At 71.4% G+C, this 105078-nt stretch carries 98 protein-coding genes, 1 tRNA gene and 2 pseudogenes (1 of these 101 cut by a window edge); 44 read left to right on the plus strand and 57 right to left on the minus strand.

Features of this window, described 5'->3' with window-relative positions:
* The 3 genes in view from ABZX22_RS29765 to ABZX22_RS29775 are tightly spaced (at most 41 nt apart) and all read left to right on the plus strand, a layout consistent with a single transcriptional unit that may run on beyond the window.
* On the plus strand, positions 1 to 435 hold the final stretch of the coding sequence (locus ABZX22_RS29765) for an amidase (protein ID WP_354914919.1). The gene continues 966 nt to the left of window position 1, outside the view; the window shows 435 of its 1401 coding nt (coding positions 967-1401); its start codon lies beyond the left edge, outside the window; the stop codon is at positions 433 to 435.
* Positions 436 to 476: 41 nt separating this feature from the next.
* Positions 477 to 764 carry a hypothetical protein gene (locus ABZX22_RS29770; RefSeq protein ID WP_354914921.1) on the plus strand — a complete coding sequence of 96 codons (288 nt, stop codon included), beginning with the start codon at positions 477 to 479 and terminating at the stop codon, positions 762 to 764.
* Between the two features lie 5 nt (positions 765 to 769).
* Positions 770 to 1129 (plus strand): DUF5130 family protein, encoded by a 360-nt coding sequence (locus ABZX22_RS29775; protein WP_354914924.1) that lies wholly within the window; start codon positions 770 to 772, stop codon positions 1127 to 1129.
* A gap of 18 nt (positions 1130 to 1147) precedes the next feature.
* On the opposite strand, the gene ABZX22_RS29780 is transcribed toward ABZX22_RS29775, so the two are convergent.
* Positions 1148 to 1657 carry an HNH endonuclease gene (locus tag ABZX22_RS29780; RefSeq protein ID WP_354914927.1) on the minus strand — a complete coding sequence of 170 codons (510 nt, stop codon included), beginning with the start codon at positions 1655 to 1657 and terminating at the stop codon, positions 1148 to 1150.
* A 254-nt stretch (positions 1658 to 1911) separates the two neighbouring features.
* On the opposite strand from ABZX22_RS29780, the gene ABZX22_RS29785 reads away from it, so the two are divergent.
* The 3 genes from ABZX22_RS29785 to ABZX22_RS29795 all read left to right on the plus strand — a co-directional run bounded on the left by ABZX22_RS29785 (position 1912) and on the right by ABZX22_RS29795 (position 5177).
* Complete coding sequence (locus tag ABZX22_RS29785) at positions 1912 to 3948, plus strand: prolyl oligopeptidase family serine peptidase (RefSeq protein ID WP_354914930.1); 2037 nt, start codon at positions 1912 to 1914, stop codon at positions 3946 to 3948.
* 72 nt (positions 3949 to 4020) lie between these two features.
* A complete protein-coding gene (locus ABZX22_RS29790) occupies positions 4021 to 4848 on the plus strand; it encodes a helix-turn-helix domain-containing protein (protein ID WP_354914933.1) in 828 nt (275 codons plus the stop codon).
* On the plus strand, positions 4845 to 5177 hold the full coding sequence (locus ABZX22_RS29795; protein ID WP_354914935.1) for a VOC family protein: 333 nt from the start codon (positions 4845 to 4847) through the stop codon (positions 5175 to 5177). Before ABZX22_RS29790 ends, ABZX22_RS29795 begins: the two co-directional genes overlap by 4 nt.
* 109 nt (positions 5178 to 5286) lie before the next feature.
* Here ABZX22_RS29795 and purU read toward each other — a convergent pair whose 3' ends face one another.
* From purU to ABZX22_RS29820, 5 genes and pseudogenes are all read right to left on the minus strand, one after another.
* Complete coding sequence (gene purU / locus ABZX22_RS29800) at positions 5287 to 6135, minus strand: formyltetrahydrofolate deformylase (RefSeq protein ID WP_354914938.1); 849 nt, start codon at positions 6133 to 6135, stop codon at positions 5287 to 5289.
* On the minus strand, positions 6132 to 7379 hold the full coding sequence (locus tag ABZX22_RS29805) for a glycine cleavage T C-terminal barrel domain-containing protein (RefSeq protein WP_354914941.1): 1248 nt from the start codon (positions 7377 to 7379) through the stop codon (positions 6132 to 6134). Before ABZX22_RS29805 ends, purU begins: the two co-directional genes overlap by 4 nt.
* A gap of 70 nt (positions 7380 to 7449) precedes the next feature.
* Positions 7450 to 7983, minus strand: a pseudogene (locus ABZX22_RS29810) (FAD-dependent oxidoreductase); the annotation flags it as partial.
* Complete coding sequence (locus ABZX22_RS29815; protein WP_354914944.1) at positions 7956 to 8864, minus strand: LysR family transcriptional regulator; 909 nt, start codon at positions 8862 to 8864, stop codon at positions 7956 to 7958. The gene ABZX22_RS29815 and the pseudogene ABZX22_RS29810, both read right to left, overlap by 28 nt.
* Before the next feature lie 6 nt (positions 8865 to 8870).
* Positions 8871 to 9959: an alanine--glyoxylate aminotransferase family protein gene (locus ABZX22_RS29820; RefSeq protein WP_354914947.1), complete on the minus strand. Its 1089-nt coding sequence runs from the start codon at positions 9957 to 9959 to the stop codon at positions 8871 to 8873.
* A 263-nt stretch (positions 9960 to 10222) separates the two neighbouring features.
* Here ABZX22_RS29820 and ABZX22_RS29825 point away from each other — a divergent pair, with 263 nt between their 5' ends.
* The 3 genes from ABZX22_RS29825 to ABZX22_RS29835 all read left to right on the plus strand — a co-directional run bounded on the left by ABZX22_RS29825 (position 10223) and on the right by ABZX22_RS29835 (position 13372).
* Positions 10223 to 11146, plus strand: coding sequence for an inorganic phosphate transporter (locus tag ABZX22_RS29825; RefSeq protein WP_354914949.1), 924 nt, complete (start codon positions 10223 to 10225; stop codon positions 11144 to 11146).
* Positions 11147 to 11639: 493 nt separating this feature from the next.
* On the plus strand, positions 11640 to 12320 hold the full coding sequence (locus tag ABZX22_RS29830; RefSeq protein ID WP_354914952.1) for a DUF47 family protein: 681 nt from the start codon (positions 11640 to 11642) through the stop codon (positions 12318 to 12320).
* Between the two features lie 590 nt (positions 12321 to 12910).
* A complete protein-coding gene (locus ABZX22_RS29835) occupies positions 12911 to 13372 on the plus strand; it encodes a cupin domain-containing protein (RefSeq protein ID WP_354914955.1) in 462 nt (153 codons plus the stop codon).
* A 410-nt stretch (positions 13373 to 13782) separates the two neighbouring features.
* On the opposite strand, the gene ABZX22_RS29840 is transcribed toward ABZX22_RS29835, so the two are convergent.
* The gene (locus ABZX22_RS29840; RefSeq protein WP_354914958.1) at positions 13783 to 14667 is read right to left on the minus strand and encodes a TIGR03620 family F420-dependent LLM class oxidoreductase; all 885 of its coding nucleotides are present in this window, start codon (positions 14665 to 14667) and stop codon (positions 13783 to 13785) included.
* A 103-nt stretch (positions 14668 to 14770) separates the two neighbouring features.
* On the opposite strand from ABZX22_RS29840, the gene ABZX22_RS29845 reads away from it, so the two are divergent.
* Positions 14771 to 15052 (plus strand): helix-turn-helix domain-containing protein, encoded by a 282-nt coding sequence (locus tag ABZX22_RS29845; protein WP_354914961.1) that lies wholly within the window; start codon positions 14771 to 14773, stop codon positions 15050 to 15052.
* Between the two features lie 662 nt (positions 15053 to 15714).
* Positions 15715 to 16158, plus strand: coding sequence for an NUDIX domain-containing protein (locus ABZX22_RS29850; protein ID WP_354914964.1), 444 nt, complete (start codon positions 15715 to 15717; stop codon positions 16156 to 16158).
* Here the strand turns inward: ABZX22_RS29850 and ABZX22_RS29855 are convergent.
* A complete protein-coding gene (locus ABZX22_RS29855) occupies positions 16139 to 16429 on the minus strand; it encodes a hypothetical protein (protein WP_354914966.1) in 291 nt (96 codons plus the stop codon). The two genes, ABZX22_RS29850 and ABZX22_RS29855, sit on opposite strands and share 20 nt — an antisense overlap.
* A 153-nt stretch (positions 16430 to 16582) precedes the next feature.
* Here ABZX22_RS29855 and ABZX22_RS29860 point away from each other — a divergent pair, with 153 nt between their 5' ends.
* Both ABZX22_RS29860 and ABZX22_RS29865 read left to right on the plus strand, forming a co-directional pair.
* On the plus strand, positions 16583 to 17401 hold the full coding sequence (locus tag ABZX22_RS29860) for a helix-turn-helix transcriptional regulator (protein ID WP_354914969.1): 819 nt from the start codon (positions 16583 to 16585) through the stop codon (positions 17399 to 17401).
* Positions 17398 to 17634, plus strand: a complete 237-nt coding sequence (locus ABZX22_RS29865; protein ID WP_354914972.1) for a DUF397 domain-containing protein — start codon at positions 17398 to 17400, stop codon at positions 17632 to 17634. Before ABZX22_RS29860 ends, ABZX22_RS29865 begins: the two co-directional genes overlap by 4 nt.
* Before the next feature lie 387 nt (positions 17635 to 18021).
* Here ABZX22_RS29865 and ABZX22_RS29870 read toward each other — a convergent pair whose 3' ends face one another.
* The 6 genes from ABZX22_RS29870 to ABZX22_RS29895 all read right to left on the minus strand — a co-directional run bounded on the left by ABZX22_RS29870 (position 18022) and on the right by ABZX22_RS29895 (position 22994).
* On the minus strand, positions 18022 to 18195 hold the full coding sequence (locus ABZX22_RS29870; protein ID WP_354914975.1) for a hypothetical protein: 174 nt from the start codon (positions 18193 to 18195) through the stop codon (positions 18022 to 18024).
* Positions 18192 to 18980: a hypothetical protein gene (locus ABZX22_RS29875; protein ID WP_354914978.1), complete on the minus strand. Its 789-nt coding sequence runs from the start codon at positions 18978 to 18980 to the stop codon at positions 18192 to 18194. Before ABZX22_RS29875 ends, ABZX22_RS29870 begins: the two co-directional genes overlap by 4 nt.
* 132 nt (positions 18981 to 19112) lie before the next feature.
* On the minus strand, positions 19113 to 19928 hold the full coding sequence (locus tag ABZX22_RS29880) for a citrate/2-methylcitrate synthase (protein WP_354914981.1): 816 nt from the start codon (positions 19926 to 19928) through the stop codon (positions 19113 to 19115).
* Entirely contained in the window at positions 19925 to 20677 is a 753-nt protein-coding gene (locus tag ABZX22_RS29885) for a CoA-transferase (protein ID WP_354914984.1), read from the minus strand. The genes ABZX22_RS29880 and ABZX22_RS29885 overlap by 4 nt, the downstream gene beginning before the upstream one ends.
* A complete protein-coding gene (locus ABZX22_RS29890; RefSeq protein ID WP_354914987.1) occupies positions 20674 to 21570 on the minus strand; it encodes a CoA-transferase in 897 nt (298 codons plus the stop codon). Before ABZX22_RS29890 ends, ABZX22_RS29885 begins: the two co-directional genes overlap by 4 nt.
* Positions 21555 to 22994, minus strand: coding sequence for an aldehyde dehydrogenase family protein (locus ABZX22_RS29895; protein WP_354914990.1), 1440 nt, complete (start codon positions 22992 to 22994; stop codon positions 21555 to 21557). Before ABZX22_RS29895 ends, ABZX22_RS29890 begins: the two co-directional genes overlap by 16 nt.
* A 288-nt stretch (positions 22995 to 23282) precedes the next feature.
* On the opposite strand from ABZX22_RS29895, the gene ABZX22_RS29900 reads away from it, so the two are divergent.
* The 4 genes from ABZX22_RS29900 to ABZX22_RS29915 all read left to right on the plus strand — a co-directional run bounded on the left by ABZX22_RS29900 (position 23283) and on the right by ABZX22_RS29915 (position 27176).
* Positions 23283 to 24362: an extracellular solute-binding protein gene (locus ABZX22_RS29900; protein WP_354914993.1), complete on the plus strand. Its 1080-nt coding sequence runs from the start codon at positions 23283 to 23285 to the stop codon at positions 24360 to 24362.
* A gap of 113 nt (positions 24363 to 24475) precedes the next feature.
* On the plus strand, positions 24476 to 25360 hold the full coding sequence (locus ABZX22_RS29905; RefSeq protein ID WP_354914996.1) for an ABC transporter permease subunit: 885 nt from the start codon (positions 24476 to 24478) through the stop codon (positions 25358 to 25360).
* Positions 25357 to 26160, plus strand: coding sequence for an ABC transporter permease subunit (locus ABZX22_RS29910; protein WP_354914999.1), 804 nt, complete (start codon positions 25357 to 25359; stop codon positions 26158 to 26160). The genes ABZX22_RS29905 and ABZX22_RS29910 overlap by 4 nt, the downstream gene beginning before the upstream one ends.
* Positions 26157 to 27176 (plus strand): ABC transporter ATP-binding protein, encoded by a 1020-nt coding sequence (locus ABZX22_RS29915; protein ID WP_354915002.1) that lies wholly within the window; start codon positions 26157 to 26159, stop codon positions 27174 to 27176. Before ABZX22_RS29910 ends, ABZX22_RS29915 begins: the two co-directional genes overlap by 4 nt.
* Here ABZX22_RS29915 and ABZX22_RS29920 read toward each other — a convergent pair.
* The 5 genes from ABZX22_RS29920 to ABZX22_RS29940 all read right to left on the minus strand — a co-directional run bounded on the left by ABZX22_RS29920 (position 27164) and on the right by ABZX22_RS29940 (position 34269).
* The gene (locus tag ABZX22_RS29920) at positions 27164 to 27616 is read right to left on the minus strand and encodes a hypothetical protein (RefSeq protein WP_354915005.1); all 453 of its coding nucleotides are present in this window, start codon (positions 27614 to 27616) and stop codon (positions 27164 to 27166) included. The genes ABZX22_RS29915 and ABZX22_RS29920 overlap by 13 nt on opposite strands.
* 54 nt (positions 27617 to 27670) lie before the next feature.
* Entirely contained in the window at positions 27671 to 29314 is a 1644-nt protein-coding gene (locus ABZX22_RS29925) for a tetratricopeptide repeat protein (protein ID WP_354915007.1), read from the minus strand.
* Between the two features lie 149 nt (positions 29315 to 29463).
* Positions 29464 to 30729, minus strand: coding sequence for a DMT family transporter (locus ABZX22_RS29930; RefSeq protein ID WP_354915010.1), 1266 nt, complete (start codon positions 30727 to 30729; stop codon positions 29464 to 29466).
* 1498 nt (positions 30730 to 32227) lie between these two features.
* Complete coding sequence (locus tag ABZX22_RS29935) at positions 32228 to 32710, minus strand: GNAT family N-acetyltransferase (protein WP_354915013.1); 483 nt, start codon at positions 32708 to 32710, stop codon at positions 32228 to 32230.
* Entirely contained in the window at positions 32707 to 34269 is a 1563-nt protein-coding gene (locus ABZX22_RS29940; RefSeq protein WP_354915016.1) for an XRE family transcriptional regulator, read from the minus strand. The genes ABZX22_RS29935 and ABZX22_RS29940 overlap by 4 nt, the downstream gene beginning before the upstream one ends.
* 275 nt (positions 34270 to 34544) lie before the next feature.
* On the opposite strand from ABZX22_RS29940, the gene ABZX22_RS29945 reads away from it, so the two are divergent.
* From ABZX22_RS29945 to ABZX22_RS29960, 4 genes are all read left to right on the plus strand, one after another.
* Positions 34545 to 34820, plus strand: coding sequence for a hypothetical protein (locus tag ABZX22_RS29945; RefSeq protein WP_354915018.1), 276 nt, complete (start codon positions 34545 to 34547; stop codon positions 34818 to 34820).
* A gap of 473 nt (positions 34821 to 35293) precedes the next feature.
* Entirely contained in the window at positions 35294 to 36283 is a 990-nt protein-coding gene (locus ABZX22_RS29950; protein WP_354915021.1) for a mechanosensitive ion channel family protein, read from the plus strand.
* Between the two features lie 231 nt (positions 36284 to 36514).
* A complete protein-coding gene (locus ABZX22_RS29955) occupies positions 36515 to 36898 on the plus strand; it encodes a globin (RefSeq protein ID WP_354915198.1) in 384 nt (127 codons plus the stop codon).
* Between the two features lie 5 nt (positions 36899 to 36903).
* The gene (locus ABZX22_RS29960; RefSeq protein ID WP_354915024.1) at positions 36904 to 38421 is read left to right on the plus strand and encodes a glycoside hydrolase family 13 protein; all 1518 of its coding nucleotides are present in this window, start codon (positions 36904 to 36906) and stop codon (positions 38419 to 38421) included.
* 324 nt (positions 38422 to 38745) lie between these two features.
* Here the strand turns inward: ABZX22_RS29960 and ABZX22_RS29965 are convergent, their stop codons facing one another.
* The 14 genes from ABZX22_RS29965 to ABZX22_RS30030 form a co-directional block, all read right to left on the minus strand.
* On the minus strand, positions 38746 to 39174 hold the full coding sequence (locus tag ABZX22_RS29965; RefSeq protein ID WP_354915027.1) for a thioesterase family protein: 429 nt from the start codon (positions 39172 to 39174) through the stop codon (positions 38746 to 38748).
* Positions 39175 to 39198: 24 nt separating this feature from the next.
* Complete coding sequence (locus ABZX22_RS29970; RefSeq protein WP_354915030.1) at positions 39199 to 39828, minus strand: TetR/AcrR family transcriptional regulator; 630 nt, start codon at positions 39826 to 39828, stop codon at positions 39199 to 39201.
* Positions 39829 to 40351: 523 nt separating this feature from the next.
* The gene (gene ettA / locus ABZX22_RS29975) at positions 40352 to 42016 is read right to left on the minus strand and encodes an energy-dependent translational throttle protein EttA (protein WP_354915033.1); all 1665 of its coding nucleotides are present in this window, start codon (positions 42014 to 42016) and stop codon (positions 40352 to 40354) included.
* A 92-nt stretch (positions 42017 to 42108) separates the two neighbouring features.
* Positions 42109 to 42390, minus strand: coding sequence for a hypothetical protein (locus ABZX22_RS29980; protein ID WP_354915036.1), 282 nt, complete (start codon positions 42388 to 42390; stop codon positions 42109 to 42111).
* Positions 42391 to 42758: 368 nt separating this feature from the next.
* Positions 42759 to 44060 carry a GGDEF domain-containing protein gene (locus ABZX22_RS29985; RefSeq protein ID WP_354915039.1) on the minus strand — a complete coding sequence of 434 codons (1302 nt, stop codon included), beginning with the start codon at positions 44058 to 44060 and terminating at the stop codon, positions 42759 to 42761.
* Between the two features lie 1121 nt (positions 44061 to 45181).
* Positions 45182 to 46258, minus strand: a complete 1077-nt coding sequence (locus ABZX22_RS29990; RefSeq protein WP_354915042.1) for a single-stranded DNA-binding protein — start codon at positions 46256 to 46258, stop codon at positions 45182 to 45184.
* A gap of 170 nt (positions 46259 to 46428) precedes the next feature.
* Entirely contained in the window at positions 46429 to 47919 is a 1491-nt protein-coding gene (locus tag ABZX22_RS29995; RefSeq protein WP_354915045.1) for a serine/threonine-protein kinase, read from the minus strand.
* A 169-nt stretch (positions 47920 to 48088) separates the two neighbouring features.
* Positions 48089 to 49726: an ABC transporter gene (locus tag ABZX22_RS30000; protein WP_354915048.1), complete on the minus strand. Its 1638-nt coding sequence runs from the start codon at positions 49724 to 49726 to the stop codon at positions 48089 to 48091.
* Complete coding sequence (locus tag ABZX22_RS30005) at positions 49723 to 52692, minus strand: dynamin family protein (RefSeq protein WP_354915051.1); 2970 nt, start codon at positions 52690 to 52692, stop codon at positions 49723 to 49725. The genes ABZX22_RS30000 and ABZX22_RS30005 overlap by 4 nt, the downstream gene beginning before the upstream one ends.
* 545 nt (positions 52693 to 53237) lie before the next feature.
* On the minus strand, positions 53238 to 54470 hold the full coding sequence (gene cobA, locus ABZX22_RS30010; RefSeq protein ID WP_354915054.1) for a uroporphyrinogen-III C-methyltransferase: 1233 nt from the start codon (positions 54468 to 54470) through the stop codon (positions 53238 to 53240).
* 64 nt (positions 54471 to 54534) lie between these two features.
* The gene (cobT, locus tag ABZX22_RS30015) at positions 54535 to 55638 is read right to left on the minus strand and encodes a nicotinate-nucleotide--dimethylbenzimidazole phosphoribosyltransferase (RefSeq protein WP_354915057.1); all 1104 of its coding nucleotides are present in this window, start codon (positions 55636 to 55638) and stop codon (positions 54535 to 54537) included.
* Entirely contained in the window at positions 55635 to 56498 is an 864-nt protein-coding gene (locus ABZX22_RS30020) for a sirohydrochlorin chelatase (RefSeq protein ID WP_354915060.1), read from the minus strand. The genes cobT and ABZX22_RS30020 overlap by 4 nt, the downstream gene beginning before the upstream one ends.
* A 57-nt stretch (positions 56499 to 56555) precedes the next feature.
* Positions 56556 to 57716 carry an SAM-dependent methyltransferase gene (locus tag ABZX22_RS30025; RefSeq protein WP_354915063.1) on the minus strand — a complete coding sequence of 387 codons (1161 nt, stop codon included), beginning with the start codon at positions 57714 to 57716 and terminating at the stop codon, positions 56556 to 56558.
* Positions 57717 to 57833: 117 nt separating this feature from the next.
* Positions 57834 to 58913, minus strand: a complete 1080-nt coding sequence (locus ABZX22_RS30030; RefSeq protein ID WP_354915066.1) for a GNAT family N-acetyltransferase — start codon at positions 58911 to 58913, stop codon at positions 57834 to 57836.
* A 432-nt stretch (positions 58914 to 59345) separates the two neighbouring features.
* Between ABZX22_RS30030 and ABZX22_RS30035 the strand changes: the two genes are divergently transcribed.
* On the plus strand, positions 59346 to 60359 hold the full coding sequence (locus ABZX22_RS30035; protein ID WP_354915069.1) for a Vms1/Ankzf1 family peptidyl-tRNA hydrolase: 1014 nt from the start codon (positions 59346 to 59348) through the stop codon (positions 60357 to 60359).
* Here the strand turns inward: ABZX22_RS30035 and ABZX22_RS30040 are convergent.
* Genes ABZX22_RS30040 through ABZX22_RS30050 form a run of 3 tightly spaced genes read right to left on the minus strand, consistent with a single transcriptional unit; the run spans position 60349 to position 63019 of the window.
* Positions 60349 to 60930 (minus strand): LUD domain-containing protein, encoded by a 582-nt coding sequence (locus ABZX22_RS30040; protein WP_354915072.1) that lies wholly within the window; start codon positions 60928 to 60930, stop codon positions 60349 to 60351. The genes ABZX22_RS30035 and ABZX22_RS30040 overlap by 11 nt on opposite strands.
* Positions 60927 to 62336 carry a lactate utilization protein B gene (locus ABZX22_RS30045; RefSeq protein ID WP_354915075.1) on the minus strand — a complete coding sequence of 470 codons (1410 nt, stop codon included), beginning with the start codon at positions 62334 to 62336 and terminating at the stop codon, positions 60927 to 60929. Before ABZX22_RS30045 ends, ABZX22_RS30040 begins: the two co-directional genes overlap by 4 nt.
* Positions 62333 to 63019 (minus strand): (Fe-S)-binding protein, encoded by a 687-nt coding sequence (locus ABZX22_RS30050; RefSeq protein ID WP_354915078.1) that lies wholly within the window; start codon positions 63017 to 63019, stop codon positions 62333 to 62335. Before ABZX22_RS30050 ends, ABZX22_RS30045 begins: the two co-directional genes overlap by 4 nt.
* 46 nt (positions 63020 to 63065) lie before the next feature.
* Here ABZX22_RS30050 and ABZX22_RS30055 point away from each other — a divergent pair, with 46 nt between their 5' ends.
* Positions 63066 to 63755, plus strand: a complete 690-nt coding sequence (locus ABZX22_RS30055; protein ID WP_354915081.1) for an FCD domain-containing protein — start codon at positions 63066 to 63068, stop codon at positions 63753 to 63755.
* 174 nt (positions 63756 to 63929) lie between these two features.
* On the opposite strand, the gene ABZX22_RS30060 is transcribed toward ABZX22_RS30055, so the two are convergent.
* A complete protein-coding gene (locus ABZX22_RS30060; RefSeq protein WP_354915084.1) occupies positions 63930 to 64769 on the minus strand; it encodes an NAD(P)H-binding protein in 840 nt (279 codons plus the stop codon).
* 64 nt (positions 64770 to 64833) lie between these two features.
* Here ABZX22_RS30060 and ABZX22_RS30065 point away from each other — a divergent pair, with 64 nt between their 5' ends.
* Positions 64834 to 65556: a helix-turn-helix domain-containing protein gene (locus tag ABZX22_RS30065; RefSeq protein ID WP_354915087.1), complete on the plus strand. Its 723-nt coding sequence runs from the start codon at positions 64834 to 64836 to the stop codon at positions 65554 to 65556.
* On the opposite strand, the gene ABZX22_RS30070 is transcribed toward ABZX22_RS30065, so the two are convergent.
* On the minus strand, positions 65553 to 66986 hold the full coding sequence (locus ABZX22_RS30070) for a sulfatase (RefSeq protein ID WP_354915090.1): 1434 nt from the start codon (positions 66984 to 66986) through the stop codon (positions 65553 to 65555). The genes ABZX22_RS30065 and ABZX22_RS30070 overlap by 4 nt on opposite strands.
* Positions 66987 to 67074: 88 nt before the next feature.
* Between ABZX22_RS30070 and ABZX22_RS30075 the strand changes: the two genes are divergently transcribed.
* Positions 67075 to 68064, plus strand: coding sequence for an LLM class F420-dependent oxidoreductase (locus ABZX22_RS30075; protein WP_354915093.1), 990 nt, complete (start codon positions 67075 to 67077; stop codon positions 68062 to 68064).
* A 74-nt stretch (positions 68065 to 68138) separates the two neighbouring features.
* Here the strand turns inward: ABZX22_RS30075 and ABZX22_RS30080 are convergent, their stop codons facing one another.
* Together ABZX22_RS30080 and ABZX22_RS30085 are read right to left on the minus strand one after the other, a co-directional pair.
* The gene (locus tag ABZX22_RS30080) at positions 68139 to 70070 is read right to left on the minus strand and encodes an FtsX-like permease family protein (RefSeq protein WP_354915096.1); all 1932 of its coding nucleotides are present in this window, start codon (positions 70068 to 70070) and stop codon (positions 68139 to 68141) included.
* Complete coding sequence (locus tag ABZX22_RS30085) at positions 70067 to 70744, minus strand: ABC transporter ATP-binding protein (protein WP_354915099.1); 678 nt, start codon at positions 70742 to 70744, stop codon at positions 70067 to 70069. Before ABZX22_RS30085 ends, ABZX22_RS30080 begins: the two co-directional genes overlap by 4 nt.
* A gap of 169 nt (positions 70745 to 70913) precedes the next feature.
* Between ABZX22_RS30085 and ABZX22_RS30090 the strand changes: the two genes are divergently transcribed.
* The 3 genes from ABZX22_RS30090 to ABZX22_RS30100 all read left to right on the plus strand — a co-directional run bounded on the left by ABZX22_RS30090 (position 70914) and on the right by ABZX22_RS30100 (position 73266).
* Positions 70914 to 71564 (plus strand): response regulator transcription factor, encoded by a 651-nt coding sequence (locus ABZX22_RS30090; RefSeq protein ID WP_354915102.1) that lies wholly within the window; start codon positions 70914 to 70916, stop codon positions 71562 to 71564.
* A gap of 144 nt (positions 71565 to 71708) precedes the next feature.
* On the plus strand, positions 71709 to 72281 hold the full coding sequence (locus ABZX22_RS30095) for a DUF4328 domain-containing protein (protein ID WP_354915105.1): 573 nt from the start codon (positions 71709 to 71711) through the stop codon (positions 72279 to 72281).
* A gap of 73 nt (positions 72282 to 72354) precedes the next feature.
* On the plus strand, positions 72355 to 73266 hold the full coding sequence (locus tag ABZX22_RS30100; protein WP_354915108.1) for a hypothetical protein: 912 nt from the start codon (positions 72355 to 72357) through the stop codon (positions 73264 to 73266).
* Positions 73267 to 73369: 103 nt separating this feature from the next.
* On the opposite strand, the gene dnaE is transcribed toward ABZX22_RS30100, so the two are convergent.
* The 3 genes from dnaE to ABZX22_RS30115 form a co-directional block, all read right to left on the minus strand.
* A complete protein-coding gene (gene dnaE, locus ABZX22_RS30105; RefSeq protein WP_354915201.1) occupies positions 73370 to 77641 on the minus strand; it encodes a DNA polymerase III subunit alpha in 4272 nt (1423 codons plus the stop codon).
* A complete protein-coding gene (locus tag ABZX22_RS30110) occupies positions 77641 to 77907 on the minus strand; it encodes a DUF6504 family protein (protein ID WP_354915111.1) in 267 nt (88 codons plus the stop codon). Before ABZX22_RS30110 ends, dnaE begins: the two co-directional genes overlap by 1 nt.
* Positions 77908 to 77990: 83 nt before the next feature.
* Positions 77991 to 78722, minus strand: a complete 732-nt coding sequence (locus tag ABZX22_RS30115; RefSeq protein ID WP_354915114.1) for a GntR family transcriptional regulator — start codon at positions 78720 to 78722, stop codon at positions 77991 to 77993.
* A 135-nt stretch (positions 78723 to 78857) separates the two neighbouring features.
* Between ABZX22_RS30115 and ABZX22_RS30120 the strand changes: the two genes are divergently transcribed.
* The 7 genes from ABZX22_RS30120 (at position 78858) to ABZX22_RS30150 (ending at position 86029) form a co-directional block, all read left to right on the plus strand.
* Positions 78858 to 79976, plus strand: a complete 1119-nt coding sequence (locus ABZX22_RS30120) for an extracellular solute-binding protein (RefSeq protein ID WP_354915117.1) — start codon at positions 78858 to 78860, stop codon at positions 79974 to 79976.
* Complete coding sequence (locus tag ABZX22_RS30125; protein ID WP_354915120.1) at positions 79976 to 80788, plus strand: ABC transporter permease subunit; 813 nt, start codon at positions 79976 to 79978, stop codon at positions 80786 to 80788. The genes ABZX22_RS30120 and ABZX22_RS30125 overlap by 1 nt, the downstream gene beginning before the upstream one ends.
* Positions 80789 to 80798: 10 nt before the next feature.
* Entirely contained in the window at positions 80799 to 81659 is an 861-nt protein-coding gene (locus tag ABZX22_RS30130) for an ABC transporter permease subunit (RefSeq protein ID WP_354915123.1), read from the plus strand.
* Entirely contained in the window at positions 81643 to 82722 is a 1080-nt protein-coding gene (locus ABZX22_RS30135) for an ABC transporter ATP-binding protein (RefSeq protein ID WP_354915126.1), read from the plus strand. The genes ABZX22_RS30130 and ABZX22_RS30135 overlap by 17 nt, the downstream gene beginning before the upstream one ends.
* Positions 82712 to 83335, plus strand: a complete 624-nt coding sequence (locus tag ABZX22_RS30140; protein ID WP_354915129.1) for an HAD family phosphatase — start codon at positions 82712 to 82714, stop codon at positions 83333 to 83335. Before ABZX22_RS30135 ends, ABZX22_RS30140 begins: the two co-directional genes overlap by 11 nt.
* A gap of 6 nt (positions 83336 to 83341) precedes the next feature.
* Positions 83342 to 84955: a serine/threonine-protein kinase gene (locus ABZX22_RS30145; protein ID WP_354915132.1), complete on the plus strand. Its 1614-nt coding sequence runs from the start codon at positions 83342 to 83344 to the stop codon at positions 84953 to 84955.
* A 114-nt stretch (positions 84956 to 85069) separates the two neighbouring features.
* Positions 85070 to 86029 (plus strand): quinone oxidoreductase, encoded by a 960-nt coding sequence (locus tag ABZX22_RS30150; RefSeq protein ID WP_354915135.1) that lies wholly within the window; start codon positions 85070 to 85072, stop codon positions 86027 to 86029.
* A gap of 68 nt (positions 86030 to 86097) precedes the next feature.
* On the opposite strand, the gene ABZX22_RS30155 is transcribed toward ABZX22_RS30150, so the two are convergent.
* Positions 86098 to 86295 (minus strand): SHOCT domain-containing protein, encoded by a 198-nt coding sequence (locus tag ABZX22_RS30155; RefSeq protein WP_354915138.1) that lies wholly within the window; start codon positions 86293 to 86295, stop codon positions 86098 to 86100.
* Positions 86296 to 86380: 85 nt separating this feature from the next.
* Between ABZX22_RS30155 and ABZX22_RS30160 the strand changes: the two genes are divergently transcribed.
* Together ABZX22_RS30160 and ABZX22_RS30165 are read left to right on the plus strand one after the other, a co-directional pair.
* Positions 86381 to 87193 (plus strand): patatin-like phospholipase family protein, encoded by an 813-nt coding sequence (locus ABZX22_RS30160; RefSeq protein ID WP_354915141.1) that lies wholly within the window; start codon positions 86381 to 86383, stop codon positions 87191 to 87193.
* 3 nt (positions 87194 to 87196) lie between these two features.
* The gene (locus ABZX22_RS30165) at positions 87197 to 88204 is read left to right on the plus strand and encodes a 1-acyl-sn-glycerol-3-phosphate acyltransferase (protein ID WP_354915144.1); all 1008 of its coding nucleotides are present in this window, start codon (positions 87197 to 87199) and stop codon (positions 88202 to 88204) included.
* On the opposite strand, the gene ABZX22_RS30170 is transcribed toward ABZX22_RS30165, so the two are convergent.
* The 8 genes and pseudogenes from ABZX22_RS30170 to ABZX22_RS30205 form a co-directional block, all read right to left on the minus strand.
* The gene (locus ABZX22_RS30170) at positions 88201 to 88716 is read right to left on the minus strand and encodes an OsmC family protein (RefSeq protein ID WP_354915147.1); all 516 of its coding nucleotides are present in this window, start codon (positions 88714 to 88716) and stop codon (positions 88201 to 88203) included. The two genes, ABZX22_RS30165 and ABZX22_RS30170, sit on opposite strands and share 4 nt — an antisense overlap.
* The gene (locus tag ABZX22_RS30175) at positions 88713 to 89327 is read right to left on the minus strand and encodes a VOC family protein (protein ID WP_354915151.1); all 615 of its coding nucleotides are present in this window, start codon (positions 89325 to 89327) and stop codon (positions 88713 to 88715) included. Before ABZX22_RS30175 ends, ABZX22_RS30170 begins: the two co-directional genes overlap by 4 nt.
* Positions 89317 to 89604 carry a hypothetical protein gene (locus tag ABZX22_RS30180; RefSeq protein WP_354915154.1) on the minus strand — a complete coding sequence of 96 codons (288 nt, stop codon included), beginning with the start codon at positions 89602 to 89604 and terminating at the stop codon, positions 89317 to 89319. The genes ABZX22_RS30175 and ABZX22_RS30180 overlap by 11 nt, the downstream gene beginning before the upstream one ends.
* On the minus strand, positions 89525 to 89977 hold the full coding sequence (locus ABZX22_RS30185; RefSeq protein WP_354915157.1) for a hypothetical protein: 453 nt from the start codon (positions 89975 to 89977) through the stop codon (positions 89525 to 89527). The genes ABZX22_RS30180 and ABZX22_RS30185 overlap by 80 nt, the downstream gene beginning before the upstream one ends.
* Positions 89974 to 90942 (minus strand): putative FMN-dependent luciferase-like monooxygenase, encoded by a 969-nt coding sequence (locus ABZX22_RS30190; RefSeq protein ID WP_354915204.1) that lies wholly within the window; start codon positions 90940 to 90942, stop codon positions 89974 to 89976. Before ABZX22_RS30190 ends, ABZX22_RS30185 begins: the two co-directional genes overlap by 4 nt.
* Positions 90939 to 91049, minus strand: a complete 111-nt coding sequence (locus tag ABZX22_RS30195) for a hypothetical protein (RefSeq protein WP_354915207.1) — start codon at positions 91047 to 91049, stop codon at positions 90939 to 90941. The genes ABZX22_RS30190 and ABZX22_RS30195 overlap by 4 nt, the downstream gene beginning before the upstream one ends.
* 175 nt (positions 91050 to 91224) lie before the next feature.
* A pseudogene (locus ABZX22_RS30200) lies at positions 91225 to 91659 on the minus strand (ABC transporter substrate-binding protein); the annotation flags it as partial.
* 60 nt (positions 91660 to 91719) lie between these two features.
* A complete protein-coding gene (locus ABZX22_RS30205; RefSeq protein ID WP_354915160.1) occupies positions 91720 to 94269 on the minus strand; it encodes a glycosyl hydrolase family 18 protein in 2550 nt (849 codons plus the stop codon).
* Positions 94270 to 94389: 120 nt separating this feature from the next.
* Between ABZX22_RS30205 and ABZX22_RS30210 the strand changes: the two genes are divergently transcribed.
* From ABZX22_RS30210 to ABZX22_RS30220, 3 genes are all read left to right on the plus strand, one after another.
* On the plus strand, positions 94390 to 95139 hold the full coding sequence (locus ABZX22_RS30210; RefSeq protein ID WP_354915163.1) for a MerR family transcriptional regulator: 750 nt from the start codon (positions 94390 to 94392) through the stop codon (positions 95137 to 95139).
* Positions 95136 to 95957 carry a hypothetical protein gene (locus tag ABZX22_RS30215; protein WP_354915166.1) on the plus strand — a complete coding sequence of 274 codons (822 nt, stop codon included), beginning with the start codon at positions 95136 to 95138 and terminating at the stop codon, positions 95955 to 95957. Before ABZX22_RS30210 ends, ABZX22_RS30215 begins: the two co-directional genes overlap by 4 nt.
* A 215-nt stretch (positions 95958 to 96172) precedes the next feature.
* Complete coding sequence (locus tag ABZX22_RS30220) at positions 96173 to 96667, plus strand: hypothetical protein (RefSeq protein WP_354915169.1); 495 nt, start codon at positions 96173 to 96175, stop codon at positions 96665 to 96667.
* A 9-nt stretch (positions 96668 to 96676) separates the two neighbouring features.
* Here the strand turns inward: ABZX22_RS30220 and ABZX22_RS30225 are convergent, their stop codons facing one another.
* From ABZX22_RS30225 to ABZX22_RS30235, 3 genes are all read right to left on the minus strand, one after another.
* Complete coding sequence (locus ABZX22_RS30225; RefSeq protein ID WP_354915172.1) at positions 96677 to 98152, minus strand: cobyric acid synthase; 1476 nt, start codon at positions 98150 to 98152, stop codon at positions 96677 to 96679.
* Between the two features lie 136 nt (positions 98153 to 98288).
* Positions 98289 to 99356: a cobalamin biosynthesis protein gene (locus ABZX22_RS30230; RefSeq protein ID WP_354915175.1), complete on the minus strand. Its 1068-nt coding sequence runs from the start codon at positions 99354 to 99356 to the stop codon at positions 98289 to 98291.
* Positions 99340 to 100122: a phosphotransferase gene (locus tag ABZX22_RS30235; RefSeq protein WP_354915178.1), complete on the minus strand. Its 783-nt coding sequence runs from the start codon at positions 100120 to 100122 to the stop codon at positions 99340 to 99342. The genes ABZX22_RS30230 and ABZX22_RS30235 overlap by 17 nt, the downstream gene beginning before the upstream one ends.
* Before the next feature lie 164 nt (positions 100123 to 100286).
* Between ABZX22_RS30235 and ABZX22_RS30240 the strand changes: the two genes are divergently transcribed.
* Positions 100287 to 100736, plus strand: coding sequence for a lamin tail domain-containing protein (locus tag ABZX22_RS30240; RefSeq protein WP_354915181.1), 450 nt, complete (start codon positions 100287 to 100289; stop codon positions 100734 to 100736).
* Between the two features lie 71 nt (positions 100737 to 100807).
* Positions 100808 to 100881 (plus strand) — tRNA-Arg (locus ABZX22_RS30245).
* A 73-nt stretch (positions 100882 to 100954) separates the two neighbouring features.
* On the opposite strand, the gene ABZX22_RS30250 is transcribed toward ABZX22_RS30245, so the two are convergent.
* Together ABZX22_RS30250 and ABZX22_RS30255 are read right to left on the minus strand one after the other, a co-directional pair.
* Positions 100955 to 102007, minus strand: coding sequence for a site-specific integrase (locus tag ABZX22_RS30250; RefSeq protein ID WP_354915183.1), 1053 nt, complete (start codon positions 102005 to 102007; stop codon positions 100955 to 100957).
* Between the two features lie 267 nt (positions 102008 to 102274).
* Positions 102275 to 103483 carry a plasmid pRiA4b ORF-3 family protein gene (locus tag ABZX22_RS30255; RefSeq protein ID WP_354915186.1) on the minus strand — a complete coding sequence of 403 codons (1209 nt, stop codon included), beginning with the start codon at positions 103481 to 103483 and terminating at the stop codon, positions 102275 to 102277.
* Positions 103484 to 103556: 73 nt separating this feature from the next.
* Between ABZX22_RS30255 and ABZX22_RS30260 the strand changes: the two genes are divergently transcribed.
* Positions 103557 to 104855: a hypothetical protein gene (locus ABZX22_RS30260; RefSeq protein ID WP_354915189.1), complete on the plus strand. Its 1299-nt coding sequence runs from the start codon at positions 103557 to 103559 to the stop codon at positions 104853 to 104855.
* Positions 104856 to 104870: 15 nt separating this feature from the next.
* Positions 104871 to 105078: hypothetical protein (locus tag ABZX22_RS30265; protein WP_354915192.1), on the plus strand; the 208-nt coding region annotated here is incomplete at its 3' end.

Consider the following 105078-nt stretch of genomic DNA (forward strand, 5'->3'; position numbering starts at 1 on the left):
CGGCAGAACCTGCTGCGCCCGCTGACGGCGTGGCTGCGCGAGCGCGGCTTCGCCGTACCGGCGCCCGCGTTCCTGCAGGCGCAGTCGTCGCTGCAGCTGGCCACGCGCATGGCGCTGATGGCGACCGACCCCTACGACGCGGTGCTCACGCCCACGGTCACGCAGCCGCCCGTCCCCGTCGGCTGGTTCGAGGACGGCGGCGACCCGGAGGAGACCTTCGAGCGGATGAAGCGCTTCGCCCCCTTCCCGCCGGTCTACAACGTGAGCGGACAGCCCGCCGTCAACCTCCCGCTGCACTGGAACGCCGACGGCCTGCCGATCGGCGTCATGCTGGCGGGACGGGTGGGCGGCGAGGGCACGCTGATCTCGCTGTCGGCGCAGGTCGAGGCGGCCCGGGGCGGCTTCTGGGGCAGGCGGAGACCGCCCGTCTGGTGACGGGGCTGGTCCGCGCGTCGCGGCGGGTTTACCGTCGAGGTGTGGACAGCGCGCTGGAGATCTTCGGTTTCCTCGTCGGAACCTCGCTCGGGCTGTTTCTGCTGATCAGCCTGGTGGTCATGCTGCCGTCCAGGACGGCCAAGGGGGAGCCCCCCGGCGTCGTGTGGCTGGGCGGCCCCGGGCACAGCGAGCACGGGGTCAGCACCTCGGGGCTGGTGCTCGCCGACCGCAGGGCCCACTGGGCGCCCGCGCCCGAGGTCGACTGGGTGGGCGAGGCCGAGACCGTCGAGCCGGCCAGAGGCGTCGGCGGCGCCTCGGCGGGGTGGTGACGGCGATGCGCACGCTCACGCCCGCCCAGGCCGACGACGTCCGCACGGCGCTGCAGCACGCCGAACGGCGCAGCGGGCTGCGCTTCAGCGCCTTCCTCGGCGCCTCCGCGGACGGCAGGCGCCACTTCGCCGAGCGCCTGCACGCCGCGATGGGTGAGGAGTCGCCTGACGCGGTGCTCATCCTCATCGACCCCGAGGGCCGCGGCCTGGAGATCGTCACGGGCGAGAACGCCAGGCGGCGGCTGTCCGACGGGGCGTGCAGGCTGGCCGCCATGTCGATGGCCACCGCCTTCAGCGCCGGCGACCTCGCCGGTGGCCTGCTCTACGGGATCAACACCCTGGCCGAGCAGGCCACGCGACGCTGAGCCGGCGGCGCGCCGCCGCTAGGCCGCCGTCTCGGACAGGTAGGGCGCCCACTGGGGATCGCCGACGAGCTGGGCGCCGATGAGCCGCCAGTGGGCGCCCCTTGGCACCGCGGGGGCGACGCGCAGCGTCCACCCCAGCTCCTCCAGGAACTTGTCGGCCTTCCTGTGGTTGCACGGCATGCACGAGGCGACGCAGTTCTCCCACGTGTGGGTGCCGCCCCGCGAACGGGGGATGACGTGGTCGATGGTCTCGGCCCGCTGCCCGCAGTAGGCGCAGCGGAAGTCGTCACGACGCATGAGCGCCGCCCGTGTCAGGGGGATGCGAGACCGGTAAGGAATACGGACATATCTTCTGAGCCTGATCACCGACGGGACGTCCACCGTACAGGTGGCGGAGCGCAGCACCGCTCCCCTGCCGTCACGGTGGACGACGTCGGCCTTCTCCCTCAGCACCAGCACGACTGCTCGGTGCAGCGACAGCGTGGTCAGTGGCTCGTAGGTGGCGTTGAGCAGGAGTACTTGGCGCATCAGGGGGCCACCCCCCGACGCAGGGGTATCAGAGGGGCCATGACCCCTGTTGGCGGTCCCTCCTGGGACCCGGTCGCTTCCGTCACGTGGACCTCCGCCGGACGGTCCAACGGATGGTCACCACGGCACCGTCCTTCACCAAGTCTGGCGTTTACGGCATGCCCCCGCCACCCATTACTGATGACCAAAGGGACGCGCGATGTCATATATGCCCGGTCTACTCGGGCTTTACGCGTCACAGGTAGGGTTCAGACATGTACCCAGCAGCTCGCCGAGACGACGTCGTCGAGAACCTGCACGGCACGCCCGTGCCCGACCCCTACCGATGGCTCGAGGACTCCGACGATCCGGAGGTGAAGGGCTGGCTGCTGGCGCAGGAGGAACTGTTCCGGTCGCAGGTCCAGCCGCAGCGGTTCAAGGAGCGCATCGCCGAGCTGCTCCGGTCCGGCTCGGTGGGCGTGCCCGTGTGGCGGGGCGAGCGCCACTTCTTCTCCCGGCGCACACCTGACCAGGAGCACGCCGTCTACTACGTCGTCGACGCCGACGGCACCGAGCGCGCGCTGATCGACCCGATGGCCATCGACTCCTCGGGGCTGACCACGCTCGACGCGGTGCAGCCCGACAAGGAGGGGCGCCTGCTGGCGTACCAGATCTCGGTCGGCGGCGACGAGGAGTCCTCGCTCTACATCGTCGACGTGGCGACGGGCCGGCGGGTCGAGGGCCCGATCGACCGGTGCCGCTACTCCCCCGTCGCCTGGCTGCCCGGCGGCGAGGCGTTCTACTACGTGCGCCGCCTGCCGAGCACCGAGGTGCCCGAGGGCGAGTCGCAGTTCCACCGCCGCGTCTACCTGCACCGCGTCGGCACCTCCACGGAGGACGACGTGATGATCTTCGGCGACGGCATGAAGATGACCAACTACTACGGCGTGTCGGTCTCCCGCGACGGCCGCTGGCTGCAGATCTCCGCCGCCGAGGGCACGGCGCCGCGCAACGACCTGTGGGTGGCCGACCTGACCGCCTCCCCCGCCGAGCGGCCCGAGCTGACCGTGGTCCAGGAGGGCGTCGACGCCCAGACCGGGCTGGTCTTCGGCCGCGACGGGCGCCTGTACGTCCACACCGACCGCGACGCGCCGCGCGCGCGGGTCTGCGTCGCCGACCCCGCCGCCCCGTCGGTCTGGACCGACCTCATCCCCGAGGACCCGGAGGCGGTGCTGACCGACTTCGCCATCCTCGACGACCTCGAGCGGCCGGTCATGCTGGTCGGCTGGACCCGTCACGCGATCAGCGAGATCACCGTGCACGACCTGGCGAGCGGCGAGCGGATCGGCGAGGTGCCCACCCCCGGCCTCGGCACGATCGGCGGGATCTCCGAGCGACCTGAGGGCGGCCACGAGGCGTGGTTCGGCTACACCGACAACACCACGCCGCCGACCATCCAGCGCTACGACGCCCGCACCGGCGAGACCACGTTGTGGGCCGCCTCCCCGGGCGCGGTCGAGGTGCCGCCGGTCAAGACCTCGCAGGTGGTCTACCGGTCCAAGGACGGCACCGAGGTCCACATGCTGGTGATCGAGCCGGTCGACCGCGAGGGGCCGCGCCCGACGATCCTGAACGGCTACGGCGGCTTCGGCATCTCGATGACGCCCGGCTACTCCGCCTCCATCCTGACCTGGGTCGAGGCGGGCGGCGTCTACGCGATCGCGGGCCTGCGCGGCGGCGGTGAGGAGGGCGAGGACTGGCACCGCGCCGGCATGCTCGCCAACAAGCAGAACGTCTTCGACGACTTCCACGCCGCCGCCGAGCACCTGATCGCCACCGGCGTCACCACCTCCGCGCAGCTGGCCATCTCGGGCGGGTCCAACGGCGGCCTGCTGGTCGGCGCCGCCCTCACCCAGCGGCCCGACCTCTACGCGGCCGTGGCGTGCTCGGCGCCGCTGCTCGACATGATCCGCTACGAGCTGTTCGGGCTCGGCGCGACGTGGAACGTCGAGTACGGCTCGGCCGAGGATCCGGCGGAGTTCCCCTGGCTGTGGGCCTACTCGCCCTACCACCACGTGCGCGAGGGCGTCACCTACCCGGCGACGCTGTTCACCGTCTTCCAGTCCGACACCAGGGTGCACCCGCTGCACGCGTGGAAGATGTGCGCGGCGCTGCAGCAGGCCCAGGCGGGTGGCGCGCCGATCCTGCTGCGCAACGAGACCGAGGTGGGGCACGGCGCCCGGTCGGTGAGCAGGACCGTCGACCTGGCCGCCGACCAGCTGACCTTCCTGGCCCGCCACACCGGCCTCTGACGGTCTCTTCCCCCGGGGGCGCGCGCCTTCGGGGGAAGGGCGAACGCCGGGACGGCCGGGTATGGTCGGGGCATGGACGGGACGGCGGCCGGCCGCGCCCCGGCGGTGCCGGTTCTCACCGCGATCGAGCGCACGCCAGGCCCCGCCCTGCGCCCCTACGTCACACGGCTGTGGGCCTACAGCGAACGCTACGACCATCCGGTGACCCGCACCGAGGTGGCGACACCCGGCGTGGTGCTGATCCTCGCCTTCGGCGCCCCCATGGAGGTCGACGGCGCGCTCCTCACCTCGTTCGTGGGCGGCCTCGGCGACCGCTACACCGTGACCAGGATGACCGCGCCGACGGAGGGCGTGGAGGTCCTGCTCACCCCGTTCGGGGCGCGCCGCCTGTTCGGCGTGCCGATGAGCGGGCTGGCGAACCTCGTGGTGCCGGTCGACGACCTGCTGCCCGCGTGGGGTCCCGCGGCGGTCGAAAGGCTCGGCGAGCTCGCCTCGTGGCCCGGCCGTCTCGCGGCCGCCGAGGCGCTGCTGCAGGCCCGCATCCTGGCCGCCCCGCCGCCCGACCCCCGCGTGGTGTGGGCGTGGGATCGCCTGGTCGAGTCGTCCGGAACGGCCGGCGTCACAGGGCTGGCGGGATCGCTCGGCTGGAGCCACCGCCACCTCGTGGCCCGCTTCCGCGACCACGTGGGCCTGACCCCGAAGGCGGCGGCCAGGGTGATCCGCTTCGAGCGGGCGATGAGCCTGCTCCGCTCGGGGGCCGACCTCGCCGGCGTGGCGGCGGCGTGCGGCTTCTACGACCAGCCCCACATGAACCGGGAGTTCCGCGCGATGGCCGGCGCCACGCCCGGTCAGATTCGTCCAAGACACCCGGCGGGCGCGGGCACAGACTCGTTCTCATGACGAGAACCGTTTTCGCGCTCGCCCGCTACCAGGACGTCCGGGCCGCCGTCGACTTCCTGACCGCGGCCTTCGGGTTCGAGCCGCACGAGGTGATGAAGGACCACGCCGAGATCCTGGTCGGCGACGACATCATCATGCTCGGGCGGGGCACGCCCGGCGGTCCGGGCGTCTACGTCGCCGTCGACGACCCCGACGCGCACCACGACAAGGCGGTGGCCGCGGGCGCCGTCGTCACCATGGAGCTGACGGACCAGCCCTACGGGTCCAGGGAGTACGCGTGCAAGGACCCCGAGGGCAACCTCTGGTTCTTCGGCACCTATCGGCCCTGACCTCGCCTCGTCCGCACGGCCCGCCGGAGTCCCGCTGGAGCACGCGTGACGGACGGGCGGCCACCGGTGAGGGACGGTGGCCGTGGCCCGGCCTGCCGTACGGCAGGGATCAGCGGGGGAAGACGATGGTCTTGTGGCCGTCGAGCAGCACCCGCTGCTCGGCGTGCCACCGGACGGCGCGCGCCAGCGCGACGCACTCGACGTCCCGGCCCATGGCGACCAGGTCGTCCGGCGTGTGGCTGTGGTTGACGCGCGCCACCTCCTGCTCGATGATCGGCCCCTCGTCCAGGTCGGACGTGACGTAGTGGGCGGTCGCGCCGATCAGCTTCACCCCGCGGTCGTGCGCCTGGTGGTACGGCTTGGCGCCCTTGAACGACGGCAGGAACGAGTGGTGGATGTTGATCGCCCGGCCGGCCAGCTTCTCGCACAGGTCGGCCGACAGCACCTGCATGTAGCGGGCGAGCACCACCAGCTCCACCTGGTAGTGCTCGACCAGTGCGAGGATCTCCGCCTCCTGCTTCGGCTTGGTCTCCGGGGTGACCGGCAGGTGGTGGTAGTCGATCCCGTACGACTGGGTGAGCGGCCGCAGGTCGGGATGGTTGGAGGCGACGGCGACGATCTCGATGTCGAGCAGCCCCGAGCGGACCCGGTAGAGCAGGTCGTTCAGGCAGTGGCCGAACCTGCTGACCAGGATGAGCACCCGCGGCTTCACCGCGAGGTCGCGCAGCTTGAACTCCATGCCCCACTCGGGCGCCAGCGTGGCGAAGGCGGCGCTCAGCTCGTCGTGCGGCAGGCCCGCCCTGAACTGCACCCGCATGAAGAACCGCGCGGCGGCCTGGTCGCCGAACTGCTGGCTCTCGGTGATGTTGCAGCCGCTTCTGGCCAGCAGACCAGACACGGCGGCGACCACCCCGGGGCGGTCGGGGCAGGACAACGTCAGGACGTACTCGGCGTTCATACCTTGACTCTCGCGGAGGTGGGATCGTAGGGCGCCTTGCGGCTGATCTGGGCAGGGTACCTCTCTCCCGCGCAGTCCACCTCGGCCTTGGCCGGTGTGCCCGTCACGAAGCCGAGCGCCACGGTCCTGCCGATGGTGGGACCGTGGGCGGCGGAGGTGACGTAGCCGACCGGCTCGCCGTCCGCGAGCAGTGATTCACCTCCCCACAGACGCGCCTCCGTGGTGATCGACACGATCGTCCCGCGCGCGTCGTGGATCCGGTCCATGCCCCGGAAGGGGGCGCTCTTCTTGCAGGTGAACAGCAGGCCCGCCGCGGCCGGGGTGACGTCGGGGCCGAGCTCGCGGCCCCACGCCCGGTAGCCCTTCTCCAGGCGCATGGCCTCGATCGCGTAGTGGCCTGCCTGCCTGATGCCCGTCGCGAGCAGCGTCTCGTAGACGGTGACCGCGAACTCGGCCGGCACGTAGAGCTCCCAGCCCAGCTCGCCGACGTAGGTGACGCGGCTGGCCCGGACGGTGGCGTGGCCGAGGTCGATCAGCCGCGAGGTGCCGAACTCCCCCAGCTCCGCCTTCGACACCGTGCGCAGGATGTTCCTGGACTCGGGCCCCATGAGGCCGAAGACGGCGTAGGCGCTGGTGACGTCCACCAGGACCGCCCGCCGCTCGCCGATGCCCCTGGAGATGTGGTCGAAGTCGCGCGTGGCCTGCGCCGACCCCGTGACGATGAGGTACTCGTCGGCCGACACCCTGGTCACCGTCAGGTCGCTCTCGTAACCGCCCCTGTCGTTGAGCATGCCCGTGTAGACGACCCGGCCGACCTCCACGTCGACGTCCGCCGTGCACAGCCACTGCAGCGCCGCGGTGGCCTCCGGGCCCTTCAGCGTGAACTTGGCGAACGACGTCTGGTCGAACAGCGCCGCCTCGCTCCTGCAGGCGCCGACCTCCGCGTCGACCGTCTCCTGCCATCCCGGCCTGCCGAAGGTGTACGGCGCGGCCGGCCCGAAGTAGTTGACCCGCTCCCAGCCCATCTTGGCGCCGAAGCAGGCGCCCGACGCGGCCAGCAGGTGGTGCACGGGAGAGCGGCGCAGCGGCCGGGCGGTCTCCGGCTCCCTGTTGGGCCAGGCCATGGCGTAGTGCAGGCCCAGCGTCTCGGTGACCCGCTCGCGCAGCCAGGTGTCGTTGCCCGCCCAGCGCGCGAACCTGCGCAGGTCGGCAGGCCACAGGTCGCTGGTCGGCTGGCCGTTCACGATCCACTCCGCCAGCGCCCTGCCCGCGCACCCGCCCGTCCCTGACGACGGTGCCGGTGACCCTGGCGCGTTCGACGACCTCCACGCCGCGCCGCTGGGCTCCGCGGGCCAGGGCCTGGGTGAGGTCGGAGGGGTTGGCCTTGCCGTCGCCCGGCAGCCACACGCCGCCGACCAGGTCGTCGGTGCGCATGACCGGCCACAGCTCGCCCGCCTCCCTGGCGGTGACGACCTCGGCGGCGATGCCGTAGGCGCGGGCCTGCGCCGCCGTCCTTCTGAGCTGGGTCATCCGCTCGGGGGTGCGGGCGACGCTGACGCTGCCGCAGCGCTTCCAGCCGGTGCCGAACCCCGTCTCCCTCTCCAGGCGGGCGTACAGGTCGGTGCTGTACCTGATCAGCCTGGTCATGCTCTCGGTACTGCGCAGCTGTCCGACCAGTCCTGCCGCGTGCCAGGTGGTGCCGCACGACAGCTGACCCTGCTCCAGCACGACGACGTCGCTCCAGCCCAGCTCGGCCAGATGGTTGGCCACGCTGCAGCCGACGATGCCACCGCCGACGATGACGACCTGCGCCCGGCTCCTCAAGAAACGCTCCTCAACCTGGGCCATGTGCGCACCGAGCGCAGCATGGCGATGAAAGCCTGTTCGGCGGGGCCCAGCAGCCGGTCGCGGCGGTGGGCCAGCACGATCGGGCGGGGCCTGGGCGCGGGAGTGACCTCCACCGCGGCCAGCCGCCCGTCGGCGAGCTCCTGCTCCACGCAGTGCTCCGACACCAGCGAGACGCCGAGCCCCGCGGCGACCGCCTGCTTGATCGTCTCGGGGCCCCAGATCTCTGTCCTCTTGTCGAGGCCCCACGTCTCCATCGCCTGTTCCTGCAGCTCACGCGTGGATGAGCCGGGCTCGCGGATGAGGAAGAGCTCCTCGGCCAGCGCGGCCCGCTCCGCCGTACCGCTCCTGGACAGGTGGTGGCCCGGCTCGGTGATCACGACGAGCCTGTCCTCCAGGATCGGCTCGCTGACCAACTGCGGCGCCGAAGGCTGGCCGGCCAGGACGGCGACGCCGATCTCGCCGTCCACCAGCCCGCGCTCGACCTGCTGGCCGTTGCCGACCCGGATGCCGATCTCGATGCCCGGATGGCGGTCGCGGAAGGCGGCCAGCAGCGGCGGCAGCAGGTAGGTGCCGACCGTGGTGGTGCCGCCGGCGACCAGCTTGCCGGCCTGCAGGCCCGAGACCTGCCGGATGGCGGCCACCGCCTCGTCGGCGAGCAGGAAGACGCGCCTGGCGTACTCCAGCATGACCTCGCCCTCGGGCGTGAGCCTGATCCGCGCGCCGCTGCGGTCGATCAGCGTGACGCGCAACGCCTGCTCAAGCTGCCTGACCTGGTGCGACACCGACGGCTGGCTCAGGTAGAGCTTCTGTGCCGCGGCCGAGAAACCACCGCACTCCACCACCGTCATGAAGATCCACAGCCGGTGCAGGTTGAGCTGCATGCCTTGTTAACCCCTTGCTGCCTCGATCGACTCGCCGAGCGCCGTTTCGAGCTGCTCGAGCCGGTGCCAGGGGATCTCCCCCATCGTGCAGATGCGGAAGAAGTCGTCCGACAGTCGCCCCTGACCTGCGTAGACAACGTAGCCGCGCTTCTTGAGCTCGTCGTGAAGCGCCTGGTACGTCACACCGTCCGGCAGGTGAAGCATCGTCACGGTGTTGGACCTGAAACGTTCATCGACGAGGATCTTCAGGCCCAGCCGTTCGAACTGCCCGCGCACCAGCGCCGCCCGCTCGCGGTACAGCTTGGTCCGCGCCGCGAACCCGCCCTGCGCCTCGTACTCCTCGATCGCCTCGTCCAGGGCGTAGCAGACCTGGACGGCGGGCGTGAACGGCACGTCGTTCTTCAGATAGCCGGCCGCGTCGAGGTAGAGGCTGCGCTCGGGAACCTCGTGGATCCTGGCGACCGAGGCCGGGCTGCACAGGATGAACGCCATGCCAGGCAGGCCGTGCAGACCCTTGTTGGCGGTGCCGCAGACCACGTCGATGCGCACGTCCGCCAGGTCCTGGTCCTCGATCGCGGTGCCGGAGATCGCGTCGATCACGAACAGCGCTCCCGAACCCGCGACGACCTCGCCGATCTCCCTGATCGGGTTGATGAGGCCGGTCGTGGTCTCGTGGTGGACGCAGACCACCGCGTCGATGTCGTCGTGCGCGGCGAGCGCGCGCCGCACCGCCTCCGGGTCGGCCGGGACCGTCCAGTCGCTCCTGACCTCGTGGACGGCGATGCCATGCGCGCGGGCGATCTTGATCATGCGGTCGCCGTACACGCCGTTGTTGACGACGAGCACCGCGCGGCCCTCCCGCACGGAGCTGATCACCGCCATCTCCATGGCGGCCGTCCCCGAACCGGTGACCAGGACGGCCTCGTGGGTGCCACCGAGGTTCAGGCAGCGGGGCAGCGCCTCGCGGATCCTGAACAGCAGCTCGGTGAACTCCGGCTCGCGGTGGCACAGGTCTCCGCGCAGCAGGGCGTCCTTGACCCGCTGGGACGTACAGGCTGGTCCGGGATTCAGCAGAATGAGCTCTTCGTCCATCATCCACTCGATCTTCTGGAGATATCGGGCGTAATGGACGCTAGCCGGGCGCCCAGCCTGCGACCAGGCAGGATTTCGCTATGACCCTCATAGGCGGACGACGCCGGGCGGCCCCCTCGCCACCCCGCGCCCAGGTGTTCCGCGCGTCGGTGATCGGGGAGCCTTCGGCTCGCCGGCCACACGACCATGACCCGCGACGGCGTCTCTATCGGACATCATGAATGACGGGCTTGTGATCCCTTCGCCCGTCGGATTGGGTGAAGCGCATGCCCCTGGAGGTCGTGGTCGCCGGCCTGTTCGCCGTCGTGTCAGGGATGAACGACGGCGGCGCGCTGCTGGCCACCGGGCTCAAGCTCCCCGCCGTCCGGCCCGCCGTCGGCGTCCTCACCCTGGTCCTGCTGACCGGCGCGGTGCCGCTGGTGTCCCAGCACGTGGCGCAGACCTTCGCCACCCGGCTCGCCTCCTTCGAAGGCCCGGACGCCTCCCGCGCCATGATCGTCGCCGTGCTGTCGGCCATCGCGGTCGTCCTGGCACTCAGCCACTACGGGCAGCCCACCAGCCTGACCCTCGCCATCGTCGGCGGCCTCACCGGCGCCGGCCTCGGTGCCGGACTCCAGGTGTCGGCGGCTTCCGTGGCGCTCGTGCTCGCCGTCGGGATGCTGGCGCCCTTCGCCGGAGCGCTGGCCGGCTGGGTCGTGATCCGGCTGCTCGTCCTCCTGACCGACGCCCGGGGCCTACGCCGGTGGCACTGGGCGGGCTTCCTCCTGCAGTGCGTCGCCTACGCGGCCAACGACGGGCAGAAGATGCTGGCCGTCTTCCTGATCGCCCTGGGCACCTCGGGGCCGTCCGTCTCGTTCACCGCCGCGCTGCTGTTCGGCCTCGGGACCGTGTACGGCATGCCCAAGGCGGGCCGTACGCTCAGCCGGGAGATCATCGTGTCCCGGCCGTTGCACGGGGTGACGGCCGAACTGGCGTCCGGCGCGACGGTGATCGGGTGCGCGGCGGCCGGGATGCCGGTGAGCATGACCCAGGCCATCGCGGGCGGACTCATCGGCGCGGGCGTCGCCCAGGGCAGCGGCAGGGTGCGGTGGTACGCGGCCGTCAAGATCGTGCTCGCCTGGATCCTCACCTTGCCGGCGGCTGGACTGCTGGCGGCTCTGACGGCCCTCGCCCTGCGGGAGCTCGGATGAGGCGCGAAGAGAAGGCCGGCCAGGAACGGGCCCGCGCAACCGCACCGAAGGCACGAAGCCGGAGGATGGACGGCTGTGTCGTGGAACCGGGGCCGGGGCGCGCCCTGGGCATGCCATCAAGAAGCGGGCATCCGGCGAACCCCCGAAGAGACCGTGCCGCCCCCGCCCACCGGCAGGTCCGAGGCGGCGCCGTGGGCAAGCAACGGGCCCGGCGGTACCGGAAACCCGGCGGACTCCCGAGAACGACGCCCCGGACCGGGAAGACCGAGTATGGGAGTTCGTTCCGAATCGGAGCCGGTGGCGGGATGGAAGCCGGAGCCCCGGGACAGGGAGGCGGAGTCTGGAAGGGTGGGACATGGAGTCGGCGCCACGGACGCAGGGAGAGACCGACGCGGGACGACAGAGCCAGGACGACGAAGAGGCTCGAAGGCACAGCGGGCCTTCAGGACGAGGCATCGCCGCCAACGGTGTGTGGCGGTCCGGAGGCGTACGGATGAGTGCCGGTGAGGCCAGGGCCCGGGCGCAGGACGGCAGGCGCCCGACGAAACGGCTGAGCCGGATTCGCGACCTGCTGGCCGGGCGGATGGACGGTGCCCTCACCGACGCGCTCGCCGGACAGCTGGAGGCGACCAAGGAGGGCGCCTGGCTGGCCATGGCGATGATCAGCGGCGAGGTGGGCAGGACCGGCGCGCACGAGCAGATGCGGTCCATCGAACACTTCGGCGACACCGAACGCGCCCGCCTGGTCGAAGAGCTCAAGAACGCGCTGGTCACACCCATCGACAGGGAGGACCTGTTCCGGCTGTCCCGCTCCATCGACGACGTGCTGGACTCGTTGCGTGACTTCGTGCGGGAGTCGCACCTGTACCGGGTACCGGATCAGATCAGGTTCGCTCCGCTGCTCGACCAGGTGATCGTGGGTATCGAGGCGCTGGAGAGCGCGGTGCAGGACCTCGCGTCCCGGCCTTCGGCGGTGGTGCACGACGCGTTGGAGGCCAAGAAGGCGGGAGGCGCCGTCCGGCGGATGTACCAGTACGAGATCGCCCGGATCTTCTCGGGGGAGGTGACCGCCGACGCGATGAAGGAGCGGGAACTCGTCCGGCGCCTGGAGATCGTCGGCATGGCCATCGGCGACGCGGCCGACGCCATCGCCGACGGCGCCATGAAGCGCTGACCCCACGCAGATGCCTTCCCTGGCCGAAGGAGCCCGCATCCGGCCACGACGTGGGCCCCCACCCGGGCGAAGGCGCCCCATCCCCACCGCGTGGCCTACCTCTGGGCGAAGGCACCCCATCCCCGCCGCGCGGGCCCACCCCTGGGCGAAAGCACCCCATCCCCGCCGCGCGGGCCCATCCCTGGGCGAAGGAGCCGCCAGACGACGGTCTTCGTATGACCTACGCCGTTGAGAGCGGGCTCGTGCGAGCCGTACAGACGACCACGAACCGGAGGAGATCATGCAGCGGGAGATCCTCCGGTGCCACACCGCGCCCTCGTCGACCGCTGGGGACCGGACCGAAAAGCGCGCACCCGCTCGCAGGCCAGGGCACTGGCGGTCCGAATGCCGAGCAGGCGTGGCTGGCGCCGAATGACAAGCGGGCCTGGCTGGTCCTTATGGTGGCCGAGCGAACCCCAGGGAATGAGTGCCGCGCATCCTCCCAGGCACGCACGTTCCTAAGGCCTCCCGCGGCTCCTCCCAGGGCGGCTGGTAGCGCCGCGGTCTGGACCTGCTGGGACGTCTCGGACGCCGTCCCCGATAATGCAGGGATGATCGACAACGAGATGCCGCGCCCGTTACTGCGTCGCCCCGAGGACGGCGAGCTGATCGACGTGGCGGGAGTGGCCCACTTCTTCCGGCTGACGGGCGAGCACACCGGCGGCCGCTTCGCGTTCGAGGAGTTCACCCTGGCGGGGGGCGTGGTCGGGGCCCGCCCGCACGTGCATCACGGTCACGACGAGTACTTCTACGTCCTGCGCGGCGACCTGACCCTGCACCACGGCGACGGTGAGGTGACAGTCGGCCCCGGCCACCTGCTCGCCGCCGCACGCGGCACCCCGCACGGCTTCCGCAACGCTGGGACGGAGCCGGTCCAGGCCCTGTGCCTCTACACGCCGGCCGGGTATGAGGGCTACTTCCGCGAGGTGCACGAGGCCGTGGCGGCCGGCGCGGAGGTGACCGACGAGCTTCTGGCGGAGTTCCGCGCTCGCCACCGCACCAGCTCGTTCTAGCGGACGCCAAGCGCCCAGCCGGGACAACCGGCTCAGCCGGGACAACCCGTGCGGCCTGCCCGAGCCGTCGGGTGGCCGGAGCGGGCTGTGCAGGTCCGGGGACGATGGCGCCCCCGCCTCGAGCGGACACGGTGACCGGCATCGCCAGCCGTGCCGCTCTCGTCGGCGGGCGGGCCGCGGCGCCGGCGGCCGGTTCAGAGATTCGCTGTGGCGCCGACGGCCGATTCACCCGTCCACCGCGACACCGACAGCCGATCCGAAGGTCCACCGCGACACAGGCAGCCGATTCAAACGTTCGCCGGGGAGCCAGCGGCCGGTTCGAAGGCCCACCGCGACACAGGCAACCGATTCAACGTTCGCCGGGGAACCAGCGGCCGGTTCGAAGGTCCACCGCGGCGCCGGCGGGCGGTTCAGAGGTCCAGGGTGTCGGCGAGCCGGGTGAGTTGCCGCATGCCGTCGGCCATGTCGAAGCCGCCTGCCGTCAGCGGTTGCAGGGCGATGTGGTCGGCACCGGCGTCCAGGTGGGCCCGGACGCGCTCGGCGACCGCCTGCTCGTCGCCCCAGGCCACGATCGCGTCCGCCAGGCGGTCGCTGCCGCCGTCGGCGAAGTCGGCGTCGGTGTAGCCGAGATCGCGCAGGTTGTTCACGTAGTTGGGCAGGGCGAGGTAGTAGGCCATGTGCTCGCGCGCCGCCTGGCGGGCCTTCGCCGGGTCGGGCTCCAGGATGACGGCGAGCTCCGGCACCAGCAACCGTTCCTTGCCGAGGATCGCGCGGGCGCGGGCGGTGTGCTCGGGCGGGACGAAGTAGGTGTGCGCGCCGTCCGCCCTGTCCCGTGACAGCTCCAGCATCCTGGGCCGCAGCGCCGCCAGCAGCCGGGGGGCGTCACCGCCCGACACCATGCCCGCGGCCGCCGCGTCCATGCCGTCGAGGTAGGCGCGCATCGCCGTGAGGGGCTTGTCGTAGGAGTGGCCCCGCCCGGTGACGAGGCCGCCGTGGCTGACGCCGATGCCGAGCACGAACCTGCCCGGGTAGGCCTCACCGAGCGTGGCACGCCCGGCCGCCATCGCGGTGGCGTCGCGGGCCCAGATGTTGGCGATGCCGGTGCCGACCGCGATCCGCGTGGTCGCGGCGAGCAGCAGGGCGGCGCTCGCGAACGGCTCCCTGCTCGTGGAGTTCTCGTTGACCCAGAGGGTGGAGTAGCCGAGTTCCTCCAGCTCGGCGGCCGCCTCGCGGACGACCGGCGCAGGCGTCCTGCCGAACAGGGGGTACCACACGCCGATCCGACCGTTGTCCATCACTGTCGTGACCTCTCGGGTAGGCTGTTCGATCGAGATGGAACGTTACACGAGTGTTCGACAGCCGTCGAACAGAGGACGCCAGCTGACCCACGGCTCCCCCATGGAGGCCTCGTTGCAGGCGGCGCTCGACGCGCTGTCCGACCCGATCAGGCGGTCCATCGTGCGCGAGCTGGCGGAGGTGCCCGACTGGTCGCTGGCCTGCGGCACGTTCAAGGAGCTGCCGGTCGCCAAGTCGACCCTGAGCCACCACTTCACGGTGCTGCGCAACGTCGGCCTGCTCGAACAGCGCGACGAGGGGGCCAGGCGGCTCAACCGGCTGCGGCGCGAGGAGTTCGACACCCGCTTCCCCGGCCTGCTCGCCCTGGTCCTGTCCGAGCACTGACCGCTTTCCTGACTCCCCTCCCTGGCCCACCCGACCCCGTCCCGCCCGAACGCTGACCCCCTCCCCGGCCCGCCTGCCCGAACACTGACCACCTTCCCGACCCGCCCGACCCGGCCCCACCCGAACGCCCACCACCTCCCCGGCCCACCACCTCCCCGGCCCACCCGACCCGGTCCCGCCCGAACGCCGACCACCTTTCCGACCCCCACCCCCTTCGAGCGCAAACCGGCAGGCGCAGATGAGGCCGATGAAGACGCGGCCGACGAAAAGCGACTGGCGAAGACGGGGGCGGCGAAGGCGAGACCCACGGAGACACGGCCGGCAGAGAACGAGACCGGCGCCAACGAGATCGGCGGAGACAAGGCCGATGAAGGAGCGAGCTCTCGATGCCACGTCGCCGGGAGACGCGAAGTCCTGCTGGAGTAGCGTGATCGACGGATGGTCACCGGTGACCACGGTGGCCTGTTGCGGGCGTGCCGTACGAGAGCGAGCGTGCCATGCAAGAGCGGGCGGGCCACACAACAGCGGGCGGGCCGCACAAGAGCGAGCGGGCCGCACAACAGCGGGCGGGCCGCACAAGAGCAAGCGGGCCGCACAACAGCGGGCGGGCCGCACAAGAGGACGACGATCACGGGCAAGAGGACGACGAACGCGGGGGCGCGGTGAGCAGTGATCGGCCGGCGGCGCGGGTGGTGTGTCTCGATCGGGACGGCAGGGTGCTGCTGATGAACTGGTACGACCGGGTCAGCGGCGAGGCGATCTGGGAGCCTCCCGGAGGGGGGCTCGACCCTGGCGAGACGCCGCTGGAGGCGGCCAGACGCGAGCTGGCCGAGGAGACGGGCCTGCCGGGTGGCGCGGTTCAGGACAGGTGGGTCGCGGTGGATCGGGACTTCACGTGGCTGGGCGTTCGGTACGTGAAGGTCGAGCCGTTCTTCGTCGCCCGTTTCGACGAGGCGCGTCCCGGGGTGCGGCCGGGTGAGCTCACGGAGGAGGAGAGCGAGGCCTTCCTCGGCCACGGCTGGTTCAGCGCCGAGGAGCTGCGCTCACTGCCGGGTCGGCTCGACCCGCCGGAGCTGCCCGAGGTGATCAGGAGACTGAGCTGGTGACGTAGGCGGCGACCTGGTCGGCGTCGTGGAAGTCGGCGGTGCGCCCGTCGTCGTGTTCGACGTGGAACCCGCCGTCCACACTGATCTTCAGCGGGCCCGCGATGAGCACGGGCCCGCCGTGTTCAGGCGGGTCGTACCTGTTCTGGAGGAGCGTCAGCCGGAGGTGTCTGACCAGGAGAGCGCGCCTGCCGGCCTCGGCGAGCCGGTCCTGCACCCATCCCAGCTGCTGGATCTGTTCTTCTTCCACCCGTTGGGTGTAGATGGCACCCATAAGCACCACACATCCTTAGATCGGGGAGATTCCGCGGTCCGTGACCCCAGCCTGCATTCAAGTGACTACTCTAGGTATGGATTCCGGTCGCACACCTGGGGTGTGTGAACGCCGGCCCGCTTTTGTAGAACCTCTGTAGAACCGGAGCCCCCGATGCCTGCTGCACGCGAGCTCGATCCGAGCTCCAGCCCGCTGGCGTTCTTCGGCTCGGAGCTGAGGGAGTTCCGCACGCGTGCGGGCCTCTCCCAGGAGCAGTTGGCCGAGCGGTTGAGCTATTCGCTGTCCCTGGTCTGCGCGATCGAGCTGGCCAGGCGCACGCCGTCCCGTGACTTCGCCGAGCGCGCCGACGCGGTGCTCGAGACCGGCGGGTCGCTGCTGAGACTGTGGCCTCTGGTACGGCAGGCGGCCTACCCCGCCTGGTTCCGTCCGTGGCTGGAGATCGAGCAGACGGCGCGCACGTTGCAGACGTGGCAGCCGTTGCTGATCCCCGGCCTGCTGCAGACGGAGGACTACGCGCGGGAGATCTTCCGCAGGGAGCCCGCCGCCACGGCGGAGCAGGCGGAGGAGGCGGTGTCGGCCCGCATGACCAGGCAGGCGGTCCTGCACCGGCCCGATCCGCCGATGTACTGGGTGGTGCTGGACGAGTGGGTGGTCCGCAGGCCGGTCGGCTCGGCGGCGACGATGCGCGGGCAGGTGCGCGCGCTGCTGGAGTCGGCCGAGTTGCCCAACGTCACCGTGCAGGTCGTCCCTGTCGACGCCCAGGCGGTGCCGGGGTTGACCGGTGCCTTCGTCATCGCGAAGGTTCCCGGCGAGCCGGATCTCGTCTATCTGGAATCGGCGGGCGAGGGGTATGTCACCGATCGTCCCGTGGACGTCGAGTCCATCGCCCGCAGATATGACGTGATCAGGTCACTCGCCTTACCGGTTCACGCAAGTCTAAATTTGCTGTCGAAAGTGGAGGAGAGCATATGAATGACCTCACATGGCGTAAGGCCCGCCGTAGCGGTGGCAATGGCGGGGACTGCGTCGAAGTAGCCGTCCTCGACACGCCCGGGGACGGCGCCGCTCACAAGCCCGACCAGGACAGGCTCTTCGTCCTGCGTGACTCCAAGGACCCCGACGGACCGAGACTGTTCTTCACCGAGGCCGAGTGGGAGGCTTTCCGGCTCGGCATGAAGGACGGCGAATTCGACGACCTGGCCTGATCCGGCGCCTGGTCCCTACCGCACACCCGGGCTCGCGGAGGCGTGCCGCGTGCCCGGCTCAGATCACTTCTGGCCGATCCCAGGGTGATCCGACCTGAGAACCCCTTGCTCGCCGCCTCGAGCGCAGGCTCGGCGGGCGTGTCGGGCCACGGCCGCGCGAGCGCGCCGGGTGGCCGACGCCCGCCTCCGCCGCCATGACGCCCGCCGGCCCGCGGAGCGGAGCCCCCGAGGCACGCGGGCCCACCGGGCGCAGCCGCCGCGGCCCGCGGACCCACCGAGCGGGCACAGGCACACCGGCCCGCCGAGCGGAGCCCCCGGCACACCGGCCCGCCGAGCGGGCACAGGCACGCGGCCGTTACGCGTCGCACCCGCCCGGAGCGGCCCGCCTCATCCCCTGCTCCCGCGCGCCGGCAGCGACCTGGCGGGCAGCGCGCGGGGAGCCATGGCGGGCAGCGGCGTGTCCCGGGGCGGCAGCTGCCGCGCCGGCAGCGACCTCGCGGGCAGCGAGCGGGCAGGCAGGGAGCGAGCAGGCAGGGCCGGTCGCTCAGGCATCAGGCTCACGCGATCACCTCGTTGTGCGCGGTCGACATCAGGGCGCGCAGCAGCGGACCGCAGGCCCGCTCGTGCTCCGCCTCCACCGGCAGCCCTTGGGCCACCCTGGCATGGTAGAGCTCGCGTTCGAGCTCGTCGGTGTAGAGCTGCGCGGTCAGGCCGACGACCACGGTCACTCCGGTGCCGCCGCGCGGGATGACGGCGACGGCGTGGGTGCGCAGCCAGCTCTCGTCGGCTCCGCCGTACCAGCCGCACTTGACGGCCGCGTCGGGTACGGCCAGCGCCTCCCGCACGCCGAACGCCTGCCGCCCGGGCACCTCCCGCATCCACGACAGCACCTCGGCGGCCACGGGGTCGCCGGCGAGGGCGGCCTGGGCGAGGGCGGTGTAGGCGGTGGCGACCTCGGCGGCGGCGACCTCGACCGAGCCGAAGCGGGACGGGTCGCCGTTGCCCTGGGTCCAGGCCGCTCCCGTGCGCCGGTGGATCTCGGACAGGATCACCGCGGGCCCGACGGCCAGCCAGAGCGCCCTGGTGTCGCTGTTGGAGGAGGTGACGACGGCGGGCTCGGCGTGGGCGCGCCAGAACCCCTGGTCGGTGACGTGTGCCGCGGCGGCCCAGCAGTACAGGGGTTTGAGCAGCGAGGCGCAGCGGAGCCGTTCGAGGCCGTGGGTGAGCGTGATGGTGCGCGAGGGCACCGTGGCGGCGGGCCCGCTCACTCCCCTGGTGATCGCGGCGGCCTGTGCGCTCGCGCCCGGGCGCAGGTCACGCAGGGCCGCGGCGAAGCTCGTGCTCATCGGCCGATGTTACAACGGCCGTCCCTGTGACACGGCCGCCTCCGGGGCCACCTGGATCCGCGCCCGCGCGGGTGCCGGCAAGCGCCCCCGAGTGGCCCCGAGTGGCCCCGAGTGGCCCCGAGGCCGAGGGGGTCAGCCGGACAGGGATCGGTCCGCCGGGCCGTCGTAGTGGTCGGGGCCCTGCATCGACAGGTCCAGCGGCTGCACCATGGGCGAGTTGGCCGAGGCGCGCCAGCCCTTCTCGCGCGTCGTCTCCTCGATGGAGTGCGCGCAGAGCGACAGCGACCTGCACACGATGAACAGCGCCTTCAGCTGGAGCGGCTCGTAGCCCATGTCCAGACCGATGCATCCCATCGCGCCGGGTCCGTTGATCCAGATCCGCCGGCCGAAGACGTCCTCGGTGGCGTCCTCCATCGCGCGGGCGATCGCGACGTACCTGCCGGTGACGCCCAGGGAGTCCGACAGCTCCATGAGCCTGGCGGTGCGCGGGTCGCGGATGTGCTGGGCGTGGTGGAAGCCGGGCATCCGCTCGCGCCGTTCCCGCATCTCGGCGACGATCTTGGCGGCGGCCTCGCGGTCGCTCAGCCCGTCCTGCTCGGCTCTGGCCGCCACGCCGAGGAACATCTCGGCAGGACGGTCGGCGGTGCCGTGCAGGCGGCCGATGCCGGCGACGCCTGCGGCGACCGCGGCGTTGAGCTCGGCGCCGCCCGCGGTGGCGAACCGGACGGTGGCGGAGGAGGGCGACATGGCGTGCTCGGCCATGTTGACCATGATCGCCTCGGTCATCCTGCCGACCTCGGGCGTGGGCAGCTCGCCCTTCAGCACCAGGTGGAAGTGCTCACCGAAGGAGATGGCGCCGGTCAGCTCGTTGACGTCGTAGCCGCGGATGACGATGCGGTCCTTGTTCTTCCATGCGATGGCCGTCTCCCAGGCGAACGGCTTCTTCATCGGGCGATCCTTTCGGGAAAGTACACGCACGCCGGGTCGATCTCCTCGCGCAGCAGGCGAAGCTCCTCGGGGTCCGGCGGCAGGACGGTCTCCAGCGCGTCGGCGAACGCGGGCGCGAAACCCGTGTTGTCCAGGACGGCCTGCCGGGTGGCGCCCGGCATGAGCGCGGTGACGGTGAGGGCGCAGTCCTCGGCCTCCATGACGCACAGGTCGGTGACGACCTTCACGCGCAGCGGCCCGAGTCCCGCCTTGGCCCGTTCGCCGGGCCCGCCGAGGAAGCCGGGGCTGGTGACGTAGCCGCAGCGGGCGGGGAATCGGCGCCGCTCGTGGTCGGTGAGGACGACCACCTGCGAGCAGTGACTGGCGATGTCGTTGGCGCCGCCGCTGCCGGGCAGGCGTTTGCCCGCGACGGTGGTGGAGTTGATGTTGGCGTACTGGTCGATCTCGGCGCCGCCGAGGAACCCGGTGCGCACGAGCCCGCGCTGCACGAGCCCGCCGAGCGCCTCGAACAGCGAGCCGTGGCGGGCGGCGCCGTGCATGAGCCTGGGGTCGACGACCGAGACGGGGGTGGGCACGACCTTGGGGAACACCACGCCCGATTCGATCACCAGCTTGGCGCCGGGGGCGTGGGTCCGCTGCGCGAGCGTGGCGGCCAGCAGCGGGAGCCCGGTGCCGACGATCACGAGGTCGCCGTCGCGGATCTGCCGCGCTCCCTCGGCGACGAGCAGTTCTCTGGGAAGGACGGTCACACCAGGCTCCTCATCCGGTCGGCCAGTGCCCCGCGGAGCCTTCCGTCGGCGTCCCTGGTGGCGAGGTACTCCTCGAAGGAGGCGCCGAGGTTGTCCGCGATCCACTCGCGCAGCGCCTCGTCACCGGCACGGCCGAGGCCCTGGTACTCCTTGATCTCCGCTTCGGCGAAGTCGTAGGCGCGGTAGACGGAGGTGGGGAAGGCGCCGAAGGGCTGCTCGACGACCGCCGTCACGTACGCCTCGGGGATCGTCACCTGCTCGGGGCGGTCGGAGAAGGACCCCGCGGGCAGCACCTGCTCGGCGGAGACGATCGTGACCCGGGCCGCGCGCACCATGTCGACCTCGTGCGAGGTCACCCCTTCGATCACGACGTTCCCCGCCGTGTCGGCCCGGTTGGCGTGGATGAGCGCCACGTCGGGGGCCAGCGCCCTGACCAGCACCAGCGGCCGGCCGCCGAACGGGTCCACCGACTCGACGGCGACGCCCGCGGCGACCATGTCGGCCAGCAGGTCGGTGCCGAGCAGGCTTCTGGTCGGCAGGTACGGCAGGCCGAGCGCCGCCGCGGCGAACCTGCTGGCCATGGCCAGGTGGGAGTAGTCGCCCACCGTCACCTCGCCGCGCTCGACCGCCCGCCGCCAGGCGAACAGCGTGCCGTATCGCTCCAGGTTGCCGGTGCCCTGCTCGGTGCGCACCACGAGCCGGGCGGCCACCAGCATGTCCAGCGGGAGCGACAGGTTGCAGCCCACGACGGTCAGGCCGCCGACGCGCTGCCTGATGATCTCGTGGACCAGGGCCATGGGGCAGCGGTTGATGTTCTGGCCGCCCATCCCGACGGTGGCGCCGGAGGTCACGAACCGCCCGACCGCCTCGGCGGCGGTCAGTAGCTTATGCACGCCGACCGCCACTCGGTGTAGAAGTCCCAGACCTGCGGCGAGCACTCGGGCGGGCCGAACTGCGACAGCTTGGCTCCCATGTGCGGCAGGTGCGCGTAGGCGCCCACACCGGGCCTGTTGACGTGGAGCATGCCGGCCTCGAAGCGCTCGAGGGCCTCGAAGATGGTGGCCGGGTCCTGGGTGAAGATCGTGCCGCTCATGCCGTACTTCACCGAGTTGGAGATGCGCATGGCGTCGTCGAAGCCGTTGCAGTCGATCACCGAGAGCACCGGGCCGAAGATCTCCTCCTGGGCGATCTGGCTGTCCCACGGCACGTCGCGCAGCACGGTGGGCTGGACGAACCAGCCGTTGCCGGGGGCGCGCCCGCCGCCGGTGGCCACCTTGGCGCCCGCCTCCTGGGCGGTCTTGATCGCCTCCAGGCAGGCGTGCATGCGCGCCTCGTTGACGACGGGTCCGACGGCGGCCGTCTCGTCGGCGCCGGCTCCGACGCGCAGCGCGCCGACCTGCTCGACCAGCCGCTCGAGGAACTCCTCCTTCACCGCGACGTCCACGACGACCCTGGAGGTGGCGCTGCAGCGCTGCCCCGACTGGCCGAACGCGCCGAACACCGTGGCCTTGACCGCCTTGTCCAGGTCGGCGTCCTTCAGCACGAGGACCGCGTTCTTGCCGCCGAGCTCCAGCTGGGTGCGCAGCAGGCGGGGCGCGCCGGCCTGGTGGATGGCCAGGCCCACGGGCAGCGATCCGGTGAAGCTGATGCCGGCCACGCCCTCGTGCGCGACCAGCGCCTCGCCCGCGGCGATGTCCCCCTGGACCAGGTTCAGCACGCCCGCGGGCACCCCGGCGTCGGCGAAGACCTCGGTGAGCAGGGCTGCGGTGAGCGGCGTGAACGGCGAGGGCTTGAAGACCGCGGCGCATCCGGCGAGGAGCGCGGGCGCGATCTTCCACATCGGGATGGCCAGCGGGAAGTTCCACGGCGTGATGAGCCCGACGACGCCGATCGGCGCGCGGAAGGTGTAGGAGAACGTGCGCGGCTCCTCGGCGGGCAGCGTCTCGCCCTTGAGCCTGCGCCCCTCCCCGGCGGTGAAGTCGAGGATGGCCAGCGCGCGCCTGACCTCGCCGCGCGCCTCCTTCAGCAGCTTGCCCTGCTCGCGGGTGATCGCCTGGGCGAAGTCCTCGGCCCTGTCCTCCAGCAGGCGCTCGGCGGCCCGCAGGTGTTCGGCGCGCCTGATCGGACCAAGCGCCTTCCACGCGGGCATCGCCGCGGTGGCGGCCTCGACCGCCAGCTCCACGTCCGCCCCGCCAGACTCGGCGAAGTCGCCGAGCTGGTCGGAGAGGTCGCCGGGGTTGAGGTTCGGCCGGGTCTGCCCGCTCTCGGGGGCACGCCATTCGCCTCCGATGTGGTTGAGCAGGTATCGACTCCCCATCGGGTTCCTTTCATCTCTCTCAGTCTTCTTCTCGTACGGCAAAGCCTCACGTCCCCCCACGATTCGGACAAGTGGGATAAAACCGATGCCCCTCATAGAGAGGCGTTATACGGCTCGCCCTATGGCGCCGATAGACAAATGCGCATTGGCCATCCCGAATCACTGCACTAGACATTCGAGAAAGCCCGGCCTTGTAGGAGTTCACCCCGAATTCACCCGGGGGCCGACGCCGAGATACCCGACGAAGGCCATCATTCGGTGCGAAAAGTGCTGAGAAGGGTGGAAATCATGACTAATCTCCGTTCGGGAGTGGTGGCGGTCGCGTCCGCGCTGGCGCTGACCGCGTGCGGGTCCGGCTCGGGCGACTACGACTGGCAGGCTGCACCGGACACCAGCAAGATCGCCGAGCAGGGCAAGGACCTGCCGACCTACGGCCTGGCCCCCGACTGGGCCAACTACGGCGAGGTGGTCAAGGCCTTCTGCGCCAAGCACAACGGCACCTGCGCGCACAAGGACACCGACATGTCCTCGTCGGAGGAGATCGTCAAGTTCGACGCGGAGAAGGACAACCCGGTGGGCACTGCCAGCGACATCGGCCTGATGTGGGGCCCGATCGCCGAGGCCAAGGGTGTCGTACCCGAGTACCTGCCGCCCTCGGCGGGCAAGCTCAAGGACTGGCAGAAGGGCAGGGGCGGCTGGGTGGCGACGTTCGTGGGCGCGCCCGCGTTCGTCGTCAACACCGACAAGGTGACCAACCCGCCGCGGAGCTGGGCCGACCTGCTCAAGCCCGAGTACAAGGGCCAGGTGGCCATCAAGAACCCGACCTCGTCGGGCACCGGGCAGGCCATGGTCGTGGCCGCCGCGATCGCCAACGGCGGCTCGGTGGACAACCTGGCACCCGCCTACGACTACTTCAGGAAGCTCACCGACGCCGGCAACATCAGCGCGGTCAAGATGAGCGAGGAGACCCTGGAGAAGGGCGAGGCGCCGATCCAGATCAACTACGACTTCAACGGCCTGGCCCAGCAGGCGGCGCTGAAGGCGAAGAACGTCGACGTCGAGGTGATCATCCCGAGCGACGGCTCGGTCTGGTCGCCGTCCGGGCTCATGATCAACAAGTACAACACCGGCAAGGGCGACTTCCTCAAGGCCTTCCTCGACTACGTGCTGTCCGACGAGGCGCAGACCATGTTCGCCAAGTTCGGCGCGCGGCCCGTCCGGGTGCTCAACGGTGATCTCCCGCTGCCCGCCGACGCGAAGGCCAACTGGCTGCCCGAGTCGGCCTACGCCCCCGTCAAGGAGATCGAGATCACCCAGGTGAATCCCGAAAGCATCGTCGCCGACTGGGAGTCGAAGGTCCTCGCGTGACTGTGGGACAAGACGTTACTGCGGGAAACGTGACTGCGGAGCAAGACGTGACTGCAGGCCCACATGTGACCGCGGGGCAAGACGCGACTGCGGGGCAGGAAACATCCGCCGCGGTGACAACATTGCCCACCCCAGGTGAGGAATCTTCCCCCACGCGTCTCGGGGGAAGATTCTCCACCCGCGAATTTCTCCCGCAATGGGGTCCCGCGCTGCCCCTGCTGGCTTTCACGTTCGCGCTGCTCGTGCTGCCCGCGCTGCGCCTGGTCCACGACACCTTCGCGCTGCGCGGCGGCGGCTACGGACTCGACAACATCGTCAAGGTGATCGAGAGCCCCCTGGACCTGCGGGCCATCGGCGGCTCGCTGGCGCTCGGGTTCGTCCAGGCGACGCTGGCCACCGCGCTCGGCGCCCCGGCCGCGTGGCTGATCACCAGGATGCGGCTGGGCGGCAAGGCGTTCTGGCTCTCGCTCATGAACGTGGCCTCGAACTTCGCCGGGATCGGGCTGGCGTTCGGCTTCGTGGCGCTGATCGGCGCCACCGGGATGCTCACGCTGCTGCTCGGGATCTCCTTCCCCTCGGTCGGCTCCTTCAGCGGGATGAACATCGTCTACCTGTACTTCAACATCCCGATGTTCGTGCTGCTCACCCTGCCCGCGCTGAGCGTGCTGAAGGACGACTGGCAGGAGGCCGCCGAGGTCTGCCACGCCACCCGATGGCAGTTCTGGCGCCACGTCGGCCTCCCCGTGCTCGCGCCGTTCGTGACCGCGGGGTGGCTGCTGATCTTCACCTGGACGATCGGCGTCTACGCCGTGGCCTACGCGCTGGCCGCCTCGCCCGGATCGCAGAAGCTGATCACCCTGCAGATCGGCACCACGCTGGAGTCGTCGGTGTTCGGCTTCGAACGGGCCGCGGTGCTGTCGGTGCTGCTCATGGTGCTGGCCGTCGGCGCCACCGCCCTGTACCGGCTGTCGCTGCGACGCGCTGCGAGGTGGCTGTGACCCGCCGGATCTTCCTGACGCTGCTCGGTGCCTACTTCGCGCTGCCGCTGCTGGCCGCGCTACTCTACTCTCTGGCCACCCGCTGGACCGACACCCCTCTGCCCGACGGCTACACGCTCGCCCACTGGGCCAAGCTCTTCACCAGGGCCGAGGTCGCCGGGGCGCTCGGCCGGTCGTTGTTGCTTTCGGCGGTCGTCGTGGCCGTCGACATCCTGCTGGTGGTGCCGGCGGCGTACTGGTCGGTGGTGCGCAACCCACGCATCGGCGCGGTCATCCAGACGATCGCGGTGATCCCCTTCGCGATCCCCTGGGTGGTGGTCGGCGCGGGCATCCAGCTCGTCACCGCCTCCGTCGCGCCCCAGCTGTTCCACACCTTCTGGCTGCTGGCCGCCGCGACGGCGGCGATCTCCTTCCCCTTCATGTACTGGGCGGTGGAGAGCGCGCTGCTGGCGGCCGGAGCCGTCGAGCTGAGCGAGGCGGCGGCCACCTGCGGGGCGAGCCCTGCGCAGACGCTCGCCAGAGTCGTCCTGCCCGCCGTCAGGGGTGGGGTGGTCTCCGGATCGCTTCTGGTCGTGGCCACCGCCATGAACGAGTTCGCGCTCGCCAAGATCCTCGTCGGGGTGAGCTACGAGACGCTGCCGCTGTGGTCGGCGCGCCAGTTCGTCTCGCGCACGCTCAGCGACCCCAACGCCCTGGCCGTCGTCACCGTCTTCACCTTCGGCTTCCTGTTCGCCCTGTCGGCTCTGGTCGTCCGGCTGGGCAGGGGCCGCGTCACCACCATCGGAAGGACCCTGCGTTGAGTCACGTCGTGCTCGAGGGCATCACCAAGCGCTATGCGGGACACACCGCGCTGAACGGCGTGAGCGTCAGCGTCGAGCAGGGCGAGCTGCTGGCGCTGCTCGGGCCGTCCGGGTGCGGCAAGACGACGCTGCTGCGCTGTGTGGCCGGGCTGACCACCTTCGACGGCGGCCGGCTGCGGATCGGCGGCACGGACATGACCGGCGTGCCCGCCCGCAAGCGGCCCATCGGGATGGTCTTCCAGTCCTACGCGCTGTTCCCCAACCTCACCGTGCGGGGCAACATCGCCTTCCCGCTGACCGTGCGGAAGGAGCGGAACGTCCAGCATCGGGTGGAGGAGATGCTGGAGCTGGTCGGCCTCACCGAGCAGGGCGACCGGCTGCCCAACCAGCTGTCGGGCGGCCAGCAGCAGCGCGTCGCGCTGGCCCGCGCCCTGTCGCCACGCCCCCAGGTGCTGCTGCTCGACGAGCCGCTGTCGGCGCTGGACGCGCAGGTACGCCACCGGCTGCGCGACGAGGTGCGACGCATCCAGCACCAGGTCGGGATCACCACCGTCTTCGTCACCCACGACCAGGCCGAGGCGCTGGCCATCTCCGACCGGGTCGCGGTGATGAACCACGGCGAGATCGAGCAGTGCGCGCCGCCCGCCGAGATCTACAGCTCACCCTCGACGAGGTTCGCCGCGGGCTTCGTCGGCAACAGGAACGCGCTGGAGCTGGACGCGGTGAACGGCAAGGTCTTCGACGTCCCCGCCCCCTCCTCCCGCGTGCTGTGCATGTTCCGCCCCGAGGACGTGTCGCTGGCGGCCGAGGGGACGCCGGCGACGGTCGACGTCAGCGTCTTCCTCGGCGCCACCACGCGGCTCTACCTGCGGGCCGAGGTCCACGGGCAGCCGGTGACGGTCTTCGCCGACCTGCCCTCGCGCGCCGCCGCGGCCATCGCGCCGGGGGACGAGGTGCGTTTCAGGGTCGACCCCGACCACGTGCAGGTCTTCCCCCAGACCGCTCAGAACCCGTAGCGCGTCCACACCACCGCGAGACCCGACAGGGGCAGCGCCGCGACGGCGAGCCAGCCCGCCACCCGCCAACGCCTGGCCAGGCCCGGCGAGGAGAGCACGGCGGCCACCGTACCGGCGGCCGTGAAGGCGAGACCGGCGCGCAGCGCCTCCACCACCGGGGACGGCGAGGACGGCACCGCCTCGCCGAAGCCCCTGATGGCCAGCAGCACCGCCGCCGCCGTCAGGGCCACCCGGCGGGCAGGGGCCACGGCGGCGCGGGTGAGCAGCGGCACCGCCGCGGCCAGCGCCACGATCGTCACCACCAGGTAGGCGCCGAGCGTCGGATACAGGCACGGCCAGTCGCCGCAGCGGGTGGCGGTCCTGGTGGCGCTGATGCCCACCCACCACAGCGCCCCGAGACTCCCGTAGATCGCCGCGACCCGCCCCAAGAGCCTCCCCATGCTCCTATTGTGTGCGATCAGCGGTCCGGTCGAACGCCCCCGCAGGTGAATCGGTCACTCCCGCCCCATGGCCCGCAGCGCCATGGCCCGGTTGGCGTAGAGGTCGGGGTGCGGGTCCAGCTCGATCGCCCGGTCCAGGTCGGCGACCGCGCCCTCCAGGTCGCCGCGCTCGTAGCGCAGCGCACCCCTGCCCGCCCAGGCCGCAGCCAGGCCGGGCGCGGCGGCCAGAGCGGCCTCCAGCGCCCGCGCCGCCTCCTCGTGGCGCCCCGCCGTGGTCTCCAGTTGGCCCAGCACCGTCAGCAGGTGCGGGTTCCCCGGCGCGGCCGCCAGCCCCGCCCGGACGTCGGCCATCGCCTCGATGTCCCGTCCGAGACCCGCCAGCAGGCCCGCGCGGTTGATGAAGGCGTCGACGTAGCGGGGATCCAGCTCCATGACATGCGCCAGGTCGGCCAGCGCCGCCTCCTCCTCGCCGAGCGCGACCCGCACCTCGGCCCTGTTGTAGTACGCCTCGGGCAGCGGCGGGCTCAGCGCGATCGCGCTGTCGTAGTCGGCCAGCGCCTCGGCGTGGCGGCCGAGCGAGAACCACAGGTTGCCGCGATCGAGGTAGTAGTCGGGAAAGGCCGGGTCGATGGCGATCGCGGCGGCGTAGTCCTCCAGCGCCTCCTTGGTGTGGCCGAGCACCGCCATGAGCTGCGCCCTGTTGGCCAGCAGCACCATCCGGTGCACGGGGTGACGATCCGGCGGCAGTTCGCGCGCCGCCAGCTCGATGGCCGACTCCACCAGCTCGAGCGCGCTCTCGGGGCGCCCTTCGCGCAGCTCGATCAGCGCCAGCCCGTTACGGTCGAAGCCCAGCTTGAAGGCCCGGTCGGGCACCAGGGTGGAGATCGCGACGGCCTGGTTGATCCAGCCCCTGGCCCTGCCCAGGTCGCGCCGCGCCGGGTCGGGGTGGCGGGCGTCGAGCATCGCGGTGCCGTACGCCGCGGCGGCGTGCATGGCGGGATCCTGGCTGCTCCTGCGCACCCGCTCCCAGATGTCCCTGGCCTCCTCCTGGCGGCCGAGACCGCCGAGCGCGGTGGCCGTCCGCTGCGCGAATCGCCACCAGGGAGGGCCGCCCGGCTCGGTCATGGCCATCCCCCGCCGGCCCAGCTCGACGACCGCGTGCAGGAAGCCTTCGCGGACGCAGTGGTCGACCAGCTCCCAGAGCTCGGCGGTGCTCCTGCCGTCCTCGGCGGGCGCGGGCCCCTCGTCGTGGAGCTCCAGGCGCAGGCGCGCTGCCGGGATGCGGCGGGCCATCACCTCCAGCAGCTCGACGTCGGTCGGGTCGGCCTCCGCGACGTTGTGGACCACCAGCGCGCTTCCGGCGGGCACCGCAGCCGCGACGAACTCGGCCAGCCCGTTGGCCAGGCGTAACGTACGGCGGGGCGCGGGCACCAGGATGCGCTCGTCGTCGGGCAGGTCCGCGTCGATGGTGACCCGCCTGGCGGGCACCAGCGGGCGCAGCGCCGGGACCGCCGCCCTGATCTCGATGTCGTGGGCGGACACGAGATCAGGGGAACGTTCCAATGCGCCCGGTACCAGCCGGGTGAGCAGTGCCGCAGCCACGGTGTAGGGGCCGTGGGTTCGCCGGTGCGCGTCGATCGGCGGCATCAGCAGCGGCGTCGACTCCCCGCTGGACGGAGGCGCATCACGTCGGGTCACCCCTTGTGGATGACGGAGGCGGTGCCGGTGAGCCGGGCGGTACCCGGTTTCCGGACGACGATCCTCTTCATGCGTCCTCCCCTGTTCGGTAAAGACACATGTAGTTGAGATGTCGACAAACTTCAAGACCTATAAGGAAGCAGTCTGATTTACCGCACAACACCGATATCTGGTGCCTCTTCGACCTCAGCTTCCCTGGCGGGGGCGGGCCGCAATGCGCACAAACACCGTCCGCTGAGCGGAAATGTCAGGCATCCCGCTTCCGCCGGCGACTCCTGCCGGGCCCTGACGATCCCGGTCGCGTGCTCGATCAACCGCTCGATGCCGGGCTCGCCGCCGCCCTTGCGGGCCAGCGAGCACCAGGGCCCCGCGTCCGGGTCGCGCTCGGCAGCCCTGATCCAGCACTCCCTGACCTGATCGAGGTTGACGGGGGCCGCCGGCCGGGCGGGCTCCGGTTCCGGGGCGCGCAGCGACGCCAGCGCCTCCGCCGCCTGCTTGGCCGCCCTGAGCAGGCTCTCGTCGACCTCCGGCGCCTGCGGCACCCGCGCGGGCGGATCGCCCACCACGACGGGCTCCCCCTTCGACGGTATGGCCAGCAGCATCGCCGCCGCCATGAACGGGCCGCCCACCATCACGCTCAGCCCGACCGGCTCGTCGCACAGCAGCGCGATGACCGCCACCCACAGCGGCTGCGACGACAGCAGGATGGCGCTCGGCACCGCGTGCAGATGGCGCTGGCCGAAGGAACGTGCCAGGAAGCCGAGCGCGCACGACACGATCGCCAGGTGGGCGAGCTTGAGCCAGCCGTACGGCCCCGGCGGCGCCTCCAGCCCGTCGGGAACGGCCGCCGCCCCGTTGAGCAGCCCGATCGTGAGCAGCTGGATGACCGTGATGGCGTAGGCGTTGTAGTTGGACCTGGAGAAGTTGGCGAGCACGAGAGTGTGACAGGCGTACAGCGCGGCCGCGCACAGCGTGAGACCCAGCGCCACCGGGGCGAACCGCACCCCGTCGCCCTTCATCACCGCGAAGATCGTCACCCCGACGAGGGCGAGCGCCACGCCGTACCAGATGCGCCGCGGCACCCTGACGCGGAAGAGGACCAGCGCGAGCACCGGCGTCATCACGACGTTGCAGCCGACGGCGAATCCCGACACCGCCGAGGAGAGGTCGTTCAGCGCGAAGGCCTGCATGGTCTGGCCGACCCCGAACATGACCCCCAGCACGATCCCCCGCGACCAGGTGCCCTTCGCCAGGCGGGCCAGGCACCTGGGCCTGATGAGCCACAGCACGACGGCGGCGATCGTGTAGCGCTCCGCGAGAAGGTCTGTCACCGACATGTGCAAGGGCTCGTCGATGAGGCTCTTCATCAGCGGGAAGGCCGACCCCCAAGCGGCGCTGACGAACAACAGAAGCACGGCTCCCAGGAGGGGTCGGGGAGCGGGCACCACTGCCATGCAGTGCAGCATCTCATCACGGTTCACGCGCGCAGACCCGTCGGCGGAGGCCAGAGGGGCTGCACTTACACGCAGGCGGAAGACCATACCTCGCGGGCTCCGCAATACTCCCCCGAGCGAATACGGCAAAATTCGCATTCACCTCAGACCCTTCCGCATCACCCGCCTCGTTTCGAGTCGGTCCCGAACGTTCATGACCGCCCGCAGGAGGGTCGGCGAGCACTCGGACGGGGCTCGCCTCCCCCGTCGCCTCCCGCCCGCCACCGCCCCGGCGCATCGCCTTCCCCGGCCCCCTGCGCCCCCAGCCGGTCGTCGCGGCCGACCGACCGTCATCCCCGGCCACCCATCCCCGGCCGGTCGTCGCGGTCGGCCGATCGCCCCCCTCGACCCCCGCCTCTCCCCGCCGGTGGTCTTCGTCAGCCCCCTGTCCCCCGGCCGGTCGTCTTCGCCAGCCGACCGCCTCCCCAGCCCGCCGTTTCTCTTCGCCAGCCGCTTTCCCCGCCCGCCATCTCCCCCAGCCGGTCGCCTTGGTCAGCCAACCGCCTCCCCCAGCGCGCCCTTTCTCTCCGCCAGCCGCTTTCCCCGCCCGCCATCTCTCCCCCAGCCGGTCGACCTTCCGGCCACCCGTCTCGATCGGCCGGACAGCTTCATCGACCGGTCACGCCATCCCGTCATCCGCCGTCCCGGTCCGCTCCCCTGGCCGCCTCACCCCAGCCGGCCGCCTCACCCCAGCCGGCCGCCTCTCCCCACGGGCCGTCGTCGCCGGCTGGGCGCCTCCCTGCCTGTGGGCTCTCCAGGCCGCGTATCCATGGCCGGTCGTCTCTCCGCTGCCCACGCGTCTTTCCGGGCCATGGAGCCGGCGACAAAGCGCGGGGGGCTTGGGCGAGCTCGGCCGGCCTGGGTCGGTGAGGGTGGACCGGCCGTTGGAGCGCTGCGCCACTCCACCCGAGCACGGCGGTTTCGATCCACTCCGGCCACACGTCCCCGGTCACCGGCTCGCTCGGAACGCCGGCCGCCGGCTCGGCCCGGGTACCGGCCTGCTCGTGGCCGGTCCGGCTCGCCCGGCCCTGGCGTCCTGATTCCGGCCCGCCAGTGGCCACCCGGCCCGCTCGGGCTGCCCATGTCCGGGATCCGGCTCTCGTAGCCCGGCCCGGCTCGCTCCCGCTGTCCGTGTCAGGGTTCCGGCTCTCTCGGGAGCGGCGGATCGGGCCGCCTTCGGGCTCCTGGTCATCGGACAGGGCCGGGTCGCGGCTTGTGGCCGCCGGATCGGGGCGGGTTTCCGGCTACTCGGGAGCGTCGGATGGGGCCGGGCTCAGGCTTGTGGCCATGCGGCCCTGATCCGGTTTCCGCCGGGGTCTCAAGCGCCGCCGGCCACCTCGGCAGGCGGCGTGGAGGGGTACGGCGAGCCGCCCACGCCACCCGGCCCCATGACGTCAGGCGACGGGCCGGGCGCCGCCGTTCACGGGGCCAGGACGGGCGCGAGGCTCTTCTCGCCGTAGATCACGATGTGCTCGCCCACCTGCCGCCTGGACAGTTCCGTCCAGCCCTGCCGTTCGTAGAGGGCGAGAGCCGCTCCCTGGCTCATGGTGGTGTCACCCCGCAGCCTGGAGAAGCCGAGCATCAGCGCCCGCTCCTCCAGCTCCGCCAGCATCCTCGCCCCGAACCCGCGCCGCTGGTGGTCGGGGTGCACACGCAGCCTGCACACCTCCACGGTGTCCTCGCCGAGCGGGCGCAGGCCGCCCATCGCGACGACGCGGCCGTCGACCTCGCCGACGAGGAACTCCCCTCCGCACCCCAGGTAGACCTGGTGGATGCGGGGGAAGTCGTCGTCGTAGTAGACCCCGTCGCCCGGGACGATGCCGACCTGGGCCAAGCACACCTGGTGCAGGGAGTAGATCGCGTCGAGGTCGGACCAGCGGTATCGCCGGATGACCAGAGTCATGCCCTGTTTCCCCCGATTCCCATGAGCTCGTAGAACTCCTGGAGGGCCGGGAGGTCCTTGCCTCCGTTGGCCTCCACGGACCTGGCGAACTCGACGGCGGGCCGGAGGATGAAGTCGGTGCGGTACTCGGGCTTGAGCTGGCGTGCCGCGTCGATGGCGACCTCCAGCGCCTCGTCGATGTCGCCTTCGATGAGTCGGCACTGCGCCCGGTCGAGCCTGATCAGCGTCTGGTCGAGGATGTGGTCGGAGTATTTCTCCAGCGCCTGTTCCAGCACCATGTCGGCCTCGATCGTCTGCCCCAGCTTGGTGAGCACGTCGCCCTGGTAGAAGTAGAGCTGGCGCTCGGTGTAGCCGAAGGCGATGTCCTCCTGCTCGTGGGCCTTCATGTGGGTGAAGGCGTTGCGCGCCTTCTGCAGGGCGCGCTTGGCCTGGTCGACCACTTCCTTCTTGCCGTTGTTGCCGGCCAGCAGCGCGAGCGCGCGGGCCTCGACGACCGGAGCCATGGCCTGTGCGACGCAGGGGGTGGCCCCGGCCAGGTCGCGGCTCTTCTTGGCGAGGTTGAGCGCCTCGCGGGCGTCGCCGTAGTAGAGCGGCACCAGCGACTCGCGGGCGGTGATCCACGCGCGCAGCGCGCGGTCGCCCGTCTCGTCGGCGGCGGTGCGTCCGGTGCGGAAGAAGGCCCTGGCCAGCCTGTGGTCGCCGATGTTGATCATGATCATGCCGCTCAGCCCGGACAGTTGGGCGGCCATCCTGCACAGTCGCTCGGCCAGATCCGTCGGCTGGCGGCGCGACATGGCGGCGCGCACCGCGCTCAGCTCCAGCAGCACGTCGCACAGCAGCCGCAGCGGCGGTGTGCTGGTGTACTGCCGGCCGAAGCTGAGCGTTGCCTCCTCCCACTGGTCGAGCATCGCCGGCGAGACCGTGGCCATCACCAGCGTCTCGTCCATGCGCCGCCGGATGCCCTCCACGGCGCCCAGGATCTCGGCCGGTAGCTCGCCGATGGGGCCGGTGCTCGCCTTGTCCAGAAGGTTTAACAACGTCCTGCGCAGGACGTTCTCGTCTTCCTCCGCGGAGCCGCCGCCCGCCGTGCCGCCGCCGTCCCGGCTGAGCCACAGGTCGCGCGGCCTGGAGGGAAGCTCGGCCCTGTCGTCGTCGGCGCTGCCGGTGCTGCGCAGGCCCGGCATGCGGTGACCGTGACCGCAGATGCACGGGCCGTCGTAGCCGAGAGAGATCGGCTCGACGCGGTAGACGGTGCACAGGTAGTGCAGATACTCGGGGCCGGGCCGTTTCAGGCCGCTCTCGTAGGCCGACAGCAGCGTCTCGCCGATGCCCGGCGCCGGCTTCTGGTCACGCTCGAACAGCGCGCGCACCTGTTCGATGACGTCGGCCAGCGCGATGCCATGGGCCAGGCGGTGCCCCTTGATCCTCGTCGTGCCGAACTGGGGACCACAGGTCTCATGGATCTCCTCGGCGATCTGAGCGCACGAGCGGCCGGTGGCCAGACCCTTCGCCCGGATCCGCCTGGCGATCTCCGTTTCCCTGTGCTGCCTGCCGGACATCCCGGCCCCTCTCTCTGAGCCGCAAGGCACCTGTACTGACGCAGAGTAGCGGGAGGGATGCACTCTGCCTCAAGAAAACTATGAACCATTAGTGACAGGAAGAAAATGGTCCCTTGAAGGTTACGGATAAGGATCGTCCTCCAGAGGACTGTTTCTTCCAACCCACGAGGGTCAAGGGCACTCCCGGAGGGGGGTACGGGCTCGTTGACCCCTCCCATGGTCATGAGTCATCTTTCTCTCACCAGCAACGATTCGGTCAGAGGGAGGCTGAGAGGGTGGGCGACGACTTCGGGCACCTGGAGCGTTTGGTTTCCGAGCTCGATGCTCGCGGATTGCTCGCGAGGATGGTTCGGACGCACTCCGGACGCCTCTTCGTCAGGGTGATCAACCCGAACGCGACAAGTCTGGCCGAGAACGTCACCTGCCAGCCCTCCACTGGCGTGCCCGACTGGTACTACTGCTGGTCCTGGGGCGAACCCATGCACCAGGCCGACGATCCCGCGGGCGCGGCGACCAAGGTCGCGCGCGTGCTCGCCGCGGTAGGGGAGTGACCATGGCGGTGATCCGGGTGGGGCGCAGCCACCACGGCTCACCGTCCCGACCGCGGCCCCACGGGGCCGGCGGGGTGTCCGGTGCGGAGAGTCCGCCCTTCGCGGCGGCTCTGGGCACCCCGCCGGTACCCGTGCACCTCCACCTGCGCGCGGGCGTGCGCCCGCACCACGATCTCGTACGGCACAGCGGCTCCCCCGAGGCGTGCCGTACGCGGAGAAGCGTCCTTCGGGTCCACCCGCGGGACGGTCGGGGGATCCCTCCCGGAAACGGTCGGGACATGCTTCCGGGTGCGTGTCCCCTCCGAGTCGTCCGTCACCGGTTCGCCAGGCCCCGCCCCCCGCGGCCCCGGGGCCCGGCGCACCCGTCTTCCCCGGCGTGATGTGACGGCGACCGGCTCGACCGGCAGTATCTTTTGGGGCGTAGTTGGTCCGTAGATTGCCGGCCGAGCCGCTTCCGGAGGGGGATTCACCTCGTGTTCCTGCTTGCCACGCCGACACCGTCGCCGACGCAGACGCCGACGGCGTCGTTCGACCCTGCTTCAGTGGTCAACGACATCAGCAAGGCATGCGAGAGCGACACGATCTTCTGCCAGGGCCTTCGTGACTTCCTGCCTGGTGGGGCGTGGGCTCCCATCCTCGCCAGCGTCATCACGATCGTCCTCATCCTCGTGCTCGCCGTGGTGGTGAGGAATCTCACCCACCGGCTCATCACGCGCGTCGTGAACCGGGCGACCGCCAGCGCCGCCATCACCGGTCGCCTGCGCAGGGGGCAGGCGACCGACGGCATCGACGCCCTGCTCAACGAGCGGCGCAAGCAGCGCGCCGAGACCATGGGCTCGGTCCTGCGCCACGTCGCCTCGATCGTCATCATGGGCACCGCGATCCTGACCGTGCTCGACCGGCTGACGATCCCCATCGCGCCGCTGCTGACCAGCGTCGGCATCCTGGGCATCGCCATCGGTTTCGGCGCCCAGGAGCTCGTCAAGGACTTCATCGCCGGCATGTTCATGCTGATGGAGGACCAGTACGGCGTCGGCGACGTCATCGACGCGGGCGCCGCCATCGGCACCGTCGAGGCGGTCACGCTGCGCGTCACCAGGCTGCGCGACGCCGACGGCCGCGTCTGGTACATCCGCAACGGCACCATCACCCGCGTCGGCAACGAGTCGCAGGGCTGGTCGCGCGCCTACGTCGATGTCCCGGTGGCCTACGACGCCGACGTCCCCGCCGTCCGCGACCTGCTCAAGCGGGTGGCCGACGAGCTGTGGGACGAGCCCGAGTACCGCGAGAGCGTGATCGTGGAGGAGCCGGCCGTCTACGGCATCGAGCAGATCTCCGACACCTCGGTCATCTTCCGCGTCTCGGCCAAGACGCTTCCGTCCAGGCAGGCCGAGGTGGCGCGCGAGCTCCGGATGCGCGTCAAGGCCGCGCTCGACGGGGCGGGAATCGCGCTGGCCGCGTGAGCGCTTACCTAGGAGAAACGTGGCCGGCAGACTGCCGCGCGTCTGTTCGCAGCTGGGCGCCGTATCGGCAGTCCATCGGCCACGTTTCTCGTGAGTGTCGAAGGGAGCGGTCAACGTCCCTGACGTGACGGCGGGAGGCGAAGTCCCGCTGGAGAAGCGTGGGAGGACGGGCGGTCAGCGGTGACCGCGGTGGCCGTGATCGTGCATGCCGTAGAGAATGGATAGCCTGAGATCGTGACCGAGGGTTCGTTTTATGAGGCCGTGGGCGGCGAGGAAACCTTCCGCCGGCTGGTCCACCGCTTCTACGAGGGTGTCGCCGAGGACGCTCTGCTGCGCCCGCTCTACCCCGAGGAAGACCTCACCGCGGCCGAGGACCGGCTGCGCGGGTTCCTCGTCCAGTACTGGGGCGGTCCGAGGACCTACAGCGAGCAGCGCGGCCACCCCCGCCTGCGCATGCGGCACGTGCCGTTCGTCATCGGCGAGGCCGAGCGCGACGCGTGGCTCAAGCACATGCACGACGCCGTGCAGGAGCTGTCGCTGCCGGAGGAGCTGGAGAACCGCCTCTGGGACTATCTGGTGATGGCAGCGCAGAGCCTGGTGAACTCACCCGCATAACGGGCATGACACGCCCCATGGACATCCCCTGGTGGCGTGATGCCGTCGTCTACGAAATCTACGTACGCAGCTTCGCCGACGCCTCGGGAGACGGCGTCGGCGATCTGGTCGGGGTCAGGGAACGCCTGCCGTACCTCTCAGAGCTGGGCGTCGACGCGATCTGGCTGACCCCCTTCTACCCCTCCCCGATGGCCGACGGCGGGTACGACGTGGCGGACTACCGCGGCGTGGACCCGCTGTTCGGCACGCTGGCCGACTTCGAGGCCCTGGTGGCCGACGCGCACACCATGGGCATCAGGGTGCTGATCGACGTCGTCCCCAACCACAGCTCCTCGCTGCATCCGTGGTTCCAGGCCGCGCTGGCGGGCGAGGGACGCGACCGCTACATCTTCCGCGACCGGCCGAACAACTGGCAGTCCACCTTCGGCGGTCCCGCCTGGACACAGGCGGCCGACGGCCAGTGGTACCTGCACCTGTTCGCGCCCCAGCAGCCCGACTTCAACTGGCGCAACCGCGAGGTGCACGAGGAGTTCCTCGACGTGCTGCGCTTCTGGCTGGACCGGGGCGTCGACGGGTTCCGCATCGACGTGGCGATGGGCCTGTACAAGGCGGAGGGCCTGCCCGACGTGGGCGACCAGTCGTTCACCTCGACCTCGCCGGTCTGGGGCAGGCCCGAGGTGCACGACGTCTACCGAGAGTGGCGCAAGCTGCTCGACTCCTACCCCGGCGAGCGGATGGCCGTCGGCGAGGTATGGACCGACAGCGCCGCCGACCTGGCGCTCTACGTGCGGCCCGACGAGCTGCACCAGAGCTTCAACTTCGCCTGGCTGCAGGCGCCGTGGTCGCCGACGGCGTTCAGGAAGGTCATCGACGACACCCTCGCGACCGTCCCGTTCGCGACGTGGGTGCTGTCCAACCACGATGTCGTACGGCACCGCACCCGTTACGACACCGCCGACCCCGGAACCGGACTCTCCAGGGCAAAGGCCGCATTGCTCGTCATGCTCGCGCTGCCCGGGTCGGCATATCTCTACCAGGGGGAAGAACTCGGCCTCCCCGAGGTGAAAGAAATTCCACCCGACGCGCGGCAGGACCCGATCTTCTTCCAGTCGGAGGGAAAGCTCCCGGGCCGCGACGGATGCCGGGTGCCGATCCCGTGGTCGGGCACCGCCTCGCCGTACGGGTTCTCGCCGGACGGGGTGGCCGCCTGGCTGCCCCAGCCGCAGGCGTTCGGCGAACTGAGCGTCCAGGCGCAGACCGGCGACAGCGACTCGACGCTGGAGTTCTACCGCAGGGCCCTGGCCTGCCGCCGCGACCTGACGCGGTCGATCCCCTACGAGCTCGAATGGCTCGACGCCTCCGAAGGGGCGCTGTTCTTCACCCGCGGACAGCTCACCTGCGTGATCAACTGCGGCACCGACCCGGTACGGCTGCCGCCACACGATCACGTCATCCTGTCGAGCGCCACCCTCACCGGCGACATGCTGCCACCCGACACCGCGGCCTGGCTGCACACCACCTGACCGAAGAACGGCCGGCCCCCTCAGGCCGGCCACCGGCCGATCGCCCGGGGCTCGCCGCCAACCCGCCTGATGCCGCCAGAACCCGAGATCCCGGCGCCCTTCCAGGTCCCCCAGGGGGACGCGGCGCCCCTCAGGAGAGGTGGTGGCGTCCTTGGAGCGGGGGCGCGGCGCTCCTCGGATGAGGCGGCATCCCCAGGCCGGGCACGGCGCTCCTGAGTGGGTGCGATGCGACGCCTCCCAACTGGTGTGGCGTCCCTCAGATGAGGTGTGACGCCCTCTTGTTCCGAGAGCGACACACCTCGACGCCGTGCCGCGAGTGCCGCCTCAGGGCGTGGTGAAACGCCGGAGATAGGCCAGCTCGTCCTGCCGCAACCGGCGCGGTGCCGCGTTCTCCACGTCGTAGGCGACGATCACCGACCGGGCCCGCACATACACCTCGTCCTCGTCCCGGATCTCGTAGTCGAGAGTGAACCGTACCGGCCTGATCTCCGTCACCCACGTCTCCACCAGCACCGGGTCGGCCCGGAACGACAGCGGACGCAGATAGTCGATCTCGTGCCTGGCCACCACCAAGCCGCTGAACGTCTCCCCGCCCTCCTTGTGCACGTCGATGGCCAGCATCCCGAACCGCGCGTCCTCGAGATAGTCGAGGAAACGGACGTTGTTCACGTGCCCCTGCGAATCGATGTCCGCGAAACGGACTGTCCGGGGGAAGACGTGCTTGCTTGCGTGCGCGAGGGATCGTTCAACCACGCCCACACCGTATAGGTCCGCCGCTCATGCCCCGACATCGGGCGGCCGTACCCCGGCCACCGGATCGAGCCGCCTGATCAGCACCACCGCCGCCTCGATCACCTGCCGCGCCTCCTCCTCGGTGTCACAGATCGCCACCTCCCTCGCCGCCTCCCCGATCACCGAGGTCAGCACCGCGACCGTGAGCCTGTCGATCGGCTCGGCGCCCGCGCCGAGCAGCACCGCGTTCTGCCGCAGCCACTGCCTTCCCCTGGTACGGCGCAGCAGCTCGAAACCCGGCGGCCCGTCGCCGTCCATGAACAGCCTGACCAGGTCGCGCCGATCCCACGCCCCCTCCAGATAGGCGCGTGAGCCGGTGACGAGCAGGTCGACGGGGTCGTCCACGCCGGCCTGCTTCGCCTTGGCGACGCTGGAGGCCGACGCCTGCTCCTGGGCGACCTGGTGGTCCTCCCACAGCGCCGTGAACAGCTCGGCCTTACCGCCGAAGTGGTGATAGAGGCTGCCCACGCTCGAGCCCGCCCTGGTGACCACGTCGGCGACGTTCGCTTCGGCGAACCCGTGCTCGCCGAACACCTCTCGGGCCGCCTGCAGCATGACCTTGCGCGTCTGCGCGGTGCGGCTCCACTCCCACGCGCTGGAGGACTTGCGTGCCATGAGCACCATGCTAGGAAGGATCGGTCTTCAGGCGCCGCACGACGTGGGAATGCCCGGCGGCGAGGAGTTGCGGGGTCGAGGTCCGGTCCGGCCGACCGTCCCTGCGCATCCCACCATGACGCTGCTGACCCGCCTACGGCCGGAAGAGACCAGAGGTGGTCACGGCGGACAGCCGAGGTGGTCACGGTGGTTGGATTCAGGGGTGGTCACGGCCCGGACGAGGCCCGAAGCTCTCACCGTGGCAGAGGCCATGGTGGTCACGGTGGGACGAGGCCAGGGATGGCCACGGTGCCGCGTAACGGCGGTCGGCCCGCGCGCCCGATGGCCGTCTCCCTGGACAGGCGGCGGCCGGCGACGGCGGGTGGGCGTGGGAGGGCGTGCCGTACGGGCCGGAGGGCGAGCAGCACCGCACCCCCGCCGGGCCCGTGCGGAAACCCCAGACGTCAGGGGCGGCCGGGGACGAACGAAGCCCCCTCCGGGAGCACCGATGTGTCGCGGAGGGGGCTGCCGTCTGGCCGCTGGATCAGTCGCGGTGGAGCTTGCGGTAGGTGACGCGGTGCGGGCGGGCCGCATCGGCACCGAGGCGCTCGATCTTGTTCTTCTCGTAGTCGGCGAAGTTGCCCTCGAACCAGAACCAGTTGGAACCCTCTTCCCACGCCAGGATGTGCGTGGCGATGCGGTCGAGGAACCACCGGTCGTGGGAGGTGATCACCGCGCAGCCCGGGAAGTCGAGCAGCGCGTTCTCCAGGCTGGACAGGGTCTCGGTGTCGAGGTCGTTGGTCGGCTCGTCGAGCAGCAGCACGTTGCCGCCCTGCTTGAGGGTGAGCGCGAGGTTGAGCCTGTTGCGCTCGCCGCCCGACAGGACGCCGGCCTTCTTCTGCTGGTCCGGCCCCTTGAAGCCGAACGCGGCGATGTAGGCGCGCGACGGCATCTCGACGTTTCCGACCTTGATGTGGTCGAGACCGTCGGAGACGACCTCCCACACGTTCTTGTTCGCGTCGATGCCGCCACGGCTCTGGTCGGCGTAGGAGATCTTGACCGTGTCGCCGACGGTGATGGAGCCGGTGTCGGGCGTCTCGCTGCTGGTGATCATCCGGAACAGCGTGGTCTTGCCGACACCGTTGGGGCCGATGATGCCGACGATGCCGTTACGCGGCAGGTCGAAGGTCAGGCCCTCCATCAGCAGGCGGTCGCCGAAGCCCTTGGTGAGCTCGTCGGCCTTGATCACCGTGGTGCCCAGACGCGGGCCCGGCGGGATCTGGATCTCCTCGAAGTCGAGCTTGCGGTACTTGTCCGCCTCGGCGGCCATCTCCTCGTAGCGCTGGAGACGGGCCTTGCTCTTGGTCTGGCGGGCCTTGGGGTTGGAGCGGACCCACTCCAGCTCGTCCTCCAGGCGCTTCTTGCGCTTGGCGTCCTTCTGCCCCTCGACCTTCAGCCGCTGGGCCTTGGCCTCGAGGTAGGTGGAGTAGTTGCCCTCGTAGGGGTAGGTGCGGCCACGGTCGAGCTCAAGGATCCAGGTGGCGACGTTGTCGAGGAAGTAGCGGTCGTGGGTGACGGCCAGCACGGTGCCCGCGTACTTCTCCAGGTGCTGCTCCAGCCACTGCACGCTCTCAGCGTCGAGGTGGTTGGTGGGCTCGTCGAGCAGCAGCAGGTCGGGCGCCTCGAGAAGCAGCTTGCACAGCGCCACCCGGCGACGCTCACCACCGGACAGCTTCGTCACGTCGGCGTCCGGCGGCGGGCAGCGCAGGGCGTCCATCGCCTGCTCAAGCTGGGAGTCGAGGTCCCACGCGTTGCGGTGCTCGAGCTGGTCCTGGAGCTTGCCCATCTCCTCCAGCAGCTCGTCGCTGTAGTCGGTGGCCATCTGCTCGGCGATCTCGTTGTAGCGGTGGAGCATCGCCATCGTCTCGGCGACGCCCTCCTGCACGTTGCCGAGGACGGTCTTGGACTCGTTGAGCGGCGGCTCCTGCTGGAGCATGCCGACGGTGAAGCCGGGCATGAGCTTGGCGTCGCCGTTGGACGGCTGCTCCAGGCCGGCCATCATCCGGAGCAGCGTCGACTTACCGGTGCCGTTCGGGCCCAGCACGCCGATCTTGGCTCCGGGCAGGAACGACAGGGTGACGTCGTCGAGGACAACCTTGTCGCCGTGCGCCTTGCGCACGCGCTGCATCGTGTAGATGTACTCCGGCATGCCTTCTAGCTTAGGGCGTGCGCGAACCGGCTTCCGCCGTACTGGCTGGGCGATCTCCGTGCAATCGTACGGCGGGCACGTCGCCTGGCCGGCTAACCGTTCAGCCACGCGCCGACGAGGCGCTCGACGCGAACGCTGGCCCAGGCCCAGACCTCCGCCGGCGAGTACCCCAGACCGGCCGCGACCGCCAGACCTGCGCAGACGACCATCACGAGCAGGAAAAGCCCCGAGAAGGATCCGGAAGTCCTGGGCAGTGTGGGCCATTCGTCCGTCAACCGCCGCCGGGACGCCTCCGACTGCCGCTGCCACGACCACTCCTGCTCCTGCCGACGCGATCGATACGCGGCCTCTTCCAGGTGGTCGTCGTAGTACATGTCCCTCCCCTGTCGTGGTCGGCGTGACATCTGTTAGATGCCGACATAACCGAGAGAGTTCATGTGATTACGTGGAGTGCTCACTTGTTCGGGTGTGCCGGAACCGGCCACCGCCCGCGGGCCGCCACCCGCACGCGAAAGTCCCTGCGGACCGGGAATCGTCACCAGCGGGTCAGCCTGCGACTCCGGGAAACTCCGGGTTCTGAGGCCAGTCCGCGAAACCCTTGCACCACCCACCCGTGACCCCGTGGCGTCGAATCAGCCTGCCGACCCCAGGAACGGTAGGCGGCGGGGTCGACCGACAGGCCCCGAGCATTCGATCCGGCCGCTGACCCCGGACCTTGTGCCGGCCGATGGCACTCAACGGATCAGGCTGCGGGAGGTGGGTCCATGAGGGTGGTCGGCGGGGGGTCGATGAGGGTGGGCGGCGAGTCCACGGGAGCGGACGGCGGCGCCGGCTGCACGGCAGGGATGCAGATGCGGTCGCGGCCCAGTTCCTTGGCCCGGTACAGCGCCAGGTCGGCGGCGGCGAGCAGTTCGATCAGGTCGTCGCCGTGGATGCTCATGATGGCGACACCCGCCGAGATCGTCACGGTGATCAAGGCGTCGTCGACGGGTACGGCCATGCGGCCGATCCTGCTGCGCAGCCGCTCGGCCACTCTGCGGGCCTCGGTGATGTCGGCGCGCGGCAGCAGGACCACGAACTCCTCGCCGCCGAATCTGCCCACCACGTCGTAGTCACGCAGCTGACTCCGGAGTGTCGCCGCCACCCCGATCAGCACCTGGTCGCCGACCAGATGGCCATGCTTGTCGTTCACGCGCTTGAAGTGGTCGATGTCGATGATGAGGAGGGCCAGCGTCTCTCCGGTACGGCGGGCCCTCACGATCTCGGTGTCGGCCTCCCGCTGCCACGCCGCCGCGTTGAGCAGCCCCGTCTTGGGGTCGGTACGGGCCGCGGCCTGGAGCTGGGCGTGGAGGAGGCTGCGTTGCAGCAGGACGACAGGTGGCAGCGCGAGCGCCAGCAGCGCCAGGTTGAGCGCGCACGCGATCGCCACGATCACACCGAGGCACAGCTCGACGATGTCGAGGATGGCGCTCTCCCTGTCCCACAGCACGTCGCGCCAGCGGGTGTCGGGGTCGGCGGTGTGGGCGGCGATCGCGATGAGCGTGGTGTTGAGCACGGCGAACAGCACCGCACATCCCACCGCCAGCATGATCGGCACACCCGCGCCCTTGGACAGCACCGCCATGTCGGGCACCAGGGTGTGGAAGACCACCGAAGCGGCGCCACCTGCCAGGCCGATGGCCGCCGAGCTGAAGACCCTCCGATAGAGCACCGTCGCCCTGACCCGAAGCTGCATGAGCATCTGCAGCAGGATCGGCGCCAGCAGCGCGTAGATCGGGGGAAGCAGCAGCGCGACGGGCAGCCACCACGCCGACAGCAGGTCGCGGGAGACGCCCGCGGGCATGCCGAGGCGTCGCGTCGCCTCGATGCACACCGCGCCGCACCCCATCAGCGCGGCGAACATCAGGACGTCCGACCAGCGATAGGGGCCGGAAACCGCGAAGAACGCGATGGCCACGAGATCGAGCGCGACGATCCCGCAGAGGTAGGCAACGAGGGGCCGACGCTGCGCCAGCAACGGCCACCGGCCTGCGAGTGTGGACACACTGTCACGAGGCTTGATCGAGGTGTGACTGGTCGCTGCCATCTCGCCCCCTCTCCGACTAACGATGTGTAACACAATAGTTGCGGAGTGTGCGTCGCGCGACGGGAACCGCTACCTTGGGCAAGGTGGCCATCTGCGTCTGGTGGCCCGGGAATGGAACCGCTCACTCCGCGGGCGGGCCGTGCTGGAAAGGAGCAGCCATGGTGCGGGGCGTGACCTGGACCTGACAGATGCTCTAGCCATCTGACACGGAACACCATCGGCCAACCCCTCTCAGCGGCTCGCACTGCGACTCGCGACGCCACTGAACGGCCGGTGCCCCCCTCCACCTCCCGACATCCTCTCTGCGTACGGCTACGCCCACCGCGACCTCGGTTTCGCCGTGCACGTCCCGAAATCCGCGAGTATGGCCGCGAGTCCGCCCCCGCTGCAGCTCTCACGGTTTGCTCGGCTTCGGCCCGTAAGTCCTGGATCACCTTCCTCTCTCGTCGGCATCCCGCAACTGCGCATTGCGGCAGATATCAGGAGAGCCCGTCCAAGCCCCACGGCGACGTCAGCGCTCATGACAGCGACGCAACGGGAGTGACGGCCTGCCCGCGGCAGCGCCGGTCGACCTGCTCCCCTCGTCTGTGGTCCCGAACCGTAGCGGCCACGAACAGCCCATCGGCGAAAACCGCGCCGAGTCCCGGCGTTCGTATCCATCCGCAGAACCCCGAAAGTTCGCACCACCCGTAAACCCCCGGGCCCGCAGAACCGCCAGGAACCGGGCCCGCAGAACCGCCAGGAATTCGCATCATCCGCAGAACCCCGTGCGCTCCTATCCCCACACAGAACGCCCGGCAGCTCATCCGCACGCAGGACGCCGGGATTCGAATCCATCCGCGCAACGCACCGCACCGCCAGCCATCTCCACCCTCATCCGACGGGGCCGTCACTCGAGGGCCTCAACGGCTTCGGCCCCAGTCGGACTGCGGATTCGGCCGGACTGCGGATTCAGCCGGGCCGTGGATTCGACCGGGCCGTGGATTCGGCCGGGTGTGGATTCGGGTCGGACTGCGGTGCGGTGAAGGGTGTCAGGCCCGAGGCGCACTCGGGCCTGACACATGAGGCCGGATGGATGGTCAGGCGGCCTTGGCGCGGCGGGTGCGGCCCGTCGGCGCTTGGGGGGCGTCATGAGGGTTCAGGAGGCGCACCTTCCCCGCCCCGGCGGGGTGGCCCTCGCCCGGATCCGTACCGGGCTCCTCCGACGGCGAGTCGTCGCCCTCCCCCGGCGTGAGCGTCGTCGTGTCCCCATCGGTCGAGGCGACGGCCGAACCGGGCCTGCGCCCGGCCCCCCGTGCGGATCCGGCCCCGGAGCCGGAATCAGCGCCGGTCCTGGAGCCCGCCTCGGACCCTGACTCGGGCAGGGCGTCTGGTGCGGAGCCCGATCGGAAGCCGGCCTCGAATGCGGACTGCGAGCCCGACCCAGAGCCGAACCCGAACCCGGAATCGACAGACTCAGCCCTGGAGACGGAATCCGGTCCGGAGACCGGCTCTGCGGTGATGCCTGCGCCGGTCTCGGCGAAGGCGGGACCCAGGCCAAGGCCAAGGCCAGAGGCAGCACCAGGACCAGCAGCAGGGGCGAAAGGCCAGCCCGCCACGTCGTCCCGCGCCGTCTGCTCCGCCTGCCGCGCGGAGGTCTCCTCCACGTGCCGCGCGGAGGTCTCCTCCGCGTCCCGCGAGGCAGCGGGCCGCCCGTGGAGCGCGCGGGCGGTCGCCGATCCCGACATCGCCCAGTCCTGCGTGGACTCGTCGAGGCTCTCCCTCGTCTCCCTGCTCAGCGTGCCGATGCCGCCCGAGCGTTCGGGCTTGGAGAAGGCGCCGACGCCCCAGCGCAGGTCGTGGCCGATCGAGCTGGCCTCGATCTCGGGCATGAACCTGCGGTCGCCCTCGGGCCCGAACTCCCTGATGCGCAGCTTGCCGCACACCACGACGGGATGCCCCACCTGGAAGGACTGGGCCACGTTGTCGCCGAGAGTGCGCCAGCAACGGACCGCGAAGAACACGGTGTCGCCGTCGGACCACTCCTGGGTCTTCCTGTCGAAGAAGCGATGCCTCGTCGCCACCCTGAGCGAGGTCACCCGCGCCCCGTCGGCGAAGGCGTGCTGGCGGGGCGGGGCTGCGACATTGCCGGTGAGCGTGATGTAGATGTCGTTCATCGTGCCTCCCGTGGAGCGGGCCGGGTGCCCGCTGCTTGGGGACACGGTGTCGCGCGGGAGTGGGTGGCCGGCCGGCCGAGCGTGGTTCTGGGGACGAAGGCGCCGGGGCGCGACGCCGCTGTGGACAACGGAGCGGCGGGACCCTCGAAACACCACCACGAACCCGGTCGCTATCGATGCCTGTTGACGGCCGCGGCGACGAGCTTGGCCGCCCGATCGGCGGTGGCGTAGCCGGGCCGCCGGGCCGAGACGTTGATGACCACCACGACGTTCGACAGCCGGAAGGAGATGTAGCTCTGGTAGACCGGGAGCCCGTAGGGGCTCCGCCGGGTATAGCTCAACGCCTCGTCGCCGACGTCCGGCCCCTTGCGGAGCTTGGTCCCCGGGTTCCGCTTCGGCTCGTCCTTCATCTGCTCGACCATCTGCTTGTGGTAGAGGCCGGCCGCCGAGGCGCTCGGCAGGCGGAACGCCGTGATGTGCAGGTTGGCGCCGTCCGCCTTGCTCCAGCTGCAGGAGGAGTCGCTCCAGAACTGGCGCTTCGTCGCACCGCCGAACAATGAGCGCGTCTGGTTGCTGTTCAGCAGGTCGCACGCCTCGAAGTCGCGAGCGATCAGCGGGGTGGCCGCCGCCGTCGGGAGGAACTTCGGCACGGCGGCGTAGGTGACAGGTGGCGCGAGCGCGTAGCCGAGGATCCGGATCACGTTCGGGAACAGGTAGGGCACGATCACCACGCCCACCACCACGGTCATCACCAGCGCGAGCGCGGCACCGATGAGGACCCTGCTGCGCAGGCGTCGAGACGGGCGTCCCGGCGCGGTCCGCCTGCGGCGCAGGGCCGGGCTGGTCGTGGTGTCGTCCCGCGAGAGGGCCTCCAGCCAGCCGGCCGCCTCGTCGGCGGAGCAGCGGCCTGCGGGGTCCTTCTCCAGGATCGCGGCCAGCACGGGTGCGAGCGGGCCGGCCAGCCGGAAGGGCGCGGGCTCCTGCATCAGCACGGCGGCCAGCACGGCGGCCTGGTTCGGGCCGGCGAACGGCGCCACGCCCTCCACCGCCGTGAAGAGCGTGGCGCCGAGCGACCACAGGTCGGCGAGCGGGCCGTCGACCTCGCCGCGCAGGCGCTCGGGGGCGATGTAGCCAGGCGAGCCGGTCAGCATCCCGGTCTGCGTGATCCCGGTGTCCCCGGCGATGGTGGCGATCCCGAAGTCGGTCAGCAGCACCCGTCCGTCGTCGGTGAGCAGGACGTTGGCGGGTTTGACGTCTCGGTGCAGGATGCCCGCCGCGTGCGCGGCCGCGAGGGCGTCGAGCATGCGCAGGCCGATCGCGGCGACTCGTTGCGGCGGCAGGGGGCCGTCGTCGCGTACGGCCCGCTCGAGAGAGCGGCCGTGGACCAGCTCCATGACGATCCACGGGCGTCCGTCGTCGAGGACCACGTCGTGCACCGTGACGATGGACGGATGGGAACGCAGCGTCGCGGCGGCGCGCGCCTCGCGCAGCGTGCGTTCGCCCAGCTCGGCCCGCGACGCCTCGTCGAGGTCCGATGGGAGCCTGACCTCCTTGACGGCCACCTCCTGCCGGAGCAGCTCGTCCATCGCCCGCCATACCGTGCCCATGCCACCCTGGCCGAGCTGCGACAACAGCCGATAGCGGCCCGCGACCAGCGTCACCGTGCCCTTCCCGCCGTCATGGACTTCGCGACCATCCGTCGCCCCCTGTCGATATCCGGCTGAGCACGGGCACATCAGATGTTAAGGGAACTGATCGTGGGCGTCAGTGAATACTGATCAAAAACGGCCGGGGCGTTCGAGCATCCGGAGGATGGGGCAGCCGGGAACCTCAGCCCGACAGTGCCTTCATCGCCGTGTAGAACTCGTGGTGGCGGGCCAGCTCCCGCTCCACGGGCTCCACCACCATGGTCTCCGCGATGCCCGCGACCCGCCTGCGCATCTCCCGCTCCAGCCGGTCTCGCTCGTTCGCCGCCCCGAGCGCCACGAAGTTCCTGGACGCCATCGCGGACAGCGCCCCCAGTCCCAGCACCGAAGCGGTCATCAACCCCACCCACGGCAGCGTCGCCGCGTCACCGAACAGCGCGAACGGCTCGGGCAGCCGACCGGCGGAGAACACGCCGTACGCCAGCGCCACTCCCGTCCACGCCAGCCCCGCGACGAAGGCGACGACGAGCAGGTACTGCCACAGCCGCAGCAACCGCCACCACACCGGCACCTTGTCCAGCTGCGGCGCGACCTCCGACAGCTCGTCGGACAACGCCTCGGGCAGCTGCGCCGCGCGCGACCTGGCCGCGTGGTGCACGGCCGAACGCCACACGTCGTTCATCCCGACGGTGAGGCCGTCGCTCAGCGCCTGGACGGCGTTGTCGACCTCGGCCGCCTGGGCGCTGACCGACCCTCCGGCCAGCGAGCGGATCTCCTCGCGCAGGTCGCCGAGCTTGAGCGTCTTGAGCGGGTCGCCGCCGAAGGCCGCGCCGATCCGGGCGAACGGCCACGAGATCCAGGAGGCCGAGCGGGTGGCGTAGACGCTCTCCATGGCCTCGCCGACCGCCGGAACGCCCACCGCGTCGCAGAGCGCGTCGGTCAGCCCGACGCGGCGGGCCGCGTCCACGGTGGAGGGCGCCGACAGGGCCGCGCCGACCGGCATGGCCTGGCTGAGGCGGCGTTCGACACGGTCGACGTCCGCGTCGATGCGCTGGATGGCGGCCCTGCGCTTGGAGACGGCGTCGGCGATGACGCCCTTGAGGCTGTCGATGCCGCGGCCCGTGACCGCCGAGGTGGGGACCACCGACGGATGGTTGACGCCTTCGCGACGCAGCAGGTCGTTGAGGTCGATGACCAGCTCGGCCACCTCCTCGGTGGACAGCCGGTCCGACTGGTTGAGCGCGAACACGGTGACCGCCTCGTGCCCGGCCAGCTCGGTGACGTAGCGGCGGTGGGTGGAGGCGTCAGCGTACTTCTGCGGGTCGAGCACCCACACCACCATGTCGGCGAGCCCGATCAGCCGGTCGGCCTCAGGATCGGTGAGGGCTCTGATGGAGTCGTGGTCGGGCAGGTCCAGCAGGACCAGGCCGTGCAGCTGGCTCTCGCCCCTGTCGAGCGCGCTCGCCCTGGCGAAGCGGTGCCGCCACTGGATCTGCAGCCAGTCGAGCAGCGGTGCCGCGCCTTCCTGTCCCCAGACGCAGGCATGGGTGCGGGCGGTGGTCGGACGGCGCACGCCCGTGGGCGACAGTTCGAGCCCCGAGATCGCGTTGAACAGCGAGGACTTACCGCTGCCCGTGCCACCGGCCAGGGCGACCACCGTGTGGTCGGACGACAGCTTGAGCCGTTCGCCAGCCCTGGTGAGCAGGTGGACGGCGTCGGCCAGCAGCGTGGCGTCGAGACGCCCCTGCCCCAGCTCCACGACCTTGGACAGCGCGGCCAGCCTGGCTCCCAGGCCGGGCTTGGTGGTGGAGTAGATGCTCATCGTGCGACCTCGAGGTTGTACGTGGCCTGGTAGAGGCGGGTCGCGGCGGCCTCGTCCGGGATGCCGGCGGCGTCGAGCGCCCGCACGTACCGCATGGCCTCCTCGTCGAACAGCATGACGATCCTGGCGCGCAGGTCGCTGAGCGCCTTGGTGCTGATGCTGCGCAGCGCCTCGGCGCCCAGCAGGCTCCTGAGCAGCTTCTGGGGCAGCTCGTCGGCGCTGAACAGGCCCACCATGAAGATCAGCGCGAACGACTCGGCGCCGAGCGAGACGACCTTGGCCGACCGTTTGGTCACGCCGTCGGTGCGCAGCAGCTCGGTGACGTGGTCCTGCCAGGCGGCGACCGCCCGGCCGGTACGGCGGGCCAGGTCGTCCGAGGGCCGGTCGAGGCCCGCGCCCAGCTCCGTACGGCGCCGCCACCGCGCGCCCACCTCGTCGGCCGCCGCATGCGCGGCGGAGGTGATGAGCGACTCGATCGCGGTGCGGAGAGCGGCGCGGAAGGCGGTGATCCGCTCGGTCGGAACCGGTTTGCCCTTCTTGCGGAAGCTGCGGGTCAGGTCACCGGAGCCGGCGAAGTCCTGCCACCTGGCGCGTGCCTCGCCGCGCATGAGGCTGCCGTCGCGCACGGCGTTGTCGATGTGCGCGAGCGCGTCCGAGTAGGCGACGTCGACGTCGGTGCGCAGCTCGCCGCGGAAGGCCACCTGGCTCTCCAGGTGTCTGGCCAGCGCCGGCACCCGGGTGCGGAAGCTGTTGAGGACGCCGTTCAGCGTCTCCTGGACGGCCTGCGCCCGCCGTTCCTCGTCCACCGACAGCTCGGCCAGCCACAGCCGCAACTCGGTCATGTCGCCGTGGGGCAGCCTGCCGTCGGTGACGGCCGACTCCTCGATGACGAACCGCTCGACGTCGCCCAGGCCGTACTCGGTGAGCATCCGGACGAAGTGCTTGAGCACCACGTCCTTGGTCTTGGGCTGCACGCGCGAGAGCACGATCGCGATCCTGGCGGCGCGCTCCTTGGCCAGGCGCAGCAGGTTCCACGCGGGGGCGTCGGCGTAGCGGGCGGCGGTGGTGACGAAGACCCACAGGTCGGCGGCGTCGAGCATGCGGCGCGCGATCTCGTGGTGCTCCTCGACGACGGAGTCGATGTCGGGGGTGTCGAGCAGCGCGACGCCCTGGGGCAGCCGTTCGGTGGTGACCAGCACGAGGCTGTCGGGCGCGGCCTCCCTGCTCTGCCGCTCGATGCGCTGCAGGCCCGCGAGCAGCTCGCCGTCGGCGAACCAGCCCTCGTCGTCGGGGTGGCAGGCGAGCACGGGGATGCCGGTGGTGGGACGGCGCACGCCGGTCCGGCTGACGTTCTTCTCGGCGAGGGTGTTGACCAGCGTGGACTTGCCCGCCCCGGTGGAGCCGGCGACGACGATGAGGGCGGGCGCGGTGCTCATCCGCACCCTCGGCAGCACGTAGTCATGCAGCTGCGTGAGGATCTCGGTCTGCGCCTTGCGCGCCTCCTCGGCGCCCGGCAGGTCGAGCCCGAACCTGAGGCCGGCGACGGCGTCCCTGAGCGCGTCCAGGGCGGCGGTGAGCGCCTGCGCGGCGGCGTCGGGCAGATCCTCCTCGACGACCCTCCCGACGGCCTCGTCCTCTTCCACTGCGGTGCCGTCACCGAGGGCAGGCTCGTCATCGAGTACGGCAGAGCCGTCGCCGATGGCCAACTCGTCGTCGGCCATGGAACCGGCCTCGGTGTCGCTCTCGACCACGAACTCGTCGTCGGCCACGGACGCGACCTCGGCCATGAGCTCGAACTCGGCCATGGGTTCGGGATCGGCCGCAGCGTCGGTGTCGGTCACGGCCTCGGGACCGGCCCCGGCTTCAGGGTCGGTTACGGCCTCGAACTCGGTCACAGCCTCGGGATCGGTGACGACCTCGAAGTCGGCCTCCGTCACCGAATCGGTTTCGGTCAGGGGCTCGGCGTCGGACGCCGGCTCAGCCTCGACCGTCGACTCGGCCTCGGTCGTTGAATCATCCGCGATCTCGTCGGTGGTGACGGCCTGGGAGGCGGCGGTCCCGCGCTCGTCGAGCGTCTCGTCAGCGGCAGGCGTCTCGCTGACGGCTTGGTCGTCGGCAGCCACCTTTTCGGCGGAGTTCTCGTCCCAGAAAGCACCGTCGGCGACCACCTCGCCGAGGGGAGTATCGCCAGCGGGCGTCTCCCCGGCGATCGTCTCACCGAAGGGACTGTCACCGGCGAACACCTCACTGAAAGGGCCCTCACCGGGGAGCACCTCGCCGACGGGGTTGTCGCCGACGGGTGTGTCGCCGGCGGGAGTCGCAGCGGCAGGGGTCTCGCCGGCGGGTATCGCGCTCGTGGCGACCACGCCGATGGCAGGAACGTCGTCAGCCGTGGCCTCGCCGCTGGCGGGCGTCTCGAGGCTGGCACCCTCACCGGTGGCCATTGCCGCGGCGGCGGCTTCGTCAGAGGCGGTCGCTCCGGCGGCAGCCTCCCCCGTGTCCACCGCATCGGGAGCGGCGAGGGGGGCCTCGGCCGGAACCAGGCCGGTAGCCAAGGCGGCCCCAGCGGGCGTCCCTTCGGCGGCGGCCGAGTCGGCGGCCGTGGACTCCTCGCCGGAGACTGCCTCAATGGCGGGCTCGCCGACAGCTGGTGCCCCGGTGGCGACCTCGGCAAGCCGCCACTCGGCGACGGCCAGGTCAGCCGACGGGGACTCGGCGGGCTCGCCGACAGCTGGTGCCCTGGTGGCGACCTCGGCAAGCCGCCACTCGGCGATGCCCGGGTCAGCAGACGGGGACTCGGCGGGGTACTCGGTGGTGGTCGGGTCTGCGGCGCCAGGCCCCACGACGCGGGCGGCACGACGGTCCTCCGCGGAGCCGGATTCCTCCTGGAGCTCGGACGCGGCGGGATCGGGCTCAGACCCTGGACCGAACGCCCGCGGCCGGGCCCGAAACGCGTCGAACTCCATGGGGTGCGCCGACTCACCCAGGCGCGAAGCCGCACGCGATGCCGGGGGCGCAACCGGGTGCGGTCCCGGCTGTGATCCCGGGCCCGAAGCCGTAAGCGATTCCGGGTGCGCAGCCGGGGGTGATCCCGGGCCCGAAGCCGTAAGCGATTCCGGGTGCGCAGCCGGAGGTGATCCCGGACGCGATGCCGGACGCGATGCCGGATGTGAGGCCGGGCGGGACGGGCTGAAGGCGTCGAAGCCGTCGGAGATCGGTGCCAGCTTGTCGAAGGCGGGCTCGGCGTCCAGGGTGGCGTGGTCGTCCGCCCGGGGCAGGTCGTGCCGGGCGGGACGGGCGAAGGCGAAGAAGGTCTCCCCCGCCGCGTTCTCGTGGTCGTCGGCGGCCGACGCGTCATGGACGTCCGGCGGGGAGGGCGGCGGCGACGCCCCGTTCGCCTGCCGTATGTCCGCCTGGTCGTCGGCCGCGCGGTCGGGACCGTCGTCGTCCCTGATCGCGCGGAAGTTGAGGGTCTGCTCCCCCAGAGACTCGGGGGCGTCACCAGCCGATCTCACGGCACGCGCTCCGCTCGAACCATCTCGACCTCCTGGCCGATCCGCACGACGTCGCCCACGATGACGATCGCCGGTGGCCGGATCTTGGCCGCTGCCACCCGGTCGGCCACGGTGGAAAGCGTGGCCGTGACGGCCCGCTGGGTCGGAAGAGTACCGTCCTGTACCACCATTACGGGAGTTTCCGGCGAACGTCCGTCGCGGATGAGTGTTTCCGCGATGGAAGCGATACGTTCGACGGCCATCATGAGCACCAGAGTGCCTGACGAGCGGGCCAGTCCGGGCCAGTCGACGGTGGACTGCGGGTGGTCGGGCGCCACGTGCACCGAGATCACGTGGAACTCCTGGCTCACCCCTCGATGCGTGACGGGCACGCCGGCCGCGGCGGGCACCGCGACGGCGCTGGTGATGCCGGGCACCACGGTCACCGGGATGCCGGCGCGGGCGCAGGCGAGCATCTCCTCGCCGCCCCTACCGAAGACGTAGGGGTCGCCGCCCTTGAGCCGGACGACGAACCTGCCCTCGCGGGCGTGCGAGATCAGCAGCTCGTTGATCTTCTCCTGGGAGAGCGACCTGCCGTAGGGCACCTTGGCCGCGTCGACCAGCTCGACGTCGGGAGCCAGCTCGTCGAGCAGGGCCCGCGGCGCGAGCCGGTCGGCCACGACCACGTCGGCCTGGGCGAGCAGCTGGCGTCCGCGTACGGTGATCAGCCCGGGGTCGCCGGGCCCGCCGCCGACCAGCGCGACGCCGACCGGTTTGGTGCGGTTGCGGCGCGCGTCGACGGTGCCGTCGCGCAGGGCGCTGACGACGGCGTCCCTGATGCCCGCGGCCCTGCGGGGGTCGCCGCCCGCGGTGATCGCGATGGAGATCTCGTCGACCTTGCCGCTGGCGGGTGTCCACGCGGCGGAGGCGTCCTTGTCGTCGGCGCGCACGCACCAGATCCGCTTGGCCTCGGCCTCGGCGGCGATGGCCGTGTTGACCGCCCTGTCGCTGGTGCAGGCCTGGACGAGCCAGGCACCGTCGCAGTCGCCCACCTGGTACGGCCTGGCCTCCCAGGTGACGCGCCCCGCGGCGATGAGGTCGTCGAGGGCGGGGGTGACGCTGGTCGACACGATGGTGATGTCGGCGCCCGCCTCGAGCAGTGCGGGAACGCGTCGCTGGGCGACCCGCCCGCCGCCCACGACGAGCACCCGGCGACCCGAGAGGCGCAGGCCGAGAAGGTAGGGGCTCATGTCGGCGGATCTCCCGTTCGCGAGGATTGGTATGTCAGGAGGCAAACCTACCGGGTCCGGATTACTAGGGCTGCTTCTCCGTGACACCCGCGGAGTCGAAGGTCGCCACCTCGTGCATCACCCGGACGGCGGCGCAGACCAGCGGGTGGGCGAGCAGCCCTCCGGTGCCTTCGCCGAGCCGCAGCTCGAGGTCGACGAGGGGGCGCAGGCCGAGGTGGTCGAGGGCGGCGGCGTGACCTGGCTCGGCGGAGCGGTGGCCGGCCACGCAGTGGTCGACGACGGCCGGCGCGAGGGCGGCGGCGGCCAGGGCGGCGGACCCGGCGATGACGCCGTCGAGGATGACGGGCACCCGCGCCGCGGCACCGCCGAGGATGAAGCCCGCGATGGCGGCGTGCTCGAACCCGCCGAGGGCGGCCAGGATCTCCAGGGCGTCGTGCGGCAGGACGGCGCCGCTTCCTTCGGTCTCCGGCGCGTGCGGCGCGGGGGTGAGGCCGTTGACGCGCAGGCCCTCGCGGACGACCGCCACCTTGTGGGCGTGGGTGGCGTCGTCGATGCCGGTGCCGCGCCCGGTGACCTCGGCCGCGTCCTTGCCGGTGAACGCGCAGACGAGCGCCGCCGACGCGGTGGTGTTGGCGATGCCCATGTCGCCCGTGATCAGGCAGCGGGCGCCGTCGGCCACGAGGGAACGGGCCACCGAGATGCCCACCTCGATCGCCTGGACGGCCTGCGAGACGGTCATCGCCGGGCCGGCCGACAGGTCGGCGGTGCCGTAGCCGACCTTGCGGGAGAGCAGGCCCTCGGCGGCGGGCAGGTCCGCGGCGACGCCCACGTCGACGACCGTGACCGAGGCGCCGACCTGGGCGGCGAAGGCGTTGGCGACCGCGCCGCCGGCCAGGAAGTTGCCGACCATCTGCAGCGTCACCTCCTGCGGCCAGGGGGAGACGCCGCGCGCGTGGACGCCGTGGTCGCCGGCGAAGATGGCCAGCGCGGCGGGCTCGGGCATGGGCGGCGGGCAGGTGCCGGCCGCGCCGGCCAGCCGTACCGCGACCTCCTCGAGGGCGCCGAGGGAGCCCGGCGGCTTGGTGAGGCGGCTCTGGTGGGCGCGGGCGTCGGCGAGCGCGGCGGCGGAGGCGGGCGTGATCTGGGCGAGCACGTCCTGCAACGTCATGCGGAGACCCCCTCGGCGAGTTCGAGTGCTTCCTCGTACCGGTCGATGACCACGTCGGCGAGCACCTCGCAGTCGCCGATCACCTCGGCGCAGCGGATGTCGAGGTCGGGGTGACCGGCTCCGTAGGCGAGTGCCTGTGCCCAGACGCGCTCCAGCATGCCGCCGGCGAACAGCAGGTACGGCACGACGATGACGCGGCGGGCGCCCAGGCGGCGGCAGCGTTCGAGACCGCCGGGCACGCCGGGCGGGGTGATGGAGACGAAGGCGGTCTCCACCGTCATGAAGTCGTAGGCGTGGGTCTCCCAGAACAGCCGCGAGACGCGGTGGATCTCGGCGTTGGCGGCGGGGTCGGTCGAGCCCTCGCCGACCAGCACGACCGCGGTCTCGGCCGGCTCGATGTGCTCGGCCGGCTCCTCGACGGGGATGGAGGGCACCACGCGCAGGCGGGGCTTGACGTCGTCGAGGGAGCGCAGCCTGGGCATGTCGGCGGCAGCCTCGGCCAGCCGTTCGGCCAGCAGGGATAGCACGCGCGGGTCGGGCCCGAGGGGACGCCCGTGGTCGTACATCAGCGTGGGATGCCGCTCCTGCTCCAGCGCCATGGCCGCGGGGAAGTCCTCCATGCGGCTGAGGCTGAGCGGCAGCGTGACCAGCCGGTGGTGGCCCCTGGCCACGAGGGAGGCGACGGATTCGCTCAGCATGGGCTTGGCCTTGGCAAGGTAGCCGCCCGAGACCTCGGCGGAGCTGTCCTCCAGGCGGCAACGCAGCCTGTGGACGAACCTTCCGAACTCGGCGGCACCTGTGTCGTCGTGCGAGCCCTGCCCGATGAGCAGCAGCGGCGGCTTCATGAAGGGGATCTCCACGCCTGTGACCTGGGGTTTATGTAGACAAGACACGCGAGGATATCCGATGCGCGCTGGTCATGCACAGATCACTCTGCGTGCGTGTACGACGAAGACGGGGTCCTCGGCGGCCAGCGCGTGGGCGCCGTCGGCCTGCACGACCAGCCGCGATGCCTGGATCTGGGTGCACTCGGCGCGGTAGCCGTGCTCTTTCAGCCGCTGGAGGACGGCGGGCACCTGCTCGACGACCTTGAGCGTGCAGACGAGCCTGGAGGGGACGCGGGCGGCACAGGCGACGATCACGTCGGCGCCGCCGCCGCCGACGTAGACGGCGTCGGGATCGGGGAGCGGCTCGAGCGCGGGCGGGGCCTGGCCGCGGGTCAGCGCGACCTTGACACCCTGGCGGATGACGTTGGTACGCAGCCGGGCGCAGGCCTCGTCGTCGCGCTCGACGGCCATGACGGCGGCGCCGAGCCTGGCGCACTCGACGGCGATGCCGCCGGAGCCCGCGCCGACGTCCCAGACGAGGTCGCCGAGCCTGGGGCCGAGCTTGGCCAGCACGTACGCGCTCACCTCGGACGGCAGGTCGCCGCCGACGGCCCACTCGTCGGGTCCTGGGGCCGCCCCCGCCACCCAGGCGGGCTCGCCGGCGCGGTAGAGCGGGTCGATGACGAGGACGACGTCGGGGTCCTTCCACGGCCTGGTGGTGGCCTCGCCCATGCGGCTGTGGGTGACGCGCTCGCCGGGCCCGCCGAGGTCCTCGCAGACGATGAGCGTGCGCGGTGTGGTGGGGGCCAGCTCCCTGGCGATCTCGGCGGGGCCGACGCCGGGGGTGACGATGAGCCCGACCTTGTGGTGGGCGCGGCAGGCGTTGACGACCCTGTTGAGCTGCCCCGGCCCCTCGGGCGCGACGATGAGCGCGTCCTCCCAGCTCATACCCGCCCTGGCGAAGGCGCGCGTGACGAGCGAGCTGGCGGGGATGACGGCCGGTTTCAGGCCGTGGCCGCGCAGCGCGCGCACGACGCCGAAGAAGCCGGGGTCGCCGTCGGCGAGGACGACCGCGGGGCCCTCGCCCTGTTCGAGGTGCTCGTCGAGGAGGGCCAGCAGCTCGCCGCCGGGGACGGGGAGCTTGAAGTGCCGCAGGACCCGTTCGGGACCGGTCACCAGCGTGGCCTGTTGCAGGCAGTCGGTCGCCCTGGCCGACAGCGGCGATCCGTCCCAGCCGATAACCGTGATCATCCGACTCACCGTCCTCTTGACCCAGTGTGTACGGCAAGCCGGGTCACGCGCCATCCTCCGTCCGGGGCGGGCGTCAGTCCAGGGACACGCTCCCCGGGCGCTCGTGGCCGGGGCGGGTCACGGAAGGTCGCCGGGGATCAGCCCGTACACCACGAGATCCTCCTTGCCGGCGCCGTTGCGCGCCACGCCCTCCCGCGTGAAGCCGGCCTTCTCGGCCACCCGCTGGGAAGCGAGGTTGGAGACGGCGGCCCGGAGCTGGAGCCGCTGGAAGCCCTGCTTGTCGAACAGCCATCTGGCGACCGCCAGCACCGCCTCGCCCGCGTAGCCCCTGCCGCGCGCCCAGGGGGCGGTCATGTAGCCGACCTCGGTGGCGCGGTGTCCCCACTCGGTGCTCTTCAGGTCGACGCTGGCGACGAACCTGCCGCTCTCCCTCTCGACGACCGCCCAGACGATCCCTGCGCCGCTGATGCGGTGCTGCGGGCTCGCCATGAGCGCGTAGAACCTGCCGTGCTCCTCGGTGTAGCCGCGGGGCACGCTGGTGCGCCGCTGGGTGATCTCGTCGGCGGCGGTAGCGGTCAGGTCGGGCACGTCGGCGGCGGTGAGCCTGCGCAGCAGCAGGCGCGGGGTGACCAGCTCGTCCTCGGGGAAGACGTTGGGCGATCCGGTGGATCCGCGCAGCAGGCCGAACACGACCAGGTCGTGGGCGCCGTCGTCCTCGAGCTCGGCGGCGCGCAGCACGCCCTCGTAGGAGAAGCCGGACTTCTCGGCCACCCGCACGGACGGGCCGTTGTCGAGGTTGGCACGCAGTTCGATCCTGCGCAGCTCGGTGGTCTCGAACACCCAGGCGGCCAGGCCGCGGACCGCCTCGGTGGCGAAGCCCCTGCTCCGGTACAGGGGGTGCACGCCGTAGCCGACCTCGGTGATGCCCGCGCTCCACTGGGTCCTGAACAGGCTGATCGCCCCGACGATACGGCCGTCGCCGTCGACCATGGCCAGGTGGACGCCCTGGCCCGAGCGCTGGAGCTCGTGGACGCCGGTGGACAGCCAGGCGGCGACGCCGGCGGCCTGGCCGGGGGCGCCCGGCGGGAGGAAACGGTGACCGGCTTCGACGATGGTCGTGATCCTGTCGGCGTCCTCGGGATGGAAGGCGCGCAGGGTCAGCCGGTCGGTGGTGATGCGAAGGCGAGGGTCGAACACGCTCACTTTTCCCCTAAGTGCTCAACGGCGTGCCGAAACCCTACAAGTCCCGGTTTCGCGGGCCGTTCGCGCCCCCGGGAGGGCCGCATGGCCGGGCGGCCTGCGGCCGGGCCTTCGCCCGCGGAAGGTCATGTTTGGTGAGGGCCGCGCGGGTAGGGGCGGGATTCGGGCAGCTTGAAAGGATGAGAACGCCTTGGGATGTGAAAGCGACAAGCACGGGCCCGGACTGGACGAGTGCCGGCAGCACGACGGGGTGGATTCGACCCACGTGGAGGAGTGGCGGCCCGCCGGCCCGCGCGAAGGCCGGAACGGCTCCCGACTTCCCGGTGGAGGCCGTGAGCAGGCTGCCGAGCGGGACCAGGTTCGCCACCATCGAGCAGGTGGCCAAGGCACTGGGGGGTCGGCATCGAGCGGAAGAGGTGGTGAGGTGAGTTGAGGCTCGACTTCATCCGTCCGCTGTACGAGCGTCATGGCCCCTACGCCTCGGTCTACCTCGCGGGGTCGGACGTGGAGGACAGGCGGCGGCGGTGGCGCTCGTTCAGGGACAGCATGGAGGAGGCCGATCGGGACACTCTCGACGCGCTGGAGGAGGCCTGGGGCGCGCCGGCCCCCGGGCGGGCACTGTTCGCCGCGGGCGGCGAGCTCGTGCTGGCCGAGTCGCTGGCCGAGCCGCCGCCGCTGGAGCAGGCCCGCTGGTCGCCGCTGCCGCACGTGACGCCGCTGCTGATGTCGCGGGGCGAGAACGTCCCGCACCTACGGGTCGTGGTCGATCACGCGGGCGCCGAGCTGACGGTGTTCGGCGGCGGCTCGCCGCGGGTGGCGACCGTCGAGGCGCAGAAGTGGCCCCTGCAGAAGACGGCGCAGGGCGGCTGGTCGCAGAAGGTGTACGAGCGGGCGGCCGAGGAGACCTGGGAGCGCGACGCGCGGGTCGTGGCGCACGTGGTGGACGAGCAGGTGCGCAGGATCGGCGCCGAGCTGGTCGTGGTGGCGGGCGAGCCGGCGTCGCGCTCGCAGCTGTGCGACCACCTGGGCACCAAGGCGGCCGACAGGGTGATGATGGTGGAGCACGGCAGCCGCGCCGACCACGGCCGGTTCACGCAGGACGCGGAGAACGCGCTGGACACGTGGCTGGAGCGGCGCAGGGCCGAGCTGCTCGACCGGCACCGGGACAACGCGGGCCCGGTGGGTTTCGGCCAGGTGGCGCGGGCGCTGCGGGAGGGGCGGGTGCACGCCGTCCTGTCCCCCGGCGAACTGCCCGAACTGATGTGGATCGGCCCGGGTGGCACCCAGCTGGCCACCGGCGCCGACGAGCTGCGCCGGTGGGGTGTGGAGGGGCCGGTCCGCGAGCGCGCCGACTCCGCGCTGGCCAGGGCCGCCGCGATGACCGACGCCGAGCTGTGGTTCGCGCCGGAGGTCAAGGAGATCTCGGCGGTGATCAGGTACTGACGATCACCTCGAGGGTGCGCGGGCCGTGCACGCCCTCCACCCGGTTGAGCTCGATGTCGCTGGTCGCCGACGGCCCGCTGATCCAGGTCAGCGGCCGTGCGGGGTCGAGCCTGGCGACCGCCTCGGGGACGCTGGAGACGATCTGGTCGGCCCGCACCAGGCACAGGTGGTAGTCGGGCACGAGGGTCAGCGCCCTGCGGCCCTGGTCGGGCCCCGCGTCGAGGACGATGGTGCCGGTCTCGGCGATGGCGACCGCGCATCCGGTGGCCACGCCGTCGGCCGTCAGCAGCTCCTCCTCCCCCACCGCCTGCGCCACGGCCAGCGGGCCCTGCCCTCGTACGGCCGGCGGCACGATCACGCGCCTGCCCGCCGTCAGCTCGGCCACCAGCGCGGGCACCTCCGCCGAGGCGACGACGTGGACGATCGCCCGGTAGTCGCCGACACGCTCGGCGAAGCGGGCGACCAGGTCGTCCACCGGTATCGAGGTGCGGTAGCCGCGGGGGACGGTCACCTCGGGGGCGCCCTCCACGGCCCTGCGCACCCGGTCGAGGATCTCCTTGCGGGCGCTCATGAGCTCGCCTTCCCTTCTCCGCGCCGCTCCTGGCGGGCCCACCAGTCCCTGAACGACTCCTCGGGGATCTCCGGCAGGTCGCGGGTGTCGGTCCAGGCCGACAGGGGGCCCGGCAGCCGTCCGGGGGCCAGCCTGCGGAAGCGCGTGGCCAGGCGTTGCGCCTTGGCCAGCCGTACCTCCTTGGCCAGCACCCAGCCGGCGGCCCGCATGCCGGCCCGCTCGGCGCGCGGGTGGGCCACCTTGGCCCGCAGGTCGACCAGCACCTCGGGGATGTCGATGGCCACCGGGCAGACCTCGAGGCAGGCCCCGCACAGCGACGAGGCGTAGGGCAGGGAGGCGTCGAGGTCGGAGCCGAGGCCGCGCAGTTGCGGGGTGAGGATGGCGCCGATGGGCCCCGGGTAGACCGAGCCGTAGGCGTGGCCGCCCGCGCGCTCGTAGACGGGGCAGACGTTGAGGCAGGCCGAGCAGCGGATGCAGCGCAGCGCCTGGCGGCCCACCTCGTCGGCCAGGACGGTGGTGCGGCCGTTGTCGAGCAGCACCAGATGGAAGGTCTGGCCCTCGGTGGATCCCGTCCAGGTGGAGGTGTAGGGGTTCATGCGCTCGCCGGTGGAGCTGCGCGGCAGGAGCTGGAGGAAGACCTCCAGGTCACGCCAGGTGGGCAGCACCTTCTCGATGCCGACGACGCTGATCAGGGTCTCCGGCAGGGTCAGGCACATCCGGCCGTTGCCCTCCGACTCCAGGACCACGCAGGTGCCGGTCTCGGCGATCACGAAGTTGGCCCCGGAGATGGCGACCTTGCTGCGCAGGAAGCGTTCGCGCAGGTGGAGCCGGGCGGCCTCGGCCAGCGCGGCGGGTTCGTCGGTGAGGTCGCGGGGCGCGTCGCCCATCCTGCGCAGGAAGATCTCGCGGATCTCGGCGCGGTTGCGGTGGATGGCGGGCACCAGGATGTGGCTGGGGTAGTCGTCGCCGAGCTGGACGATCAGCTCGGCCAGGTCGGTCTCGAACGCGGTGATGCCCTCGGCCGCCAGGTGCTCGTTGAGGCCGATCTCCTGGGTGGCCATCGACTTGACCTTGACGACCTCGTTCTCGCCCGTCCGCCTGACCAGGTCGGTGACGATGCGGTTGGCCTCGGCGGCGTCGCGGGCCCAGTGGACGTGGCCGCCGGCCCGCTGGACCGCCTCCTCCAGCTGGACGAGGTAGCGGTCGAGGTGGCGCAGCGTGTGGTCCTTGATCGCCTTGCCGGCGGCGCGGAGTTCCGGCCAGTCGGGCAGCTCGCCGACCACGGTGGCCCGCTTGCCGCGGATCGTGTGGGTGGCCTTGCGAAGGTTGTAGCGCAGCTGTGAGTTCTGTACGGCTTTAGCGGCGTTCGTCGGGAAGTCGCCCGGCATGCCGATGAAGACGCTCATCTCGCGTCCAGGATCTCGGCCAGGTGCATGACCCGCACCCCCGTCTTCTGACGGCGCATGGTGCCGCCGATGTGCATGAGGCAGGAGTTGTCTGCGGCGCAGAGCACCTCCGCGCCGGTGTCCATCACGTTGCGGACCTTGTCGGCGCACATCGCGGCCGAGATCGCCGGGTTCTTCACCGCGAACGTGCCGCCGAAGCCGCAGCACTCCTCGGCGCCGGGGAGCGGGACCAGCTCCAGCCCCCGCACCCGCCGCAGCAGCCGCGTCGGCTTGTCGCCGAGGTGCAGCCCCCTGAGCGAGTGGCACGTCGGGTGGTAGGTCACCCGGTGCGGGAAGGCGGCGCCGACGTCCTCCACCTCCAGCACGTCGATCAGGAACTCCGACAGGTCGTACACCGGCGGCGGCGCCACGCCCAGCCGCGGGTACTGCTCGCGCACCATCGCCGCGCACGAGCCCGAGGGGGTGACGACCGCGTCGTAGCCGTCGAACACCTCCGCGAAGCGCCGGGCCAGCCGTTCGCCCTCGGCCCGGTAGCCGGTGTTGAGGTGCATCTGGCCGCAGCAGGTCTGCGCCTGCGGGAAGTCGACCTCGCACCCAAGGCGGCGCAGCAGGGACACCACGGCCTTGCCCGTGCCGGGAAAGAGCGTGTCGTTGACACACGTGATGAACAGGGCGACTCGCACGGCACTCCCTTCAAAGTATGGTCTGACCATAGTATGGTCTGACCATATGAGGAAGCCCCGGACCTTCGAGGACGTCATCGCCAGGATCGAGCGGCGCATCGCCGACGACGGGCTCACCGTCGGCGACCGGCTGCCGGGCGAGCGCCGGCTGGCCGAGGAGCTCCAGGTCGGCCGCTCGTCGGTACGCGAGGCGCTGCGCGTGCTCGAGACGCTCGGCGTGGTCTCCTCGCAGGCGGGCCGCGGGCCCGACGCGGGCGCGGTGCTCACCTCCAGACCGGAGAGCGCGCTGGCCGACCTGCTCCGGCTCCACCTCGGTACGGCTTCGCTGTCGCTCGGCGAGGTGATCGCCACCCGCCTGATGATCGAGCAGTGGGCGGTGCAGCACGTCGACGCGCCCGAGGGCCTCGAGGTCATGCGCGCGGCGCTGGAGCAGATGGAGCGGGCCGGCGACGCCCGCTCCTTCGTCGACCACGACGTGACCTTCCACCTCGGGGTGGCGCTGCTGTCGGGCAACCGGCTGCTGGCGGCGACCATGCGGGCGCTGCGGCAGACCATCCACGCCTACTCGGTGGCCGCGGTGGAGGCGGCCGGGCGGACCGACGTGCTCATGGCCGACCACTGGCGCATCTACGAGCTGGCCGCGGCCGGCGACGGGCGGGGCGCCGCCCAGGCCGTCGCCGACCACCTGGCGCACGCCTACCCGGCCCTCACCACACCACCGCCTCCGACTCCCTGACCCACCACCCGGCCTGACCCACCACCCGGCGCCCGGCCCGCCGGGGTCCGGCCCGCCGGGGTCCGGCAGTGCGGTCCCGCGTTGGGGTCGGGCGGCGGGGTCACGCGGGGTCCGACGGCGCGGTCCGGGGGTGGGGTCCGGGTGTGGGGTCCGGCGGTGCGGTCCGGCGGTGGGTCACTCGAAGGCGGCGCGGTGGTCGCGGACCCAGTCGGCGAAACGCCGCGGCGCCCGCCCCAGCACGGCCGCCACGTCGCCGCTGAGCCGCTCGGCACCGCCCGCCGCGACGAACGCGGCCCCCGTCATGGCCACCTCCACCAGGAGCGGCTCGGCGCCCGAGGCCAGCATCCCCTGCCTGGCCGCCTCCAGCGGGATCTCGACCGTCGTCACCTCCCGGCCGAGCACCTGCCCGAGCACGCGCGCCTGCTCGGGCACGCTGATCACCTCGGGCCCGGTCAGCTCGTAGGTCATGCCGTCGTGCGCCCCGCCCGTCAGCGCCTCGACCGCCACCTCGGCCACGTCACGCGGGTCGACCACGCCCTGGCCGCCCGAGCCCGTCGTGTTCGGGATCGGCTCGCCCGCCCTGACCGTGTCGGCCCACATCAGCGCGTTACCGGCGAACCCGGCCGGGCGCAGGATCGTCCATGCCATCCCGCTGTCCCTGACGGCCCGCTCGCCGTGGTGGTGCCAGGAGCGGATGTCCTTCTCGTCGTCGGTCTCCCCGGTGCCGATCGCCGAGATCTTCACGATCTTCTTCGTGCCGGCCCGCCCGGCCGCCGCGACCAGGGCGAGGTCGTGTTCGGGCAGCTCACGCCCGAAGGCCGTCAGCGACAGCACCGTGTCCACCCCTTCGAGTGCCCTGTCCAGCGAGGCGGGGTCGGCGAAGTCGGCCTTCACCGCCCGCGCGCTCAGCTTGGCGGGGTCGCGCGTCATCGCGAGCGCCTGCTCGCCTCTCGCGGCCAGCCGCCTGAGGACTTCACTTCCGATGGTGCCCGTGGCACCCGTGACCAGGATCATGCCTCCTACGCTCCCGTCAGGGAGCCGCCCGCCGATAGGAAAAATCGGCACCTAGGGTGGTGGCGTGAGCGTTCGGGCCGAGCGGATCGGCGAGACGGCGGCCGGCGGCCTGGGCGAGGTGCACGTGCGCGAGCCCGACCCGGCCGCCGTGCTGGCCTTCCGCACCACACTCGACGGGCGCGGCGACCTCATGGTGCTCGGCCCGCGCACCCGCGCCTCCTACCTCGCACCGAAGGAGCTGTCCCGCTGCGTCACCGTGCGGCTGCGCCCCGGCAGGGCGCGGGCGGTGCTCGGCGTGCCGGTCAGCGAGCTGGTCGACAGGATCGTGCCGCTGCGCGAGCTGTGGGGCACCGCGGCCGACCGGCTGGCCGAGGAACTGGCGGCCGCTCCTGGCGACGAGGCGGCCATGGTCGAGGCGGCCCTCCTCGACCGGCTCTCCGCCTGCTCGACCGCCGAGCTGTCGCGGGCCGCGCTGCTGCAGGCCGCCGCCGACCGCCTGCCGTACGCGAGGGTCCCCGAGGTGGCCAGGGACCTCGGCGTCAGCGAGCGCCACCTGCGCGACCTGTTCACCAGCGGGGTGGGGATGCCGCCCAAGCGCTTCGCCCGCCTCGACCGGGTGCGCGGCGTGCTGGCCCGCGCCGCCGCCGGCGGCTGGGCCGCGCTGGCCGCCGACGCGGGCTACTACGACCAGTCGCACCTGACGGCCGAGTTCCGTTCCGTGATGGGCGTCTCCCCCGGCGCGTTCGTCGCCGGCGACCTGCCCGCCGCCGTGGCCTGCTCCGCCTAGCGCTCCCAGGCGTCGGCCGTACGGCAGGTCGCGCCCGAGCACGTCCGCATCGCGTCCAGGCGGGCCTGGAGGTTGCTCAGCAGCTCGGGGGGCGCGGTCGCGGCCAGGTTGTTCAGCTGGTAGGGGTCGGTGGTCAGGTCGTAGAGCTGGGTCTCCCCCGTCACGTACTTCACATAGGTGTGCGTGGCGGTGCGCAGCGCCGCGTAGGCGGGTGTCAGCGTCTGCCGGTTGGCGGCCTGGTTGGTCGGCCTGGCGAACTCGATCAGCGCGTTGCGCCGCCAGCTCGGCGGGTTGAGCCCGCGCAGCAGGGGCACCAGCGAGCGCCCCTCGGCGAAGGCGGGCGCCGGGATGCCGGCCAGTTCGGCGAAGGTGGGCGCGTAGTCGACCGGCTGTGTCAGGGCGGTGATGGTGGAGCCGGGCGCGACGCCTGGGCCGCGCACCACCAGCGGCACCTTGACGGCCTCCTCGAACGGCGTGGTCTTGCCCAGGCGCAGCCGGTGGGTGCCCAGGTGGAAGCCGTTGTCGGAGGCGAAGAAGATGTAGGTGTTGTCGAGCTTGCCGGCCGCCTGCAGGGCGGTGACGACGGTGTTGACCAGGTCGTCCACGCCGAGCATGGCGCGCAGCCTGGCCCGGTGGCGCTCGTCGATGCGTTCTTCGCCCGCCCAGCTGATCTCGGGCAGGTCGCGCAGCCACTGCGGCTCCTTGTGGACGTCGGCCTGGTTGTAGTTGGGTGTCCGGGGCGCCTGCGCGTCGGGGAAGGCGTCGGCGTGGCGGCGCGCGGGGTTGGCCGGGTTGTGCGGGGCGACGGGGGCCAGGTAGAGGAAGAACGGCTGGGTGCCGGGCGCGCTGACGAACTCCTTCGCCTTGCGGGCGAGCACGTCCTCCAGGTAGTCCTCCTCGTCCCAGCCGTACTCGACGAGCCTGCCGTTCTCGTTGAGCGTGTAGTCGTACTCCTCGTAGAGCCGCTTGACCGGCACCGCCCACTGGTCCCAGCCCGGCGGCACGTAGGTGGCGGGCACGCTGGTGCCCGGATAGTGGTTGAGGTACTTGCCCATGAGGCCGGTGCGGTAGCCGGCGCCGCGCATCCAGGCGCCGACCGTGGAGTTCTCCAGCCCGGCCAGGTGGAAGCGGTCGAAGCCGCCTTCAGGGGCGGTGTTGGTCCACACGGTGTGGCTGTGCACGTACTGCGAGCGCAGGAGCGACGCCCTCGAGGGACAGCACCAGGAGTTGGTGACGATGGCGCGGTCGAAGGAGGCTCCCTGCCGGACCAGGTGGCTGGTGATGGCGGGGAAGTTCTGCAGCGTGCCGTACTCGAGGTCGTCGGCGAGGATCAGCACGATGTTGGGCCGCGACTGGTCGGCCGCGCTCGCCGGCATGGCGACGAGTGGCAGCAACAGCAGCAGCACTGCCAGACCCCCCAGCCGCTTCATCAGCACACGGTCTCAACTTCCCCCAACATCCCTCATTGACACCCCTCTCAACAATATTAGAACCTGTTCTCATTTCGGGAGGTATCGCATGAAGTTAGGCCTGAACCTGGGCTACTGGCAGCGACACGCCGACGACGCCACCGAGGTCGTCCAGGCGGCCGAGCGGCTCGGCTACGACTCGGTCTGGACCGCCGAGGCCTACGGCAGCGACGCTTTCACCCCGCTCGCCTGGTACGGCGCGCGCACCACGAGGATCAAGCTCGGCACCTCGGTCGCGCAGCTGTCGGCCCGCACTCCGGTGGCCACCGCGATGACCGCGATGACGCTCGACCACCTCACCGGCGGGCGGCTCCTGCTCGGCGTCGGCGCCTCCGGGCCCCAGGTGGTGGAGGGCTGGTACGGCCAGCCGTTCCCCCGCCCCCTGGCCAGGACCCGCGAGTACGTCGAGATCATGCGCAAGGTGTGGCGGCGCGAGGAGCCGGTCACCAACGAGGGCGCGCACTACCCCCTGCCGCTGCCCGGCGGCCTGGGCAAGCCGCTGAAGCTCATCACGCACCCGCTGCGCCAGGACATCCCCGTCTACATCGGCGCCGAAGGGCCCAAGAACGTCGCGCTCGCCACCGAGATCGCCGACGGCTGGCTGCCGCTGTTCACCTTCCCCTCGAAGATCTCCGATCTCTACGGGAGGTTCCCCGCCGGCTTCGAGGTCGCGGCGATGGTCATGGTGATGGTCACCGACGACGTCAGGGCCGCGCTCGACGGGGTGAAGACGATGCTCACCCTCTACATCGGCGGCATGGGCGCCAAGACGCGCAACTTCCACGCCGACATCATCGGCAGGATGGGCTACGCCGAGGCCGCCGAGCGCATCCAGGCCCTCTACCTGGCCGGGCGCAGGCAGGAGGCCTTCGCCGCCATCCCCGACGAGCTGGCCGACGGCATCTCGCTGGTCGGGCCGCCCGGCAGGATCAAGGAGCGGCTGGAGCTGTGGCGGGCCTCGCCGGTGACGAACCTGCTGGTGATGGGCCCGCGTGACGAACGGTCCCTGACGATCGTCCGCGACCTGGTGCTGGGTTAGCCGCAGACCCCGGCCCCGCCCGTCCGGGACGCGCAGCGGGAGCCCCGGTCCCGCTCAGCCGGGACGCGGAGCGCTCAGTCGGGACGCGGAGCGGGGTCCTCGGTCACCGAGCGCAGGAGCGGCCTGCTCAGCGCGCCCGCGCCGACCACGCCCGCGAACCCGGCGCCGACGCACACCGCCAGCGTGACCGCGCCCGAGATGTTCGGCGAGACCAGCATGAACGGCGAGGCGCAGAACGCGCCCACCAGGATCGAGCCGCCGCCCATCACCACGAGCGGGACCAGCGTCTCCGAGCTGCGCGCCCTGTCCAGCACCTCCAGGGGCGTGCCCGCCAGCCTGAGCAGCGCGTAGGTCTGCCGGCGGTCCAGGACCGAGGAGGCGGCCGTGATGCCCGCGCTGGCGATCGCCACGAGGAACGACACCGACAGCACCACGATGGTGCCGGTGGCGATGTCGTCGAGGAGTTGCCCGCTGAAGTGCTGGTCGTCGGCCTCGCTGGTGGCCGAGTGGCCGGGCACGAGCCCGGCGAGCGCGGTGCGTGCCTTGTCCACGTCCGTCCTGCCCACGGCGGCGAGGACGAGCGTCTTCTCCTTCGTCACCGTCGCCCGCACGCCCGCCTTCTCCAGCCGCCGCCGCGCCTGGTCGGCGACCAGGGCCACTTCGGTCCGCGGCACGGAGAGCCTGAGCCGCTCGTCGCTCACCCGCCCGGCGAGCGCGTCACCCGGGCTGAGCAGACCAAGGAAACCGGCCACGAAGCCCGTCAGCGCGACACCGCTGACCGTCCGCCACGCCGCCCGCGGATCGTCGACCAGCCTGCGCCCCGCCAGCAGCTTCGCCGGGCGTCTCGCCCGCTTCGCGGTGACCTTGCCGATCAGCGCGACGACCCAGGGGCCGACCAGGTTGATGCACAGGAACGCCAGGCCGAGCACCGCCGCGACCACGCCCACACCCGCGTTCGTGCTCAGCAGCGGCACCGCGGCCAGCACCGCGAGCAGGGCGATCACCCTGACGAACCGCATCGCGGGCGGCGTCTCCCTCTTGGCCACCCCGAGCGGGCTGACCACGACCCTGCGCAGGCCGACGATCGCCGACACCCCCACCAGCAGCGGTACGGCCAGCAGCACCGCGACCACCACGAGAGGGACCGGCAGCAGGTCGCCGGCGAACCATGGTCCCCCGCCGATCCTGATGGCGGTGAGCAGCGGGACCGCCGCGCCGTACAGGACGGTGCCGAGCACGGCTCCGGCGAACGCGACGATCACCGCCTCGGCCACGGTCATCGCCACGACCTGGCCGGGGGTGGCGCCCACCAGCCTGAGCGCGGCGAGACGCTGGTCACGGCGGGCCACGGTCAGCCGCGCCGCGGCGCCGCCGAACACCAGCAGCGGCACCACCATGAGCACGCTGGCGATGAGGGCGAGGATCCGGTAGCCCACCGCGTCCTCCGTCGGCGTGCCGGCCAGCGTCTCGACCTTGGTCGGCGGCACCTCGTCCTGCCACGCCTCGCCGCGGGGAGCGGTCATGGTGGGGTCGCCCGGCCGGTGGCCGACCACCGCGACCAGCTCGCGCGGATGGACGAGAGCCTCGTCGCCGAGCACGCCCTTCACGTTCGGGTAGCGGTCGGCGAGCCGGTCGGCGGGCAACTGCCTGGCCAGCTCCGCCAGCGCGGGCGACAGCCACACCTCGCCGGGAGCGGGGAACCTCGGCAGCCCGGGCGGGACGTCCGCCTTCGGGTCCAGCGCGGCCAGATCCACGACGGTGATCTTCTTGTCCTGGACGTAGTCGTTCCTGGTCGCCTCGACGGCCGTCGCCCTGCCCGTCGCCTGGACGGGGTTGCGCCACGCCCCCCGTTCCGCGCGGCCCTCGAAGGCCACGTTGGCCGACACGGCGAACAGCAGCAGGCCCGTGGAGATGACGACCGCGCCCAGCGTCAGCCAGGTGCCCAGCATGCCGCGGCGCCCGCCACCCCTCAGCAGGCGCCAGGTGAGGCTCATGAGGTTGTTCACCGGCTCACCGCGCCGTGCAGCAGGTTGCCGTCGCGGACCTCCACCGTGCGGTCGCACCACCCGGCCACGCCCGGATCGTGGGTCACCACGATGAGCGAGGCGCCGTTGTGCTTGGTGGCCTCCACCAGCAGGCGCATCGTCTCCTGTCCCGTGCTCTGGTCGAGCGCGCCGGTCGGCTCGTCGGCGAACACCACCGCCGGCCTGCTCACCAGCGCCCTGGCGATCGCCACCCGCTGCGCCTGGCCGCCGGACAGCTCGCCCGGCCTGCGGCCCTCCATGCCGCCCAGGCCGAGCGGCGGGAACCACTGCCTCGCCTGCCGTACGGCGTCGGCCCTCGACACGTTGCCGAGCATGAGCGGCAGCGCCACGTTCTCCTCGGCGGGAAGCTCGGGCAGCAGCTGGCCGAACTGGAACACGAACCCGAACCTGGTCCTGCGCAGGGCGCTGCGCTCGCGCTCCTTCATGCTGTCGATGCGCTGGCCGAGCAGGTGCACCTCACCCGCGTCCGGCTTCATGATCCCGGCCAGGCAGTGAAGCAGGGTGGACTTGCCCGAACCGCTCGGACCCATGATCGCCACGGCTTCGCCCGCCTGGATGGTGATGTCCACGCCGTTCAGCGCCACCGTCTGGCCGAAGCGCTTGGCGAGCGCGCGGCCTGCAAGTACGTCGTTCATGGAGAAGACCTTGTCGCGAGGAGAGGGGACGGCGGATCGGCCGTGCGTCCGATCACCATCGGCCGATCGGCCGATCTCCCCTCTGCCGCCCCACCCGGCCGGTGCCCGTCTCCTGGACGTCACCGGACAGGACAGATCGCACAATGATCGGAAAGTTAGGCTTGCCCGTGTGACGATTCGTGTGCTCATCGCCGACGACCAGGAACTTGTCCGCACCGGCTTCCAGATGATCCTCGACGCCCAACCGGACATCGAGGTCGTCGGCGCGGTGGCCAACGGCGCCGACGCGGTCGAGGCGGCCCGGCGGCTGCGCCCCGACGTGTGCCTGCTCGACATCCGGATGCCCAAGCTCGACGGTATCGAGGTGACCAGGATCCTGGCCGGACCGGGCGTCGAGAATCCCATGCGGGTGGTCATCGTCACCACCTTCGACCTCGATGAGTACGTCTACGGCGCGCTCCGCTCGGGCGCGACCGGGTTCCTGCTCAAGGACAGCGGACCCACCCTGCTCATCGAGGCCATCAGGGCCGCGGCCGCCGGCGACGCGCTGGTGTCACCCTCGGTGACCGTACGCCTGCTCCAGCACCTCGCCCAGCCCACCATGGGCGCCACCAAGCCGCTCAACGAGCCGCTCACGGAGCGCGAGCTCGACGTCGTACGGCTGGTCGCCAGGGGCAGGACCAACCAGGAGGTGGCCGCCGAGCTGTTCGTCTCGCTGTCGACGGTCAAGACGCATCTCGGCAGCATCCAGGTCAAGCTCGGCGCCAGGAACAGGGTGGAGATCGCGGCCTGGGCATGGGAGTCAGGCGTGGTCAGCTGATTAACGAGAGGTCTGGCTGGATACATCTGAAGCAGAACCTCAACATGTGTGCCCCGGGGGGAGAGATTCGTGCGCCATGCTCCTTCCGCGGCGAAGCGATCGGCTTCGGCGGTCTATGTGACCCTTGCCGCCCAGCTCGCCGCCATGACCGCTCTTGTGATCTTCGACGAGGTGCGCGGCGGACGGCTCGCCGCCGAGATCATCACTCTGGGTGGTGACATACGGTCGCCGGGGGCGGAAGCGGTGGTCGGCGCGGTGACCCTGTTCGCCGTGCTGATGCTGCTGACGGTGGGCACACTGGTCGCCTCGGCCTCCGCCTACCTCACCTGGCTGGTCAGGGCGTGCCGCGTCAACAAGGTCGCGACCTCCTCCGGTTCGGTGATCGCGGCGTGGCTGCTGCCCGGGATCAACCTGGTGGCTCCCGCCGTACTGGTCGACCAGGTGTGGCGGGGCGCCCACCCGCCGCACGACCGCAGAACGCGCTGGCTCGCCCTGGTGGCCGCCTGGTGGACGAGCTGGCTGGCCGCGCTGGCTCTGGTGACGATACGGCTGCCGCTGCGCGGATCGTCGGAGGAGCTGACGGGGCTGAGCGGGCTGGAACTCGGCGTGACGGCGGTGGCGGCGCTGCTGTGCGCCTGCACGGTCCGCGAGATCACCCGGCTCCAGACCGCCGCCTCCCCGGTGCCCCACCTCACCCCGGCTCCCGTGATCCCCTGACCCGCCCGGCGGCATGCACGAAGATTCACCGTTCCACTGACACATAGCGCGACGGCCATTAACTTAACGTGACATGCCTGGCCCCCAGCATGACGCGACCAACAACCTGGTTCGCGATCATCCACATATCGCCGTCCGGCTGATGAGCATGATCAGCGGCATCCATCTGGTCGACGGCTCGCATATTCGAGTCGCGGACGGCGAGCTCAACGACCGCATCTCCAAAGTGCGTCAAGCCGATACCGTTCTCATCGGCGGCCCACCGCAGGACCCCTGGTACACGGTGATCAGTGAGATCGAAACGAAGCTGTCGGCGCAGAAGCTCGACCAGACGCTTCGATACGCCGCCACCTTGTGGCTCCAGCTGGACAAACCGGTCTACGTTATCGTTATCACTCCCGACCGAAGAGCCGGCACATTCAGGCGGCCGGTAAGAGTGAACGCGGGGAAGCTGACCCTCACGCTGGATCCATGCGTGTACGCACCTGACAACATTCCGGTGCTCACCGATCCCCGGCAGGTGGTCGCTGATCCCGCGTTGGCCGCCCTGTCCGTCATGGCGCACGGCGACCGGAAAGAGGTCGGCGAGGCGTTCCTGACCGGCCTCAACGATCTCGATGACGATAACGCTCCGCGTTACTATGAATACGCTCACAAGATGGCTTCGGCCCCGGCACGACGCGTACTGGAGGCGTTGATGTCCACCTCGACCTGGCCGGTTTCCAGCCCTTTCGCCCGTAAGCATTTCGGCAAGGGAAAGGAGGAAGGCCTCGCGGAAGGCCTCGCGGAAGGGCTCGCGGAAGGGCTCGCGAAGGGCAAGACCGAGGGTGAAGCCATACTCCTGCTGACGCTGCTTGAGGCGCGGGGCATCGTCGTTTCCGACGAGATCCGGGCACGGATCGCCTCCTGTACCGACCTCCTGCAGTTCGACGTCTGGACACGACGTGCCGCCGTGTCGACCTCCGCCGAGGACGTGTTCGAGTAACCGGCCTTCGGCTGCTGGAGGAGTGGCATGCTGACCGCTTCTCACCGCTGCGGCTGGGTCGGGCGCCGCCGGCTCGAGGGTTCCCTGGAGCCGGCGGCGCGGGTCAGGCGGCCTGGGTGGGGCCTGAGCTGCCCTGACTGGCGTGCCAGAGCCGGCGGGGCGGGGTGACGACGCCGGGGGTGGGGCCGATGTCGGAGTACGGCGAGATGCGGTAGCCGTTGGCGTACTCGATGGTGCGCCCGCCGACGTGCTCCGTGCCGGGGCGCTGCCTGTCGAGGAGCGCTCGGACCGCCTCCAGGCCGCCGGTGCGCCATGCGGCGTCCAGGTCCACGAGGTTCCAGCAGTCGACGGCCCGCATGGAGATCGCGCGGGTACCCGTGCGGCGGATCACTCCTCTGGCGACCATCAGCCACGCCCCGAACACCGTCGAAGCGCACCTGCCCTGCACCGACTCGAAGAAGGTCAGGTCGACGGGACCCGTGGAGTCGTCGAGGGTGGTGAAGATGACCCGCTGCCCCGAGCGCACCGCAGGGGTCTGCGTGGCCACCTTGACCCCGGACACCAAAACCTCGGCGCCGTTGCGCTGGGCGAGCAGGTCCTTGGAGCGCACCACTCCGATGGCGTCGAGCAGTTCGTCGTGGAAGCTCATCACGTGGCGGCTGATGTCGATGCCGAGGATCTCCAGCTCCGCCTCGACCATCTCGGTCTCGGTCATCTCCGGGAGTTCGCCGGGCTGGATGTGCTCGGCGAACCCCAGGGGCAGCTGTACGGCCAGCGGCTCCCCCGCCCGGGGCCGCCCCTCGGCCACCGCCCCGTCCAGCAGGGGGCCGTTCTTCGGGGAGTCCTCGGCCGGGGTGGGTCTGGTCGTGCCGGCCCTTGGCGAGGGCCTTCCCCTGTGGCGTGACGGTCTTCCCTGCCGCGCCGCCGAGGGCGACGTCGCCCAGCTTCCATCGGTTCCTGCCCGCCCCGAGAAACCCGAGCCCGAGAAGCCCGAGCCCGAGAAGCCCGAGTCCGGGGAGCCCGGGAAGCCTGAGCCCGAGCCTGCCGAGCGGCCGGAACCCGAGAAGCCCGAGCCCGGGGAAGGTGTGTAGCCCTTGGGCGGCCGGGGACTCGCCTTGACGCCCGAGACCGAGGCCCGCTCCAGCACCCCCGCCTGGGCGATCAGGTCACGTCTCGTCAGCTCCCCCGGCCGCCAGCGCGGGCCGCCCGGCCGTAGCGAGTGGAGGGCGTCGAACCCGCCCACCTGGACGATCCGTTCGACGACGGGACGCGAGGGCCTGGCCCTGTCCCAGAAGTCGGCGAGCGAGGTGTAGGGCTGCCCGGCCACCATCCGGTCGACCTCCGCCTCGCTCACCCCTCTGACCGCCGAGAACGGCACGCGCAGGCCGTACCCGCGACCGAGCTGGTCGGGCCGGAAGTCACGCACCCGCCGCCGGTAGCCGGCCGCACCACCAAGCTCGCCACCAAGCGCGCCGTCCAGCGCGCCATCCAGAAAACCGCCCGAAACGCCGCCCGAAACTCCGCCTGAAACTCCGCCCGAAACTCCGCCTGAAACGCCGTCCCGCGCCTCGTCCCGCGCGCCCTCCAGGGCGGCGGGCCGGACGCTGACGCGCAGCGGCGGGGGGCCGACGCGTTCGACGGTCCAGTGCTTGGCCGACTTGTTGACGTCGAGGGGAAGGATCGTCACCCCGCACTGCCTGGCCTCGTCGATGATCACCCGCTGCGGGTACATGCCGGGCTCGTGGGTGAGCACCCCCGCGAAGAAGGCCGCCGCGTGGTGCCGTTTGAGCCAGGCCGACTGGTAGGTGGGCAGCGCGAACGCGGCCGCGTGCGCCTTGCAGAAGCCGAAGGCGCCGAAGGCGTCGAGCACCTGCCAGGCCCGTTCCACCGTCGCCCGGTCGTAGCCGGGCAGCACGCTGGCGAGGAACCACCGCCGTGCCGCCTCGCGCAGGACGGGGTCGCCGAGGCTGCGCCGTACCTTCTCCGCCTCGGACAGGCCCGCGCCGGTCATCACGTCGATGATCTTCAGGACCTGTTCGTGGAAGACGACGACCCCGTTGGTCTCGGCGAGAGCCTCGCGCAGGCGGGGATGCGGGTAGGTGGCGGCCCGCCAGCCGTGCCGGGACTCCAGGTAGGGCGTGACCATGTCGGAGTTGACGGGGCCGGGCCGGAACAGCGAGATGTCGACGATCAGGTCGTTCATCGTGCGCGGTTCCAGCTTGGCGACCAGCTCGCGCTGCCCGGGCGACTCGATCTGGAAGCAGCCGAGCGTACGGCTGGCGCAGATCATGTCGTAGGTCGGCTCGTCGTCCTGCGGCACGGCGTCGAGTTCGATGTCCACGTCGTCGACCCGCTTGATCTCGGTCAGCGTGTAGGCCATCGCCGACTGCATCCGCACGCCGAGCACGTCGAGCTTGAGCAGCCCCGCCTCCTCCACGTCGTCCTTGTCGAACTGCGACATCGGGAAGTCGAGCGCGCTGCGCTCCACGGGGGTGCGGTCACGCAGGCCGGCGTTGCCGACCAGCACCCCGCACGGGTGCAGCGCGATGTGCCTGGGCAGCCCGTCGAGCTTCTCCGCCAGCTCGAACACCCTGCCGAGCCCGGCCTCGTCGAGCCTGCTCTCGCGCAGCTCCGGCAGGTCCTTCAGCGAGGCGGTGATCTGGCGGGCGCGGATGTGCGGGAACGCCTTGGCGATGGCGTCGACCTCGTGCGGCGGCAGGCCCATCGCGCCGCCCACGTCGCGCAGGGCGCTGCGGGCCCGGTAGGTCTCCATCATGGACACGCAGGCCACGCGCGCCTCGCCGTACATGTCGTAGATCGCCTTGTAGCAGTCGAGGCGGCGGGCGGACTCCACGTCGACGTCGATGTCGGGCAGGCCGACGCGGCCCTCCGACAGGAAGCGCTCCATGAGCAGGCCGTGGTGGAGCGGGTTCACCTCGCCGATGCCGATGAGGTAGTTGACCAGGCTGCCCGCGCCGGAGCCGCGGATGGCGCAGCGGATGCCCATGTGCCTGATCCGGTCGGTGATGCCGACGACCGCCATGAAGTATCCGGACAGCCGCTTCTTCTCGATGATGGCCAGCTCGGCCTCGAGGCGGTCGCGGGCCTGCCTCGAGCCGCGCAGGCCCCGGTCGTCGAGCCCGTCCTCGCAGCGATGGCGCAGCAGGGGGACCGGGTCCCTGCCGATCTCGGGCAGGTGCAGGTCGGGCGGGTCGCTGCGGAGGGCGAGCAGCCGCCTGGGGTCGATCACGCACGCCTCGGCGAGCGCGCGCGTGGTGTGCAGGAGCCGGTTGGCGCGCGACTGGTCGCCGCCGCAGATCTTGTGGGCGACCCTGCGCATCTCGTCGCCGCTCTTGAGGTAGGCGTGGGAGGTGCTCCGCTCCAGGTGCCGGGGGTGGAGGGGGACGAGCTGGCGCGCCGCGTCGAGCACGTCGCCCACCTGGTGGTCGGCGGGGTCGAGATACCTGACCGCGTTCGTGAGAACGGCTGGCACGCCGAACTCCTCGGCGAGGGAGAGCATGCGGACGGCGGTGGTGGCGTCGCGGTAGCCGTACTGGTCGACCAGCTCGATCACCACGCCGCGCACCTGGGAGCGCCAGAGGCCCAGCAGCGCCCTGGCCTGCTCGTCGCGTCGGGCGGCCACCGCGCGGCCCACGTCGGATCTCGGGCCGAGCAGCACGACGAGGCCGTCGTCGGGACCGAACGCCCCGCCCCGCTCCCTACCGCCCTGACGCCTCGCCGGTGCGGGCGACAGCCCGGCGGCCGGCTGCCCGGCGCCAGGGAGGGTGCCGGTGCCAGGGGTGGTGCCGGTGCCAGGGGTGGTGCCGGTGCCAGGGGTGGTGCCGGCGCCCGCGGCCCAGGCGGCGACCAGGTCGCGGGTCACCCTCGGCTCGCCCCGCTCGCCTGCGTGGTGGGCGGCGGTGACCAGGCGGCACAGCCGGGACCACCCGCCGGAGCGGGCCAGGACGGTGACCCTGTCCTCGGCGTCGGGCCCGATCCGCGGGCGCGCCTCCCGCGGACCGGAGGCGGAACGGCCGTCGCCCGGCCCGCGGCTCCCTGAACGCGAGGCGGGCTGGTAGGCGCCGGGCAGCGGCCCGGAGGCGGCGCGGTCGCGCGGCGGGACGGGGTCGAACGCCTGCCCTCCGGCCGCGCCGGGCGAGACGTCGAGGGAGAAGTCGACGCCGAACACCGGCGAGATCCTGGCGTCCATGCAGGCCTGGGCGTGCTTGAGCGCCCCGTAGAGCCCGTCGCGGTCGGTCAGCGCGAGGATGTCCATCCCGTGCTCGGCCGCCCGTCGCACCAGGGCCTGGGGGAAGGCGGTGCCGTACCGCATCGAGTAGGCGGAGCTCACGTGCAGGTGCGGGAAGGAAAGCATCAGTCCCACGCCCTCAGCAGCAGCCAGCCTCCGCTGGCGGTGTCGAAACGCAGCTCGTAGGAGCCGCGCTCACGCCCGGGGCTGGCCTCGACCCGCCAGAACTGGCGCTCGCCGGGGTCGGCCTCGCCGGTCTTCCACCATTCACGGGCCACCACCCACTGGTCGAGGACGCGACGGACGAGGTAGAGCCGATCGCGCCAGACGAACTGGGTCGGCTGGCCCTCCCTGGTCCACACCTCTATCGGATCGCCGTAGAGTCTGCTCAAGACGCTTCTTCTCCCCGTGGCTCTGGGTCTGCTGCTGAGCCACCCGGGGGAAGTCGGGCGCTATATCGAGCATATGTTCGATGTCATGGGAGTGCAAGCCGCGTGAGCGGGTTGGCGCCGATCGAGTTCCTGATGCTGAAGGCGACGCTGCCGGCCCGGTAGCGGTCGTCCGACAGTTCCACCGGGCGCCCCTCCTGGGTGGTGGTGATCCGGCGCTGGCGCAGCAGCGGGCTGCCGCGCCGCACGCCGAGCAGGCGGGCGTCCTCGGTGCCCGCGGCGATCGCGTCGATGAGGTGCTCGCCGTAGGCGAAGACCAGGCCGACCCTGTCGTACAGCGCCTGCGTGACCGACTCGCAGTCGCTCGGCAGCCCCTCGACGGCGGAGGCGATCCACGAGGCGTAGACGGTCCGCTCCAGCAGGACGGGCTCGCCCTCCAGGGTGCGCAGCCTGAGCACCTCGAGCACCTCGGCGCTGCCGAGCCTGACCGACTCTGCCGACGCCGCCCTGCGCCGGCGCTGGGCGAGCACCTGGCCGCCCACCGCGTGCCCCTTGGACCTGGCCCACTGGGCGAAGCTGTGCAACTCGGCGAAGCTCTGGCTGCGCTCGCCGCCGAGCACGATGCGTCGCGCCCCCTGCCGCGAGCCGATCAGACCCTCGGCGGCGAGGATCGCCACGGCCTGCCGTACGGTGCCCCTGGCGGCCGAATAGCGCGCAGCGAGCTCGGCCTCCGAGGGCAGCTGGGACCCTACCAGGTGAACACCGGCCAGGATCTCGTCACGCAGCTCAGCGGCGATCTGTTCATAGCGCGCGGCCATTCACGACCCCTCCTGTTCATGAAATAGCAACGCTTATGCGACTAACTGGGTCTGGCCTTGTTTGTACAAGTTCCCCTACCTTTTAGCCACACCCCAGAGAGTGGAGGCGACGTGTCCGCACCTCGCATCGCAGGCTTGATCGCAGCTCTAACGGTAGTGACAGCGGCGTGCGGCGCCGCTCCGACCACCCAGCCGCAGACGACGACGGGTGGGGTGAACGCCGCGACGGCGACCTCTGCCGCCGACTTCGGCGGTCTCGACAAGCTTGTCGAGGCGGCCAAGAAGGAGGGCAACCTGCACGTCATCGCCCTGCCGCCCGATTGGGCCAACTACGGCGAGATCATCAGGAAATTTCAGGAAAAGTACGGCATCAAGATCGAGAGCGAGAACCCCGACGCCTCCAGCGCCGACGAGATCAACGCGGTGAAGACCCGCAAGGGTCAGGACCGCGCGCCCGACGTGCTGGACCTCGGCCAGTCCTTCGGCTTCAGCGGCGCCAAGGAGGGCCTGTTCGCGCCCTACAAGGTGCAGAGCTGGGACAAGATCCCCGAAGGCCAGAAGGAGCCGAACGGCCTGTGGGTCAACGACTACGGCGGCTTCGTCTCGATCGGCTGTGACGCCAAGAAGATCACCACGTGCCCCAAGACGTACGCCGATCTCCTCAAGCCCGAGTACAAGGGCAAGGTCGCGCTGAACGGCAACCCGAACAAGTCGGGCTCGGCCTTCGCCGGCGTCTGGGCGGCCTCGCTGGCCAACGGCGGCTCGCTCGACGACATCGGCCCCGGCGTGCAGTTCTTCAAGAAGCTGAAGGACGTCGGCAACTACAACCCGGTCGAGTCCACGCCCGCCACGGTCGAGAAGGGCGAGACGCCCATCAGCATCGACTGGGACTACCTGAACGCCGGATACCGGGAGCAGTTCCTGCCGAAGGGTCTCGACTTCCAGGTGGCGGTGCCGTCCGACGGCATCTACGCGCAGTACTACGTGCAGGCCGTCAACAAGGACGCCCCGCACCCGGCCGCCGCGCGGCTGTGGATGGAGTTCCTCTACAGCCCCGAGGGCCAGAACCTGTGGCTCAAGGGCGGCGCCCGTCCCGTGCTGATGCCCGTGATGACCGCCGACGGCACCATCGACAAGGCACTGGCCGAGAAGCTGCCGCCGGTCCAGGGTGAGCCGAAGTTCCCGACCGAGGCCCAGGTCAACAAGGCCAAGGAGGACCTGGCCAAGACCTGGGACGCGGCTGTGGCCGGCTGATGGCGCGCGTTCTCGGCGCGCTGCCGTTGCTGGCGTTCGTCGCGCTCGCCTTCGGGATCCCCGCCATCGCGATGGTGGCGGGGGCCTTCACCGTCGAGGGCGCGCCGGGGCTCGGCAACCTGGCGCTCACCACGCAGGGCGGCTACCTGCTCGCGCTCGGCAACAGCGTGAAGCTGTCGGCGGTGGTGGCGGTGCTGGGCGCGGTGCTCGGCACCTTTCTCGCCCAGGCCGTGGTCACCTCCCGGTCACGGGCGCTGCGCGAGGCCGTGCTGACCGCCTCCGGTGTGCTGGCCAACTTCGGCGGCGTGCCGCTGGCCTTCTTCTGGGTGGCCACGCTCGGCAACGCGGGCGTGATCAGCGGGCTGTTCGGCCTGCCGTCCGGCACGCTGTTCACCTTCTGGGGCCTGGTGCTGGTCTACCTGTACTTCTCCGTGCCGCTCATGGTGCTGGTCATCGCGCCCGCGCTGGACGGCCTGCGCCCGCAGTGGCGCGAGGCCGCCGCCAACAACGGCGCCACGTCCTGGCAGTACTGGCGGTACGTGGCCCTGCCGGTGCTGACCCCCGGCCTGCTCGGCGGCGTGGTGCTGCTGTTCGGGTCGGCGTTCGCCGCCTACGCCACCGCCTCGGCGATGGGCGCGGGCACCGTGTTGCCGCTGGTCACCCTGAAGATCGCCGCGGCTCTCTCCGGTGACGTGCAGACCGGCTTCGAGAACGTCGGCCTGGCGCTCAGCCTCGACATGGTCCTGGTCGCGGCGCTGGTCATGGCGGTCTACCTGCCGCTGCAGAGAAGGAGTACCCGATGGCTCCAGTGAGGTGGACGCCGTGACCGCGCTCGCGCCCGTCGCGCCGGTCCCCGAGAGCGCGCCCGCCGCCTCCCGCCGCCGGGACCGTCCCCGTCTGTGGCGGGGGGTCGTCCTCGCGCTGGCCGCCCTGTACTTCCTCGTCCCGCTCGCCGCGTCGTTCTGGTACACGGTCCACAACCAGAGCACCGGCCTCTCGTTGTCCCCCTACGCGGAGCTGTGGACGGCCGAGGGCTTCCTGACGAGCCTGCTGCTGTCCCTCGTGCTCGCCCTGGCCACCATCGTGCTGGTGCTGCTGCTGACGCTCCCCGCCATGATCACGGTACGGCTGGCAGCCCCCCGGCTGCGCCCGGTCATGGAGGTGATCTGCACGCTGCCGCTGGTCGTGCCGCCGATCACGCTCGTGGCAGGGGTCAGCAGGTCCCTCCAGGTCGGCGGCGACGTGCTGGCGCCCACGCCGTTCTGGGGCACGCTGATCGCGATCCAGAACCAGGACTTCCCGCTGGTGCTGGTGTTCGTCTACGTCGTCCTCGTCCTGCCGTTCGTCTACCGCTCCCTCGACGCGGGGCTGCGCACGATGGACGTGCGGACGCTGGTCGAGGCGGCCCGCAACCTGGGGGCGTCGTGGCCGCACGTGATGTTCCGGGTGATCGTCCCCAACCTGCGCTCGGCGCTGGCCAGCGCCTCGTTCCTCACGCTCGCCCTGGTCCTCGGCGAGTACACGGTGGCCAGCATCCTCGGCTACCAGCCGTTCGCCGTCTGGATCGTCACGATCTCGGGCTCCAAGGGCCAGCTGTCCGTCGCCGCCTCGGTGCTCAGCCTCCTGCTCACCTGGCTGCTGCTGCTCACTATCTCGGGAGGAAGCCGTGACCGCTCGGCTTGAGTTCCAGGGCCTGCGCCGGGTCTTCGGCAAGACGGTCGCCCTCGACGGTCTCGACCTCACCATCGAGCCGGGCGAGCTGGTCGCCCTGCTCGGCCCGTCGGGCTGCGGCAAGACGACCGCGCTGCGTTGCGTGGCCGGGTTCGAGCATCCGGACGCGGGCGCGGTGCTGGTGGACGGCAAGGACATCACCGGCGTGCCGGCCAACAAGCGCGACGCGGGCATGGTGTTCCAGTCCTACTCGCTGTTCCCCAACCTGAACGTGGCCGAGAACGTCGCCTTCGGCCTGCGGGTCCGCAAGACGCCGCAGGCGGCGCGCCGGCAGCGCGCGCTGGAGCTGCTGGAGCTGGTCGGCCTGCCCTCGCACGCCGACCGCTACCCGCACCAGCTGTCCGGCGGCCAGCAGCAGCGGGTCGCCCTCGCCCGCGCGCTGGCGCTGTCGCCGCGTCTGCTGCTGCTCGACGAGCCGCTGTCGGCGCTGGACGCCAAGGTCCGCGTCGCCCTCAGGGAGGAGATCCGCCGCCTGCAGCTCGACCTGGGCATCACCACGATCTTCGTGACGCACGACCAGGAGGAGGCGCTGTCGATCGCCGATCGCGTCGCCGTGCTCAGGAGCGGGCGCCTGGAGCAGTGCGGCTCGCCCGCGGAGGTCTACGACCGGCCGGCCACGCCGTTCGTGGCCGAGTTCGTCGGCACCATGAACCACCTGCCGGGACGCGTCTCGGGCGACAGGGTGACGGTGTTCGGCCAGCTCCTGCCGATCGCGGCAGGCGCGGATGGCACCGACGTGGACGTCCTCATCAGGCCCGAGGCGGTGCTCGTCACCCCCTCCGAGGAGGGGCGGGCCGAGGTGGTCGCCGCCTCCTTCCGCGGCGCGTCCGTCAGGCTGCGGCTGTCCGTGGAGGGCGGCGAGGTCCTCGCCGACGTCCCCGGGCACGAGGCGGCACGGCTGGCGCCGGGCACGCGCGTGACCGTCCGCCTGGTCGAGCGGCCCGTCCTGCTGGCGCCGCGCAGCACCGCCACACCGACTCCGACCTCTGCGAAGGATCCCGCGGGTGCCGTCTGACTCCACGCCGCGCGCGCCCCTTCCCTACGAAGCCGTCCTGTTCGACATGGACGGCACGCTCGTCGACACCGAGGGCCTGTGGTGGGAGGCCACGGTCGACGTCGCCGCCTCGCTGGGGCGCGTCCTGGGCCCCGCGGACACGCCGTACGTCCACGGCCGCACGGTCGAGGACACGGCCGCGCACCTGGCGCCTGCGGCCGACCAGGAAACGGTCGACGCGGTCGCCGAGCGGCTGACCGAGTCGTTCGCCGACCGCATCAGGCGGGGGGTGCGGGTCATCCCCGGCGCCGCCGAGCTCCTGCGGGCACTCGCCACCGAGGCCGTCCCCACGGCGCTGGTCAGCGCCTCCCCGCGGTCGATCGTGGAGCTGGTGCTGCCGTCGCTCGGCCACAGGTTCGCGGTCGTGGTCGCCGCCGGGGAGACCGCGCGCGGCAAGCCGCACCCCGACCCGTACCTGGAGGCGGCCCGCCTCCTGGCGGCCGACCCGCGCCGCTGCGTCGCCGTGGAGGACAGCCCGACGGGGATCGCCGCCGCCACCGCCGCGGGTTGCCGGGTCCTGGTCGTCTCGCCTTCCGCGGGACTGCCCGATCTGCGCGTGATGTCGCTAAGCTGACCGCTCGTGAACCAGATCGGACGCTACAGGCTGTTGAACGTGCTCGGCAGGGGCGGCATGGGCACGGTCCACCTGGCCGAGGATTCTGCGGGGCAGCGCGTCGCGATCAAGGTGATCAATCCGGAGCTCAGCCAGCACGAGCAGTTCAGGATGCGCTTCCGCCGGGAGGCCGACGCGGCGCTCAGGGTGCGCAGGTTCTGCACGGCCGCGGTGCTGGAGGCGGCGCTCGACGGCGACCAGCTCTACGTGGTGACCGAGTACGTGCCCGGGCCGAACCTGGAGGAGGCGGTCGGGCAGTCGGGCCCGCTGCGCGGTTCGAGCCTCGACGCGCTGGCGGTGAGCGTGGCGACCGCGCTCATCGCCATCCACGCGGCGGGCGTCGTGCACCGCGACCTCAAGCCGTCCAACGTGCTGCTGTCGCCCGTCGGCCCGCGCGTGATCGACTTCGGCATCGCCAGGGCGCTCGACGAGATCGGCGGCGTGACCGGCACCGGCGAGCTGATCGGCACACCCCGCTACATGGCGCCCGAGGTGCTGCGCGGCGAACCCGTCTCGCCGGCGTGCGACGTTTTCTCGTGGGGCTGCCTGATGGCGTTCGCGGCCACGGGACGCGCGCCGTTCCCCGGCGAGACGCTGCCCGCGATCATCTACCAGGTGCTCAACACCGAGCCCGCCCTCGACGGGCTCGAGCCCGGCCTGCGTGAGCTGGTGGTGGCCGCCCTGGTGAAGGATCCGGCGGCCCGCCCGACGGCGCAGCAGATCCTCGACCACCTGATCGGCCGCCAGGCGGCCCCCGAGCAGGTCGTGCAGACCGTGCGGGTGGCCTGGCAGGAGGGCGGCACCGCCGTCCACCTCCCTCCTCGGGCCGGCGCGAAGAAGGCCAGGGTCCTGGCGGGGGTCGCCGTCGCGGCGGTGGCGCTGGTGGCGGCGGCGGGGGTGGGCGTGTGGACGATGCTGCCCGGCGGCCCGCCGGAGCTGCCCATGCTCTTCTCCGACGACTTCACCTCGACCTCGAGCGGCTGGAACGGCACCTACGACAGCGAGGCCGACAACAGCCAGGGCTACATCACCTCCGACTTCACCTACGGTCTCGACGCCGGCGAGTACAACGAGGAGCGCTGGGCGACGGCTCCGGTGCCGTTCGCCACCGAGAAGCCCGCCTCCCCCGAGCCCTCGGCCTCGCCCACGCCGATGATGCCCTCCACGCTGGTCGTCGGGGTGACGGCCAAGGCCAGGTCCGGCGCCGGCGAGTTCGGCCTGTGGTGCAGGGGCCAGGGCGACGGCGACGGCACCTACTACGAGTTCACCCTCGACACCTCGGGCAACGCCAGGATCCGGCGCATCGTCGACTCGGCGGGCGGCAACATGGCCGCCCCGGTCAAGCTCGACGGGTTCAACCCGAGGGACAAGAACCACATCCAGGTCGCCTGCGAGGACGAAGGCGGCGCCACGCGGCTGTCCATGTGGGTCAACGGTGAGCGGGTCCACCAGGTCGACGACCCGGCCGGCCTGCCGACCGGCGACATCGGCCTGTTCGCCCGCGTGCCGAAGGGCAGCGACAACCCGCTCAAGATGGTCTACGACGACTTCGAGATGCACGGCCTCAAGCAGCAGCCCTAGACCCCCCGATCTCCTGGAACACGCGCTGGAGGCCTGCCGGGGCGCGCTGGTGGCGGTCTCGCACGACAGGACCCTGCACGAAGGTTACGGCGGCGCCAGGTGGAGACTGGAGCCATGCATGCCATTGTGATCAACGCCCAGGGCGGCCCCGAGGTCCTCCAGTACGCCGAACACCCCGACCCCTCACCCGGCCCCGGCGAGGTGCTGATCGACGTCGCCGCGAGCGGCGTCAACTTCATCGACGTCTACCACCGCACCGGCACCTACCCCCTTGACCTGCCGTCGCCGATCGGCTCGGAGGGGGCGGGCACCGTCGCCGCCGTCGGCGAAGGGGTGGACGACGTCGCCGTCGGCGACACCGTCGCGTGGGTGAACGTGCTGGGCAGCTACGCCGAGAAGGCCGTGGTGCCGGCCTCCAGGGTGGTGCCCGTGCCCGACGGCGTGCCGGCCGAGCTGGCGGCGGCCTCGCTGCTGCAGGGCCTGACCGCGCACTTCCTGACGCACTCGGTGCACGAGGTGAAGCCGGGTGACGTCATCCTCGTGCACGCGGCGGCCGGCGGCATGGGGCAGCTGCTGACCCAGCTCGGCAAGCTGAAGGGCGCCACGGTGCTCGCCACCGTCTCCTCCGACGCCAAGGAGAAGCTGGCCAGGGAGGCCGGCGCCGACGAGGTGTTCCGCTACGACGGCTTCGCCGACGCCGTACGCGCGGCCGTGCCGCGCGGCGTGGACGTCGTCTACGACGGGGTGGGCGCCACCACCTTCGACGGCGGCCTGGCCGCGCTGCGCCCGCGCGGCCTCATGGTGCTGTACGGCGGGGCCAGCGGCCCGGTGCCGCCGATGGACCCGCAGGCGCTCAACAGGAACGGCTCGCTGTACCTGACCAGGCCGTCGCTCGTCCACTTCATCGCCGAGCGGGACGAGCTGCTGTGGCGGGCGGCCGACCTGTTCGGCTGGCTGGCGGCGGGCGAGCTGAGGATCAACGTCTCCGAGCGCTACCCGCTGGCCGAGGCGGCGCGGGCGCACGAGGACCTGCAGGCCCGCCGTACGACGGGCAAGCTGCTGCTGATCCCCTGATCGCGTGATCGCCTGAGCCGTGATCGCCTGGCAGGGCCGCCGGCCGGGCGGTCCTGCGCCGGCGTGACTCACCAGTCCTGGTTGAGGCCCGACATCCGGCGGAGGTACTCGTCCTCGTCGATCTCGCCCGCGGCGTAGCGGCGCTTGAGTATCTCGCGAGGGCTGTCCTTGGGCGGCCGCGCGGGCGGCGCGGGAGGCCGTCTGATCATCATGAGCACGAGCACCACCAGGATGATCAGCAGTAGTACGACAAGCAGCTTCAGCATGCGGACGCCACCCTCCTCCCGAGAACTCTACGGACCCCGGCCCGGTGCGGCCAGAGGCAGCCAGGCTAGGCGATGATACGGGGTTGTGAGGACAGCGTTCGTGCTCGGCGGCGGTGGGGTGCTCGGGGCGCACGAGGTGGGCATGCTCCGGGCGCTCGACGAGGCCGGGATCCGGCCCGACCTGGTCGTCGGCACGTCGGTGGGCGCGCTCAACGGCGTGCTGCTGTCCGCCTCGCCGTCCGACGCCGTGGAGCGGCTGACCCGGCTGTGGCGCTCCGACGTCGCGCGCACCGCGTTCTCGGGCTCGTGGATGCGGCGGCTGTCCACGCTCGCCAGGACCGGCACGCACGTGCACCCGATCGCGCCGCTCCGGCGGCTGCTGACCGATCTGGTCGGCGTGGCGCTCATCGAGGAGCTGCCCGTCCCCTTCCAGTGCGTGGCGGCCTCGATCGAGCGGGCCAGCGCCCACTGGTTCGCCGAAGGGCCGCTGGTGGAGGCCGTGCTGGCCAGCTGCGCCGTCCCCGGGCTGCTGCCGCCCGTACGGATCGGCGACGAGCACTACGTCGACGGCGGGCTGGTGCACAGCATTCCCGTCGGCAGGGCCGTCCGGCTGGGCGCGGGCAGGGTGTTCGTGTTGCAGGTCGGCAGGATCGAGCGGCCGCTGGCGGCGCCCAGGCGGCCGTGGGAGGTGGGGATGGTGGCCTTCGAGATCGCGCGCAGGCACCGCTTCGCCGAGGAGATGGCCGCGCTGCCCAGCTCGGTGGAGGTGCACGTGCTGCCCACGGGCCTCGACGCCCCCGTCTCCCCCTTGCGTTACCGGGATCTGTCGCAGATCTCCCGCTCCATCGAGCGGGCCTACACCGCCTCTTCCCGCTACCTGGCGGGCGTGGTCGGATGAGGTGTGCCTCCTCGTTTCGTCCGCAGGCTCGTGCTGGTGCCCCTGCTGATCGTGCTGGCCGTGGCGGCCGTCGTCACGCTGCCCCTGTGGCTGGCGGTGGTCACCGCCGCCTCTCTGCGGCTGCCGCCGCCGCAGCGGCGCGGGGTCCGCTTCCTGTGGTTCGGCGTGTCGTGGCTGGTGCTGGAGTGCGGGGTGCTGGTGGCGTGCCTGGGGTTGTGGGTGGCGGCCGGCTTCGGCGGGCGCCTGCACCGTGACCGCCACCAGGAGCGCCACTACCAGCTCATCCACTGGTTCCTGTCCCGCCTGTACGGCGTGGCGGTGCGTGTCTTCCGGCTGCGCGTGGAGATCGACGAGCCCCCTGGCGACCTACGGCCGACCGGCCCGGTGATCGTGCTGTCGCGGCACGCTGGCCCCGGCGACTCCTTCCTCCTGGTCCACCACCTGCTCGACCGCTACCGGCGGCGGCCGAGGATCGTCATGAAGGCGGCCCTGCAGTTCGACCCGTCGCTCGACGTGGTCGTCAACCGCCTGCCCAACGCCTTCGTCCCTGGCAGGAGGGGCTCGCTCGGGATCATCGACGAGATCCGGCGCCTGGCGGCCACCATGGACGCCGACGACGCTCTGGTGATCTTCCCCGAGGGCGGCAACTTCACCCCGCGCCGCCGCCGTCTGGCGATCAGGCGGCTGGAGGAGAAGGGCCTGACGGAGGAGGCGAAGCGGGCCGCCGCCCTCGACCACCTGCTGCCGCCCCGGCCGGGCGGGGCGATCGCCGCGATCGAGGCGTGCCCGGCGGCCGACGTGGTGTTCGTCGCGCACACCGGGCTGGACGACCTCGTCACGATCGGCGACGTGTGGCACAGGCTGCCGGTGAGCGCCCGCATCAGGGCGCGCTGGTGGCGCGTCCCGGCCGCCGAGATCCCCGCGTCACGCCAGGACCGCATCAGGTGGCTCTACGACCAGTGGGAGATCATCGACGACTGGGTCGCCGACAACCGTCCCGGCGGGAGTTAGCCCGCCCGCACCACCTGTCCCTTGATCTCCTGCGGGTGGCGGATCAGGTTGAGGATCGGGCACACCCGCTCCACCTCGGCGTGCAGCCGCGCGAGGTCGTCGTCGGAGGCGGGCGAGTCGATCCGCACCTCGTAGCGGAAGTTCTGCGGGTACACCGGGACGTCGGTGGTGCCGGGCGCCTGGGCGCGCGGATCGTATTCCGCCTCCACCTCCACCGACAGCGCGTCGAGCGGCACCTCCAGCTCGGCCGCCTTGATCAGGAAGATGTGGGTCACGCAGCTGCCGAGCACCCCGGCCTGCAGTTCGGGAGAGCCGGGCCCGAGGTCGTATCCCGCGAAGTCGGGCCCGCTGTCGCTGAGGATCTGGAAGTCCCTGATCCTGATCCTGCGCACCCCGCTACGGCCCTCGGCGGTGACGCTCGCCCGCAGCGGCACCGGTCCGCCCGGCTGTGCCGCCCGCCTGGCCGGCAGCGCGGCCCGCTTCTGTGACAGGTACTCGCGCAGTCCGCTCACGCCAGCGTCACCTTTCCCTCGGGGGTGTCCAGGACGGCCCGCAGCCCGGCCGCCGGTCCTTCCTCCACGTCGACGGCCGCGCCCACCGCCTCGAGCTCGGCTCGCAGGGCCGCGACGTCGGGTGTGACGGCCGTGAACGACACCAGCGTGAGCTGGGGCAGCCCGGAGGCCGCGGGGTGCCGCGTCGTCCCCCAGTCGATGAGGAACGGCACCGGCCGGACGGCCGCAGGAGAGTCGAAGCGGGTCAGCCGCCACTCCAGCAACGTCCCGTCGGGTGTGCGGCGCGACAGCGGCTGCACCTCGCCCGGGTCGTACCCGCGCTCGCGGGCCAGCGCCACCGTGCGGTCGATGTCGTCGGCGCGGATCGCCCACGCGGCCAGCCGCGCCTCGGTCAGCGTCTCCAGCCCGAACGCCCTCGGCCGGGCGCCCGGCACCTCGGGATCGGGCCCGATGATCTCCAGATAGGCGGTGGGCCCGAGCCCTACCAGGTAGTTGGCGGTGCCGCCGGGATGCGAGCCGCCCTTCACCGGGGCGATGCCGGTCCGCTCGGTGAACTCGGCCACCCCCTTCGCCAGGTCGGGAACGGCGTACACCAGGTGATCAAGACTCATCGGGTTCTCCCAGGGAAAGCATGAGCCGGTTGGCCCAGTTGAAGAAGGCGGTCGCGTGCAGGGCGTCGCTGATGGCCAGGTCGTCGAGCCCCTGCTCGCGCAGGGCCGCGACGTCCGCCCGCGGCGGGGTCGCGGTCAGCGCGACGGCGGCGTCGCGGAAGCGGAGCCCCTCGACGTTCTCGTGGGCCAGCTCGGGTTCACGGTAGTGCCCGTAGGGGCCCGCTCGCCTTGCCCGCCTCGGCCTGCGCGGCGATCCGCTTGGCCAGGTCGGGCTCAAGCGCGGCGGCGTAGTGGGCGGTGACGGCCTCGTGCCGGTGCAGGCCCGCGACGAAGGCGGCGACGGCGTGCCGTTCGGCCGGTGTCACCTCCTCCAGCCCGACCTCGCTCACGCCCCGCCCGGGCGGGGCGCCCCCGGCCGCCTCCGCCGTCACGGAGGGCGAGGCCGGGACGGCGGAGGGCGAGGCCGGGACGGCGGAGGGCGAGGCCGGCGCGGCGCCGGACCCGGCCTGCGCCCGCAGCTCGAACGACGGCACGAACAGCGCCTCGTAGGTGCGCTGGGCGTACGCGCGGGCGTCCGGGCGGCGCCTGCGCAGCACGTCGAGCCGGGATCCCGGGTCGACGCCCACCAGCTGGTCGATGACGTCGGTCATGCCTGCTCCGAAGGGGTCCAGCCGAGCGCGGGCGCGACCTTGGTGGCCAGCAGCTCGATCGAGCGGAGGACGAGAGGGTGCGGCGGATCCGCCGAGTGCACCTGGAAGACCAGGTCGGTCACCCTGTCGAGGGTGGTGTCGGCGCGCAGGCTCGCGATCACCTCGTCCGGGGTGCCCACGTGCGAGTCGGCCCACAGGAAGGCGGCCAGCTCAGGCGACTGCCGGGCGGCCCTGGCGATGCCCTCCTCGGCGTGGCGCAGGGCCTCGTCCCTGGAGTCGGCGACGAACGCGGTGCGCGAGGCGGCGATACGCGGAGCCGTACCGGGAGGCAGGTTGTCGTAGTAGGCGTCCACGATCGGCTTCTGCACCTGCGCCAGGGTGACGCCTTCGGCGCGCGGCTGGGTGCGCGACAGCATCAGGCCGTTGCCCGCGCGGCCGGCCCGCTCCCCGCCGCCGACGGAGAAGGTGGCCTCCCAGATGGCGCCGAGCAGCCGGGGCGCGGCGGGGTAGAGGTGGTTGCCGCCGCCCAGGTCGCCGCCCGACCAGGCGTTCACGAGAACCGCCAGGTGTTCGGCGTAGATCGCCGAGCGGTCGGCGCTGTCGTGGCCGAAGGCGGCGAAGGACGAGGCGGTGCCTCCGCTGCCGACGCCGACCTCCAGGCGCCCGCCGGACAGCAGGTCGAGGACGGCGGTGTCCTCGGCCACCCGTACCGGGTGTTCGAGCGGCAGCGTGATGATGCCGGTGCCGAGCCTGATCCTGCTGGTCCTGGCCGCGACGGAGGCGAGCAGGACCAGGGGCGCGGGCAGGCCGCCCTCGCTCTCGCTGAAGTGGTGCTGGGCCACCCACGCCGAGTCGAACCCGTTGGCCTCGGCGTGGGCGATCTGCGCCGCGGCCAGCTCGTACCGCTCGGCCGGGCCGGCCTGGTCGAGCAGACGCGTGAAGAAGCCCAGCCGTCTGCGGCTCATCGGACCGGCTCCGGGATGGCCGCGAGCAGCTCGCGGGTGTAGGCGTGCCGAGGTCTGGTGAAGACCTCCTCGGTCGTTCCGGATTCCACGATCTTTCCCTTGTTCATGACGGAGACGGTGTGCGAGATCTGCCGCACGACCTTCAGGTCGTGGGAGATGAACAGGTAGGTGATGCCCAGCTCGCGCTGGAGACTTTCCAGCAGGTCGAGAATCTGCTCCTGGGCGCTCACGTCCAGCGTGGAGACGGCCTCGTAGGTACAGGCCGTTGTTGACGCCTCTGGTCGGCTCGGCGTACAGGGTGAAGCCCGCGCTCTTGACCGTCTGCTCGTCGTAGGCCTGGACGTAGCGGACGAAGTCGGCCTGGCCGCTGGTGAGCGCGCCGACCCTGACGTTGTCCTCGGGCGTGACGATGATCTTGATCTCGCCGAGGTAGGCGCGGCCCTGGTGCTCGGACGACGCGGGCGCCCAGTTGTAGTCCTTGCGGGCCTTGAGATCGATCTGCCTGTCCACGACCTGATGGGCGACGGTGAAGGGGCCCGAGCCGATGACGTTCTTCAGCTGGCACTGCTGCTCGTACGGCAGGCCGATGGTCTTCTTCGACACCAGCCCCGCCCCGATGACCGAGGTGCCCTGCAGGAAGCCGGGCGAGGGCTTGTCGAAGTGGAACCTCACCGTCCTGGCGTCGAGGACCTCGCTGCGCGCGTAGTTGTTGATCATGTCCACATGCTGATACGGCCTGCGCCCCTCACTTGAGACGCAAGCCGTATCGCCGCCCGGTTACCTCAGCCCGGCGTCCAGGGCGCCGGTGAGGGCACCGGTGTCCCCGGACATCTCCCAGACCATCGCGCCGAGCAGGTTCCTGCTCCGCAGCCAGGCGGTCTTCCTGCCGATCGACCAGACGTCGTCGAAGGACCACCACTGGCCGCCGTCGCCGGTGAAGCACGACGTGGCCACGGCCTGCTCGTCATGCCGCACCGTGCAGTTCGGCACGCTCGCCACCAGGTTGGCGTAGCCGCGCGTGCCCGCCTCCTCGGCGAACTGGCCAGGCGCGGCGCCGGTCGCCGACTGCCACTCCCCCGCCTTGCCGCCGTCGGCGACGCCCTGCCAGCCGCGCCCGTAATAGGCCAGGCCGATGGTGAGCTTGCGCGGGTGCACCCCCGCCGCCAGGTAGACGTCGATCGCCTTCTCGACGCTGAAGTCGGGGTTGGAGGGGCTGTCGGTGTCGAGGTGGAGGTTGCCCTGGTGGCCGGTGCGGTTGGGCTCCCAGGAGTTGTCGCTGCCCGCGCCGTGGAAGTCGTAGCCCTGGACGTTGAAGATGTCCAGGTGCTTGGCGACCTGCGGCAGGTCCCAGCCCGCCGCGATCTTGGCGGGGTCGGCCGGGGTGAAGGCGGTCAGCTGGTAGCGCCGGCCGGTCTGCCTGGTCAGCTCGTCGAGCTGGCGGCGGAACTCGGCGATCAGCAGCGTGTTGTTGGCCTTGTCGCTCGGGCTGACGTGGTTGCCGGGGTGCCCTTCGGCGCCGGGCCACTCCCAGTCCAGGTCGATGCCGTCGAAGACGCCCGCCGCCGTGCCAGGGCCGCCCGCGCCACCGGCGACGGGCAGATTGCCCTTGATGTAGATGTCGACGCACGAGCTGACGAACTTCCTACGCGCGGCGTCGGTGGCGGCCACGTCGGAGAAGTACTTGGAGTAGGTCCAGCCGCCGAGCGAGATCAGCACCTTGAGGTGCGGGTGCTTGGCCTTGAGCTTCTTGAGCTGGTTGAAGTTGCCGCGCAGCTTCTCCCACCCGGTGTCGGCCACGCCGTCGACCGACTGCGCCGCGCTGAACGGCCTGCCGTAGTCGGCGTCGGCGTCGCCCGCCCCGTCACCCTGGTTCGGGTCCTGCGGGTTCTGCGTGGTGCCCTTGGTGACACCCTGCAGGCAGGTCAGGTTGACCGGGTCGATGTTGCCGAAGGCGTAGTTGATGTGGGTGAGCCTGGCCGCCGCGCCGCTGGTGTCGAGGTTGCGGACGAAGTACTGCCGGCCGTAGATGCCCCACTGGACGAAGTAGCCGACCCTGGCGTAGCCGCTCTCCACGATGTCGGCGGTGGTCACGGTGACCGGGACGCTGGCGGGCGAGAGGTTGTCGTACAGGTCGCGCGCCCTGACGGTGAAGGTGTACTCCGTCGAGGGCGACAGACCGCCGATGGTGGCGGTCGTGCCGGTGACGCTCGTGGCCGGCGTGGTGCCGGTGTAGACGTCGTAGCCTGCCACGCCCTTGTCGTCGGTGGAGGCGGTCCAGGTGAGGGTGACGCTGGAGGAGGTCTTGCCGGTGCTGCGCGGGCTGCCGGGGGCGGTCGGCGGCTGCGTGTCGTCGGCCGGGTCGTTGGTCGTCACGGTCACCGGAGTGCCGGCCGCCGACAGCGTGCCCTTGCGGTCCTTGGCCCTGACGGTGAAGGTGTAGGCGGTGTTGGGCGTCAGACCGGTCACGGTCGCCGTGGTGCCGGTGACCTCGGTGCCGTTGGACAGCACGTAGCCGACGATGGGCAGGCTGCCCTGCCGGGCGGCGTCCCAGGCCAGCGAGACGGTCTTGGTGGTCTTGACCGTCACGCGCAGGTTGCCGGGGGCTCCCGGCGGCGCGTCGGGGGTGCCGTCGCAGTTCACGTCGTTGATCCGGCAGGAGGTGGGCTCGACGCCTGCCGTACTGACGGTGAACGCCGGGCTGTAGGGCTCGGTCGTCGCGCCCGCGGCCACGGTGGTGTTGTAGTGGGCGGGCGTCAGCGTGACCGTGCGGCCGTCCTGGGCGAGCGAGGCGTGCTGGGCGTTGCTCGCGGTCACCCCCGCGGGCAGGTCGAAGACGATCGTCCAGCCGTTCAGCGCCGTGGTGGAGTTGTTGGCCACCACGAACTTCGCCGAGGTGCCGGTCACCGTGTAGGTCGCGCCGACGGGCGGCGGGGCGGGCGGCTCGGGGCCGCTGCCGTCGCAGTTGGCGCCGTTGATCGTGCACGAGGCCGGCTGGACGGCCGAGCTCAGCGTGAAGGCCGGGCTGTAGGGTTCGGTGTTCCTGCCCGCCTGGACGGTGTTGATGTAGAAGGCCGGGGTCAGCGTCACCCTGGTGCCGTTCTGCGTGAGGGTGGCGTGCTGCGGGTTGCTCGCGGTCACGCCCGGCGGCAGGTCGAAGATGATCGACCAGCCGGTGACGGCGGTGGTGCCGGGGTTGGCGACGACGAACTTCCCGGTGGTGCCCGACAGCCCGAAGGTGGCGGTCAGGCGCGCCGCGGCGCCTGCCGGAACGGCGCCGAGCGCGAGGGCGATGAGGACGACGAGCAGCACGATCGGCGATCTGCGCATGCGAGGGATCTTTCTTTTAAGAAAGTTTCCTAAGAGTTTGACCGATGGTAAGCCCGCCTCTGACCACCCGCAAGGCCCAAAGTTTGACCTTGACGTAACGGCAACGTGTGTAATGACCGCATGCGGATCGGAGAGCTCGCCTCCCTCGTGGGGGTGTCGACCAGGACCGTGCGCCACTACCACCATCTGGGGCTGCTGCCCGAACCCGAACGCCTGGCCAACGGCTACCGGGAGTACCGGCTGAGGGACGCCGTGCTCCTCTCGCGCATCAGACAGCTGGCCGCGCTCGGCATGTCGCTGGACGAGCTGCGCGACGTGCTGGCCGACGACCAGGGCAAGGACCTGCGCGAGGTCCTCCAGGAGCTCGACGCCGACCTCGCGCGGCAGCAGGCGGCGATCACGGCCAGACGCGAACGGCTGGCCGTCCTGCTCGCCGAGACCGAGCTGCACCCCGACTCCGTCGCTCCACCCGACATGACGGCGGTGCTGCGCGACCTCATCCCCGAGGAGTCGGCCTTCGCCAGGCTCGACCGCGAGCTGCTCACCCTGATGAGCAACGTGGCCGACCCCGCGGTCAGCACCGAGTTCGTCGACCTGATCCGGCCGCTCACCGAACCCGCCGCGCTGCAACGCAGCCACGAGCTCTACCGGCGCCTCGACGAGCTGGCCGACGTCCCCCTCGACGACGAACGCCTGGCGGCGCTGGCCCGCGACCTGGCCGACCATCTGCCCGAGGGCCTGGTGCGGCCGATGCTCGAGCACGCGGAGCCCGACGGCACGACATGGCTGGAGACGGTGCGGGACGGGATGACGCCCGCACAGGTCGAGGTGTTCAGGCTGCTCATCGAGACGGTGAAGGGACGGGTGTGATGCTCCGACTGGCCCGCGCGGCGCTCTACACCGCCATCCCCGCCGAGTTACTGCTCGCGGTCCTGCTCGTCTCGGGTGTCCCGCTGCCCACGCCGGTGATGGTGGCCACGGAGGCGGTCGTGGCAGGCGTGCTCGCGCTGGAGGCCGTGACCGCCTACCGGCTCTACCGGACGGCGCGCGGCGCGGGGGCCGACCGGCGGGCGGCGCTGCGGGACAGCGTCGACGCGCTGGTGCCCGTCAAGGTGCGCAAACTGCTGGAGTTCGAGCTGAACGGCATCGCCAGCCTGTTCCTGTGGGTCGCCAGGCGGCGCCACGGCGTGCCCCCGGGAGGCAGGGCCGTGCCGTACTCGAAGGAGCAGTCGACGACTCTGATGATCATGCTTTTCGTGATGGTCGTCGAGACGGTCGGCATCGACCTGCTGCTGGCCGCGCTGGACGTGCCCACGGCGGTACGCGTGACCGTGCTGGTGCTCGACCTGTACAGCATCCTGTTCGCGCTGGCCTTCGCCGCGGCCTGCGTCACCAGGCCGCACGTCGTGACCGACGAGGAGCTGCGCGTCCGCTTCGGCGCCTACTTCGACCTGCGGATCCCGCGCGAGCTGATCACCTCGGTACGGGTGTCGCGCAACTACAACGAGACCGGCACGATCCACGTCGCGGGCGGACGGCTCAGCGTCGCCGTCGGTTCCCAGACCAACGTCGTCGTCGAACTGGCCGCGCCGATCACCGTCACGAGGCCGCTCGGCGCCCGCGAGACCGTCACGAGCGTCCGCTTCTTCGCCGACACGCCCCACGCCCTCCGGCTGCAGGAGGCCTGAGGACCCGGCGACGCCGGCCGGTGCCCGCGCCGGCGCCGTCGGGCGCGGTCGCCGAGGTGCTCGGCCGGCCGGCGGCGGGCTGCCGCGTGACCTGCGCCAAGCGCCCGGCCTGCCCGCGTGACCCGCGCCGCGCGCCCGGCGGGCCTGCCCGTGACGTGCGCCGCGACGGCGCGCCTGGCGGGGGCGACCGGGCGGGCGTGAAGGAGACTGCTGTCATGAACGCGCACGAGATGGCTGCGGCGCCGGGGCGGGCGGAGCTCGCCGGCGCCGTGTACGGCTCGCTCCTGGCGGCCTCCGTGGTCGTCGGCTCCGCCACCGACCACCAGCCGGCCCCGGCGGAGGACCTGATCGTCCTGCTGATCTGCACGGGCATCGTGTTCTGGCTCGCGCACGTCTACGCCGAGGTCGTGGCCCACGTCAAGACCCTCACCTGGGCCAACCTGCGCAGGGTCGCCAGGGAGGAATGGCCGCTCGCGCAGGCCTCCTTCCCGCCGGCCACGGCCGCCGCCTTCGCCTCCACGTTCGGCATGTCCGACACGGTCGCGGCGTGGATGGCGCTGGGAGTGGCGGTGGCGAGCCAGGTCATCTGGGCCGTCGCGGCGGCGGTCACCATCCACTCCAGCAAGGCGGTGATCCTCTGGTCGGGAGTGGCCAACCTCCTGCTCGGACTGATCCTCGTCCTGCTCAAGACGCTCATCGCCGGCCACTGACCCGGCCGGTCAGGCGCCAGGGGGTAGGAACGGGGCCTCCGGCGCCCCCTTGTCGATCAGCCGGACCAAGGCGTCCGTGTCGAGGTGTCGCTCGACCAGGTCGCCCAGCGCGTCGAGCCGCTCCTCCCGCAGCCGCGCGAACGAAACGTCCGGCGCCGGGACGAAGTCACGGCCCGCCCGCTCCGCCACCTCCGCCAGGAACGCCCGTCTGAAGCCGTCGTTCTCCAGCGCGCCGTGCCAGGTCGTCCCCCACACCGCCCCCACCGTGCACCCGTCGAGGAACGGCTCGCCGCCCTCCACCGTGGCGACGCCGTGGTGGATCTCGTAGGCCGACACCGCATGGCCGTACGCCTGTCCCGTGGGCCTGGCCAGGCGCTTGTCCTCGCCGAACGTCACCCGGACAGGCAGCAACCCGAGCCCTCGTACCCGCCCCGCCCTCGACTCCACCTCGTCCACGATCTCCCGCGCGAGCATCTGGTAACCGCCGCAGATGCCCAGGATCGGCAGGCTCCTGGCCGCCAGCGCGTCGGCCAGCCCCGTCGAACGCAGCCACGCCAGGTCGGAGACCGTCGCCTTCGATCCGGGCAGGACGACCAGGTCGGCGTCGTCGAGCTCGGCGGGCGTGGTGACGAACCTCACCAGCACGCCGGGCTCGCTCGCCAGCGCGTCGAGGTCGGTGAAGTTGGAGATGCGCGGCAGCCTCACCACGGCCACGCGCAGCGTCTGCCTGCCGTGGGGCCGCCCGCTCGCCGCCGGACGGCTGTCGAGCGCGAGGGAGTCCTCGACGTCCAGCCACAACCCGTCGAGCCAGGGCAGCACGCCGTAGACCTGGCGGCCGGTCAGCGCGCGCAACGTGTCGAGCCCCGGCTGGAGCAGCTCGACCGCGCCCCTGAACTTGTTGACCACGAAGCCGGACACGAGCGCCTGGTCCTCGGGCGACAGCAGCGCCACGGTGCCGTAGAAGGCGGCGAACACCCCGCCCCTGTCGATGTCGCCCACCACGACGACGGGCAGGTTCGCGGCCCTGGCCAGGCCCATGTTGGCGATGTCGCCGCGCCTGAGGTTGATCTCGGCGGGGCTGCCTGCGCCCTCGCAGACCACCACGTCGTAGGCCGCGCGCAGCCGCTCGAAGGACTCCAGCGCCCGCTGCCGGAGGAAGTCCTTGAGCGCGCCGTACTCCATCGCGTCGACGTCGGTCAGCGGCCTGCCCATGAGCACGACCTGGCTGCGGCGGTCGCTGCCGGGCTTCAGCAGGATCGGGTTCATGTCCGCGACGGGCTCCAGGCCGGCCGCCTGGGCCTGCATGGCCTGCGCCCGGCCGATCTCCGCGCCGTCGGCGGCGACGAAGGAGTTCAGCGACATGTTCTGCGCCTTGAACGGCGCGACCCGCACGCCCTGCCTGGCCAGCCAGCGGCAGATGCCCGCCGTCACCACGCTCTTGCCCGCATCCGACGTGGTCCCCGCGACCAGCAGCGCACCCTTCACCAGGCCACCGTAGCGGCCCCGCGCGAACGCCCGTGCCGCCCCACTTGGCACATGATGTGACATCCGCCACTGCGGGCTCCCTGGTCACCGGCGTGTACGCGCCCATCCCGCCCAGGGTGACCGGGCGCGATCACGCTCATGGCGCGGGGGTTCTCCGAGCGCGACGCGGCCAGAGCGCTGGAACAAGCACGGCGACAGCGGCCGAAGTGAGGCTCACGGTCCTGGTCAGCCGCACCGCCCTGCGGATGTCCCGCACCTCCGGCTTCGGTCCGTCGCCCATCTCCGGGCGGTGCTCGACGCGGGAGCCGTACACGTTGGTGCCGCCCAGCGTCACCTCCAGCGCTCCGGCGAACGCGGCCTCGCACCTGCCCGCGTTCGGGCTGGGGTGCCGGTGGCCGTCCCTCAGCAGCACCCGCAGGGCCCGCCGCCGGTCAGGAGCGGCGAGTACGGCCAGCAGCCCGGTGATCCTGGCCGGGACGTAGTTGGCCACGTCGTCGAGCCTGGCGGCGGCCCAGCCGAACCGCTCGTACCGCGGCGAGCGGTGGCCGATCATGGCGTCGAGCGTGTTGACGGCGCGGTAGGCGAGCAGGCCCGGCAAACCCGCGACTGCGCCCCAGAACAGCGGCGCGACGACGGCGTCGGAGGTGTTCTCGGCCAGCGACTCGACGGTGGCCCTGGCCAGTTCCGGGGCCTCCAGGCCGCGCGGGTCCCTGCCGCACAGGTGCGGCAGGCGGGCCCTGGCGGCGGCGAGGTCGTCGGCTTCGAGCGCTTCGGCCATGTGGACACCCTCGCGGGCGAGCGTGGTGCCGCCGAGAACCGCCCAGGTGGCGGCCGCCGTCAGCCCCGTCTCCACCAGCCACCGGCCCGCGCCCCCCGGGCCCCCCGGGCCCCCCGGACCGTCCACCGCGGCCCACCGCGCGGACGGGCGCCTCCCGCCCACGTCCGTCCCCCGGCGTCCGGACGATCGCGACCGGCTGAGCGCGGCGCCCGCCCGTCGGGCCAGCAGGCCCAGCCCCGCCGTGCTCCCCACACAGATCGCGACATGCGCCACCCCGTTGGGTCTGGCGTCGCCGTACAGCCGCTTCTCCAGCGCCGCGGCGGCCCGGCCGAACAGGGCGACAGGATGACCACGCCGCGGGTCACCCACGGCGGCGTCCACGAGAACCCCGAGCGCGATCCCCGCGGACCTAGACGAGATGTGCATGCACCTCATCTTCGTGGGTGTCGAGCCATGCCGCCGCCCGCCGGATGCGCTCGCCGGCGCCGTCCGCCCACATCCGCGCCCAGCCGCCGCCCTCAGCCGCACGTGTCCGCATCACCTCGTACGAGCGTCCGAACCGCAGCCGCGCCAGCGGGATCAGGCGCCGGCGCTCGCGGGGCGGCAGGCCGTACGCGTCGCAGAAGCGCCGCAGCCGTGCCCCCACGTCGGCCTGGCGCAGCAACGGATGCCGGTCGACCGGGTCGGCGATCGGCGCCCAGTGGCGCATCGTCGTGACCACGTCGAACAGCCTCGTCGTCGGCCGCGCGAGATCGAAGTCGATGAGCGCGACGGGCCGGTCACCCCTGAAGATCACGTTGGCGGGGGTCAGGTCACAGTGCCCGATCACCTCGGGAGCGGCGTCGTCGTTCGACCCGCCCTCCCAGCGGTGCCCGGCCAGCGGGAAGCCCGCCGTCGCGTCATGGAAGTCGCGCAGCAGCCGCGCCAGCCGCTCCAGCGCCCGGTCGCCGGCGCTCTCGGCGGTCAGGCCCGCCGTACCGGGAACGAAGGTGATGATCTCGCGGCCGGCGGCGTCGACGCCCTTCAACCGGGGCGCGCCCGCGAACCCGACCGCCTCCAGGTGGCGCAGCAGAGCGTGCACGGCGGGGCTGGACCGGCAGGTGGGCCTGCGGACCGTGTCGCCGATTCGCACCACTCCGTCCGTCACGTCCCCGCCCTGCAGCGGAATCTCGTGCAGGACCGTCGCGACCATGCCACGACACCTTAGCCCTTTATGTACGCCCCCCGCCTGGGGTTTTCGGAGATTAACCGTGTCGTGACCCTCGACTCGCCCTTCACCACATGAGTCAACGACCGCACGCCGTGAACCTCCCCCAGGGCTCAGCCGTCCCCTCAGCAACTCGGGAAGGAGCCCGCATGTCACTCCCCCTGACCGTCCTCCTCGCCGCGGCCACCACCCTCAGCCCCGCAACAGCCAGGGCCGCATCGGCGGCCCCCACGGTGCAGATCACCAAGGTCTACTACGACTCCCCCGGCGTCGACCGACGCAGCAACGCCTCGATCAACGGCGAGTACGTCACGATCCGCAACACCACCCGCAAGCCCATCGAACTGGCAGACTGGACCATCCACGACAAGACCGGCTACAGGTACACGTTCGCACCCGACGCCGCCCTGAACCCGGGCCAGCAACTCACCCTCCGCACCGGACAGGGCCGCGACACCGCGTCCACGACGCACTGGGGGCGGCACGCCTACGTCTGGAACAACGACAAGGACATCGCCTACCTGCGCGACCCGTCCGGCAGGCTGATCGACTCGTGCTCGTACAACAGCGCACGGAGCGACTACCGAGACTGCAGGTAGGAGGCGGGATGCGCACGGCGTGGAGAATCGAGTACGTGCACACTCCCAGGATCATGCACAATTAGGCGGGAGCGCCCTTAGCTCAGCTGGATAGAGCACCGGACTTCTAATCCGACGGTCGCAGGTTCGAATCCTGCAGGGCGCGCTTTTCACCAGCGGAAACCGCAGCCGCGCCCGCGCGTCGGCGCGGCATGGGGCAAATGTGAGGCAAACCTGAGTCAGCCGCCGAGCGGCCGCCCCAGCGCGGACGCGGCTTTCAGCACCAGCCGGGCCGTTTCCCGGGCCGCCTGGTGGGCCACCTCCGGCAGCACCGAGACGTAGGTGTCGGCGGTCAGCACGATGCTGGCATGCCCCAGCATTGCCTGCACCACCTTCAGGTCGGTGCGCGCGGCCAGCGCCAGCGTCGCGGCGCCATGCCGCAGGTCGTGCAGCCGGATCGGAGGCTGTCCGGAGGCGGCCACCAACCGGCGGAACCGGCCGGTGAGGTAGTCCGGCCGCAACGGCGCCCCATCCGCGGTGGTGAACACGTACCCCGAGTCCTGCCAGCGGCTGCCCGCTGCCGCGCTCAGCTTCTCTTGCCGCTCGCGGTGCCAGGTCAGCACCCGTACGGTCTGAACGTCCAGGGCCACCACCCGGCAACTGGCGGCGCTCTTCGGTGGTCCAGCCACGACCTGGCCGTCGGCGTGCACCCGCTGCTGCGCCACCGTCAGCTCCGCGGCCTGCAGGTCGACGTCCGTCCAGCGCAGCCCGGCCAGCTCGCCGCGGCGCAGGCCGCGTAGCGAGGCCAGCCACCACGCGGCGTACAGGTCGTCCTGCGCGACGCCGGCCAGGAAGGCCGCGAGTTGTTGCTCGGTCCAGATCGCCACCGCCGGACGCTCTCCCGTTTCCTGCCAGCGGGCGGTCCGCCCGGCGGTCCAGACGACCGGGTGCGGTCGCCGCGGATGGGGCAGTTCGGCGCCGTTGGCCGGGTTGAGGGGGATCAGCCGGGCACGCACCGCCGCGTTTAGCGCGGTCCGCAAGGTGGCGTGGATCCGCACCACGGTGGCCGGCGACAGTCGGCGGCCGGTCGGCGAGGGACGGGACGCGAGCGTCGCGAGCAGCCCGTTGACGTCGCGAGGGGTGAGTTGGTGGAGCAGGATCCGTCCCAGCTGCGGGATGAGATGGAGGCGGATGTGTGTGGCGTAGCCTTGCCGGGTCGACGGACGCAGGGCAGCCTTGGTGGCCAGCCAGCGTGCCAGCCACTCACCGACGGTGCATCCACGCAACCGCATCGCCTGCTGACCTGCACACGAGTCTTTGTCATCGATCCCACCTCCACCCTTCACGGTGTGCGACGACAGCGGCGCCAGCTAGACTAGGGCTCGCACTCGTTCGGCGGGATGACCTCAGGTCTGGTGTCCGGAGTACGGGGACGCTGCAGGGTGCGGCGGTCGGCGCTGCCGCGATGAGTCCCGACCGGGCACACCAGGGGCGGTTGATGTGCGGGGCGAGTGCTACGGCGGGGAAGCGCGGGCTGCACGTCGGCGATGTGCAGCTGATCACCCAGCCGAGGCCAGCGTTCGGCGAGCGGCTTCAACGGCGAACCGGGCCGGGTCGAACTCCTGCGCGCTCTCCAGACCGGCCCAGCGGACATATTCGTCGTGCTCGTCGTGTTCGGGATCGGCCAGGGCCAGACGGAAGTATGTGTAGCCTCCGATGCCGCCTACGTCCTCTGGCGGGCAAGCGCCCGCCCCGTCCACCAGCACCGGGTAACGGACCCCCTCCTCCGCGGTGAGGATCTCCTCCAGCACGAGGTCATGCCGCCAGCTGTCACCCAGGTCGTACTCGTACTCGATGGTTGCCCCGACCTCTGCGAGGACCTCCCGCAGCAGGGCCTTCTTCTCGTCCAGGACGTCCAGATCCCACTCGGGTGAGGCTTGGCCGTACAGGGCACCGCCCGCCGTGAACAGGTGGAGATGGCGGTTCTCCCAGCCCATCGCCGCGACCAGGATGCGGTGCAGCCTGTCGAGCGTGATCCCGGGGGAGACGAGCAGGCGCCGACAGATCACCGGATCCGCACTGTCCTGGAGCGTCACCCGGATCTGGTAGATCGGCTCTCCCGGTGCGGCCTCACCCAGGCTGCGCCGTACGGTGTTCACCGCCGCCGGAGTCAGAGCCGCCGTCTCCTCCGTGAGCTCCACCGCGCCCACCCTGACCAGGACGGCCAGTAGCCGATCGAGGTCCTGGTCGGCCATGCGCCGCTGCGCCTGCGGGTCGCGCATCTCGTAGTACGGTGATGCGATCTCCCAGGCCAGTTCCCGGAGATCCGCAGCGGGCACCGGCCCGCCGTACATCCTGCGCAGCAGCGCGGGCCAGATGAGCGTGAACTCCTCGCCGATGAGCGAGGTGTACCAGTAGTTCTTGGGGAAGAGCGCCTCGCTCATCTTCCCCAGTGCCGAGAACGCCGTTTCCCACAACCGCTCCGGGTCCTTCAGCAGTGGCGCCGCCTTCTTCACCGGCAGCAGCCGCCCCTTGACCACCCGGACCAGCCCGGCAGCCTTGGCCCATTCCACGATCAGGTTCAATCGGGGCAGTTCGGTGCTGCTCTTCGTCCGGAACACCCGGTCGCCGATCTTCGGGTCAATCTCGTCGCCGGTTTCCAGCAGTGCCACCAGCGCCCGCGCGTCCGACAGCGTCAGTTTCCCCGTCTGGGTCAGCTTCCGGCCTGTGCCCACCCACTCGGTGAACGCCCGCAACTCCTCCTGCATGGCGTTCAGAGTATGGCCCCGCTTCGCGTGAATGAGTCTTCCTGGCCCATGCGACACCGTAGGGTGGGATGCCGTGGCGAAGAAGCGTAGAGCGAAGGCGAACCCCACGCGGGGAGTCAGCGGCAATCCTGCCCGGCGCGCGCAACAGCTCGCCACCCGTCAGCCCTCACCCGACCCTCGTTCTGTGCTGTTCGAGTCGCTGCTGGGGACCGCTGGGGATCAATGGTGGCCGGATTCCCAGAATGCGATCATCGAGCGCCTCGCCGACCTGCCCGCCCACTCACCTCTGCGGCTGGAGAACGCCGTCGTCGATCTGGTCGGCGAGGAGCTGTGGGCGCGCACCCAGACCGAGAGCATGGGTTTCCACTGGGACCAGTACCTGGCATCTCTGGCTGACCTCGTCCGCGATGAGATCCAGATCGCCGCGCGCACCGGCGGGCCGATAGATGACCTGTGGCGGATGCTGCACGGGCTCGCCGCGATGACTGCGCCGTCCAGCGGGAAGACACTGCGCCGTGACCCCGGCCTCGCCGTCCGCGAGGCCATCAAGGACACCACAGCGGCCTTGGCCAAGGCCGGCATCGCACCCGGGTGGCCGAGTGAGATTCGCCGGGCCGCTCCGGCCGGAGAGCCGCTGCTGCTGGCCGACGAGTACGGCTCGCGGTACGCGCTCCTCGCCCCCTTCGCCTGGGGCGAGGAGGACTCGCACTGGTACTGCTGGGACATCGACCGCTGCACCGGAGACCGGGTCGTGCACGCTGCCGTCTTCGCCTCACCGGAGGAAGCGCTCGCCGAGTGGCGAGCCGCCGTCGGGACGCACGCGACACCCGCCTCCACCCAGCCGACCCCGTGCGACCAAGCCACCGCCCGCGACCTGTTGGATCCGCTATGCCGAACTGACCTCCTGGGCGCGCTGCTGCTCGGCAACGAGTCGCAACAGCTCATCGCCGAGCATTTCCGCCTGTGCCAGCGCGCCCGCGCCCTCTGCGAGTCGTTCACCGTCGCTCCTGAGCCCAAGCCCCAGCAGGACCTCAACCCGATCATCGACGACTTCGCCGCCTGGCTACGCGATCGAGACGACCACAGACCCGAACGAGAAGACATCGCCACACTCGCCGACACCTGGTCCCGCCTCTCCGGACCCGGCTACTATGCCTGCTCCCCGCATCGCATCGAGCACACCGTGATCCTCGTCGCAGACGGATACATCAAGAAGTACGCCGAGGCCGTACTCGATCTGCTACCCCAGTGGGTCGAATGGTGCATCGAACGCACCGGCCTGACCGGCGAATTGGCAGAGCGAGCCCGCCAAGCAGCCGCGAACAACCGGTGGGACGGATCCGACAACATGGACTTGCGCCGCACCGAATAGTTGAACCGCTCCCAGATGTCCGGGCTGCGCGCCACGCTGGAAGCGCTGGCCCGTGTCGGCGGCAGGACCGGCGTGCCCCAGGCCATCCAAGTCGCCGACCGATTCCACCTTATGCAGAAACGCCGCTCTGGATCGCGTGCACGCGATCCAGAGCGGCCGCCGAGCAAACAATTTTTGTTGAAAAATAGGGATTGGGTGGGGTTGGGTTATAGTTTAGAACAGT

The organism is Nonomuraea sp. NPDC003804 (genome assembly GCF_040610675.1).
Classification (GTDB): Bacteria; Actinomycetota; Actinomycetes; order Streptosporangiales; family Streptosporangiaceae; genus Nonomuraea.

Bases quoted from the DNA above. Each gene is read 5' to 3' on its own strand.
- ABZX22_RS29775 (WP_354914924.1), top strand. From the start codon at position 770: ATGCGCACGCTCACGCCCGCCCAGGCCGACGACGTCCGCACGGCGCTG.
- ABZX22_RS29780 (WP_354914927.1), bottom strand. From the start codon at position 1,657: ATGCGCCAAGTACTCCTGCTCAACGCCACCTACGAGCCACTGACCACG.
- ABZX22_RS29785 (WP_354914930.1), top strand. From the start codon at position 1,912: ATGTACCCAGCAGCTCGCCGAGACGACGTCGTCGAGAACCTGCACGGC.
- ABZX22_RS29790 (WP_354914933.1), top strand. From the start codon at position 4,021: ATGGACGGGACGGCGGCCGGCCGCGCCCCGGCGGTGCCGGTTCTCACC.
- ABZX22_RS29795 (WP_354914935.1), top strand. From the start codon at position 4,845: ATGACGAGAACCGTTTTCGCGCTCGCCCGCTACCAGGACGTCCGGGCC.
- purU (WP_354914938.1), bottom strand. From the start codon at position 6,135: ATGAACGCCGAGTACGTCCTGACGTTGTCCTGCCCCGACCGCCCCGGG.
- ABZX22_RS29815 (WP_354914944.1), bottom strand. From the start codon at position 8,864: ATGCAGCTCAACCTGCACCGGCTGTGGATCTTCATGACGGTGGTGGAG.
- ABZX22_RS29820 (WP_354914947.1), bottom strand. From the start codon at position 9,959: ATGATGGACGAAGAGCTCATTCTGCTGAATCCCGGACCAGCCTGTACG.
- ABZX22_RS29825 (WP_354914949.1), top strand. From the start codon at position 10,223: ATGCCCCTGGAGGTCGTGGTCGCCGGCCTGTTCGCCGTCGTGTCAGGG.
- ABZX22_RS29830 (WP_354914952.1), top strand. From the start codon at position 11,640: ATGAGTGCCGGTGAGGCCAGGGCCCGGGCGCAGGACGGCAGGCGCCCG.
- ABZX22_RS29835 (WP_354914955.1), top strand. From the start codon at position 12,911: ATGATCGACAACGAGATGCCGCGCCCGTTACTGCGTCGCCCCGAGGAC.
- ABZX22_RS29840 (WP_354914958.1), bottom strand. From the start codon at position 14,667: ATGGACAACGGTCGGATCGGCGTGTGGTACCCCCTGTTCGGCAGGACG.
- ABZX22_RS29845 (WP_354914961.1), top strand. From the start codon at position 14,771: ATGGAGGCCTCGTTGCAGGCGGCGCTCGACGCGCTGTCCGACCCGATC.
- ABZX22_RS29855 (WP_354914966.1), bottom strand. From the start codon at position 16,429: ATGGGTGCCATCTACACCCAACGGGTGGAAGAAGAACAGATCCAGCAG.
- ABZX22_RS29860 (WP_354914969.1), top strand. From the start codon at position 16,583: ATGCCTGCTGCACGCGAGCTCGATCCGAGCTCCAGCCCGCTGGCGTTC.
- ABZX22_RS29865 (WP_354914972.1), top strand. From the start codon at position 17,398: ATGAATGACCTCACATGGCGTAAGGCCCGCCGTAGCGGTGGCAATGGC.
- ABZX22_RS29875 (WP_354914978.1), bottom strand. From the start codon at position 18,980: ATGAGCACGAGCTTCGCCGCGGCCCTGCGTGACCTGCGCCCGGGCGCG.
- ABZX22_RS29880 (WP_354914981.1), bottom strand. From the start codon at position 19,928: ATGAAGAAGCCGTTCGCCTGGGAGACGGCCATCGCATGGAAGAACAAG.
- ABZX22_RS29895 (WP_354914990.1), bottom strand. From the start codon at position 22,994: ATGGGGAGTCGATACCTGCTCAACCACATCGGAGGCGAATGGCGTGCC.
- ABZX22_RS29900 (WP_354914993.1), top strand. From the start codon at position 23,283: ATGACTAATCTCCGTTCGGGAGTGGTGGCGGTCGCGTCCGCGCTGGCG.
- ABZX22_RS29920 (WP_354915005.1), bottom strand. From the start codon at position 27,616: ATGGGGAGGCTCTTGGGGCGGGTCGCGGCGATCTACGGGAGTCTCGGG.
- ABZX22_RS29935 (WP_354915013.1), bottom strand. From the start codon at position 32,710: ATGACTCTGGTCATCCGGCGATACCGCTGGTCCGACCTCGACGCGATC.
- ABZX22_RS29940 (WP_354915016.1), bottom strand. From the start codon at position 34,269: ATGTCCGGCAGGCAGCACAGGGAAACGGAGATCGCCAGGCGGATCCGG.
- ABZX22_RS29960 (WP_354915024.1), top strand. From the start codon at position 36,904: ATGACACGCCCCATGGACATCCCCTGGTGGCGTGATGCCGTCGTCTAC.
- ABZX22_RS29970 (WP_354915030.1), bottom strand. From the start codon at position 39,828: ATGGCACGCAAGTCCTCCAGCGCGTGGGAGTGGAGCCGCACCGCGCAG.
- ettA (WP_354915033.1), bottom strand. From the start codon at position 42,016: ATGCCGGAGTACATCTACACGATGCAGCGCGTGCGCAAGGCGCACGGC.
- ABZX22_RS29980 (WP_354915036.1), bottom strand. From the start codon at position 42,390: ATGTACTACGACGACCACCTGGAAGAGGCCGCGTATCGATCGCGTCGG.
- ABZX22_RS29990 (WP_354915042.1), bottom strand. From the start codon at position 46,258: ATGAACGACATCTACATCACGCTCACCGGCAATGTCGCAGCCCCGCCC.
- ABZX22_RS30000 (WP_354915048.1), bottom strand. From the start codon at position 49,726: ATGAGCATCTACTCCACCACCAAGCCCGGCCTGGGAGCCAGGCTGGCC.
- ABZX22_RS30005 (WP_354915051.1), bottom strand. From the start codon at position 52,692: ATGGAGTTCGACGCGTTTCGGGCCCGGCCGCGGGCGTTCGGTCCAGGG.
- cobA (WP_354915054.1), bottom strand. From the start codon at position 54,470: ATGAGCCCCTACCTTCTCGGCCTGCGCCTCTCGGGTCGCCGGGTGCTC.
- cobT (WP_354915057.1), bottom strand. From the start codon at position 55,638: ATGACGTTGCAGGACGTGCTCGCCCAGATCACGCCCGCCTCCGCCGCC.
- ABZX22_RS30025 (WP_354915063.1), bottom strand. From the start codon at position 57,716: ATGATCACGGTTATCGGCTGGGACGGATCGCCGCTGTCGGCCAGGGCG.
- ABZX22_RS30040 (WP_354915072.1), bottom strand. From the start codon at position 60,930: ATGAGCGCCCGCAAGGAGATCCTCGACCGGGTGCGCAGGGCCGTGGAG.
- ABZX22_RS30045 (WP_354915075.1), bottom strand. From the start codon at position 62,336: ATGAGCGTCTTCATCGGCATGCCGGGCGACTTCCCGACGAACGCCGCT.
- ABZX22_RS30055 (WP_354915081.1), top strand. From the start codon at position 63,066: ATGAGGAAGCCCCGGACCTTCGAGGACGTCATCGCCAGGATCGAGCGG.
- ABZX22_RS30060 (WP_354915084.1), bottom strand. From the start codon at position 64,769: ATGATCCTGGTCACGGGTGCCACGGGCACCATCGGAAGTGAAGTCCTC.
- ABZX22_RS30070 (WP_354915090.1), bottom strand. From the start codon at position 66,986: ATGAAGCGGCTGGGGGGTCTGGCAGTGCTGCTGCTGTTGCTGCCACTC.
- ABZX22_RS30075 (WP_354915093.1), top strand. From the start codon at position 67,075: ATGAAGTTAGGCCTGAACCTGGGCTACTGGCAGCGACACGCCGACGAC.
- ABZX22_RS30085 (WP_354915099.1), bottom strand. From the start codon at position 70,744: ATGAACGACGTACTTGCAGGCCGCGCGCTCGCCAAGCGCTTCGGCCAG.
- ABZX22_RS30095 (WP_354915105.1), top strand. From the start codon at position 71,709: ATGACCGCTCTTGTGATCTTCGACGAGGTGCGCGGCGGACGGCTCGCC.
- ABZX22_RS30100 (WP_354915108.1), top strand. From the start codon at position 72,355: ATGCCTGGCCCCCAGCATGACGCGACCAACAACCTGGTTCGCGATCAT.
- dnaE (WP_354915201.1), bottom strand. From the start codon at position 77,641: ATGCTTTCCTTCCCGCACCTGCACGTGAGCTCCGCCTACTCGATGCGG.
- ABZX22_RS30115 (WP_354915114.1), bottom strand. From the start codon at position 78,722: ATGGCCGCGCGCTATGAACAGATCGCCGCTGAGCTGCGTGACGAGATC.
- ABZX22_RS30125 (WP_354915120.1), top strand. From the start codon at position 79,976: ATGGCGCGCGTTCTCGGCGCGCTGCCGTTGCTGGCGTTCGTCGCGCTC.
- ABZX22_RS30150 (WP_354915135.1), top strand. From the start codon at position 85,070: ATGCATGCCATTGTGATCAACGCCCAGGGCGGCCCCGAGGTCCTCCAG.
- ABZX22_RS30155 (WP_354915138.1), bottom strand. From the start codon at position 86,295: ATGCTGAAGCTGCTTGTCGTACTACTGCTGATCATCCTGGTGGTGCTC.
- ABZX22_RS30175 (WP_354915151.1), bottom strand. From the start codon at position 89,327: ATGAGTCTTGATCACCTGGTGTACGCCGTTCCCGACCTGGCGAAGGGG.
- ABZX22_RS30185 (WP_354915157.1), bottom strand. From the start codon at position 89,977: ATGACCGACGTCATCGACCAGCTGGTGGGCGTCGACCCGGGATCCCGG.
- ABZX22_RS30190 (WP_354915204.1), bottom strand. From the start codon at position 90,942: ATGAGCCGCAGACGGCTGGGCTTCTTCACGCGTCTGCTCGACCAGGCC.
- ABZX22_RS30195 (WP_354915207.1), bottom strand. From the start codon at position 91,049: ATGAACAAGGGAAAGATCGTGGAATCCGGAACGACCGAGGAGGTCTTC.
- ABZX22_RS30205 (WP_354915160.1), bottom strand. From the start codon at position 94,269: ATGCGCAGATCGCCGATCGTGCTGCTCGTCGTCCTCATCGCCCTCGCG.
- ABZX22_RS30210 (WP_354915163.1), top strand. From the start codon at position 94,390: ATGCGGATCGGAGAGCTCGCCTCCCTCGTGGGGGTGTCGACCAGGACC.
- ABZX22_RS30220 (WP_354915169.1), top strand. From the start codon at position 96,173: ATGAACGCGCACGAGATGGCTGCGGCGCCGGGGCGGGCGGAGCTCGCC.
- ABZX22_RS30230 (WP_354915175.1), bottom strand. From the start codon at position 99,356: ATGCACATCTCGTCTAGGTCCGCGGGGATCGCGCTCGGGGTTCTCGTG.
- ABZX22_RS30235 (WP_354915178.1), bottom strand. From the start codon at position 100,122: ATGGTCGCGACGGTCCTGCACGAGATTCCGCTGCAGGGCGGGGACGTG.
- ABZX22_RS30240 (WP_354915181.1), top strand. From the start codon at position 100,287: ATGTCACTCCCCCTGACCGTCCTCCTCGCCGCGGCCACCACCCTCAGC.
- ABZX22_RS30250 (WP_354915183.1), bottom strand. From the start codon at position 102,007: ATGCGGTTGCGTGGATGCACCGTCGGTGAGTGGCTGGCACGCTGGCTG.
- ABZX22_RS30255 (WP_354915186.1), bottom strand. From the start codon at position 103,483: ATGCAGGAGGAGTTGCGGGCGTTCACCGAGTGGGTGGGCACAGGCCGG.